Raw genomic sequence first — 99,140 nt, 5'->3', positions numbered from 1 at the left:
GAGGAGGGTCCGGCGAAGGGAGTTGCCGAGGGTGTAGCCGAAGCCCGGCTCCAGCGGCTCGATCACGAACCGGGAGCGGAATTCGTCGACGACCTCTTCGGTCAGGGACGGACGCTGAGCGATCAGCACGTGGTGTTGCCTCCAGTGGTTTGGCGCCCGCTTTGGGACGCTGTAGTCACCACGAAGGGTACGGGCGATACGGGTCCATCGGCCTCGGAAGAGGCCCAACCGCCCGACTCCGGCCCAGCGAGGAGGCTTCGGGCCTCTCTTCCGCCCGCCGCCCCCACGGCCGTTTCTGCTTTGCCCGCGCCCGGCTCTCGGGCGTGCAGGACGGCCAGACAGGCATGCACGGCCATGGCCACGTTACGTTGCACGCGGCCAATAGCGTCCGTTCTACGCTCCCTTCCTCCGGGCCACGCCGTCGCGACCCGCTGCGCCCACCGCATGCCGTGCTGTCAGTAGACGTCGCGGACGTAGCGCTTGTCCGCGGACAGGCGGCTGCTTCGTCGGGGCTCAGGCCGCCGTGGGTGGTGGCGATGTCCTTGAGGGCCTGGTCCACGTCTTTGGCCATGCGCGCCGCGTCGCCGCATACGTAGAAGTGGGCGCCGTCCTGGAGCCACTGCCACAGGCGGGGGCCGTGTTCGCGCATCCGGTCCTGGACGTAGATCTTGTTGCGCTGGTCGCGGGAGAAGGCGAGGTCGAGGCGGTCGAGGTGGCCGGATGCCTGGTACGCCTCCAGGTCCTGGCGGTAGTAGAAGTCGGTGGCTTCGCGCTGTTCGCCGAAGAAGAGCCAGTTGGGGCCGGTGTGGCCGCGGGCCTGGCGGTCTTCGAGGAAGCCGACGAAGGGGGCCACGCCGGTTCCGGGGCCGACCATGATCATGGGGGTGGCGGGGTCGGCGGGCGGGCGGAAGTGCGGGGAGCGCTGGATGAAGACCTGGACCGGGCCGTCGTCGGCGTGGTCGGCGAGGTAGGTGGAGCACACGCCCTTGCGGTCGCGGCCGAGGTTGTTGGTGTAGCGGACGACGGAGACGGTGAGGTGGACCTCGCCGGGGTGGGCGAGCGGGCTGGAGGCGATGGAGTACAGGCGGGGCTGGAGGCGCTTGAGGACTCCGGTCCACTCCGTGGACGAGGCGCGGACGGGGAATTCGGCGATGACGTCGGCGGCCTGGCGGCCTCGGCTCCACTTCGCGAGGGCGTCCTTGTTGTCCGTGCGTAGCTGGCGTTTCAGGTCGTGGCTTCCGGTGCGGTCCGCTGTGAACTTGAGCAGGTCGGTGGTGATGCGGGCGATGTCCAGCCGGGTGCGCAGAGCTTCTTCGAGGGGGAGGGGCGCGCCGTCGCCGAGGTCGACCGGCCCGTCGGGGTCGAGTCCAGTGAGGGCGAGCCATTCGGCGACGAGCGGGGCGCCGTTGGCCGGCCACACACCGAGCGCGTCACCGGCGTCGTAGGCGAGTTCGCCGTCGCGGGTGTCGAAGGCGAATTGCCGGACCTCCTTCTGGGAACCAGGCAGGCTCAGCAGCCTGTTGCCGACGAGCAGGGTGGAGAACGGCGATGCCTTGGTGAAGCCGGCCGGTGCTGGCGCGGGTGGCGGGGCGGTAACGGCCGGGGTGGTGGTGACGGCGGGTTCGGGGACCGCCGTCTCGACCGCGCCCGCTGGAACAGGCTGCCGGTCATCTGCTGTGGCCAGTGCTGTGACGACCTGGCCGAGCCACTGCTCGGCGGTTTCCTCGAAGTCGGGTTCGCTGTCGGTGCGGGGGAGGAGGCGGGTGGCGCCGAGGGCGTCGAAGCGTTCGTCGAGCCGGCGGCCGTGGCCGCAGAAGTCGTCGTAGTTGGAGTCACCGAAGCCGAGGACCGCGTACCGGATTCCCTCCAGCCGTGCGGAGTCCGGGTCGGACAGCGTCTGCCAGAAGCCGGCGCCGTTGTCGGGGGCGTCGCCGTCGCCGAAGGTACTGGTGACGAGGAGTACGTCGGCCTCGGAGGTCAGCTGTGCCGGGGACGCGTCCGCCATGGCCAGCAGTTCGGGGGTGCGGCCTGCGGCCGGGGTGAGGTGTGTGGCGGCGCTGGCGGCGAACTCCTCGGCGTTGCCGGTCTGCGAGGCCCACAGGATGACCAGGCGGCGGGTCGGCACGGTCGGTTCGACTGCGGGCGCGCCGCTCTGCGCGGGCACAAGGGAGGGGGCGGTGGGTGCGGCGGTGCGGGAGAACGGTCCGGCGAGCACGCCGTCGACCCATAGGGCGTGGCCCGGGTCGAAAGGTGCGCCCGGCGGCAGGACGGGGACGCGTCCGTCGGGCGGGGTCACAGCGAGACCGGAAAGGTAGCCGGAGAGGTAGCTGCGCTCCGGTTCGGCCAGGGGTGCGGGGGCGAGGTCGGGGATGCCGAACAGCGAGGCGAGCGCGCGGACAGCCGTGTCCGCCGGGGCGGCTGCGGCGTTGGCTACGGGGCGGCGACTTCGGCCCGAACGTGCGACTCGAACAAGAACGCGTGCGGTTCCACCTGCTTGAGGACGCCCTCAACGAGCTTCGCTAGGCGTTGAGCAGCCCTTGGCTGGGCTGTCGGTGTTGAAGGAGGAGCCGGCGGGTCCGGCGGCCAGGGCGGGCGTCGAGAGTGCAGTCGCGGTCGACACCTGCAGCGTGCGGGCGTACGGGTTTGGCACTCGCGCAGATGGTAGGTCGGAGTCTGCCCTGTGGTCCCGGTCCTGGTGTCCTCGGCCTCGATGGCGTTCGCGGAGAGGGCGACGTCGCAGACATCCAGTGAGAAGGGCTCGCCAACGCGCATTCCCTCCCGCAGCAGCGCCCATAGTCGAACCCTCCTGGCTGCGCCTGCGCTTCGTCCGACCGCGGGGCAACTTCTGCTACTACTCGCGGAGTTGAGGCAGACCCCCCTTTTCGGAACGCATGTTCGAAGTAGATGATGAGCGGGTCGTGCCAAATCGGGCGACGGACCGCTTCAGATCGCGAGAATGTACAAACTCGCGAAGGCCCGTGAATACCACCGCCCGGACAACGGTTTCAGGCCGTGCCGGGGCAGTAAATCGGCCAAGGCCTTACACGGGCCCGGAGTAATGCCACATTAGGGCCGGAAGGGGAGAGGGTGAACTTTTGGGGTGCTCGGGCCGCGTCGTTTGTGGTGCTACTCGGGCTTGGCTTGTTGCTTGGCCTGGCAGGGCCTATCGCTGAGCATTGGGGCGGCCGTCCAGGTGCGGCCGTGGGCGCCGTTTTCAGCGGTGGGTGGCCGTGGGCCTGTTACGCGTTTCTGGTGGGTTATTTCCGCCGGTCCAAAATCGAATCGGTTGTTCTCGCGCCTCTGGGGCTGGCTATCGGTGTCGTGACCTACTACCTGACCAAGGGATACCTGGCCTCCCTGGGTGGACTGGATTCCTCAGGTGCGGGATCATCCGGAATTGCCCTCTGGGGTGTGCTGGCATTCTTCTTCGGAGCACCTCTTGGGCTCCTGGGGAACCTCGCACAGGTGCCGGGCATCGGCGGCCTGTTCTTCCGGTTGCTTGTTCCCCTGGTGGCTTTTTATGAGACTTCCATGCGTCTGGAGACGGAGTCGCGCGGGCCGAGTCAGGTTGTTCTGGGTGCCTGGACCGCCGTTCGGTTCACGGCTGTTGCCGTTGCGGTCGCTCTGGTGGGCCACACGGTCTGGGGTTGGTGGAGGTCTCGCCGTATTCGTTCCGCCGGGGTGGGCGTTGGCTAGTGTCTCGTGATCCTGTTCATGTCAGTTCGAGCGGACTTGATGACAGCTTGCCGGGGCCCTGGGGTAAGACCCGTCGCGAAATCGTCCGTTGCCTCAAGCGCTATGCGGCCCGGGAGGCTTCCACCTGGTCAGATGGCTACAGTCAGGACCCCGCTCATAGGGGCTGTGATGCGTGACTTCCCCCGGAGTGACCCGAGATGACGGCAGCGGCACCGTCAGTCTCGACAGCGGCACCCCGGTGAGATCGCCTCATGCGCACGGCAGCGTTCGGTGGGGGCCTCTGCGTGGACTGGGGAGGCCGCTCGACCGGGTTCGGGGAGCATCCGTCGTACACCGGGTGGACGCCCTGATCGGCCAGCCGACGCTGTGCTGCATCCGAACGAAGTGGCCAGCGGCCGCGGGCCGAAGGCTGGGAGGTGGATTTGGCTTGCGGGCGGGTTCTCGCCCGCCGGGCCGCGCTTTAGGCTGCGACCGCTCCGAAATCTGGCGATCTTTTGGAGGGTGTGCAGGATGAACCGAGCTCTCATGACCGCATTGGCGGCAACAGCGTTGGTCGTGTCCGGGGGCAGCACCACCGCCTCCGCTTACGATGCCCCGCCGCGAACCACGCACGGTCCTTGCCAGTACACCCAGACCCCGGACGAGCCGGCGGCGCGGCGGGTTCCCCTGCCGCCCGACCCGCGGCACACCCCCAGTCACGGCACGGTCGGTATGGCTGTCCGGACCAGCCAGGGCCCGCTCCCGCTGAGTCTGGACCGGGCGAAGGCGCCGTGCACGGTCCAGAGCTTCGTGCACCTGGCGCGGCACCGGTTCTACGACCGTACGGTGTGCCATCGGCTGACGGCGTATCCGACGCTGAAGGTCCTGCAGTGTGGCGACCCGACCGGCACTGGCGAGGGTGGGCCGGGGTACGCGTACAAGGACGAGCTGCCGGTGGACCTGCCGCCGGCACCGAGCGATCCGACCGGCGTCCGTCGCCTTTACGGGCGCGGTTTGCTGGCGATGGCCAACGCCGGGCCGAACACGAACGGTTCGCAGTTCTTCGTCGTCTACGGCAACTCCGCGCTGCGACCGGACTACACGGTGTTCGGCACTGTCGGTGCCGCCGGCCTGAAGACGCTCGACAAGATCGCGGCTGGCGGTATCGAGCCAACTTCGCAGGACCCGGCGCCTGTCGACGGCATGCCCGTGCTGCGGACCGAGCTGCTCAGCGTCCGGCCGTCCTGCCGGCCCTGATGAACTGTGGTGCGGTCACCGTGGGTCCAGCTATGTGCCTGGTCTCACGGTGATGTGAAGTAGCCGTTGCTGAACGCCTCGTGCTACAACTCGCTGTGACGCTGGGCGGGCCGTCGGGCGGGTGGCGCGTCAGGGGCCGTAGGGGCTCCAGTGCCCGAGGAAGGGCTTCAGGTCGTCGGCTCGCGGCTCGGGGATGTCGGGCAACTGGGGCGGAGTTTCCAGGGGGTCGAGACGCTCCACGGTGTCCGCTGCCCAGCTGATCCATGCTTCGGCTTCGGTTCTCGCCTTCCCCGGCGGCATGGCCTCGATTCGCGTGCGCACGGCGCTCACATATTCGGTCAGTCGGGTGGCGTGGCGCCATGCCGCTTCCTGGGCTTCGAGGTGCCTGACGCGGTACGCCTCCGCGTACCGGAGGCGAGCCCCCGCCATGACAGCTTCCCAGCGGACGCGCTTCTGGTGTGCCGCTTCGATTTCGTCGAGACGTCTGCGTTCTGCGGCTTCGCCGCGGAGGGCGACCTCCTGCGCGATCTCGGCGAGCTGCTCTTCGAGGGAGCGTCCGAGAGTGTCGGCCCATTCGCTCGCCCGGTGCGGTTGGCCACCGCTAAGGACGAAGCGGAGACGCTCGGACGGGGTGTAGTCGAAGCGGGGGATCCTGACCCAGGAGTACTTCTTCGCCTCGGTGAGTTCCGTCTCGGTGGCGACGTGCTCCGTCCGGTCCTGCTCCTGGAGCACGAGGAACCCCACGGTCTGTCCCTGCGCGGTGATGGTGAAGTGGGGAGATGCCCTGCGCCGGCGATGAGACGGGGGTGCGAAGCCAGTCTGTCCTGCCGAACTGGAGTGTCCGTCGTTCTCGGCGGCGGCGATCAGCGCCTGGATGAGTCGGAGAGCACGCCCTTGGACTGGCTTGGTCAGGCCCAGCGGCTGACGTTCGTTCTGCATGGCCCGAACCACGGGGAGCGGCCGCACGAGCCGCGAGGGCACGGGGACGGGTTCGAGGACGGCAAGACGCCAGGCGGGGATGTCGACGAGCTCGATCTCGTACCCGCCACGGCACCAGCCCCCGTACAGCTCCTTCGTCTCCGGGATCCTTCCGGACCTGCGGGCAGCGGCGATACGGGACGGCCAGTTTACGGAATCCGGCCCGCTTCCGTTCTTGACGATCCGGCCGCCCGCCTCCGCGAGCTCTTGCAGCAGCTGCTCCGTGAACGTCACGCGAGGCTGCGGGGGAGAGCTTGGCTTTCGCACGGAGGCCGGAGTTTCCTGCGCGCGGTTGGACGGGGGTTGCGGAGTGGCGGCCTGGGTCTTCTGCGAGCGTGAACCGCGGGGAGGGTACGTGCCGTGCGCCAGATAGTGCTGGCCGACGCTTGTCAGGGCGACACTCCACTGCCCGCCCTTCTTTGGCGTAGCGGTTCCACATTCCTGTGCGGCTGGATCCGTCCTGGGTACCGCCGCCCCGTGTCCGATACCGCGGCCGGCGTCCACCCGCCGTCCCGCATGGCTAGGCGTGGGTGGACGCCGGCTACCGCGCCACAGCCATCAACCACGGCGCTCGCCTTGGCTCGACGTTCAGTCCGTCCAACGCCCGCCGGGAGTACGCGGGTTCACGATCATTCCGAGACGGTGGGCGGTCGAACGCGGCATCGGGTGGCTCTTGCCCGAGGACCCTCAGATCCCGCGGTGGATATTGATCTCGTTGTGGATGTCGCCGACGTTGAAGTTGATGAGGCCGCCGCAGGCGAGGAGGCAGAGCCCATTCGGAGGCGTGGGTACCGACGCTGCTGAAATCACTACCGTCGTCTCGGCGTGTGAGGCGCCGCAGTCGTCGTTGCCGTTGTAGGTGGCTGTGATCGTGTGTGCGCCGACGGTGGACAGGCGGGCTGTGAACACGGCTGCCCCAGCGGTGACGGGCACGGTGTCCAGAATGTCTCCGCCGTCGAAGAACGTCACGCCGAGTCCGCCGGTGGGATTGACAGCGCAGGTCACCGTCGCGGTCAGGTTCACCGGTTGTCCGACTGTCGCGGCCGAAGGTGACGCCTGGACCGTGGTCGTCGACGACCCTGCCGCTGCTGCCGGTGAGGCCAGGGCCACTAAGGCGGTCAGGGCGGCGACGGTGACCAGATTCCAGCCTGCCCGGTCTTTCCAACGTGTCACTGTTCCCACTCCTTGATCGATCGCTAGCCGAGGCTTGCGCGCTGCTCGGGAGTGACACAGTAAGGCGCAAATATCCGCATTATGTGACAAATCTTCGCGATCGGTTGATGTGGTCAAGGAGGTTCCCCCGGATGGGCGGGCCTGGCCATCCGCATCGCCCCAAGCGGGTCGGCCCGCTCCTGAGCACGATCCGGGGCGGCACGTCTAGATCGCAGGAGGTGACACACGCGTGTACGTGCGGGAGTTGCTGATGCCGCCGGCCGTGGTGACGTTGACGGAGACGGGCCCCGCCGGTCCCGCCGGTGCGAGCGCGACGACGGTGGTGTCGGACAGCACGGTGAAGGCGGCGGGTGTGGCGCCGAAGGAGACGGTGCCTGTCGTGGTCAGAGCGCTCCCGGTGAGGGTGACGCCGGCCCCTGTGTCGGTCGGCCCCTGGGCCGGGGAGAGGACGCTGAGCACCGGTGCCGCCACGTAGGTGTAGATCACGGTGTTGCTGGTCCCGCCCGGTGCGGTCACGGTGACGGAGACCGCTCCTGTTCCGGCGGGCGCGACGGCGGTGATCTGTGTGGCGGAGTTGACGGTGTAGGTGGTGGCGGCGTTGCTGCCGAAGGTGACCGCGGTGGCTCCGGTCAGGCCGGTGCCCGTGAGAGTGACGGTGGTGCCGCCCGAGACCGGGCCCTGGTTGGGAGAGACGCTGATGAGGGAGGGGGCGTTCAGGTAGAAGAAGTAGACGGGACCGGTGGTACCGCCAATGGTGGTGACGGTGACGGGGACTGCTCCTGTTCCGGCGGGCGCGACGGCGGTGATCTGGGTGGCGGAGTTGACGGTGTAGGTGGTGGCGGCGTTGCTGCCGAAGGTGACCGCGGTGGCTCCGGTCAGGCCGGTACCCGTGAGGATGACGGTGGTGCCGCCCGAGGCCGGACCCTGGTTGGGAGAGACGGTGGTGAGGGTCGGGGTGGCCGCGTAGGTGTAGGTGACCGAATTGCTCGTCCCGCCTGGGGACCTCACGGTGACCGGGACGGCGCCGGTGCCGGGCGGTGTCACTGCGGTGATCTTCGCCGCGGTGTCGACCGTGTAGCTGAGGGCGAGGTTGGTGCCGAAGTTGACCGCGGTCGCTCCGGTGAAACTGCTGCCGTTCAACGTGACCGTGCTGCTGCCTGCCGAGGGCCCTGTGCTGGGGATGACCGAACTGAGGACGGGTGCGGCGGCTGCGACGCTCGGCCGTACCGCCTGCGCCGCGAGATCACTGTTTTCCACGGTGTCTCCGTATGGTGTGGCTCCGCCCCAAGGAGGGCGGGAGACTACTGATCGGATTCGCCCGCCTCCACCCGTCACGCGGGCTCCAGCCGGGCCGAGAAGAACGCTCGCAGTCGGGTCAGGGCGTGGCGACCGGTCGGACGGGTAGGGCCCCCGGCCCGGGATGACTTCCGGGCCGGGGGCTTGGGAGACGGGCACGGCACCCCGCGGGGTCGGCGCATCCGCTCCGGACAGGACAACTGCCGTCGGCGGTGGCCGGACCCTTGAGGGGGGTCAGATGCCGGGCCCGGCGACGTAGGTGAACGCGCCCACGGCGGTCGCGCTGCCGGCGTCGTTGGTCACGACGACGTCGACGGCACCGGCCGTCCCGGGAGGCGTGACGGCCGACACCGCGGTGTCGGAGATCACGGTGAAGGGCGCCGGGGCTCCGCCGAAGGTGACGGCGGTGGTGCTGGTGAGGCCGGTGCCGGCCACGGTCACGGTCGTGCCGCCCGTCGTCGGTCCCTCAGCAGGGGTGACCGTCGTCACCGTCGGGGCGGCGACGTAGGTGTACGAGAGCCCGTTGTTGGTGCCGCCTGCCGTGGTGACGCTGACTCCCACAGAGCCTGCGGCACCGGCCGGTGCGGCGACCGTGATCTGGCCGTCGGACACGACCGTGGGGACCGCGGAGTTGGCGCCGAAGGCGACGCTGGTGGCGGTGGACAGGCCGGTGCCGTTGATGGTGACGGTTCCGCCGCCCGCCGTCGACCCGGAGGTCGGGCTGAGGGACTGCTTGAACGGCGCCCCGACGTAGTAGAAGGGGATGGGGTTGCTCGTCCCTCCCGGAGTGGTCACGGTGACGCCGACCGCTCCGTTGCCGGAGGGGGAGATGGCGGTGACCTGGGTGGGCGAGACGTTGGTGACGGCGGTGGCGGACCGGGTGCCGAAGCGCACCGCGGTGGTGCCGCTGAGGCCGGTGCCGGTGATGGTGACGAGTGTGCCGCCCCCACTTGATCCTTGGTTCGGGCTGATAGGCATGAGCGATTCCTCCTCGCCCGCAATGCGGTACATTGCGAGTAGTGATGTGGACGTTCGGATTCGCGTACGTCTCGAGTGGTTGCGAGTCGGCTCTCGTGTCCACTGGCCAAGTGGTAATTCGGTGGCCCTGCTGTGATGCTCGGGCCAGGCGGTGTCGGCCGCCTGCCTGATATGCAGGGCCATTGAAGAGCACCGTTGGTCCGACGTCGGCCGACGCCGGATCAGCGATTCGCTCGCACACCATTCGAAAGTTCGCTCATCCGTCGAAACGAACAGTGCGAGTAACCCATTCGAGTGGCCTTATGCGCAAGGCATTTGACAGGACGCGAGCCATTCGAATGAGCGCACAGAGGTGAAATGCGGCGCATTAACGGTGCATATGTGAATAGCTTTTAGTATTTTTGTATTATCCGCGAAGCTGGAATTGAACAGACTTCTCCATGCCGTATCCGGTCGATGGTTTCGGCACTGCCGCTCGGGGTGTATCACCATTTCCACCCCCTGACCGCCAGACCTCCTCTTTCGGGTGAATTAGCTCCCCGGTCATTGCCGCGGTCACCCGCCAGTGGGCTACTTCGCGTAACGAACAGCCTTCGGGTAACGAACGGCTGTGGTGGTCGGCGGAGAGGTCGGCTCGAAACGCTCCCCATTCGTCGACCTGATGGATTCAAGGAGTCCCCTATGGCGGTCTCACCGAATCAGGGATCCACCGGCGGGGGCGATGCGGTGACCCTCACCGGCAGCCACTTCACCAACACCATCGGCGTGCGTTACGGCTCCCGCCAGGCCGCGAGCTTCACGGTCGTCAGCGACACCAGCACCGCCACCGTCACCCCCTCCGGTCACGGCCCCGTGCCCGTCTCCGTGACGACCCCCGGAGGAACGGGAGTTGTCGGCACCTTCTACTACCTGCCGCCGCCCTCCTTCCGCCTCATCCCGCCTCCCGCGGGCCCCCTGGCAGGCGGCAACACAGTGACCCTCACGGGCCTCGGCCTCTACACCACGAGCGAGGTCCGATTCGGTACGCAGGCAGCCGAATTCACCGGCGACTCCGACGGCCAACTCACCGTGACAGTTCCTGCGGCGGCTTCCACGGGCCCGGTCGCGGTCACCGTACGCACCAGGGGCGGAATCGCCGGCGGAGTCGCCTACACCTATCTCGGCTCGCCTTCCCTCACCGTCGTCACCCTCGACTCGGGACCGGTGGACGGCGGCAACCTCGTGGTCATCACCGGGACCGCGTTCTCCTACACCACCAGCGTCACCTTCGGCGGCACACCCGCCCTCTCCTATCGGATCGCCTCGGACACCGAGATCGACGCCCTGGTACCCGCCGGGGCACTCGGCTCGGCCGATGTCTCCGTCACCACCCTCGGCGGCACCGCCACCGCCTCGGGCGCCTACACGTATCTGGGACGCTTCGCGGTGCTGGGCGGCCAGTCCGTCACCAACACCGGACCCACCAGCGTCACCGGAGACCTCGGAGTGAGCCCGGGAGTGTCCATTACCGGATTCCCGCCCGGCCAGGTGAACGGAACCATCCACACCGCCGATGCGGACGCCCTTCAGGCCCACGCCGATCTGGCCGCGACGTACGACAACGCCGCCGGCCGGATCCCGGACGCCGGCATCTCCGGAGACCTCGGCGGCCTGACACTGACTCCCGGCGTCTACAACGCCACCTCTTCCATCGGGCTCACCGGCGCACTCACGCTGGATGCCCAGGGCAACCGCAACGCCGAATGGATCTTCCAGATCGGGTCGACCCTGACCACGGCAACAGCAAGCGGCGTGCTCCTCACCAATGGCGCCACAGCCCGCAACGTCATCTGGCAGATCGGAAGTTCAGCCACTCTGGGCACCGACACCGCCTTCGCCGGCAGGATCCTGGCCGCGACATCGATCACTGTGAATGCCGGTGCGACCGTCAACGGCCAGACCCTGGCCCGCGACGGCTCCGTAGCCCTGGACACCAACACCGTCACCCGCCCCTGGTGAGCCAACCCGCCATGCCCGCCCACCCGCACATCAGTTCTCCCCAAGCTCGTCACAAACACCAGGGGGAGGGGGAGTCCGGTGCGGCAGGTCTTGGTGTGGGAAGGTCCACGCGCTGAGCGGGAGGGATGGGTGTTGCGCTTCTCTGGAGGGCGAGTCAGCCTGGGGTAGCTGAGGCGGAAGTGCTCGATGCGGCTTCGGCCCGGTGCCGTCGAACGCTGTCGACGGACTGCGGCTCAACACCGGCGTCAGCTACCTGCGGGCCGCTCTCAACCGCCCGAACCTGACCGTCGTCGGCAACAGCCGGGTGCTCAGGGTGGGCATCAGCAGCGGCCGTGCCACCGGAGTGCTCGTCGACCACGGCGGACGGCATACCATTTTTCGACGCTGGCGAAGTCGTGCTCTGCGCCGGGTCCTTCGTCACCCCGCACCTGTTGCACCTGTCGGGCATCGGACCGCGCACAGACTTTGAACGCCTGGGTCTGCCCGTGCTCAAGGACGCCCCCGCCGTCGGCGCCCGCTTCAGCGACCACCCCCAGGTGTTACTGGAATGGGCCCCGCGGAAGGACCTGGGCGAACCCACCGACTCCTGGCTGGGCGGCTGCCTGCGCCTGTCCTCCTGCGACGGCGCCTACGAGGGTGACCTGGAAGTCCTCCAGTCCCTGACCCCCATGGCAGCGCTGGTCGGCGGAACGGTGACGGTCCCGGGCGTCCCACTGGCTTTCCTGGTGTCCGCCCAGACACCCCGGCGGACCGGCAGGCTAGGCCTCCGGTCCGCCGACCCCGCGAGGCCTCCACGCATCGACTACGGCTACCTGCGGGCACCCGAGGACCGGCGCCGCCTGCGTGAAGGCGTCCGTACCGCAGTGGCGTTGACCGACACCCGCGCCTTCGGCGAGGTCTCCCGTGCTCTCCTCGGTCCCGACCCCGGAACACTCGCCAACGACCGTGACCTGGACGCGTGGATCGCGGGCCACCTGGGAACCGCTCACCACACCTGCGGCACCGCACCGATAGGACCGGCCGACGACCCCGCCACGATCGTCGACCAGTACGGCAGGGTCCATGGCATAGCCGGACTCCGTGTGGCCGACACGTCAATTCTTCCGGATGCCCCCTTGCGCGGCCCGGCGGCTACGGCCGTACTCATCGGCGAACTCATCTCCCATGCCATGCGCCACGACCTGCGCTGAGCTGATCAGTGGTGTGTGACGTGGGCAGCACTCAACGGACATGCGGGAACAGGGCACGGGTGCGGCCGGGGTCGGGTGAGACGAAGACGCCGTCTGCGGTGACCGCGACGGCCGACGGATCCTCCTCGGTGCTGATCGAGCCGTCCACGAAGATTTCGCGGCCCTCTGTGCCCGTGACCCGGGCGTAGACCCGCAGGGGTGCCTCCAGGGGGACGGGTCGGCGGTAGCGCACCTGCAGGGAGACCGTCATGCCGGGCAAGCCGGCGGCGGCGCAGGCCCAACCCATGAGTTCGTCCAGCAGCATGGCGCTCATGCCGCCGTGCCCGTAGCCGGGCGGTCCTTCGTGGGCGATACCGAGGGTGCAGCGGCCCACGACGCCACCACTGTCCGCAGTCACCTGCATGGGTGGAGCGAGGGGACTGCCGGTTCCTGTGACGGGGCTGTACATCCGTACCCCTCCGGGGAACTCGTCCACGGCCGGGATCTCCGCTCGGGTACGTCGTCGGCCGGTCAACTGCCCCGTGATGCGGCGGACTTCGTCCGTCATTTGGTGCAGGACTTCGGTCGGGGCCGCGGTGCGTACGGTGGCGTCCACCAGGGCCCGCAGTTCGTGGCCGAGAGCGGCGATCGCGGCCCGTTGGTGGTCCAGGTCCTCTCCTGTCGTTCCTGCGGTGTCGGGGTTCGTCGCCGGGGATTCTGTCGGTACTACGTTCATCGGGTTTCTCGGTCGGGGTGTTGTCGCCGTGGTCGCGTCGTGGTCAGCCGTCGGCGCGCACGAAGACGGGCTTGAGGTGCTTCTCGGGCAGGGCATCGGGGAGTTGCTCCCAGTCGAGGACGTGGGAGACCACCCGTGCCGGGTCGACCTTGCCGGAGCGGGCGAGGTCGAGGGCGTCGGGGATGTGGTTGCGGACGTTGTCGCGGGCGATGCGCAGGGTGACGCCGGTGAGGTACATGTCCAGGAGGGGTAGTCCGCCGGGGCGGAAGTGGTTGCCGGCTGACTCGCAGATGCCTTCCGGGGCAACGGACTTGACGGCCAGAGCGAGTTGGTCGACGCGGCCGGTGGCCTCTACGGCGATGTCGAAACCGTGGCGGATGGGTTCGAGCGCCTCGGCGGTCGCGGCGCCGTAGCCGCGGGCGATCTCGCGGTGTTCGGGGTCCGGGTCGACGTAGAGGACGTTGGAGGCACCGAGTGCGCGGGCGATGTCGCACACGTACAGGCCGATGCTGCCGCGGGCGACAACCAGGACCCGGGCGCCGGGCCTGTTCTTGAGGTGGGGTGCGACCAGCCGCCAGGACAAGGACCAGTTGTCACTGGCGGAGGCCATCGCGACCGGGTCCAGACCTTCCGGCAGGGGCACCAGCATGGCGTCCGCCCACGGCACCCGGACCAGGTCGGAGAAGAGCCCGCCCCAGCTCCCGCCGATCGGCGCGCCGTACATCGCCATGTGCGGTACGGCCGTGCAGTGGGCGGTCAGTCCTGCGCGGCAGTTGGCGCAGGTGCCACAGTTGATGGACCAGGGGACCACCACCAGATCGCCGGGGGCCACGGCCGTCACCGCGTCGCCGATCTCGACGACCCGGGCCACGCACTCGTGACCGAGAGCGAACGGCGGGTCGATGAAACCGTGCCCGGCCAGGATCGCGGAGTCCACGTCGCAGGAGGTGGCCGTGACTGGGGCGACGATCGCCTCCTGGTCCGACTGGAGCTTCGGGTCGGGCGCCTCGCGCCACTCGACGGTGCGCTTCGCGACGTAGGTCAGTTCACGCATCGGTGCGCTGCCCCTTTGCCAGTGCCACCAGGTCGGCGTAGCGGATGACGGACCCTCCAGCTCCCCAGGTGCCGTCGGGCTGCTCGTGCACCAGCACCCAGACCCGCAGCGCGTCGTCCTCAGGCAGCCCGGCGGCGCCGAGCACAGTCTTCGTCGCATCCTCGACCAGGCCCGCCTTCCGGCGCTCGGACAGCGCGCCCTGCGGGACGGTGACGTCCACGAGGAAGCGAGGCGCGTCGTCCTCGGCGGTGGTCTGTGCGCCTTCTGGCAGTTCGACAAGGTAACTCCACGCCTGGGCGCGGAAGAACGCGGTGTCGGGCGCTCCCTCCCAGCGGAGCAGGACGGTGGCCAGGTCGCGCTGGACGGTCGTACGGCCCTCCTCGGTCAGGGAGCCGGGCGGGACGGTGAGCCGGATCATCGGCATGACGAAATCTCCCTTTGTGAGGTGCACACGGTTTATGACAGTCGCTATAGCCGGGCTCACGCTAGACTATGACGATCGTTATAGCCAGAGAGGGGCATCGCCTTGGCCCCATCCAGCGCGCCGTCGCGTGACCGCATCGTGGCCGGTGCCGTCGACATGGTGGGGCTCCAGCGGCGGCGTCCTCTCCGTCCTCCCCCTCCTCGACAGCGGCGTGTTCACCGAGGAGAAGATCAAGGCGATCCGCACGGCGATCGACGCCTGAGCCCGAAAGCCGCACGCCGTCAGGCTCGGCGGGCGAGCGCGTCATCGACGCGAAGCTGAGCGGCTGGTCGCGCAAGGTGTCGGCACCGCCGTGTTCGTCGGCTGCCGCCTCCCACAGCGCCGTCAGCTCTTCCTGTGGACGGAAGCGGTGCTGCTTGCGGTACCAGGCGGACGCCCGTGATGGCGGCCATAGCCGCACTCGCCTTCGTCTTCTCCTTCGGGAACGTCTGGACCCTTGCGCGTCGGCTCGGAGTTCCCCACCCCATCGCACCCCTGATCGCGCCCATGGTCGACCTGTGTGCTGCGGCACACCTACGCCTCGATCATGCTGGAGGCGGGGGAGTCCGTGGTGACGCTGGCGCGATGGCTCGGGCACTCTTCGCCCACTGTCACGCTTGGTTACTATGCCCACTTCATGCCGGAGGCTGGGAGTAAGGGGCGCGCCGTCATTGACGGGCTGCTCGGGCGGCAGGGGGATCGGCCTGCCAGTCGAAACTCCCCAGATCGTGGTCGACTCCCGACGCGGTGCGCCGGGCACGCGAGCTGCGGTTGCCATGACTTGTTCACGGCTCCACCGGTCCGTGGTCATGGCCGCGCGGTAGCAGGCTCGCCCGTGGCGGGTGAGGCGCCGGACGGGCTTCTGAGCTGGCATGGAGGGGGCGGCCGGTCGTCGGCGGTCGCTGCCCGGGTGACGCCCACCGGCGTCCCGGGCCGACTCGGTGAGGTGGACACCGTGAAGCACTGGCGGGCTCTGATCGTCCTGGGGACGGCCCAGTTCCTGATGGTCCTGGACACCTCCGTCATGAACGTCTCCATCAGCCAACTGGTCGAGGACTTCCACACCGAGGTCACCACCATCCAGGCCGTCATCACGCTCTATGCCCTGGTCATGGCGGCGTTCATGATGATCGGCGGCAGGCTCGGGGACATCCTGGGCCGTCGCCGTCTGTTCATCCTCGGGCTCGTCGTCTACGGCATCGGGTCGGCCCTGACCGCCCTCGCTCCCACTGTGTGGGTCCTCGCACTGGGCTGGTCCGTCATCGAGGGACTCGGCGCCGCGCTGGTACTTCCGGCCATGGCGGCGCTCGTCGCGGAGTCGTACCACGGACGGGAGCGGGCTGTCGCTTACGGAGTCATCGGCGGACTCGCCGGAGCGGGGATCGCGGTCGGCCCCCTGCTGGGCGGCTGGGTGACGACGTACCTCTCCTGGCGCCTGGTCTTCGCGGGTGAGGTCGTGGTCGTCGCGGCCATCCTCTGCTTCCACCGGGTGGTCGCCGAATCCGTCCGGGCCGACCCGCGCCCCCGGCTGGACGTGGTGGGTGCCGCACTCTCGGCGGCCGGACTCGGGCTGGGTGTGCTCGGTGTGCTGCAGAGCAGCTCCTGGGGATGGGTACAGCCCCGGAACCCGCCCTTCACCGTGCTGGGCTTCGCCCCCACGCTGTTCGTCATCAGCGCGGGCGCGGTCGTCCTTGCGCTCTTCGTCCACTGGGAACGGAGACGGGACGCCCACGGCGCCGATCCGTTGGTGCACCTGCCTCTGCTGAGCAGGCCTCCCCTGCGATCCGGTCTGATGACTCTGCTGAGCCAGAACCTCATCCTGCTGGGACTGTTCTTCACCATCCCGCTGTACCTGCAGGTCGTGCAGGGCTTCGACGCCTTCCAGACGGGTCTGAGACTGCTCCCCGTGTCCATCACCATGCTTGTCACCTCCATGGGCGCCGCCAGGCTGGGACGGGTGGCGGGACCGCGCCGGGTGGTCCGACTGGCCCTGGTGACCCTGGCGGCGGCCATCGTGTGGCTGCTGGCCACCATCGAGCCGGTCATCGACGATGCGCAGTTCGCCGGAGCCATGGCCCTGCTCGGGGTGGGCATGGGCCTGCTCGCCTCACAGCTGGGGAACGTCGTTCAGTCCAGCGCTGACGAACAGGAACGCAGCGAGGTCGGAGGACTCCAGTTCACCGCCCAGAATCTGGGCTCCGCGCTGGGCACCGCGCTCATCGGATCACTCCTCATCGGCGCCCTGGCCAACGCCTTCACCACGCACGTCGAGCAGAACCCGTCCCTGTCGGACGAAACCCGGCATCAGACCGCGATCGCCCTCGAAGCCGGGGTGAAATTCGTCCCCACCGACCAGGTGCGCTCGGCGGCCGAGCGTGCCGGGCTGCCGCCGTCCGAGGTCGACGCCGTCACGGATTCGTACGCGTCGGCGCAGCTCGACGGCTTGAAGGCGGCGATCCTCGCCACCGGCGGAATCACCCTCGCCGGTTTCCTCGTCACCACGCACCTGCCGACCGCGCGGACGGGGCGTCCGAAGCATCCCGAATCCGAGGATGCGGCCGATGCCCCCCGGTCCGGTGCGCTGAATCGGAGAGAAGGCACTGATGCCCCGGACCGAACCTGCCGCGGCCTCGGCGGCCGACGCCGACCACCGGGCGCAGGCCGACTACACCGGTGGTGTCTACGGGTCCATGCTCGCCGCGTCGGTGGTGATCGGCACCGGGACGCTGGGCTCGTTCCCCCACCTGGAGCTGGCGGTGTTGCTGTTGGGCACCGGCGTGGCGTTCTGGATCGCGCACGTGCACGCCCAGCTGTTCGGGGCGCGTCTGGCCCGGCAGGCCCTGGACCGGAAGACCGTCGTCGAGGTGTGCCGTGCGGAGTGGCCGATCGTCAAGGCCGCCGTCCCGCCGACCGTGGCCGTGGCCGTCAGCCCGCTCCTGGGCCTCGGCCTCCAAGGCACCTTCTGGCTGGCGCTCGCCGTCGCCGTGGCCGGGCAGGTGGGCTGGTCGGCGGCAGCGGCACGCCGCGCGGGCGCCTCGTGGCGCCTCACGGCCGTCACCGCCTCGATCAATCTGCTGCTCGGCCTGCTGATCATCTCGTTCAAGCTCGTCCTGACGCATTGAAAGCCTGACGCATTGAAAGGTCGTTCCGAGCCCATGCGCTACGAGATCCGTGTCGAGGGACACATGACGGAGACGCTGACCAAGGCGTTTCCGGAGATGGATCACGTGGTGATGTCCGGTCAGACCGTCCTGTTCGGCCCCGTGGTCGACGAGGCCCAGCTGTACGGGCTGCTGGCCCGCTGCCAGTCGCTGGGACTGCACGTCATAGAGATGCGCCGGCTGCCGGAGTGACCGGGCGTACGCCGTCCCGGGGGCAGGGACGATCACCCGCCGGGGGTGACCCGGCAACGGGCGGCGCGCGGGACGCTGAGCCGGTGAAGTCCCCGCACACCGTCCCGTCGGCGGTCCGGCGACGACCCGCTCGACCGCGTCAGGACTCGACCGCGTGAGGAGGAGCCATGACCGAATCGCGTGGTCCGGCGCCGCGTACCGAGGCCGGGCCGAGGCCCGAAGAGGCTGCCTCTCTGCCACCCACCGACCCCGAGGAACTCCTGGCGGGACTCGGCCGCTCATGGACCTGGATCCTGGCTTCGGCGATCACGACGCTGGTGCCGGGCATCCTGGTGCTGGTGTGGCCGGACGAGACCCTGCACATCCTGGCGGTACTCATCGGTCTCTATCTGGTCGTGACCGGGGGGTTCCGCTTCGTGGCGGTCTTCGGCCGCGAGGAGCACGGCGAGCGGATTCCCGGGCTCCTGCTCTCGATCCTGTTCGTCCTGGCGGGGGTGCTGTGCCTCAGGAACCCGCTGCAGACCATCGCCGCGCTCTCGCTGATCGTCGGCGTCGTCTGGCTCGCGTCCGGCATGCTGACCGCCTACACGGCCATCGCCATGAAGGCCCTCCCGCACCGTGGCGTCGTCTTCTGCGCCGCGGCGCTCGGCATCGTCGCGGGCGTCGTGGTGCTCGCCCTGCCGACCGAGTCCGCCCGCGCCCTGACCCGGCTGCTCGGCCTGTGGCTCGTACTGCTCGGCCTGATCGAACTGGTCCTCGCCTTCGCCTGGCGGGCCGCACTGCGCCGCGCACGCGCCACGGCCCCCTACGGCTCCGCCCAGTCGCCCTGAGACTCGGCGGGGACGTTCACCCGTCCCGGGTGAGGCCGGACGAACCTTGCCGTGCGCATGCTGAATCGGGAGGAACGACCGCCGGGCGAACGCCCGGGATGGAGGAGCGACATGAGCACACAGATGTACCTCGCGTACGACTACCCGCTGTTGAGCGTCTTCTGGAGCATGCTCTGGTTCTTCCTGTGGATCATGTGGTTCATCCTGCTCTTCCGGATCATCATCGACATCTTCCGTGACGACGAGCTGGGTGGTTGGGCCAAGGCCGGCTGGCTCCTGTTCGTCATCCTCCTGCCCTTCCTGGGTGTCCTCGTGTACGTGATCGCCCGCGGCAAGAACATGGGTCGCCGAGAGGTGAATCAGGCCCGTGCACAGCAGGAGGCCTTCGACTCCTACATCCGGCAGGCGGCGGGCGGCGGCAGCGGAACCAGCAGCGTCGACGAACTCGCCAAGCTGTCCGAGATCCGCGCCCGTGGCGACATCACGGACGACGAGTTCCGCAGGGCGAAGGAACTCGTCCTGAGCGGTCAGGGCCCGTCCAGCGGCTCGGGCTCGGGTACCGCCACCTCCGGCAAGTGAGCGCCGGACGAGGCGACGCCGGGCAGCACGAGGTCACCAGGCAGCACGATGACGGCGGGATCGCTCACAGGTGGAGGGTGAACCAGGTGGTCTTGCCGTCGTCGGTGGGTCGCACGCCCCAGTCGTCGGCGAGCGCGCGGACGAGGATCAGTCCGCGCCCGGATTCGTCGTCCTCGGCCGCGAAGCGGGGTTGGGGCAACTGAGGGCTGTGATCGCCGACTTCGACCGTCAGGTCCAAGGCGGTCCTGCACAGGTGCAGTCCGATGGGGCCCTGGGCGTGCTGAACGGCGTTGGTGAGGACTTCTGAGAGCAGCAGCCGCGCGTCGTCGGACTTGGTGGCGCAGCCCCACGAGGTGAGGGCCTTGCTGAGGAAGGCTCGGCCCTCGGGGACGGAGTCGGGGACCGCCGGGAGGTCGAGGGAGACGGCGGCCAGCGGAGCGTCGGGCAGCCGAGTCAGCAGCAGGGTGACATCGTCGTTGTGGCCCTCGGCGTCGGGCAGCAAGGTGGTCAGGACGTGGTCGGCGGCCATTTCCAGGTCGGGGGCGGTGCTGAACAGGTCGCTCAGCGTGCTGGTGAGCTGGGAGAGCTGGTCCTCGATGTCGCTGCCGGGGGTTTCGATCAGTCCGTCGGTGTAGAGCACGAGGGTGGCGCCGGGCGGGATGACCGCGCTGCACTGCTGGTAGAGGACATCACCCACGCCGAGGGGCGCGTTGACCGGCGCGGACAGCGCACGGGCGCCCTCGCCCGGGGTGGCCACCAGGGTGGGCAGATGTCCGGCGGAGCAGATCGTCACCGCGCCCGCGTCGGCCGCGATCACCAGGTAGCAGCACGTGACCAGTTGGTCCGGGACGTCGAGGTCGGCGACGGCCGCGTCGAGGGCCTGCATGAGCTGGCGGGGCTGCATACCGGTCTTGGCCAGGGCGTGTGCGGCGGAACGCAACTGGCCCATCACGGCGGCGGCTTCCAGCCCGCGTCCCATCACGTCGCCGATCAGGACGCCGACGCGGCCGGCGCCCAGCGGGACCAGGTCGAACCAGTCGCCGCCCACCCCGGCCCCCTGGGTGGCGGGCCGGTAGCGGCTGGCGGTCGTGAGACCGGGGATGGCGGGCGGAGTGCCCATCAGACTGCGCTGCAGGGTCAGGGCGATGTGCCGCTGTTGTTCGTACAGGACGGTCAGCTCGGCTTCGGCCCGCTTGCGATCGCTGATGTCGCGGACGATGGCACAGGCGCCGATGACCTCACCGTCGGGGGAACGGGTCGGCCACAGGGTGATGTCGACGTCGAGGAGATCGCCGTGACGGGTGACCCGCAGCGTCTCGAAGTGCTCGACCCTTTCCCCGTTGCGCAACCGGTCCATCAGGAGGTCGATCTCGTGGCCGTGGTCGGGCGGGGCCAGCAGGGACACATGGCGGCCCATGACCTGGGCGCGGGTGTACCCGTAGAGGCGCTGGGCGGCGGCGTTCCAGTAGGTGATGTGCCCGTCGAGGGTCTTGGCGAGGATCGCGTCCTGGGAGGACTCGACGAGCGCGGCCAGCTCGTTGATGCGTTCCTCGGCCGCCTTGCGGTCGCTGACGTCGCGGACGGCGGCGGAGACGAGGAGGCCGTCGGTGGTCTCCAGCGGGCTGAGGCTGATCTCGACGGGGAACTCGGTGCCGTCCTTGCGTAGGCCGTGGAGTTCGAGCCCGGCGCCCATGGGGCGCACCTGACGGTTGTCGGTGTAGCCGGTCCGGTGCGTGGTGTGGAGGGTTCGGAAGCGGTCGGGTACGAGCAAGTCCACCGTCCGGCCGAGGAGTTCCTCGCGCCCGTAGCCGAAGAGCGCTTCCGTCTGGGCGTTGACGAGCCTGATCGTCCCTGTGTCGTCCACGATCACCATGGCGTCCGGCGCCGCCTCCAGCAATCCCCGGAACCGGTCCTCGGCCGCCTTGCGGTCGCTGACGTCGCGGACGGCGGCGGAGACGAGGAGGCCGTCGGTGGTCTCCAGGGGGCTGAGGCTGATCTCGACGGGGAACTCGGTGCCGTCCTTGCGCAGGCCGTGGAGTTCGAGCCCGGCGCCCATGGGACGCACCTGACGATTCTCGGCGTAGCTGGAGCGGTGCAGCGAGTGGTGGGTTCGGAAGCGGTCGGGTACGAGCAAGTCCACCGTCCGGCCGAGGAGTTCCTCGCGCCCGTAGCCGAAGAGCGCTTCGGTCTGGGCGTTGACGAGTGTGATCGTCCCGGTGTCGTTCACGATGATCATGGCGTCGGGCGCCGCTTCCAGGAGCCCCCGAAACCTGTCCTCGGCGCCTCCCGAACGGGCACCGCACTCCCCGCCACAGCAGGTCAACGCCACGCAGCCGGACGCCGGGTCCGGTGCGGCCGAAGCCGAACTGATCGTTTCTTCCACGTTCGCCCCCCAGGGACCCGCCGCACGGGGTCGCTCGGGCCATCTCAGCGCACTTGGGTCGCGATCACTCGGGCATGTCTCTTTCTGGCCGCACCGCGGTCGATCGTGTCTGCGGTGGGCGCGGGCTTCGTCCGTCTGCCGACACGTTCAGTCGTCGGTCGGTCCGGCCGGGCGACGGCGGATCGGCCGTGCGGCGGGACGACCGTGCGGCGGGACTACCGTCGGGCGATGCTGAAGAAGGTGACGAAGGGAGCCCCATGTCCGAGCGCTCGGATGCGGCCGCCGGGGCGGGCCGACGTGGTCTCGTGCGGCGGACGGCTCCCGGCCTCGCCGTACTGGCCGGCTACCACCGTTCGTGGCTGCGCGGCGACCTGCTGGCCGGAGTGACCGTCGCGGCCTATCTCGTTCCGCAGGTCATGGCCTATGCGGGCCTCGCGGGACTGCCGCCGGTCGCGGGACTGTGGGCGATCCTTCCCGCCCTGCTGCTGTACACCCTGCTGGGTTCGTCACGGCTGCTGTCCGTCGGGCCCGAGTCGACCACCGCGCTGATGACCGCCACCGTGGTGGGGCCCCTCGCGGCGGGCGCCCCGGACCGGTACGCCGCGCTCGCCGCCGGGCTCGCGGTCGTGGTCGGGGCGATGTTCCTGGTGGCGTGGGTGGCACGGCTGGGCTTCCTCGCCGACCTTCTGTCACGACCGATCCTGGTCGGCTACCTGACAGGCGTGGCGCTCATCATCATCGTCGACCAGCTCCCCAAACTGACCGGTGTCCGCACCTCGGGATCCGAGTTCTTTCCTCAACTGCTCTCCTTCGTGAGGAACCTGGGAGAAGCCCATCCCGCCACGGTGATCTTCTCTGTGGCGGCGATCGCGTTCCTTTTCGCGGTCGCGCGGTTCTTCCCCGGTGTCCCAGGTCCCCTGCTGGCCCTCGTGCTCGGCACGGCGGCCGTCGCGGTCTTCGGACTCGAGGACCACGGCATCGCCGTCATCGGCGCGGTACCGGCCGGGCTGCCGAGCCCCGGCCTGCCGACGCCGGGAGACCTGCCGCAACTGGTACTGCCGGCAATCGGCGTGCTCCTGGTCGGCTACACCGACGTCATCCTCACCGCGCGCGCCTTCTCGGCCCGCGGCGAAGAACTCGACCCCAACCAGGAGCTGTTGGCCCTGGGAGGCGCGAACCTGGGGGCGGGCGTGCTGCACGGCTTCCCGGTGAGCAGCAGCGCCAGCCGTACCGCGCTCGCGCACTCGGCCGGGGGCCGCAGCCAGGCGTACTCGCTCGTCGCCGGCGCGGTGGTCCTCGCCGTGTTGCTGTTCCTCAGCCCGCTCCTCGCGCACACGCCGGCGACCGTGCTGGGCGCCCTGGTCGTCTATGCCGGGGTTCGCATGATGGATCTGGCCGGGTTCCGGCGGCTGGCCGCCTTCCGGCGCCGGGAGTTGCTCCTGGCTCTGGGCTGTCTGGCCGGAGTGCTGGCCCTGGACATCCTGTACGGCGTGCTCGTGGCGGTCGGGCTCTCCGTCGTGGAGCTGCTCACCCGGGTGGCCCGCCCGCACGACGCGATCGAGGGTCTGGTGCCGGGACTGGCCGGCATGCACGACGTCGACGACTATCCACAGGCCCACACGGTCCCCGGTCTGCTCGTCTACCGCTACGACTCGCCCCTGTTCTTCGCCAACGCCGAGGACTTCAAGCGACGGGCGCTGGCGGCGGTCGAGCGACACGAAGGTCCTGTCGACTGGTTCGTCCTCAACACCGAGGCCATCGTCGAGGTGGACATCACCGCGCTCGACGCGGTCGACGCCCTGCGCCAGGAACTCGAACAGCGTCACATCGTCTTCGCGCTCGCCCGCGTCAAGCAGGACCTGCGCGACGACCTCGACGCCTTCGGGCTGACCGAGGCCATCGGCGCCGACCGGATCTTCCCGACCCTGCCCACGGCCCTGGCCGCCTTCCGGGAGTGGCTCCGGCGCGGAGGCCGTTACCGTGACAGGGAGACGTAGCCGGCTTCCTCGAAGGGCGTCGGGCAGAGGCGGTGCCCCTTGGTGTGGTCGTGCGGGACAAGGCCCAACAGCCCCTGCGGACAGGGCCGCCGTCCCACACTCGCCCCGCGGGCGCATAGGGCCGATCGGCCCCTTCCGGGGACCTGCGGCCCCTGCACCGCGAACCCCCACGACACGACGATGGAACCGGGGTCGAGCGATCCCGGCTCAGGAGGTGGAGATCATGCCCCGCACGGTCACCGTAGGCCTCGACGGCTCGCCCGAGAGCCTTGCCGCCGCCGACTGGGCGGCCCGTGAGGCGAAGCTGCGCCGGCTGCCGTTGAAGCTGGTCAACGTCTGGGAGCCCGCTCCGACCCCCATCGCCCAGGCCCCACTGCTCGGGCCCGAGACCCGTCAGCAGTGGAGCGACCACATACCGCGTGAAGCGGCCGGGGAACTGCGGGCGGCCCACCCAGGGGTCGACGTGCTCGTCGAGCAGGTCACCGGGCGGCCGGCCGAGGTGCTGACCGACGCCGCGAAGGACGCCGAACCGCTGGTCCTCGGATCCCGTGGCCTGAGCGGGATGGGCGGTTTCGTGGTCGGCTCCGTCGGCCTGGCCGTCGTGGCCCACGCCGAGCGTCCGGTCGTCCTCGTACGGGCCGAAGGAGACACCTCGGGCACCGACTCCGGCGTTCCGGCCCCGCGACCCGTTGTGCTCGGGCTCGACACCACGGCCCCCGACGACACCCTGATCGGCTTCGCCTTCGAGGCGGCCGTCCTGCGCGGCGCCTCCCTGCGTGTCGTCCACGGCTGGAACGAGCCGCCCTACATCGCGTACGGCATGCCCCCTGACCTGGAACTGAACGCCCAGATCGGCGCGGGGGAGGCCGCCGCCGTGAGCGAGGTGCTGCGGCCGTGGCGACAGAAGTTCCCGACGGTGGACGTCGTCGAGGACTCCCTGTCAGGGAAGGCGGCCAACCACCTCGTGGAGGCCTCCGCGGAGGCCTCCCTGGTCGTCGTCGGCCGCCGTATCCGCCGTTCGGCGCTCGGCGTCCACATCGGGCCGGTCACCCATGCCGTACTGCACCACGCCACCGCCCCCGTCGCCGTGGTCCCGCACGACTGAGGCCCGGCACGACCGATCACCAGGCACGACCGATCACCCGACGACACAACCGATCAACCGACACGACTCACCATCAGACGCGCCTCACCACCCGAGGAGAGCGCCCATGAATGCGGCAGTCGTACGAGCGTGGAGGGAGACTTGTCATGGTGGCCGTGCCCGCGCACGGGACCATCCGGGTCATCCGCGCGTCCCGGCCCCTCGTCTCCGGCGAAGGACGGTGAGGACGGTGGAGCTGCCCCTGGTCGTGGGCGTCGACGGTTCGGAGCCCAGCCTGCGCGCCGTGGACTGGGCGACGGACGACGCCGCGCTGCGCGGCGCACCGCTGCGCCTGGTGTACGCGTCGTTGTGGGAGCGCTACGAGGGCGCCGCGCTCGCCGAGGGCCCAGGCAGGTCCTCGGAGCAGATGATGGCCGACAACATCGTCGAGACCGCCGCGCGCCGGGCCCACCGCCGGGCCCCCGAGGTGAAGGTCACCACCCACGTCCTGCCCGACGACGCGGCGAGCGTGCTGCTGAACGAGGCGCACACCGCCGCCGCGCTGGTCCTCGGGTCGCGCGGCCGCGGCGGCCTCGCCGAACTGCTGCTCGGCTCGGTCAGCCTCACGGTCGCCGGCCGCGCCGCCTGCCCGGTGATCGTGCTGCGCGGCGACCAGGACAACCAGGCAGGGGCCACGACGTACCGGCGTGTGGTCCTCGGAGTCGGCGAGGAGCCGCACGGCACGGTGGCCACCCGGTTCGCCTTCGAGGAGGCCGAGGTCCACAAGGCCACCCTGGACGCCGTACGGGCCTGGCGCTGTCCGGCGTACGAGAGCGCCGACGACCCGCTGCTCGAGGGTGAACCGGCCCGTTTGCACGAGCAGCGGGCCGCGGAGATCATGGAGTCGGCGCTGAGCAAGGCCGCGGACGAGCATCCCGCGGTGGATCTGCACCGCAGGACCGCCGAGGGCAGCGCCCGCCGGATCCTGCTGGACGCCTCGGACGGCGCCGACCTGCTGGTCGTCGGAGTCCGACGCCACCACGGACTCGCCGGACTCCAGCTCGGCCGGATCGCCCACACGCTCCTGCATCACTCCGCCTGCCCGGTCGCCGTCGTACCGCAACGGGGATGAGCGACTCAGAGGGTCGCCGCGTGGTCGGGGACGTACGTCTGCAGATCGCGCGGCGGGCGCACGTAGCCCGTCGACGCCGGCCGGGGCGGCAGTTCGAGAACCGGTGGCTTCACCTCGTGGTACGGAACGGAGCCGAGCAGGTGGGCGATCATGTTCAGGCGGGCCCGGCGCTTGTCGTCGCTCTCCACGATGTACCACGGAGCCTCCGAGACGTCCGTGTGCACCAGCATGTCGTCCTTGGCCCGGGAGTACGCCTCCCAGCGGGTGATCGACTCCAGGTCCATCGGGGACAGCTTCCAGCGCCGCGTCGGATCCTTCAGCCGGCGCCGGAACCGCTTCTGCTGCTCCGCGTCGCTCACCGAGAACCAGTACTTGCGCAGCAGGATCCCCTCCTCGACCAGCATCCGTTCGAAGATCGGGCACTGGCGAAGGAAGAGCTGGTGTTCCTCCTTCGTGCAGAAGCCCATGACCTGCTCGACGCCGGCGCGGTTGTACCAGCTCCGGTCGAACAGCACGATCTCCCCGGCGGCGGGCAGATGCTCGACATACCGCTGGAAGTACCACTGGGTGCGCTGGCGCTCGGTCGGCTTGGGCAGCGCCACGGTCCGTGCGACGCGCGGATTGAGGAGCTCCGACACCCGCTTGATCGTGCCGCCCTTGCCCGCCGCGTCCCGGCCCTCGAAGACCACCACGAGCCGGGCGCCCTCGGTGCGCACCCACTCCTGAAGCTTCACCAGCTCCGTCTGCAGGCGCAACAGCTCCCGCTCGTACGCCTCAACCGGCACCTTCGCCGTCTTCTCGCCGGCCATGCCGCCTCCTCCGCTCGATCACGCACACCGATGCCACGCCCTGCGACACGCCCCGCGACACGCCTCGTGACGCACCTCGATGACTTACGGAGTCACCATGCCCAAGGTCGAACACCAGGACAGCACCGTACTGACCGACGAGGAACTGCGCACCCTGGACGCCCACTGGCGAGCCGCCAACTACCTTGCCGTGGGCCAGATCTACCTGCTCGCCAACCCGCTGCTGACCGAACCCCTGACCCCCGCGCACATCAAGCCGCGGCTGCTCGGCCACTGGGGCACCTCACCCGGCCTCAACCTGGTGCACACGCACCTCAACCGGGTGATCAAGGCCCGTGGTCTGGACGCGCTGTGCGTGTGGGGGCCCGGACACGGCGGGCCCGCGGTCCTCGCCAACTCCTGGCTGGAGGGGACCTACAGCGAGACCTACCCGAGCGTCTCGCGGGACGCGGCCGGCATGGAGCGGCTGTTCCGGCAGTTCTCGTTCCCCGGCGGGGTGCCCAGCCATGTCGCGCCCGAGACCCCGGGCTCGATCCACGAGGGCGGTGAGCTCGGCTACTCGCTGGCGCACGCCTACGGGGCCGCCTTCGACAACCCGGACCTGCTGGTCGCCTGCGTCATCGGTGACGGTGAGGCGGAGACGGGGCCGCTGGCCGCGTCCTGGCACTCCAACAAGTTCCTCGACCCGGTCCACGACGGCGCCGTGCTGCCGATCCTGCACCTCAACGGCTACAAGATCGCCAACCCGACCGTCCTGTCCCGGATCCCGGAGGCCGAACTCGACGAGCTGCTGCGCGGCTACGGCCACGACCCGATCCACGTCACCGGCGACGACCCGCACGAGGTCCACCGTGCGATGGCGGACGCCTTCGACCGGGCCCTGGACAGCATCGCGCTGATGCAGCGCACCGCCCGCGAGGACGGCGCGGCCGAGCGGGTGCGCTGGCCCGTGATCGTGCTGCGCACCCCGAAGGGCTGGACGGGACCGGCGGAGGTCGACGGCCTGCCCGTCGAGGGCACCTGGCGCGCCCACCAGGTTCCGCTGGCCGCGGTCCGCGAAAACCCGGAACACCTGCGGCAGTTGGAGACCTGGCTGCGCTCGTACCGTCCCGAGGAACTCTTCGACGCCGAGGGGCGCCCCGTCGCCGACGTCCTCGCCTGCGTACCCGACGGCTCGAAGCGACTGGGCGGCACCCCGCACGCCAACGGCGGCCTGCTCGTCCGTGATCTGCCCATCCCGTCCCTCGACCGCTACGCCGTCCCCGTCGACAAACCGGGCGCCACTCTGCACGAGCCCACCCGGGTCCTCGGCGACCTCCTCGAACAGGTCATGAAGGACACCTCCCAACGCCGGGACTTCCGCCTGGTGGGCCCCGACGAGACCGCCTCCAACCGGTTGGGAGCCGTCTTCGGCGCCAGCGGCAAGGCCTGGCAGGCGCAGACCCTCCAGGTGGACGAGCACCTGGACCGGCACGGCCGAGTGATGGAGATCCTCTCCGAACACCTCTGCCAGGGCTGGTTGGAGGGCTACACGCTGACCGGCCGGCACGGGCTGTTCTCCTGCTACGAGGCGTTCGTGCACATCGTCGACTCGATGGTCAACCAGCACATCAAGTGGCTCAAGACGTCGAGGGAGCTGGCATGGCGCGCCCCGATCGCCTCCCTCAACTACCTGCTCACCTCGCACGTCTGGCGCCAGGACCACAACGGCTTCTCGCACCAGGACCCCGGCTTCGTCGACCACGTCCTCAACAAGAGCCCCGGGGTCGTACGGGTCTATCTGCCGCCGGACGCCAACACCCTGCTGTCGGTGGCGGACCACGTGCTGCGCAGCCGCGACTACGTCAACGTCGTCGTCGCCGGCAAGCAGCCCTGCTTCGACTGGCTCTCCATGGACCAGGCCCGCGACCACTGCGCCCGCGGCGCCGGGATCTGGGAGTGGGCGGGCTCGGCGAACGGGGACCGCGAACCGGACGTCGTTCTCGCCTGCGCGGGTGACGTCCCCACCCTGGAGATCCTGGCCGCCTCCGATCTGCTGCGACGCCATCTGCCCGAGCTCGCCGTCCGCGTCGTCAACGTCGTCGACATGACCCGGCTGCTGCCGCGCGACGAACACCCGCACGGGATGGGCGACTTCGAGTACGACGGGCTGTTCACCACCCACAAGCCGGTGATCTTCGCGTACCACGGCTACCCCTGGCTGATCCACCGGCTCGCCTACCGCCGCACCGGCCACGCCAACCTGCACGTACGCGGCTACAAGGAGATGGGCACCACCACGACCCCGTTCGACATGGTCGTCCGCAACGACATGGACCGCTACCGCCTCGTCATGGACGTGATCGACCGCGTCCCCGGCCTCGGCGTCCGTGCCGCCGCGGTCCGCCAGCAGATGGCCGACGTCCGCACCCGCCACCACGCCTGGATCCGCGAACACGGCACCGACCTGCCCGAGGTCGCCGACTGGACCTGGAGCGGCTGAGCCTCCACCCCGCACCGGCCGAAATCCCGCACCCCGCAAGGGAGTTCAACGCCATGACGTACGCATCGGCATCGACATGAGGGTGGCCGACCACCGATGAGCGCGGAGCGGAACGGCACGGCCCAAGCACCCCGTGCGCTGCGGGGGACGCGGGCCGTGGTCCTCGACACCGACGGCGTCATCACGGACTCCGCGCGGCTGCACGCCGCCGCGTGGAAGACGGCCTTCGACGCCTTTCTGCGCCCACGCGGCGAGCGCCCCTTCGACCCGCGCGAGGACTATCTGCGCCACGTCGACGGCAAGTCGCGCCTCGACGGAACCGCGGCCTTCCTCGAATCCCGGGGGCTGCGGCCCTCCGATGCCGAGATCCGGGCCGTCGCCGCCCACAAGGAACGGCTGTTCACCGAGCGGCTGCGCGCCGGGCGCGTCGACGCCTACCCGGGCACGGTCCGCCTGCTGCGCGCCCTGCGGTCCGCCGGGATCCCGCTGGCCGCCGCCTCCGCCTCCCGGCACGCGACCGAACTCCTCGAACAGGCGGGAGTTCGCAGTCTCTTCGACACACTGGTGGACGGAGGGGAGGCCGCTCGGCTGGGGCTGCCCGGGAAACCCGACCCCGCTCTCTTCCTGGAGGCGACCCGCCGCCTCGGGGTCCCCGCCGAACACGCCGCCGTCGTCGAGGACGCCCTCGCCGGAGTCGAGGCCGGGCGACGCGGCGGATTCGGTCTCGTCGTGGGCGTCGACCGCGCCCGCACCCCGGCCACCCGGACCGCCCTGATGGAGCACGGCGCGGACCTGGTGGTCGAGGACCTCGCGGAGCTGCTCACACGGAAGGAGGACTGAGGATGTCCGACTGGACCTGGGCGTACGAAGGCTACGAGCCCGCGCAGGAGCGGCTGCGCGAGGCACTGTGCACCCTCGGCAACGGCTACTTCGCCACCCGGGGCGCGGCTCCCGAGTGCGCGGCGGACCCCGTCCACTACCCGGGCACGTACGCGGCGGGCTGCTACAACCGCCTCACCTCGGACGTGGCCGGACACCGCGTCGAGAACGAGGACATGGTCAACCTCCCCAACTGGCTGCCGCTCCGGCTCCGTACCGCCTCCGGGGCCTGGCTCACGCCCGACACCCACAAGCTTCTCGACCACCACCAGAGCCTGGACCTGCGCGCGGGCATCCTGGAACGAACCCTTCGGTACGAAGATGAGGAGGGGCGTCTGCTCGCCGTACGGCAGGTGCGCCTTGTCCACATGGCCGACCCCCATCTCGCGATGCTGCGCACGGAGTTGACGGCCCAGGGCTGGTCCGGGGAGATCGAGGTCGAGACGGCGCTCGACGGGAGGGTCGCCAACACCGGGGTGGAGCGCTACCGCTCCCTCGCCTCCCGGCATCTCGCGGACGTCCGGACCGGCACCGCGGCGCCGGAAACGATCTGGCTGGAGTGCCGGACCAACACCTCCGACATCAGGATCGGCCTGGCGGCCCGCACGGTCACCGACGTACCCGCCCGGACCGTGGACGCACACGAGGACGCGCGGGCGGCTCAGCTGCTGCGGCTCTCCCTGGCCGACGGCCGGACGGTCACGGTCGACAAGACCGTCGCCCTGCACACCTCCCACGACCCGGCCATCGAGGAGCCGGCGCACGCCGCCCTCGACCGGGTCGGCCGTGCTCCGGACTTCGCGACCCTGCTGGACTCCCACCGCACGGCCTGGCAACAGCTGTGGCGCAACGCCGAGTTGGACGTGCCGAACAGCGCGGGCCCGGTGCTGCGACTGCACCTCTTCCACCTGCTCCAGACGCTCTCCCCGCACACCGCGGAGCTGGACGTCGGAGTGCCGGCGCGCGGTCTGCACGGCGAGGCCTACCGCGGACACGTCTTCTGGGATGAACTGTTCGTCCTGCCGTACCTCAACCTGCACTTCCCCGAGGTCTCCCGCGCCCTGCTCACCTACCGCCACCGCCGCCTCGAGCAGGCCTGCCGGGCCGCGGTCGACGCCGGGCACACCGGCGCGATGTACCCGTGGCAGAGCGGCAGCGACGGCCGGGAGGAGACCCAGCAACTGCACCTGAACCCGCGCTCGGGGCGCTGGCTGCCCGACCACTCGCGGCTCCAGTACCACGTCGGCTCGGCGATCGCGTACAACGTGTGGCAGTACTGCGAGGCGAGCGGCGACACCGAGTTCCTGCACACCAAGGGCATCGAGATGCTCGTGCAGATCGCCCGCTTCTGGGCCGGCCTCGCGGCGTACGACGGGACGCTTGGCCGGTACCGGATCCGTGGCGTCGTCGGCCCCGACGAGTACCACGACGCCTATCCCGGCGCCGCGCGGCAGGGACTCGACGACAACGCGTACACCAACGTCACCGCGGCCTGGGTGATCGCCCGCACCCTCGATGTCCTCTACGACCTGCCCGAACTGCCCCGCCGGGACCTCTGTGAGCGCACCGGCCTCGACGCGGCCGAACTCGACGGCTGGCAGGAGGTCTCCCGGAAGCTGCATGTGCCCTTCCACGCCGGGGTGATCAGCCAGTTCGAGGGCTACGGCGCCCTGGAGGAGCTGGACTGGGACGGCTACCGGACCCGCTACGGCGACATCCGGCGGCTCGACCGGATCCTGGAGGCCGAGGACGACAGTGTCAACCGCTACCAGGCGTCCAAGCAGGCGGACGTCCTGATGCTGGGCTACCTCTTCTCGCCCGCCGAGCTAGGCGGGCTGTTCCGCAGGCTGGGGCACGAGGTGGACGACACCGTCTGGCGGCGCACCGTCGACCACTACCTGCGCCGCACGAGTCACGGCTCGACGTTGAGCAGCCTGGTGCATGGGTGGGTGCTGGCCCGGGCGCGGCGCGCGGAGGCGTGGACGTTCGTGCACGAGGCCCTGGCCGGGGACGTCGTCGATCTGCAGGGCGGCACCACGGGGGAGGGCATCCACCTCGGTGCCATGGCCGGCACCCTCGATCTCGTCCAGCGCTGCCTGACCGGTCTGGAGACCCGGGGCGGCGCGCTGCGGCTCGATCCGGTGCCGCTGCCGGAGTTCTCCGAGTACGGCTTCGCCATCCGCTACCGGGGCCATCATGGAGTGCAACTGCGCCTGACGACCGACCAGTTGATGCTGGCAGTGCCTGCGTCCGACCAGGACCCGATCGACATCGCCCTCGCGGACCGCACCGTGTCCGTGGCACCCGGGGAGTCCTGCACCCTCACCCTGCCGGACCAGTGACCGGACGGTCCCTCGGGTCGCCAGGCAGTACGGTGAGGGCAGGCGGACTGGTGTGCGGCCTCTTGTCCGCCGAATGGGCCGGAGGAAGCGATGGGCGCGGAGACACGCGGGGGATCCGAGCAGCATGTGCCCAAGCTTCGGCTCGACGAGCTGCTGGGTGAGCTGCAGGTGCGCATCGACGCCGTCCGCGGCACTCGGGACCGCCTGCACAGCCTGCTGGAGGCCGTCCTGTCGGTCGGACGGGAGCTGGACCTGCCCCAGGTACTGCGCAGCATCGTCGAGGCCGCCGTCGTCCTGGTGGACGCCGAGTACGGGGCCCTGGGCGTGATCGGCGTCGACCGGAAGCTGTCCGCGTTCATCACCGTCGGCATCGACGAGGAGCGGCGGTCCGAGATCGGGACGCTGCCCAGCGGGCACGGACTTCTCGGCGAGCTGATCCGGCACCCGGTCCCTCTGAGGCTGCCGGAGCTCTGCGAGCACCCCGAGTCGTACGGCTTCCCCGCCCACCATCCGCCGATGCACTCCTTCCTCGGCGTACCGATCCGGGTGCGGGACGAGGTGTTCGGGAACCTGTATCTCACCGAGAAGCGCAACGAGCGGGAGTTCGACGCGGAGGACGAGTCCGTCCTGGCGACGCTGGCCGTGGCCGCCGGCGTCGCCATCGAGAACGCGCGGCTGTACGAGGAGACCAGGCTCCGCGAACGCTGGCAGCGGGCCAGCGGGAAGGTCACCAGCGTTCTGCTGACCGGCGCGCCGGGCGCGGAGGTGCTGGAACTGATCGTCGACGAGGCGCGGAAGATCGTCTCCGCGGACATGGGGCTGATCGCGGAGCACGTGGCGGGCGAAGAGGAGCTACGGCCGGCGCTGGCCGTCGGGCTCGGCGCGGAGGAGCGCGGTGGCCTGGTGATGTCGGCCAGGGGCGGTTTCGTCGGAGCCGCGCTCAGCTCCGCGGAGCCGGTGGTCAGCGCCGACATCGAACACGATCCCCGCGTGGGCGAGGGCGAAGCCCAGTGGGCCGGGCTCGGACCCGTCGTCGCGGTGCCGCTCGGTACCAGCGGCAAGGCGCGGGGCGTGCTGCTGCTGGGCCGGTTGCGGGGCGGCACACCGTTCGGCGACGCGGACACCGGACCGCTGCTCGGGTTCGCCGACCAGGCCGCACTGGCGCTGGAGCTGGCCGAGCGACGGCGGGACGCGGAACAGATCGCGTTGCTCCAGGACCGCGACCGCATCGCCCGGGACCTGCATGACCTCGCCATCCAGCGGCTCTTCGCGGCCGGCATGACACTGCAGAGCGCCCAGCGCTTCATGGAGCATGCCGAGGGCATGGAGCGACTGACACGGACCGTCGACGACCTCGACGACACCATCAAGATCATCCGGTCCACGATCTTCGGCCTGCGGACGCACGGCGGGGCCGGCCGGGACGGCAAGGGTCTGCGCGGCCGGGTCTCCGAGGCGGTCACGGCCTCGACCACGTCGTTCGGGTTCTCACCAGCGCTGCGGATCGAGGGGCTCGTCGAGACCGAAGTCCCCGGCGACATCGCCGACCACGCCGTCGCGGTGCTCGGCGAGGCGCTGAGCAACGCGGCCCGGCACTCCGGGGCGCACGCCGTGGATGTCCGGCTCCAGTGCGCCGGTGGCGAATTGACGCTCACCGTGACGGACGACGGCTGCGGGGTGCCGGCTGAGGTGCGGCGCAGCGGGCTGAAGAACATGGAGGACCGGGCCATCGCCCTCGGGGGCGTACTGACGCTCGGCGAACGGCCCGGGGGCGGTGGTACACGGCTGGTGTGGCGGGTACCGGTGAGCGCACCCGGCGCGGGCCCGGGGGGCGGTCCGGCGCATGGCTGAGACTGTCGGCGACCTGCGCGGCCGGTGTTCTGCGGGTGTGGGTGTGGGTGCGGGTGTGGGTGTGCATGAGGGTGCGCGTGAGTGTGAGGGTGCGGGTGAGCGTGAGGGTGCGCGTGGGGCTGCGGGTGCTGGGGGCGGGTCGCGCGGTTCCCCGCGGTCCTGAAGGGGTGTTCCCCGGGGTCAGCGGCTCTGGTGGTCGGCGGGGCCGGGGTGCTCCAGCTGGCTGGCCAGGACCGCCGCCTGGACCCTGCGCTGGACGCCGAGTTTGGCCAGCAGCCGGGAGATGTGGTTCTTCACCGTCTTCTCGGACAGGTAGAGTTTCTTGCCGATCTCACGGTTGGTGAGCCCGTCACCGATCAGCGCGAGGATGTCGCGCTCGCGGGGCGAGAGAGCGGCGAGTTCGGGAGCGAGCGCCGGGGCCTCGGTGGGGTCCGCGCGCAACGACCGCATCAGCCGGGCGGTCGTCGTGGGGTCCAGCATCGACTGACCGGAAGCCACGGTGCGTACCGCCGAGACCAGATCCGAGCCCTTGATCTGCTTGAGCACATAACCCGACGCTCCGGCCATGATCGCGTCGAGCAGGGCCTCCTCGTCGTCGAACGACGTCAGCATCAGGCAGGCCAGCTCCGGCATCTGACTGCGCAGCTCCCGGCAGACGCTGATCCCGTCGCCGTCCGGCAGGCGTACGTCCAGGACGGCCACGTGCGGCCGCAGCGCCGGGCCGCGCACCAGCGCGTGCGCCACGCTGCCCGCGTCGCCGACCACCGAGATGTCCGGCTCGGCGTCCAGGAGGTCGGTCAGACCGCGGCGCACCACCTCGTGGTCGTCCAGCAGGAAGACCCGGATGGGGTTCTGTTCCGTGAAGGTGCGCGCCTCGGCCATGACGACCCCCTGTTCGGTTTCAGTGGCGGACTGTGGACCACGAGCCGGCTGTGACGACGATCATCACCCTCCGGGGCCGAACTCACTAGGGCCGACCGGCCCAACTTGACCGCGGCCGTCGCGTCGGCCCCCGGTCACCGCTCCGGTCCGCGGGCCGGCCCCGTGAGCTCGAACTCCACGTCCACCACCCCTTCGACGGCCCGTACCAGGCGCGCGGCCACGGGCACCAACGACGTGTCCCGGACACGCCCGGCGAGGGTGACGACTCCGTCATGCACCTGTACCCGCACCGGTGACGACGGCGCACGGAACAGATACGACACCACCTCGCGGCGCACCTCCTCGGCGATGTCCTCGTCGTCCCGCAGGAACACCTTCAGAAGGTCGCCGCGGCTGACGACGCCTTCGAGCAGCCCCATGTCGTCGACGACGGGCAGCCGTTTGACCTTGGCGTGCGCCATCGTCCGTGCGGCCTGCGCGAGAGTCGCGTTCGCCCGGACGGTGACGGCCGGGGCCGTCATCATTTCCTCTGCGGTCACGGCGCCGGCCTTGGCGAGATCGGAGAGCCGCCGCAACTGCGTGTACCTGTCCGGATCGCTGTCGCGGAACTCCTCCTTGGGGAGCAGATCGGCCTCGGAGACCACGCCGATCACCCGGCCCTCGCCCTCCAGAACGGGCAGGGCACTGACCTTCCACTGTTCCATCAGCCGCACGATCTCCTTGAAGTTCGCCTCGCGGCCGACGGCGGCGACGGTGTGGGTCATCACGTCGCTGACGATGTGAGGGCTGCCGTGCACGGTGCCTCCTCGGTCGAGGGCGACGCGGTCAGCGAAGACTTCCGCTGCCGTAGGGCGCGTACATGTCCAACAGCCGGGTCCTGGCCGACCGCAGCCGGCGGGCGACCGTGTCTCCCACCCACTGGCTCACGGCCATGCCCAGCGCCGGATCGGCCCCGCACATGGCGCGTACGACTTCGGCGTCGAACTCATAGGCGCGCACCGGACTCGTGGCCTCGGCGCCCAGATGCCAGGTGTGCGGTCCGAACAGCCAGGACCAGCCGACGAGTTCGTTGTGCCCGACGGTCTCGATCACGGCCGCGCGGCGGCCCGGCACACGCATGTCGAGGGCCACCGAGCCGGTACGGACGATCCAGAACCGGTCCGCTCGCCGTCCCTCCTCGAACAGGCGGGTTCCCACCGGGAACGACACCTCCCGGGCGCTGCGCATCAGTCGTTCGCCGTGCTCGGCGGGCAAGGCCCGCAGGATGCTGGAAGTGACGGAAGTGTTCATGGTCGTGTCCTCTTCCTCGAGCTCCTCTTCCAGGAGCGCGACCAGGCCACCTCCAATCTCTTTCCCCGGGCCCCCTTCCACCAGGGGCCGAAGGGCCCCTCGGCAGGGCCTGCCCGGCCCCTGCGCCCGGGCCCGGCCCGGTACAGGCTTGAGGGGAGAAGAGGAATCCACCGGCATGCGCGCAGGAGGTGCGGACCATGCTTGGACACGTCGCCGCAGGGATCGACGGTTCTCCCGAAGGCATGGCCGCCGCGCACTGGGCGGCCAGAGAAGCCCTGCGCCGAGGCACGGCGCTGCGCCTGGTGCACGCCTGGGAGTGGCAGCCGCGACCGGCCCCGACCGTGCCCGCGGACATGTCGCAGCGCTCCTGGGCCGAGGAGATGCTGGCGCAGGCGTCGGACAGCATGCGCGCCGCGCACAGCGGCCTGCAGGTCCTCACCCACTCGGTCGCCGACGCACCGGTCGAAGTCCTGCTCGCGGCGGCCGAAGAGGCCGATCTGCTGGTCCTTGGCTCCCACGGGATCAGCGGCGTCGCGGGCTTCCTGACCGGGTCGGTGTCTCAGCGGGTGGTCGCGAGGTCACCGCGTCCCGTGGTGCTGGTGCGGGCGGGGGAGTGCACCGCCGACGAGCACTTCTCGGCGGTGGACGGAATCTCCCCCGACGAGATACCCGAGACCCCGTACCGCGATGTCGTGCTCGGCCTCGACACGAACCGGCCCTGCGACGAACTGATCGAGTTCGCCTTCGACGCCGCCCGACGCCGTGCCGCCCCGCTCCGCGTGGTCCATGCCTTCAGCGGTCCGTCCCCCTACGCCGCGATCGACCGGCTCGCCCCAGAGAACGACCCCGAACTGCGCGCCGAGCACGAGGGTGCCGTGGTCGCGACGCTTCGCCCCTGGCGCGAGAAGTTCCCCGCGGTCGCCGTGACCGAGACCGTCACCGAGGGGCGCGCGGCCGGCGAGCTGATCCACGCCTCGGCCGGCGCGGCTCTCCTCGTGGTGGGACGCCGGGTGCGGGAGACCCGGCTGGGCACCCACCTCGGCTCCGTCGCGCACGCCGTACTGCACCACGCTCCCTGCCCCGTCGCCGTCGTCCCGCACGACTGACCAGCCCCGGAGGACAAGTGAGAGTTGACCAGGCGCGGGGTGTCTCACGTGGTCTTGCGTCGCCACTGTGGTCCGGCCTGGTCCCACTCACGACCCCACTGGTCGTAGCGCCGCTGGTCGAGCCGCCACCGTGCGACGCGCCCGGCGGCGAATGCCAGGCCGCCGAAGGCGACCCCGGCCGCCGCGCCGAGCGAGGCTGCCTCGACGCCGGCCGCCGAGGCGGTCGGCGGCTCCGTGGTGAGATGCTCCTTGCTGTTCAGCCAGACGACGACCTTCGATCCGACCCGGTAGCCGTCGTCCACCAGGGCCCGGCCGGTATGGGTCGAGCCGTCCGCCGCCGTCCAGCGGACCGTCGCTCGGACACGGTCGTAGGGCGTGTCCGCCCCGATTCCCACCCTCCGGGCCGTGCTCTCGACGAGGACGGCCCGCACCGCGTGCCGTTCGTGCCGAAGCCGCGCGAAGGACGCGTCGGCGGCATGGGCCGTCAGCAGCCCGGTCAGGGTGCCGCCGATCGTGATGACCAGCCACATGGCCAGCACGATCCAGGCCTCGACGACGTCGTCGTGCCGGCGCAGGGGGTTGTTCCGCCAGCGCCACAGCAGCTGCCTCACACGCTCGGTCCTGCGCATCCGACCGCACCTCCTCGTCGTCACGGACCGGACGGTCGCGTCGGGGAATGCGCGGCGGCAGAGGCCGACCGGGCGCCGTCGCGGCCCCGCCCGGTCCCGCGATGGGGACCGACCGGCCCAAGCGGACAGCGACGGTCACGCTCAGGCTGGACATACGAGGTCGATCCATGCGCGAACAGGCCGTCGAGCGGCGTACCACCATCGTCGGAGTCGACGACTTCGACGGCAAGCGGTGGTGGCGCGGCACGAGGCGCCCGCTCGCCGTGGTGCCCCGAGACCGGCATCCGCAAGAGCCAGGAAGGGATCGTCATGAAAGCACTCGTGTTCCACGGTTCCGGAGAGTCCGCGTGGGAGAACGTCACGGACCCCGGAATCCAGGATGCCACCGACGCGATCGTCCGCGTCGACGCCGTCACGATCTGCGGGACCGACCTGCACATCCTCAAGGGTGACCTACCGGAGGTGCGCCCCGGCACGGTACTCGGACACGAAGCCGTCGGGGAGATCGTCGACGTCGGCGGTGACGTCCGCACGGTCCGCCCCGGTGACCGTGTCCTGGTCTCGTGCATCACCACGTGCGGCCGCTGCCGCTACTGCCGGGAAGGCATGTACGGGCAGTGCCGCGGTGGCGGGGGATGGATCCTCGGCCACTTGATCGACGGCACGCAGGCCGAGTACGTCCGGGTTCCGCATGCGGACCTGTCGACGTATCTGCTGCCGGGCGCGGTGGACAGCAAGGACGCCGTGCTGCTGGCCGACATCTTCCCCACCGCCTACGAGGTGGGCGTGCTGAACGGGCGGGTACGGCCCGCGGACACCCTCGTCGTGGTCGGAGCGGGGCCGATCGGGCTCGCCGCGATCGCCACGGCCCGGCTGTACACCCCGGGGAAGATCATCGCTGTGGATCTGGCCCCGGCCCGGCTGGACGCCGCCAAGCGCCTCGGCGCCGACGCGGTGGCCGCGGCGGGGGAGGAGGCGGAGCAGCTGGTCGCCGACCTCACCGAGGGCCTGGGAGCCGATGTGGTCATCGAGGCGGTGGGGGTGCCCGCGAGCTTCGAGGCGTGTACGCGCATGGTGCGGCCCGGCGGGCACGTGGCCAACGTCGGCGTGCACGGCAAGCCCGTGACACTCCACCTCGAAGACCTGTGGAGCAAGAACGTGACGATCACCACCGGCCTGGTCGACACGTACTCCACGCCCACCCTGCTGCGCATGACGGCCGCCGGGCAACTTCCCACGTCGTCCCTGGTCACCCATACCTTCCCGTTGGACGCGATGGAGGAGGCGTACGACGTCTTCTCGCGGGCCGCCGACACAGGCGCGCTCAAGGTCGTCCTCGGCGCACCGCAGCACGACGCCCTGACGGTCCTGACGCCCTGAAGCCTGACGGTCAGGACGCCCTGACAGGAGGAAGTGAACGGCCATGAGTGAACAGACACAGCCGAACGCCGTCTCGGCCACCGCGGACAGCGCGCGGGGCGACATCGGGCGCCGTATCGCCCGACGGCGTGAGGAACTGGGACTGACTCGGGAGGAGACCGCCAACCGGGCGGGCACGGCTCCCGGCTACGTCCGGTACCTGGAGGAACAGTCGACCGCCACGCCGGGCGTCGGCGTTCTCATCAGACTTGCCGACGTCCTCGAGACCAGCGTCGAGGCCCTGCGCGGTGGCGAGGCGGACCTGCCATCCGGGACCGGCCGAGCCGCCCACCACGCCCAGCTGATCGAATTGAGCGCGGAGGAGTGCCGGGCGCGGCTGTCGACACACGGTGTGGGAAGGCTGGCGACAGAGACCGCCGAAGGGCCGCTGATCGTCCCCCTCAACTACAGCGTCGTCGACGGTGCGATCGCTTTCCGGACGGCACCGGACACGACTGCCGCCAAGGCCGTCGGAACCGACGTGGCCTTCGAGGTGGACCACATCGACGAGGCGCTCAGCCAGGGCTGGAGCGTGCTCGTGCGGGGCCGCGCGAGGGCCGTGACGGACGCGGACGCGGCGCGTCGGCTGGAGGAACGCGCGTACAGCGATCCGTGGGCGGGCGGCGAGCGGTCCCTGTGGGTGTGCGTCGATCCGGTCGCCGTCACCGGTCGCCGGATCGATGTGCCCTGACCGCCGGCATCGAGGGGCGTCGCTCTTCGGCCGCCCCGTGCCGGTGGGCCCTCTTCCCGGCGCCCGCCACCCCACACGCTGAAACGCGTAGCGCTGTACCCCGTGAAGGTTGGACCCGGCGATGAACACCAACGACGGCTTCCGTGAACTCGGCCGCGAGGAGTGCCTGCGCCTGCTGGAGGGGGCACCGATCGGTCGCGTCGTCCACACGCGCCATGCCCTGCCCGCGGTGCTGCCGGTCAACTTCTGCCTGGACGTCGACTCCGCGGTACTGATGCGTACTTCCGCCGATTCGGAACTGGCCGCCGCGGTCGACGGCGTGGTGATCGCCTTCGAAGCGGACGAGGTGGACGCGACGGCGCACTCCGGCTGGAGTGTCGTGGTCACCGGCCGCGCGACGGTGGTGACCGATCCCGCGGAGCACGGGCGGCTGGCCCGGACCGGCCCGCGCTCATGGGTGGCCTCACCCGGGGAGGTCTTCATCCGCATCGAGCCCGAGTTGGTGACCGGCCGTCAACTCGTCGCGGGGCTCGCGGCGTACTGAGAGGCCGGCCGGCAGGGTCGCGCGCGGCCCGTCGGCACGCCGCGTCTCATTTTCCGCGAGCCCTCGCACCGAGTCCTCACCCCGAGCCCTCACACCGCTGACCGGATCGTTCCGGTGCCGGCCTGGATCAGGCCTGCTGATCCGGTATCCGGCCAGGTCAGAATGGGAGGCATGAACCGAGCGCTGATCGTGATCGATGTCCAGGAATCCTTCCGAGCCCGCCCGCTGTGGGAGCAGATCGCCAATCCGGAGATCGCGGAACCGGTCAACCGTCTGGTGCGACTCGCCCGCGCCAACGGCGACCTGGTCGTCTGGGTCCTCCACACGGAGCCCGGCAGCGGCGGCGTCTTCGACCCGGCCCAGGGGCACGTCCGCCTGCTGGACGAACTGGAGCAGCCGCGGTCCGGTGAGCCGGTCCTGCACAAGACCTCCCACAACGCCTTCACCACCACCCATCTGCAACAACTGCTCACCGAGGCGGGCGTGCGCGAGCTGACGGTCTGCGGCATCCGTACCGAGCAGTGCGTGGAAACCACCACCCGGGTGGGAAGCGACCTCGGATACCGGATGGTCTTCGTCACCGACGCCACCACCACCAATCCGATCGGCGACCTGAGCGCCGACGCGATCATCGAGCGCACGGAGGCCGTCCTGCGCGACCGGTTCGCCCGGATCTCCACGGTGGCCGAACGGGAGGCGGAGCTGGGAGCATCCGAGGCGTGAGCCATGTCGTCTTCGTCCTCGTACCCGGCGTCCACCTGCTCGACCTCGCCGGACCGGCCCAGGTCTTCAGCATGGCGGGTGACTTCGGACAGCCCTACCGGCTGAGCTACGTCGCCGACCAGGAACAGGTGTGCAGCGCCCAGGGCCTGCCGCTGGCCGCCCACACCAAGTGGCCGGAGCTGAGCGCCGACGACCTGGTGGTGGTGCCGGGGTGGAGGGCGTCCACACTGCGCGGCGGCCCCGAGCTGAGCCGGTACGTGCTGGAGCGGCTGCGCGCCCACCACACCGCCGGGGGCGCCGTCGCCAGCGTGTGTGCCGGGGCCGAGGCCCTGGGCAGGGCTGGGCTGCTGGACGGGCGCAGGTGCACCACGCACCACCACCTCCAGGACGAGCTGGCGGCCCGCCACCCCCGGGCGATCGTGGTGCGGGATGTGCTGTTCACCACCGACGACCGGGTGGTGACGTCGGCCGGCATCGCCAGCGGCATCGACCTGGCGCTGCACCTGCTGGCCGTCCGCCACGGTCCCGCACTCGCCGCCCAGGTGGCGCGGGACATGGTCGTCTACGCCCGCCGCAACGGCCACGAACCGCAGGCCAGCGCCAACGGGGTGAGTCGTTCCGGCTCGGCACGGTCTCTCGTGACCTAGGACATGACCCAGCGGTGGCGGACATGCCAGGTACCGCCGTCGGTGGTCGCCCCGCGCAGGCCGTGCACGATGTCCGGGCCTGCGAGCGCGGGGAGTCGGGAGTCCCGCAGTGAGGCGAAGGCGAAGGTGCGCGCCGGGTCCCAGTCGGTGGAGTGACGCAGACGGCGGGCGAGTTGGGCGAAGCCGAGCGGGGCCGCGGCGACGACCCAGGCGTCGGGTGCCTCGGCAGTCAGCCTTCTGGCGGGGCGCAGCCAGGACGCGGCGGTCTCCGGCCAGTCCACCGACGCGAGGACCTGTCCGCCCCGCGCCTCCCACGCGGCGGCGAAGGCTTCGGCGGCCGCCAGGGAAACCGCATCGCGGCTGTGGCCGATGGTCACGGTCTCGATCCGTGGCTTCACAACCGTCAACAGGCCCATGAGGGCCGCGAGTTCGGCCTCCGTGTGCGGCGTGGGTGCGGGCAGGTCGCCGAACTCGGCCAACTCGGCGGCACCGATCAGGGGTGAGCGGGACCGCTCCCGCTCGGCGAGGATGCTCATGACGAGGCGCTGCTGCTCTCTCGGGTCGTTTTCCAGCGGGCGTACTCGTCGGGCAGGCAGACCGCGCAGGGCCGGTATCCGGCTGCGATCGCGGTGGCCTCGTCCGCGAAGAACACGCGGTGCTCGGTGTAGTGGCCGCGGGCGATGGCCCGCAGGGCGGAAGGGCAGTCGAGACGCCCGTAGAGGCGCCCGCGCCGGTGTCCGCCGAGTGTGCCCGGGGTGCCGCTCCGGCAGAGCCGCCCGTCCGGGCCGAGCAGTGTGTACGTGCGGTGCGCGGCGACGGGCGTCATCGATCCCGATCCCTTCCTGCCCAAGGCCAAGGGGGCGTCAGTGGTGTCGCACCCCCCACCTTGCGGGATGTCACCCCCCACCTTGCGGCTTGCGGACCGCCTCGCCCGGCGGGATTCGGACGTCACGTTGTGGAGACGTCGGCGCCATGGCCCCGCCGGCGACCGCCGCCCGCGCCGCGGCGGATTCCTCGGCCTCCGCGTTTCCTCAAGGAGCCTGTGTCGTCAAGAAGCCTGTGTCGTCGGGATTCCCGCGACGAGGCGTCGGACGGCCTCGACGACCGCGGCTCGGTGCTGTCGGGTCTGCTCGGCCGCCTGGTCGTTGGTGGCCATGGGGCTGGTGGGCATCCATGCGTTGGCGAGGGCGAGGGTGAAGACGAGCAGGTCTTCAGGGGTGAAGGTCGTGGTCAGCAGGCCGGCCGTCTGCGCCTGGGTGATCGCGGCGGTCTTCTGCCGCATGGAGGTTCCCAGCCCTTGAGGCTCGTGGTCGGTGCCCGAGCGTTCGAGGCGGTGCCAGGTGGCCAGCCGGAGCTGGTGCGGGTTGGCGAGGAGGAAGTCGAACAGGCGGCCCGCGTAGCCCGGCAGGTCCTCGGGCGTGAAGGGGACCTCGTCGAGGACGCGGGCGACATGCGCATCCATGACGGCGTCGAACAACTGCTCCTTGTTGCCGAAGTACGTGTAGATGAGGGCCTTGTTCACCTCTGCCGCGGCGCCTATGCGATCCACTCGGGCACCGGCGATGCCGCGGGCCGCGAACTCGTCCGTCGCGGCTTTGAGCAGGCGGGCCTTGGAGGCCTCGGAGTCCCGGGGGCGGGCCGGGGGCTGGTGCTGGGGCATGACCCCAGAGTAGTGCAACTAACTGTTTATTTGACACACCTCACGGCCGGCCGCACTATATAAATGACTGTTTAGTTAGCAGGGTCCAGCCCTGCGGCCAGCGCCATCCCGGAAGCGAAGACATCTCATGACCAAGACCTGGCTCATCACCGGCAGCTCCCGCGGCTTCGGCAGGGCACTCGCCCGCCACGTCCTCGACAACGGCCACCGAGTCGTGGCCACTGCCCGCCGCCCCGAACACCTCAAGGACCTCGTCGAGCGCTACGGCGACCGGGTCCGCGCCGTCGCCCTCGACGTCACCGATCCGGCAGCCGCCCGCGCCGCCGTGCAACTGGCCCTGGACGCCTTCGGCAGCCTCGACGTCGTCGTGAACAACGCCGGGTACGCCAACAGCGCCGCCATCGAGGACATGCCGGACGACGACTTCCGGGCCCAGATCGAGACGAACCTGTTCGGCGTCGTCAACGTCACCAAGGCTGCCCTGCCCGTACTCCGCCAACAGGGTTCCGGCCACTTCCTCCAGTTCTCCTCCATCGGCGGACGCGTGGGCGGATCACCGGGCCTGAGCGCCTACCAGACCGCGAAGTTCGCAGTCGAAGGCTTCTCAGAGGTCCTCAACGCCGAGGTCGGGCCTCTCGGTATCAAGGTCACCATCATCGAGCCCGGTGGCTTCCGCACCGACTGGGGCGGCTCGTCCATGACCGCCCTGCCCGTAAGTCCTGCCTACGAAGGGACCGTTGGCGCGATGAACCGCTACCGCGAACAGACCGCCGCCACCTGGCCCGGAGACCCGGCCCGGGCAGCCGAGATCATCACCGACCTCGTCGGCCTGGACGAGCCGCCGCTGCGCCTGCTGCTCGGCGCCGGAGCCGTCGAGATGGCGGCCAAGGCCTCCCGTACCCGTGCCGCCGAAGCCGAGCGGTGGGCCGACATCAGCCGCTCGGCGGACTTCCCCGCGGGCGAATGACGGCGACGACGGGTCGGAGTACGCCCGACGGACCGGGTGTTGTGACTCATGACGTTGTCGACGGCGGGGTGGTGGCGGCCGCCCGGTCGGAACCGGATGGGGAGGGTTTCGCGCGGACCACGGCTTGATCGCCTCGCGGTCCGAACAGGTGCAGGATTTCGACGGCGCTGGTGTTCGCCGGACCGAACCAGTGCGGTTCTCTGGTGTCGAACTCGGCCACTTCGCCCGGGTGGAGTGTGCAGTCCCGCTCTCCGAGGATGAGGCGCAGGTCGCCCGCGAGGACGTAGAGCCACTCGTAACCGTCATGGGTCACCAACGCCGGCTCGCGGGGAGCCAGTACCTGCTTGAACACCTGCACCCGACCCGGGTACTGCGTCAGAGGCACAAGCACGCTGCCGTGGCCCTTGCGCAAGGGTTTGAGATGCACCCGAGGATCACCGGTGGCCGGCGCGGCCACCAGCTGGTCGAGTGCGACGCGGTGCGTACGCGCGAGCGGGATGAGCAAATCCAGGGTCGGGCGCCGCTTGCCCGACTCGAGACGCGACAGCGTGCTCACCGACATTCCGGTCGTCGCCGCGAGCGCCTCCAGCGTGAGCCCGCGGTCCCGGCGGAGCGTGCGCAGCCGGGGGCCGATGCCGTCGATGATCTGTTCCAGCTCCGCGTCCATGGGGTCCAGTTTGCGGCCTTCGCAAATTTGGTGGGCGGCAGGTGTGGTCCGGCCCGAGCCTTGCCGGGCAGCCCCTTCCGGACGTGAGAGGTACCAGGTGACCGCGACCACCCATCCCCTTCAGCCACTTGACCCCATTCAGCCCGTTCTGAGCGCACGCAGGCGCTGGACGGTGCTGGCCGTCTGCTGTCTGAGCATGTTCCTGGTGGGCCTGGACACCACCATCGTCAATGTCGGACTGCCGGCGATCGGGCACGGTCTGGGTATCGGGACCCGCAGCCTCGAATGGACCGTGGACGCCTACACGCTCGTCCTGGCCAGTCTCCTGATCTCCTCCGGCGCGCTGGCGGACCGGTTCGGACGCCGACGGGTGTTCCAGGTCGGCCTGGTCGTGTTCGGTGCTGCCTCGCTGGTCTGCGCGATCGCCCCTTCGGTGGGCGTGCTGATCGCTGCCCGCGCTGTCCAGGGAATCGGCGCCTCGATGCTCAGTCCCGTGGCCCTCGCGATCGTGGTGAACGCCATGCCCGACCCGAGGGAGCGGGCACAGGCGATCGGTGTTTGGGCGTCGGTCTTCGGGCTCAGCATGGCCGCCGGTCCGGTCACGGGCGGCGCCCTCATCGCGGGTTTCGGCTGGCGGTCGGTGTTCTGGATCAACGCACCGGTCATCGTGGCCGCCCTCGTGCTGAGCGCGCTGTTCGTGCCGGAATCCCGGGCACCGCGGGCACAGCGGCTCGACCTCCCGGGACAGGCCCTGCTGACCGTGGTCATCGGCGTCTCGGTCGGCGTCCTCATCGAGGGACCGCGCATCGGTTGGGTGTCGCTTCCGGCGCTGGTCGCGTACGCGATCGCTGCCGTCGCGGCAGTCGGATTCGTGTCGGCCGAATCCCGCAGGAGCGAGCCGCTGATGGATCTGCGGCTCTACCGGCATCCGGTCTTCAGCAGTGCCGTGCTGGGCGCGGTGGCGGTCTTCGTCGCCCTGAACGTGACGCTCCTGCTCAACACCCTTTACCTGCAGCACGCCCGAGGATGGACACCACTGGCCGCCGGGGTGGCGACCTTGCCCATGGCTGTCGGAGCGACCGTCTGCGCACCCCTGTCCGGCCGCCTGGTCGGTCGTACCGGACCGCGGTTGCCGCTGGTCCTGGCCGGCGGCTTCATCACGGTGGGCGGACTCTGCCTGGTCGGGCTCGACCAGCACACGAGCGTGCTCCTGCTCTTGTCGGCCTACGTGCTCATAGGCGTCGGGTTCGGCTTCGCCAACGCGCCCATCACCAACACCGCGGTGAGCGGACTGCCTGCCACCCGTGCCGGCGTGGCCGGAGCGATCACGTCCACCGCACGTCAGCTCGGCTCCGCGCTCGGCACAGCCATCGCGGGCGGCCTGGTCGCGGGCACCGCCCCGGCGGGACTCGCACGCGCGTCCCGCCCGGGCTGGATCCTGGTCGCCACCTGCGGACTGTTCCTGCTCCTCGTGGCCCACGCGGCGCGGCCGAAGAAGGACACGAGTCGCCCGACCTCCCCGCGATCGCGGGGAGCCGAATGAACCAATATCTGTGCCCGTGAAGTGAGAAAATGACGGAAGGTGCAACGAGTTTTCCTGCATCGACTGTATCGACAGGCGGTGCGGGGTTGTTTATCGCACACGATCGATCGCAACGTGCTACTGTAGATCTCAGTTGCAGTTGTGGTTCCCGAAATCTTGCAAGTGCCCTCACCGGCTTCATCTGCTGGTGGCGCTCTTTTTCGGCTCCGGCGAATTTTCCGGCGGGATAATCATCGCGGCGACGCGGAGTGCGCACAGTGCGGAACTCCGGACACCGTCCCGAAGGAGATTTGACATGGCTGCCGGTACCGTGAAGTGGTTCAACGCGGAAAAGGGCTTCGGCTTCATCGAGCAGGACGGCGGCGGCGCTGACGTCTTCGCCCACTACTCGAACATCGCCGCCCAGGGCTTCCGCGAGCTGTCGGAGGGCCAGAAGGTGACCTTCGACATCGCGCAGGGTCAGAAGGGCCCGACGGCCGAGAACATCGTTCCCGCCTGACGCTGACACGTACATCGCAGCTGGGGCCCGCACCTTGGGGTGCGGGCCCCAGCTCGCCGCTTTCCGGGGCGCAGCCGCTCCGTCGGGGCCGTGGTGATGTCCCCCACGGCATGATTCAGGGGCGCTGCGGCCCCGCCCCTTGGGATGGCTCCACCGGATCCCCCGGGGATGCTGCACCCCAACGCTCCGGATGTAAATCCGCCAAGGCTCACTCACGGAATGCCTGATCTCACTGTCGAGATCACGTTGCTCTCTGCGCCGGAGCATTTCGAGAGCATTTCCTGCCGATCCGGTTGATCCGGTTGATCCGACCGATCCGACCGATCCGATCCGACCGACTGATTCGGCTCCGCATCATTTTCGGCTCGTTCTTGCGATTCTCTGCGCTGTTCATTCGCTGCGGGAATTCCTTGATACGTGCCACATCAAGGAAGGTTCCGCATGAACCGCACGCGTACAAATGATCGCTTCGCCCGCACCCGAACCCGCACCGGAAATTCTGGTTCCCAAAGGGGCGGCGGCCGCTTCGGAGCCGCATCCTCCAGCCGCTCCGCTGCTCCCAGCCGTGCGAAGGGTTATGGACGTCAACAGGCCACGCCGCAAGGTGAGTTCGCACTGCCGAAGACGATCACCCCAGGGTTGCCCGCCGTCGAGGCGTTCGCCGATCTCGCCCTGCCGACGCCATTGCTCGCCGAGCTCGGCCACGCAGGCGTGACCGTACCGTTCCCGATCCAGGCGGCGACCCTGCCGAACTCCGTCGCGGGCCGTGACGTACTCGGCCGCGGCCGCACCGGCTCCGGCAAGACCCTCGCCTTCGGTCTCGCCCTGCTGGCCCGTACGGCCGGTCGGCGCGCCGAGCCGCGGCTGCCGCTGGCCCTGGTCCTCGTACCCACCCGAGAGCTGGCCCAACAGGTCACCGACGCTCTCATTCCGTACGCCCGTTCCGTGCGACTGCGTCTGGCCACGGTGGTCGGCGGGATGCCGATCGGCAGGCAGGCCAGTGCGCTGCGCGGCGGCGCCGAGGTCGTCGTGGCGACGCCGGGCCGACTCAAGGACCTCATCGACCGCGGCGAATGCCGTCTGGACCAGGTCGCCATCACCGTCCTCGACGAGGCCGACCAGATGGCCGACATGGGCTTCATGCCCCAGGTCACCGCGCTGCTCGACCAGGTGCGCCCCGACGGGCAGCGGATGCTGTTCTCGGCCACCTTGGACCGCAACGTCGACCTCCTGGTCCGCCGCTACCTGACCGACCCGGTGGTCCACTCCGTCGACCCGTCCGCGGGCGCGGTCACCACCATGGAGCACCACGTGCTCCACGTGCACGGCGCGGACAAGCAGCGTACGACCACCGAGATCGCGGCCCGCGAGGGCCGGGTGATCATGTTCCTGGACACCAAGCACGCGGTGGACCGGCTGACCGAGCACCTGTTGAACAGCGGCGTCCGTGCCGCGGCCCTGCACGGCGGCAAGTCCCAGCCGCAGCGCACACGGACCCTGGCCCAGTTCAAGACCGGGCATGTGACGGTGCTGGTGGCGACCAATGTCGCGGCGCGCGGGATCCACGTGGACAACCTCGATCTGGTCGTGAACGTGGACCCGCCCAGCGACCCCAAGGACTATCTGCACCGGGGCGGCCGCACGGCCCGCGCCGGCGAGTCCGGCAGCGTCGTCACCCTGGTGACGCCTCAGCAGCGACGCGACATGAGCCGACTGATGACTGCCGCCGGCATCACTCCCCAGACCACCCAAGTGCGCTCGGGCGAAGCCGAGTTGAGTCGCATCACCGGCGCCCAGGCCCCCTCGGGGATCGCGGTCACCATCACCGCGCCGGTCGTGGAACGGCCTCGGCGCGGCTCCTCCTCCCCGTCCCGGGGCCGGCGCGGCCGTACCGGCCAGGGCCGATCCACCGGCGAGGGCCGATCCACCGGCGAGGCGGCACGCCGTACGCCGCGGCGGTCCTCCGTGGCCACAGCGGCGGCCTAGAACCTTTCGTGATCGGAAGCCCCACCCACCCACCCAGGAGGACTCCTTTGACGCTGGTTCAGACGCAGCAACGCCTGGTCGGTTCCGCTCCCACGACCGTGTTCGACGCCCTGGACACATCCGGACCGCGGGTCGGTGACGACATCACCGTCGAGGTGGCCCTGTTCCTCATGGCCAGCGCCCGTGTCGAGTACCTGCTCCTTTGCGACCAGGACGAACAGTGCACCGGTTCGGTCACGCGGGCCCAACTCGCCGTGGTCCGTGACAGCCCCGCCTATACGGACCGGATCCGTGTACGGGACGTCCTCGGCGTCGGCGGACCGCATGGCCGCGGCCCGGGTGCCCTCGCCCTCACCGTCTCCCTCTGATCCGGCCGACCGTTCGGTATCAGCCCCGTTCCTCCCTCTCCCTTCTCCCTTCCCTGCGAGGCATCATGCGCTGCGTCATCGCCCGGTTCCCCTTCGACCTCACCAAGAGCGGGGTACTTGCCTCGATGAAGGGCGTCAAGCCGGAGCCCATCACGGGGGAGTCCGTGCTCATCGGCCGCCGCCACTACCCCGCCAAGCAGGTGGGCGTGGTCATCACCCGGCAGGACCCCCGCGACTTCACCAGCGGGGAGGTCACCCGGGCCATGACACGCCTCGGCTTCACCTGCCGAGGCACCCAAGAGCCCACCCGGGAGTCCGCGACCGCCATGCGGGCCCTTACGCCGTTGCAGACCGCGTCGGCGCTGCTCGGCAGCCCCGCGCCGCTGGGACTGTGAGAACCGACGGAAGCTGATACCAGGACAACGATGGGGCCCTGCCGACGCGCGTCGGCAGGGCCCCATCGCGTGTCACCGTCCGGTCGACGGCTCCCGGCCGGCCGGAGCGGCCCGGATACGGTGCCTCACTGGTCGGAGTAACTGAAGTCGCCCACGGTCCAGGCGCTGACGTCCTCGATCGCGACGCGATACATTCCGCCCGTCTCGGGAATTCCGACGCTGCCCTGCAGGATCCGGGCGAGGTGGAAGTGCAGATGTGTGGGGGCCCCGCCGGGTTCGGGCCGGCCCACTGTCCGGTCGGCGGCGAAGACGTCGGAGAAGGGGCCCAGGCGGTCCGAGTCCTTCAGGACCTCCGACACGCGCTCCCTCCATACGACTTCGGGAGCCAGCCGCCCAGTGATGACGGCACCGCCGACCACCACGGTCAATGACATCTGATTGCTCTGCTCGGACTCCACCAGCGCGCAGAGATCCACGAGCAGCTCGTCAGGGTTCGACATGAGAGCCGATTCTATTCGGTGCGCGATCCGAGCGCTGGAGTCGGCTGACCGCCGTGCCCCCGCTACCACCTGCCCATATGGCCCACATGACAGAGAATATCGATGCCCTGAGCAACCTAAAATCTATGTTTGTCAGAGTAGACATTGGGCTGCTGCGTGGTTAGTGTTTCTCTCGTAGTGCAGAAGTTCGCAGGTCGGGGTAGCTGTGGAGTCTCGAAGCCGAGCTGTCCGTAGGACGGTGACGGGACCGACGGTTGCCGCCGCCTGACAAGCGAGTTGATTCAGCGGAGGTACGGAAGGAGCCGACGCCATCGGGATCACCCGGCCGACATGCACGAGGTCGGGTGCCGCAAGAGCCCGGAATGGAAGGTGGTCCCCGGTCACGCATCCGCGAACCCCGCATTCCCGCCCCCTCACAGGGGCCAGGTAGCGGAAACAAGAGGTCGGCAGAGCAGTAGCGCCGACAGATGGTGTTCAATTTCCTTCGGGGCCCTGGTGCCGTACGGCATCGGGGCCCCTCGACGCGTTGCACAACGAGGTGAAATGACAGCAGATACTCCATTGAGTGGTCGTCTGGACGACGACGACTACCCCGCGTACACGATGGGCCGGGCCGCCGAGATGCTCGGCACGACTCCCGGCTTCCTCCGGGCCATCGGGGAAGCCCGCCTGATCACTCCGCTGCGCTCGGAGGGTGGGCACCGGAGGTACTCCCGCTACCAACTGCGGATCGCCGCCCGCGCCCGCGAGCTCGTCGACAGGGGCACCCCGGTCGAGGCGGCTTGCCGCATCGTGATCCTCGAGGACCAACTCGAGGAAGCGCAGCGCATCAACGCCGAGTACCGTCGCGCCGCGAACGAGGTGTCCGACACTTCCAGTTCAGGCTGAGCGCGTACGGTCCCACCACGCATGCCCCACCGTGAGTGCCTCAACGGCACCGCGGTCGAGCTCCGTGGTGGGCGCACAGCGCCATGGAGTTGACGCGCCGTGTGGAGGATCACCCGTATGGGGCATTCGCCTCGTCGGCGCCGGGGCGACCGAGGGGTTACCGGTCGCCCCGGCCGCTTCGGTCGCTGGGGTCGGAGCGGAGGTTGGCCGCCAGCCGGGTGATGCTCTGGACCGCGAGCTCGGCGAAGTTCGAGCGGGCGACGATCGCGGTGGTCTCCCCTTGCCGGCGGACGCTGCGCAGGTCGCGCTGGACCTGGCGCGAGAGCTGATGGAGCTCGCGTTGGGCGGTGGCGAGTCGCTCCTCGGCGGCGCTGCGGATCCGGCGGTGCTCACGTCGGGTGCGGGGGGCGGCCGAACGGCTCGGTGCGGCTATGTCGGCGCTCGTTTCCGTGTGGCGCGGCTGAGTCACCGTCACGGGGCGGATGCCGACGGCGTCGAGGTAGGGGGCGAGTGAGCCGAGTTCGGCCGTGCCGACCACGGCCGCGATGTATCCGTCCGGGCGGACGAGCACCCACTGATCGGACGACAGTCCGTATGCGCTGTGGACATGGCCGCCGGTGTCCAGGATGTCGCCCCCGCCGCCGATGACGTGGATGTGCAGGCCGCTGCGCGGCGCCGGTGCCGGGACATCGTCGACGTCGTGGCCGAGCAGGGTCCAGTGGGGCCCCTGGAACAGGCTGAACAAGCGCGTGGGGAGACCACCCGCGCCGGTCACGGGCGCGTCGGGCGCGCGGTCGCCGGCCAGGACGCCGTTGTCGCGGTCCGGACTGGTCATCGACAAGGGCGAGTCCAGGTAGCCGAGATCGAGCTGACTCACCTCGCGGCCCCGGTGGGTGTCGCGGTTCTTGGCCGCTTCGAGCAGCCGCTCGGAGAGGCCGAGGACTGCCTCGGCGATCGGCCGGCGCTCCTTCTCGTAGGTCGACAGCAACGATTCCGGGGCGCCGTCGAGCACGGCGGCGAGTTTCCAGCCGAGGTTGTAGGCGTCCTGGACGCTCGTGTTGAGGCCCTGTCCGCCGGTCGGCGGATGGCAGTGTGCCGCGTCCCCGGTCAGGAACACCCGCTCGCGCCGGTAGGTGTCGGCCAGCCGGGCGTTCATCTCGAACGCGGACGCCCAGGACACCGAACGGATCACGACGTCGCTCCGGCCGGTGCGGTCGCGGAAGAACGAGGTGAGCCCCTCGGCCGAAAGGTCGATGTCGACATCGAACGGGATCGGGGCCTGGAGCTGGAACATGTCGGTGCCGTAGAGCGGGCACATCGACACCTGCGCCGCCGTGTCCTCGCCCCAACGGTGCCAGGCATCCGACGAGACGCCATCGACCAGTACGTCCGCGACGATCGCCCGGACCCCGAGGGTCTTGCCGGGGAAGCCGATGCCGAGGGCCTTGCGGACGAAGCTCGATCCGCCGTCGGCGCCTATCAGGTACGAGGCCCGCACGGTCCGCTCGCCGTCAGGGGTCGCGATCCGTGCGGTCACACCGTCGGCGTCCTGGTCGAAGCCGACGAGTTCGTGGTTGTAGTGCGGGGCGTGGCCGAGCTCGGTCAGCCGTTCCCGCAGCCGGCGCTCGGTGAGGAACTGCGGGACGAGCAGCGGGATCTGGTACGGCTCGTCCGGCGTCGGATCCGACATCTCGACGGTGGCCCTGTCGACCGGTCCCTCGGCGGTGTGGAAACGCTGGACGGGGTACTCACCGCCGGAGGCGACGATCCGGTCGATCACGCCGAGGTCCTCGAACACCTCTTGGCTTCGGGGCTGAATGCCCTTGCCGCGTGAGCCGATGAACGGATGCGCCGCCTTGTCGATCAGCAGGAATCCGACATTCCGGCGGGCGAGGTCAATGGCGAGGGTTAATCCGGCCGCTCCCGTTCCGCAGATGATCACGTCAGTTTCCAGGGTGTGAGTCATGGCTCAGCTCTCCGTCGGCGGTTGGTGTCCGAGCGGTTCGGCACGCTCGGAGGCGACGCACCAAGGTTGGTACGTGGCACGAACTAAAGTAGTTCGCGCCACGTACCTTTGCAAGTAGAATCGGAGCATGACTTCTCCCAACGACACGCCGCCCTCGGCCGCACCGTCACGCACAGGTGGGGAACCCGGACTGGTGGACGTGGACGCCCTCGCCCAGCTGTCGTTTCTGGTGCACAACGTCCTGGACGAGATCGCCGGGCAGCAGGACTTGTCGATCATCCAGGCGCGACTGCTCGGGGTGCTGCGGGACCGGGAGCCGACGATGAACCAGCTCGGCCGGCTGCTCGGCCTGGACAAGTCCTCGATCAGTGGCCTGGTCGACCGTGCACAGCGTCGCGGCCTGGTCACGCGCACCGTCAGCGCCAACGACCGCCGCGCGTTCCAGGTGTCCATCACCGACGCCGGCCGACAGCTCATCGAACAGCTCGCGGCACAGTTCGCCGAGCAGATCGAGCTGTCCGTCGCGCCGCTCCCGGACGCCGACCGTCTGCGGCTGTCCCAGTTGGCGGCCCAGGTCGTGGCCTCCGACGCCCACCGCCGCGGCATCGACCTGCGCACCACACCCCGCTGACCGGGCCGCGGAGAACCCTCTCCTGCTGAGGGAGGGGGCGCCTCGAACGACGACGCCTGGCTCTCCGACGCCGGGCCTGCGAGGCCGCCCCCTCTTCACTGCGTGTGGATCACCAGCCGATGCCGAGCGTCAGGGCGGTCGGCGGGTTCGCGTTGCCCAGGATCTGCACGGACGACTGGTCGTTGATGTCGTCGTAGGGGAAGGCGTAGGCGCGCCGGTCGAGGCCGACGGTGTGGAGGAAGGCGGCGTAGTCGTTCTTGATGCCTCCGGTGTAGTAGGCGGACGGGGTGTACCAGGCCGAGGTGTCGAGGGCCACGCCCCGGTTGAACGCGGCGCAGAACTCCGCGCCGAGCTGCTTCTCCGGGTCGCTGCCCGAGGCCAGCGCGCCCGAGCAGGCCACGACGTCCGGGGAGGACGGCTTCTGGAGCGCGTAGGGACCGGCGCCGTTCTTGGTGAAGGTGAGCGTGGTCCCGGAGACACCGCCGGTGAAGGTCTCACCGAGCCGGGTCAGCCTGAAGGGGTGCGTGGAGTAGTAGGACCAGGTCTGGTCGATGGTCGACTGGAGGTAGTTCGCCTGGGAGCCTCCCGTGAGGAAGAGATTGGAGGAGCGCGGCGCGATGATCCGGTAGGTGTTCTGCAGCGGCTTGAAGGCCGCGCCCACCGAGGCGGCGTACTGGGACATCACCTGGGCGCGGGTCAGTGTGATGCCGCGGGTGGTGTCGTAGCCGCTCGACGTCTGCGTCAGACGTGAGGTCATCGGGAAGCCGAACTGGTCGACCTGGGTGGTGTTGCCGCCGAAGGCCACCTGCCCGAAGACGTACGTGTACTCGTACCAGTCGTAGTAGACGTCGGTGTTGGGGTCGTTCGGATTGCGCAGGTCGGGGCCGCCCCAGCCCTGGTCGTCCGGGGAGACCGGGATGTACAGCGGGGAGCCGAGGGAGACGTAGATCCGCCCGCCGCGGATCGACGTCGGCGACGGTACCGAACCGCCCGACTGGGCGAGCGTGAACGACATGTTCGGGTAGTTCACGCCGTTCTTGGTCAGGTGTCCGGGCGCGTTCGCGTCCAGGTGGTTGATGTGGGTCATGGTTCCGTCGGCCTTCATGTACGACCACTGACCGGGCGTCACCTGGCCGAGCACGGTGACGTGGATCTGTGCGTCGGTGTACGTGCCACGGGTGTTGTTCTGGAAGGTGATCGGGAAGCTGCCGCCCCCGCCCCCGCTCCCTCCGCCGCCGCTGCCGGTGGAGTAGGTGAAGTGCGGGGTGTCGTAGAGCGGGCCGCTCTTCTCGTACGTGAACCAGTACTCCAGGGTGAAGCCACTCGGTAGGCCGGTGACGTTCTGCTGCCAGGTGCCCGCGTTGTTCGTCATCCGGAAGTTCTGCTGGCCGGCGCCGGCCGACAGGTAGTGCACGTCGACCAGGGATGCGGGGGTGGTCGGCTTGAACCAGATCTGGACCGAACCGGAACCGGTCGAGGTGACGCCCTGGGTGTAGTCGGCGGCGGCCTTCGCGGGCACCGCCCCGGCCAGACCCAGCGCCAGCACCGTGAGGAGGGCGGTCAGGACGGCCGTCACCAGCCGCCTGACCCCGGGGCGTGACCTCCTGGACCTGGCCGGGAGATATGCGATCATCCGTCAACTCTCCCGTCAGTGCCCGAAGTCGAACCAGTTGACGTTCACGAAGTCCGCGGGCTGGCCGCTGGTGAAGGTCAGATAGACGTCGTGGGTTCCGGTGACGGAGCTGATGTTCGCGGGGACCGTCTTCCACGTCTGCCAGCCACCGGTGTTGGCCACCGCGAAGCTGCCTATCGGCGTGCTGGTGCGGCTGTCGAGACGCACTTCGACCAGTCCGCTGACACCGCCCGCCGCGCCGCTCGCGACCCGGCCGTAGAACTGCCTGGCCGCCGCGGTGCCGAAGTCGACACCCTTGTAGAGCGCGTAGTCGCCGTTCGCGAGCGTGCCGATGTTCTGGCCGCCGCCCGTGTCGGTGGTGGTCTCCGTACCGACGCCCGCCTGGCCGTCGTACGACTCGGCCTGGATCGCGTTGTACGCGTCACGGTTGCCGGAAGGCGGCGGGGTCGTGGGTGGCGGGGTCGTGCCGCCACCGCCGGTCGACTGGAGCACCTGGACGTAGTCGACCACGAGCGGGTGGCCGGGGTCCGTGCCGCCGTCGGGGCCGCCGCCGAATGCCGCCGGGAACTCGCCGCCCATCGCGACGTTCAGGATGATGAAGTAGCCGTGGTTGGTGGCGTTGGCCCAGGTCGTCGCGTCGACCTGATTCTGCCTGACCGTGTGGAAGTTGACGCCGTCGAGGTAGAAGCGCATCTCCTCGGGGCTGGTCGACTTGTCCCACTCCACGGCGTAGGTGTGGAAGCCGCCCTGGCAGGTCGTGCCCGCACAGACCTTCTGGCCGCCGATGCCGGACTTCTCGTTGCAGGGGCCGCCCGGGCTGGTGCCGCAGTGCATCGTGGCCCACTCGTTGTTGATGCCCTGGACGTTCTCCATGATGTCCAGCTCGCCGACGCCGGGCCAGTTCCACCAGTTGCCGCGGTACGGGGCACCCAGCATCCAGAAGGCTGGCCAGTAGCCCTTGGCCGCCGCGCCGGTCACGTTCGGCATCTGGAGCCGGGCCTCGACGCGGAGCTTGCCGCCGGCGGGCGGCTGGAAGTCGGAGCGGTTCGTCTCGATGCGGCCCGACGTCCAGTTGCCCGCGGCGTCGCGCCGCGGGGTGATCCGCAGGTTTCCGGCGCCGTCGAGCGAGACGTTGTTGGTGCTGGAGGTCATCGTCTCGACCTCGCCGGTACCGAAGCCGGCCGGGCCGCCGGGGTAGCTCGTGCCCGTCGTGTACTGCCAGTTCGAGCTGTTGATGCCGGAGCCGGCGGCTCCGTCGAAGTCGTCGAGGAAGACCTGGGACCAGCCGGACGGGGGCGTCGGGGCGGACGCGTTGGCGGGGAGGGTGGCGGCCGCCGCCGCGGCGGCCGCGAGGCCGAGGGCGCTGAACACGGCGATGAGGACGCGGCGTAGGGAGCCGCGTCTGACAGGCGTGCCGGAGGGTTCACTCATGGGTGCCTCTTCGGGTACGGAGTGGGGTGCGCGGGTGGTGGCGAGAGCGCTCCGACGTTCTTTGAGAGCGCTCTCAAAGCAGCTGCGCGGACAATGTGCTCCCCGTCACTCCGTACGTCAAGAGGTGAAGTCGGGAAAGTCCTTCCGGCGTATGTGAGTTCACGTCGTGAAAGAAGGGGGGTGTGCTAGGGGCGTATGCGAGGGGCACACGAGAAGCGCGGCATTCCGCGGATTGCCCCGAGCGGACACCGCCGTGGCGGCGGGTTCAGGGGCGGCCGAGGGGAGTCGGGCGGGTGAGTACCACGCCCAGCAGGGACGACTGGGGGACGTAACCGAAGTGGCGGGAGTCCTGCGTGCGGGCGGCGTCGCCCCGGACGATCAGGGAACCGGGCGGCACCCGGCCGCCGTCCGGGGCCCCGACGATCTCGCGTACATCGGGCGGCACGGCATCGCCGGGCAGGGCGGAGACCCGCTTGACCAGCCAGGCCAGGGCGTCGTCGCCGTCGCCGAACGGGACGGGGTTGCGGAAGACCACCGCGTCGCCGCGTCGCACGCGCGTGGTGCGGCGGACCAGCAGCCGGTCGCCGTCCGCGAAGGCAGGGGTCATGCTCGACCCGGTGACCCTGATGAGGGCGAGGCGTGAACGCAGTACGCGTACGGACAGGAGCAGCATGCCCGCGCCCGCTGCCATCGCCACCGTCGTCCGCCCCGCACCCGTCATATGGCCGTCTTCCGTTCCGGGCGGCTCATGTGGCCGCCTCCGTGGTCCTGCCCCGGTCGGCGCGCTCGGCGTAGCCCGCCGCCTGCAGGCCGAACAGCCGGGCGTAGTGGCCGCCGCCCAGGGCCATCAGCTCGTCGTGGGAGCCGAGTTCGGCGATCCGGCCGTCCACCAGCACGGCGATCGCGTCCGCGTCGCGCAGGGCACCGAGCCGGTGTGAGACCAACAGCGCGGTCCGTCCCAGGCGGTGGCGACCGAGCGTGCGGTGCACCTCGTGCTCGGCCTCCGGGTCCAGGCCCGAGCTGGGCTCGTCCAGGATCAGCAGATCGGCGTCGGTGCGCATCAACGAACGTGCCAGCGCGACTCGTTGCCACTGGCCACCGGAGAGGGTGACCCCGGGGGTACCGTCCTCCTCGTCGAGGTGGACCCGGCTGAGCTGGGTCTCGTACCCGTCGGGGAGGCCGCGCAGGGTCGCGTCGATGCCGGCGAGCCGCGCGCTGTCCCGGACGCGCTCCAGGTCCTCGCGGTACGGCAGATCGCCGATGCCGATGTTCTCGGCCGCCGAGAGGTCGTACGTCATGTAGTCCTGGAACGTGACGCCGATCCGGCGGCGCAGCTCGGCCACGTCCATGGTCCGGATGTCGGTGCCGTCCCAGAGGATCGCGCCGCGTTCGGGGTCGTAGAACCGGCAGAGCAGCTTGATGAGGGTGCTCTTGCCGGCACCGTTGCGGCCCACCAGGCCCATCGCGGCGCCCGCCGGGACGGTCAGGTTCACCCCGCGCAGTACCCAGGGGCCGGAGGTGTCGTAGCGGAACCAGACGTCGCGCAGTTCGATTCGTCCGGTGAGGGCCGGCGCGGGGGCCTCGCCCCGAGGCAGGTCGTCGGGGGTGTCGAGCAGGTCGAGATAGTGGCCGAAGAGCCGCACGCCCTCCGCGGCCGATCCGGCCTGGAGCACGATCCCGGTGAACGCCCCCTGCACTCCCGCGGCGGCGGCGACGAACAGTGTCACATCGCCGATCGTGAATCTGCCGTGGGCCGCGCCCGCGACCACCACGACCGTACCGAGCCCGGCGACCAGGGCGTTGAGCGCGGCGAAAGCCGACTGCACGAGGGCGCCACGCCGGGCCACCGCGAGTTCGGCCTCGGTGGCGTCGTTCAGCGCGCGGATCAGCCGGCCGTGCAGGAAGCCGCCGAGGCCGAACAGCCGGATCTCCTTGGCGGCGCGGGGGTCGGTCAGCAGTGAGCGGTAGAAGAGGTGGCGGCGCAGCCGGGCGGAGGTCAGCTCCCAGACCACCACCTGGCGGCGGGCCAGCGACAGCCGGGCCAGCAGTGCGGCGGCGCCGACCAGGAACAAAAGGCCCACCATCGGCGGCCAGACGGCGAGCAGGGCGCCCGTGAAGCCGCTGAGCGCGGCCACCGAACGCACGGCCTCCTGGGTGAACATGGTGACGTTGTGCGGTGCGTCCTCCGAGGCCTGCTGGGCGAGCCGCAGTCGGTCGTGGAACGCGGGATCCTCGAACCGCCGCAGTCCCCGGAACTCGTCGACCTTGGCGAACAGGGTCCGCTCGACTTCGACGACGAGGCGTCTGCGCACCAACTCATCCAGATACGCGGCCAGTTGAAGAAGGACGGCGGACAGGGCGCCCAGTGCGGCGGTGGCGATGCCGAGGCTGACGGCGTGCCGCGCGTCGGCGTGCGCACCGCGGCCGAGTTCGTCGAAGAGCAGCTTGGCGAGCCAGGCGGCGGCGGCCGGCGTCACACCGACTCCCACGGTCACCCCGAACAGCAGGGAAGCGCCGACGGGTGTGGCGCGGAACTGGAGGGCGACCGCGGCCCATGCCGCGCGGGCCCGCAGCCGGTTCCCCGGAGGCGAAGCGGCCTCCGGGGAACCGGCAGGTGGGTCGGAGTGCGTCATCAGCAGGTGTTGCTGCGCTTGGTGCACACGCCGTTACACGCGAATCGGTACTGGTGTCCGCTCTTGCAATAGCAGAGCTGACCCACCTCGGGGACGCACGCCCCCGCGCGCTGCTCGTCGAGTACGAGCCGCAGCAGCCGGTCGCCCATCGTGCCGATCATTCGCCTCATGACTACCTCCTGGTCGTGCGACGTGATGTGACGGGATGGGGCTGGGTCAGCAGGTGCCGGACTTCACACAGGGGCCGTTGCAGCTGAAGACGTACCGGACGTGGTTCGTGCACTTGCAGAAAGTGCCGTGCTCCGGGACACAGGCGCCGGCCCGGTCCTCCTTCAGCAGCATGCCCAGCAACTTGTCGCCCATCGTGCCGATCACACGGGTCATCACGGACCTCCCTCGTAGGGTGAAGGCCGGACCAGGGGTAAGGTCCGGCCGCAGCAGAAGTTATGTTGCGATGCCAATTGAGCGCAAGAGTGCGGAAGTTGACGGATTGCTTCCAGTTTCGCCTGGGGAGATGTGGGAGAAAGTGGCCACTGTTGCTCATGTCGACTTGCGGCTACATTGCCTCTGGTCCAGTCGTCCCGGGAGGTGAGAGCTGCTCGTGGCCTACGCCCTGCTTGCCGTCAGACTCCTCGTCGGCATCGTGTTCGCGGCATCCGCGACCGGAAAACTACGAGGCGCCGCGGCCTTCCGCGGCTTCGAGGAATCGACCCGTTCCATGGGCGTTCCGGCCCGCCTGAGCCGCCTCGTGGCGGTGGCCGTGGTCGTGGGGGAGTGCGCCGCGGTGGTGCTGCTCGCCCTGGGGCCCGGCGGCGCGCCGGGCTTCGTCCTGACCCTGCTGCTGCTCGCCGCGTTCACCACCGGAATCGTCCGTACGCTCCGCAGCGGAACCAAGGCGTCCTGCGCCTGCTTCGGCGCTTCCACCGCGCCGATCGGCCGTCGCCACGTGGTGCGGAACACCGTGCTGCTCGTCCTGGCCGCGTCCGGTCTGGCCGCCGCCCTCGCGGGGACGCCGGCGCCGGCCCAGGCGGCCGGCGTGCTGATCGCGGCGTTCGGCGCGCTGGTGGGCGCCCTGCTCGTGATCTTCACGGACGAGCTGGGCACGCTGTTCGAGGACGGCGCCACACGCACCTCGGGACGCGTTCGCGGATCAGCCCCGTAGGCACCCGGGCAGGCGACCCGGTAGGCGACAACCCTCCCGATTTCCCGGGCGGTTGATGTTCACACACCACCGTGGCGGCCGCCGCGACGCACCCGTCGCAGCCGCCGCCGCACCACGGCGCGCGGCACACCCGTGCAGCGTCGCGCCGTCGCATCCCGCGATCCGATGGGCGGACACCCCGCCCCACGATGACACGAGACCCCGGAGTCACCCATGCCCTTTCTGGTCACCGCCGTCGTCCTCATCGCCGTGCTCTGTCTGCTGAACCTGCTGCTCACCTTCGGCGTCATACGCAAACTCCGCGCCCAGGCCGACGAGAAGGCCGACCGGGTGGCGGACGGCCTGATCATCCCGGCCGGCTCCGCCGTCCCCGGCTTCTCCGCCGTCACCACCGCCGGTGAGCGGATCACTCGCGAGGGCCTCGGCGAGACCATGCTGGGCTTCTTCTCGCCCGACTGCCGGGCCTGCAAGGAGCGGCTGCCGCTCTTCGTGGAGCAGGCCCGCACCACGGCCCGCGAGACCGGTCGCAGCGTCCTGGCCGTCGTGCACGGCACCGACGAGGAGGCCCGCGAGCAGGTGGCGGCGCTGTCCGAGGTCGCCCACGTCGTGGTCGAGCCGGGCGACGGGCCGCTCGGCGAGGCCTTCGACATCACCGGATACCCGGTCTTCGGCCTGATCACCGCCGACGGCACCCTCAGTGCCACCGCCTTCGACCCCGGCCGCCTGCCGGCGCGCTCGAAGGCCGCGGTCTGACCTCGGGCGCCGCCCCCGGGTCAGGACGGACCGTCGGGCCTCGCCGCGGCGACCAGGCTCGGTTGGAGCCGGCGCGCGGCGTCGAGATGGTCGGCGGTCCAGATGATGCGGACGGCCGTGTCCGTGGCCTGTCCCTGCTCGTCGCTGAGGTCGCGGCGGAGGGATTCGACCAGCCGTGCCTCGGCCACGGGGTTGCGCGGCAGCGGATCCCGGATGGCGGCGTTGTGCCCGAGACCGGCGGCCAGATCCCGGTACCAGCCGGAGATCTGGTCGGCGGCGCTCAGCAGCACGAGGCCCGCCTCCGCCCGGTTCGGCTCGCTGTCCGGTTCGCCGGCGCGCCGCCACAGCCCCAGGACCGCGTCCGCCGCGAGGCGCAGCCCCACGATGCCGGTCACCAGGGTGGTCATGTCGGCCAGGGGCACCGGTTTGGCACCGCGTTCGGCCAGATAACTGCGGAACGCGTCGTCGAGCCTGCGCGCGGCCGCGGCAGCTTCGACGCCCTCCCGCAGCGCGACCTCGACAGATGCAGGCCCGGGCGCGGTGCCGCAGTGGCCGATGGCACACTGCACCGCGCCCGCCAGATACCGGGCGCTGTCCGTGTACGCCTCGGCGAGCGCCCGGTCGACGGCCGCCGTGGCGCCGCGCGGCCAGAAGAACAGGCCCACCAGCACGCTCACCGCGCAGCCGATGGCGATGTCCTGGATCCGCAGCAGCACGATGTGCCAGTCGGGGTCCTGGCCGATGTTGAACAGGATGACGAGAGTGACGGTGAAGGACGCCTGACCGGCGGCGAAGGAGATGGCTGCGGGGGCGATGCCGGCGAGCAACACGGCGAGCGGCAGCAGGAACCAGAGCGCCGTCCCGTGGTGGCCGATCAGTTGCAGCAGCCCGGTGCCGATGATCGAACCCGCGAGGGTGCCGCCCAGGGCGCGGACCGCGTTCTGCCCCGTGTTGAGGGCATTCGAGCGCAGCACGGACAGGGTTCCCAGGAGCACCCAGAACGAGTGCTGGACGCTGGTCACGTTGGCGAGGCCGACCGCGATGCCGAGGCCGAGCGCTCCCCGCAGGCTGTTGTGCAGCCAGACGGACCCCGGCTGGAGGTGGGCGGCGGCCCGCTCGCGCGCCGCCGCCAGCGGTCGGGTCACGGCGTCGGGCTCGCGGCCCAGCAGGCGTTCCAACCAGCTGCGGCGTTCGGCGGCCGCGGCCAGGGTCACGTTGTCCGCGATCTGCAGCGTCGCGAAACCCAGCTCCTGCGCGCGGAACGAAAGGTCCAGCGCTCCGATCACGGGGTGCACCCGCGAGGGAGTGCCGGCGTCGTCCCGGCCCACGGGCAGCCGGGTGGTGGCGTTGCGCTCCATATCGGCCATGGCCTTGCGCAGACTCTCCGAGGCTGCGTCCAGCTCCTCCGGTGAGCCGCGCGGGGCGTCGAGCAGCGCGGCCACCTGGTCGAGTACGGCCGCGACGGCCAGCCGTACGGACCGGGCGGCGATGTCGCAGGCCGGTCGACCGTCGAGCGGGGGCGCGCTGTCGGCCAGGATGCTGCAGAGCCAGGTCAGTTCGTCGACCAGACGGACGAGGGCGCGCGAACTGGTGGACAGGCCGGTGGGGCGGTACGGGGTGGCGTCGAAGACGGTGCGCAGCTCGGCCGCCGCGGCGGCGGCCTCGTCGGCTCTGGTACGGCACTGACCCGTGCTCGGCGCGGCAGGCCCGCCCGCCAGGAGGGACGCGTCGGTGCGCAGTTGCTCGGCGGCCGCACAGCAGACCCGGGCGGCGGGTGCGCTGAGGGGGTCCCCGCTGGGACGGGGCCACAGCAGGGTGACCGCGAGCATGGAGGCGGCTGCCGCGAGGCCCGCTCCCGCGAGCCGGGCGGGAAGCGCCGCGAACGAGACGGGCGAGGTCACCGGGAGGATGAAGGCGAGCAGCAGCGCGGTCGAGGCGCCCGCGAGGACGGAGCTGACCACCCCGGAGAACAGCACCAGGAAACCGATGACGACCATGGCGGTGACCGCGAGCCAGGTCTTGTCGGCTACGAGCGTACCCAGACAGATCAGGACGGCCCAGGCCACCGCGAGGCCGAGGTGGGCGCGTAGCCGCTGCACCATCGGGCCGGTGAAATCAACGAGCAGCAACATCGAGAACGCACCGAACGCGGCGAAGGTCGCCATCGTCGGTGAGCCGATGACCTGGCTGCACAGGGCGAACAGCGCGGGCATGACGAGTGCCGTCCGCCCGGCACGCCGGGTCGCCGCCAGCTCGGGATCGCGGTCGCGCAGCCACGACGCGACCGACCCGGGACGGATTCGACTGGATGTCCGCACGTGCCCGCCCACCTCCTGTCGACAGGCCTACGCCCCACCGAGTGTGACGTCTCTTCCGGAGCGACGTCATCCGAACACGACCTCTGCTCATGATCCACCCAGGCGGATCATGCCCGCGGCGTACAGACCGCCCACGCGACGGGTGCGGAGGTCACCGTCCTGCGGAGGTCACCGTCCTGCGGAGGTCACCGTTCTGCCGAGGTCGCGGTCAGCCGGCGAACGCCTCGTTCAGGCGGACGTTGTAGCCGTCTTCTTCCATGAGGACGACGGTGACGCCGAACGGGGAGGGATGGTCCAGTTCGAGCGGGATGAAGGAGTAGTCGACCGCGGCCCGGACGGGAAGGACCAACTCGCCGCCCGGCTGTGGCTCGATGGCGGGCAGCCATGCGGGCTCGGCCGAGCCCCGACCCTCGGGGGAGTGCGCCTGGGGCTGTTCGGTGTAGGGGAACTGGTGCAGCACATGGCCGTCCTTCGTGGCGTGCACCATGTTCAGACAGGGCACCGGGCCGGTGATCGGCAACTGGCAGGCGGTGGCGACGTCGTGGGTCTCCCAGGCGAGAACGACCTCGTCGGCCCCGGCCGCCGCGGCGATGTTCGCGAGTTCGGCGATGCCGGTGAGCGCGTCCTTGCCGGGCTCGGTCGGCCGCACCCAGATCAGGCCGACCAACTCGCCGCGCACCAGCGGCATGATGACCGGCCGTGGCACGGCACCCTCGGCGAGCCCCGCGGAGTACGCGCTCTTCATCGACTCCACCAGCGCGTCCCACGTCTGTGCATCCATGAACTCATCCTCGTCGCCCGCCTGTGTCCGATCAGGCTGACCCTGTCATGCGGGCCGTGCCCTCCGCCAGCGGCTCGGCCCTGTCAGGCGGGCGCTCCGGCCAGGACTTCCACCTTGCCGGTGTCGAGCGAGTAGTAGGCGCCGACCACGGCGAGGGCACCCTTCTTCACGAGAGGGGCCAGGTCCTGATTGGAGCGCAGGTCGGCAGCGGTCAGCGTGACCTGCGCTCGGGCCATGGAATCCACCAGGTCGGCACCGCCCCCATGGACCGCCTGCTCGTACGCCGGACGCAGGGCCTTGGCGATCGCCTCCAGATTGCCGGGCAGCGGTTTGCCGTCACGGATGGACTTGTACGCCGCCTCGATGGCGCCGCAGCGTTGATGCCCGAGCACCACGATGAGCGGAGTGCCGCTCGTCATGGGCCCGTACTCCACGGAACCGGTGACCACCGGACCGATGGCCTCCCCGCCCGTGCGCATCACGTACAGGTCACCCAGACCGGTGTCGAAGAGGAGTTCGGGCGGTACCCGGGAGTCGATGCAGGAGAGGATCGACCCGAAGGGTTCCTGCTTCTCGGCCACGAACTCGCGCCGGTCCGGATCGCGGTCGGGATGTCGAAGATCGCCGCTCACCCAGCGCTCGTTGCCTTCCATCAGTCTGGTGAACGCCGCGGCGGGCGTGGTCGGTGGCGGTTGTGGCGGAGCGCTGGTCGCCGACGAGGCCGCGATCGTCGGCGAACACCCCGCAAGCGTGGCCGTGGCGGCCACGAGACCGCCGACGAGAAGAACTCTGCGATCGGGATGTCCCGCTCTGTCCATCAGCCCTGACCTCTCAGTCCACCGAGACGTCTCCGTACGTCTTGACCAGGGGCGATTGTGCAGTGCGGTGAGGGAACAGGACGGGAGGCACACGCGGGCGCGGGGCACTCTGCCACCTATGGCCCACGACCCGGAGACCTGGAACGGTCTGTGGCGGAGCGTCACAGCCGGCCGGTCAGATGCCCATCGACGCCATCTCGATCGCCGACCGGTAGTTCGCTGCCGCGGTCACCACGCAGGCCCGATAGGTCCGGTTGTCCTTCACGACGAGGAAGTAGTCCTTGAGGTTCTTCCAGTAACTGAGCAGGTAGCCGATGCCCGGGAGGAAACCCGGCGGCCGGGGCACCAGCGCGAAGGCCTCGGAGCACCGGAGGATCTCCCCGGTCGCCTGGGAGAGGACGTCGGCGACGTCGGGGTTCATGTTCCAGCCCGCGGCCAGGTCGGCGTTCCAGATGGAGGCGGCCACCTCCCGCAGGTGCGCCTCCTCCTCCGGGGAGAAGTCGCTCTGGCCCAAGGCGTGCACGGCTGCCGGGGGTGTCGCGGCCGGGGAAGGCCCGGCGGCGGCCGCGGCCGCCGTGCCCGAGACTCCGAGAAGAAGTGCGGCTGTTGTGGTCGCCGCCACCGTGTACGTGGCCCGTCTGCCGCCCATGCTGATCGGTCCCCTCTGCGGATGTGCCCGGGGCCTGCCGCCCGGGCAGGGCCGACGCTGTCATGTGCCGTACATACGGGTCAACGGCGACAATCTGCCAACCGCGGCCGACGGTTGCTTCTTGACGACGGTGCACGAGGACGCCGCCCGAGACCCCGTCGTACGGCGGCAGGTACGCATCCGTCGGGGCACGCGGGGCACCATGATGGTGGCGGGAACCACCCGTGCGGGCGACGACGTACGTCCGCCCTGGCCGGTCCACCCCGAGTTCACGGTGTTCCGAGAGGGGCATGGACGGGAGTGGCCCGGTTCACATGGCATAACGGGGGCGTCACCGACAGCATGGTCCTCGTCACCGGCAGGCCGAAGGGATCCAGGATGTTCCGCAAGGTGCTGGTCGCCAACCGCGGCGAGATTGCGATTCGCGCGTTCCGCGCTGGCTATGAACTGGGCGCGCGAACCGTGGCCGTCTTCCCTCACGAGGACCGCAACTCGCTGCACCGGCTGAAGGCCGACGAGGCCTACGAGATCGGCGAGCCCGGGCACCCGGTGCGGGCCTATCTCTCCGTGGAGGAGGTCGTCCGTGCCGCACGCAAGGCGGGTGCGGACGCCGTCTACCCGGGCTACGGGTTCCTGTCCGAGAACCCGGAACTGGCGCGCGCCTGCGAGGAGGCGGGCATCACGTTCGTCGGCCCGGACGCTGCCACTCTCGAGTTGACGGGAAACAAGGCCCGCGCCGTGGCGGCCGCCCGGGCGGCCGGCGTGCCGGTCCTCCGCTCCTCGGCACCCTCCACCGACGTCGACGAACTGGTCCGCGCCGCCGAGGACGTCGGCTTTCCCGTGTTCGTCAAGGCGGTCGCGGGCGGCGGAGGGCGCGGTATGCGGCGGGTCGAGGACCCGGCCACACTGCGTGAGTCCATCGAGGCGGCCTCCCGCGAGGCGACGTCGGCGTTCGGCGACCCCACCGTCTTCCTGGAGAAGGCGGTCGTCGATCCGCGCCACATCGAGGTGCAGATCCTCGCCGACGGACAGGGCAACGTCATCCACCTGTTCGAGCGTGACTGCTCGGTGCAGCGCCGCCACCAGAAGGTGATCGAGCTGGCGCCCGCGCCGAACCTCGATCCGGCGCTGCGGGACCGGATCTGCGCCGACGCGGTGCGGTTCGCCCGCGAGATCGGCTACCGCAACGCCGGCACCGTGGAGTTCCTCCTCGACCGCGACGGCAACCACGTCTTCATCGAGATGAACCCGCGCATCCAGGTGGAACACACGGTCACGGAGGAGGTCACCGACGTCGACCTCGTCCAGGCCCAGCTGCGCATCGCCTCGGGCGAGTCGCTGGCGGATCTCGGGCTCTCCCAGGAGACGGTCACCCTGCGCGGGGCCGCTCTCCAGTGCCGTATCACCACCGAGGATCCGGCGAACGGCTTCCGCCCGGACACCGGCCGGATCAGCGCCTACCGTTCGCCGGGCGGCTCGGGTATCCGTCTGGACGGCGGTACCACCCACGCGGGTACGGAGATCAGCGCGCACTTCGACTCGATGCTGGTCAAGCTCACCTGCCGGGGCCGGGACTTCAAGTCCGCGATCGGCCGCGCCCGGCGTGCCGTGGCCGAGTTCCGCATCCGGGGCGTCGCCACGAACATCCCGTTCCTCCAAGCCGTCCTGGACGATCCCGACTTCCAGGCCGGGCGGGTCACGACGTCGTTCATCGAACAGCGGCCGCACCTGCTCACCGCCCGCCACTCCGCCGACCGCGGCACCAAGCTGCTCACCTACCTCGCCGACGTCACGGTGAACAAGCCGCACGGTGAACGCCCCGAGCTGATCGACCCGGTCACCAAGCTGCCGCCGCTGCCCGCCGGCGAGCCGCCCGCGGGTTCCCGGCAGCGCCTCGTCGAACTCGGCCCGGAAGGCTTCGCCCGGCAGTTGCGCGAGTCGCCGACCATCGGTGTCACCGACACGACCTTCCGCGACGCCCACCAGTCCCTGCTCGCCACCCGGGTACGCACCAAGGACCTCCTCGCCGTCGCCCCGGCCGTGGCCCGGACGCTGCCCGAGCTGCTGTCCCTGGAATGCTGGGGCGGCGCCACCTACGACGTCGCCCTGCGCTTCCTCGCCGAGGACCCCTGGGAACGCCTGGCGGCCCTGCGCGAGGCCGTGCCCAACATCTGCCTCCAGATGCTGCTGCGCGGCCGCAACACCGTCGGCTACACGCCGTACCCGACCGAGGTGACCGACGCCTTCGTCCAGGAGGCCGCGGCCACCGGCATCGACATCTTCCGCATCTTCGACGCGCTCAACGACGTCGGCCAGATGCGCCCGGCCATCGACGCCGTACGCGAGACCGGGACGGCGATCGCCGAGGTCGCCCTGTGCTACACCTCCGACCTGTCCGACCCGTCGGAGCGGCTGTACACCCTGGACTACTACCTCCGTCTCGCGGAGCAGATCGTGGCGGCCGGCGCACATGTCCTGGCCGTCAAGGACATGGCCGGTCTGCTGCGGGCACCCGCCGCGGCCACGCTCGTGTCGGCGCTGCGCCGCGAGTTCGACCTGCCGGTGCACCTGCACACCCACGACACCGCGGGCGGTCAGCTCGCCACCTACCTCGCCGCGATCCAGGCCGGGGCCGACGCGGTGGACGGCGCGGTCGCCTCCATGGCGGGCACTACCTCCCAGCCGTCGCTTTCGGGGATCGTCGCCGCCACCGACCACTCCGACCGGCCCACCGGCCTGGACCTGGGGGCCGTCGGTGACCTGGAGCCGTACTGGGAGAGCGTCCGCAGGATCTACGCGCCCTTCGAGGCGGGCCTGGCCTCGCCGACCGGACGCGTCTACCACCACGAGATCCCCGGCGGCCAGCTGTCCAACCTGCGCACTCAGGCGGTCGCCCTCGGCCTCGGTGACCGCTTCGAGGACATCGAGGCGATGTACGAGGCGGCCGACCGCATCCTGGGCCACCTGGTCAAGGTCACCCCTTCCTCCAAGGTCGTCGGTGACCTCGCCCTGCACCTGGTGGGTGCCGGGGTGGCGCCGGAGGACTTCGAGGCGACACCGGACAGGTTCGACATCCCCGACTCCGTCATCGGTTTCCTGCGCGGCGAACTGGGCACGCCGCCCGGCGGCTGGCCCGAGCCCTTCCGCACCAAGGCGCTGCAAGGCCGCGCGGAGGCCAAGCCCGTACCGGAGCTGACCGCCGAGGACCGTACGGGCCTGGAGAAGTCCCGGCGTTCGACCCTCAACCGGCTGCTGTTCCCCGGGCCGACGCGCGACTTCGACACCCGCCGCCAGGCGTACGGTGACACCAGCGTGCTGGACAGCAAGGACTTCTTCTACGGGCTGCGCCCCGCCAAGGAGTACTCGGTCGACCTCGAGCCCGGCGTGCGGCTCCTCATCGAGCTCCAGGCCATCGGCGAGGCGGACGAACGCGGGATGCGCACCGTGATGTCCTCCTTGAACGGCCAACTGCGGCCGATCCAGGTCCGCGACAACGCGGCGGCTTCCGACGTACCGGTGACCGAGAAGGCTGACAGGGCCAACTCCGGGCACGTGGCGGCGCCGTTCGCCGGTGTGGTGACGCTCGCGGTCGCCGAGGGCGACGAGGTGGAGGCCGGGGCGACCGTGGCCACCATCGAGGCGATGAAGATGGAAGCCTCCATCACCGCCCCGAAGGCCGGCCGGGTGACCAGGTTGGCCATCAACCGGATCCAGCAGGTGGAGGGCGGCGACCTGCTCATCGAGGTCGGCTGAGGCTTGTCACTGAGCACGCGTGCACCGCGCACGCGTGTGCTGTCAGGAGCGACCTGCGGCCGCCCGCCTGATCTTCGACAGGCGGGCGGCGAGCGGGGTGCTACGGCGTCGGGGCGCGGGGTGCGACGGTGTCGCGTGTGTGGGGTGTCTCGGTGTCGCGGCCGGTCGTGTGGCGACGCTAGAGGCCGTCGCCGAGCATGCTCGGTCGGTGGACGAGTAGCTGTGCCACCTCGAACGCCATCTCGGAGACCCCGCCGGCCGGTGGTGGGTGGTAACGCCCCGCGCAGACGGACAGGTTGACGATGAGGTGGGCGTGCCAGCTCCGCCCTACGCCCCGCCGGTCGGCGTAGGCGCGATTGCCGTTGACCCACCAGACGACGGAACGGGCACCGAACTCGACGCGCAGGTTCACCCAGGCACCCGGCTGGACGGCCTCGTCGCGGTAGTAGCGGTGCCCGCCGCGCACGTGGTTGGAGAGTTCCAGCAGATCGGGATGGTCGGGGTGGTACTCGAAGACGTCGACCTCCTGGTCTCCGTCCCGCCATGTCCAGATGGCCGGCCAGGCGCCGATCTGCGTGGGGAGTCTCACCCGGGTCTCCAGCACGTCCCCCGCACACAGGAGGAAACCGTCGTCGCTGTCCTCGGTCGTCAGAAGGCCGGTGTTCCATCTGCCGTCCGGGCGCCGGGTGGCGCGGAAGGTGCCGGTGCGGCTGTGGTCGGGGTCGGGGACCAGGTAGTCGAGCTTGTCGTCGTCCGGGTTGACGGGGCCGCCGTCGGGATAGGCCCAGGAATGCCCCGCGACCCACTGCCGCGTCGAGGCGAAGTCCGCGGTGAAGACGACATCGGACACGCGCGGCCTCCTTGATGTCGACTTTCGCGTACGCCACTGGTTCTCCCCCGAGGAGCGCGCCGCATGCTCCGTTCGCCTCGACCGGCGGGGAAACAACTCTTCGGAGTGAACTCGGAGTGAACGAGGTCCCGGGTGCGCTCGGCACCGGGCCGTCGCCCGGTATGAGGCCAACTCCTCAACCACTACGACCGGTTGGGGTTGATCACGGCATGGTGCCTCGGGTGGAGGACCCGATGAATGACACGCAGGACCGGCCCCGAACGGGCTGGGGAGTACTCACCTCACGGGATTTTCGCCTGCTTTGGGTACTGGCGCAGAGCACTTGTTCCGCTGCTGTCGTATTCCTGAGCAAGAAGGTCCGTCAGCCCCTCGTACGTGGCGCTTGGCCGTGCGAATTCGCTGGTCCGCAGAGGGGTCGGTACGGGATGCTGCACGCGTGATCGAGCGAGAAGCCGCCGTTCGGGCTGTCGAAGAACAGCTGGAGCGCGACTATCAGCAGTGGCGGGCTGTGAGTGTGGACGCGATACGGATGGCTGTGGTTCGCGTCGAGGAGCACGAACTGGTGTGGATCGTCTCCTGGCAGTCCGAGGAGTTCGTACGCACTCGGAACTCGAGGTACATGCTGGTCGGTAATGGGCCGTACCTGGTCGACCGCGTCGACGGGGGACTACACCAGATCGGCGTCGTCTCCGCGAAAACAGGGGAGTGGGAGACCGACTACCGGGCCCGGATACGTGGGCTGCCGGTGCGTACCGCAGTAGACGACCTGCACGATGAGCTCTGCGGAGTCGCCGCTACGCGCAGACGCATGCACGCTGCGCGGACACTGCGCCGGAGGCTGCCTGTGCTCTCGCCTGCGGAGGCCATCGAGTACGTGAGCGCCCTGCTGGACGGTGATGTGCCCGCGCGCCTCGTAGCCGTCGCCACCAAGGAACTCGTCGAGCCTCTCAACCCGGTACTTGCGGTGAAGACCATTCTGAGTGGAGCGGTGATCCGAATCGGTCAGAGACCCGACGGATGACGGGAAAGCCGGTCGGCATGCCGATCGCGCACCCGGTCCCGTTCCTCGGACGTGGCGAGGAAGACGTCGGCGCCACCGTCGTAGGGGTGGTGGATGCGCTGCATGCGGGTGTCGGTGATGAGAATTCCCGCCACCTTGTCGTCGGCGATGTCTCGGAGCAGCTCGTCGATGCAGCCTCGCCGCCAGGGCCGGCGGGCGGCGAAGAGGTGGCAGTACGTGCGGAAGTCAGGGTCAGGATCGTCCTCCACCAGCAGGCTCTGCCAGTACCCCGTGGCGGGTTGCGATGACGGAACCTCGGCTTCGGTCGTCCAGAGTGGAGTGATCACATACACCTCCGCGCCAGCGAACAACTCATCGAGGACGGTGTTGTAACGCTCCAGGACAACGGCGTACTCGCTCTCGTCCTCGGCATACCGCTTGCCCCCGGCAGGCTGTGAAAACGCACCCAGACATCCCGATATGGGTCACGGAGCTTGTACCCAACCGGAGGGCAACTGGGCCATCGCTGCTGCCACAGCTCCGTCAGATCTGTCTGCCCGTCTCCAGACACCCGTCGCACTCAACCTCTCGTGTATGGCCTTACCGACGACCATGATGCCGGTGCTCGCGAGCGAGAGACACCGACTTCTTCATCCGCAGATTGCTCGGGCGGTTGGGCTCGGTGAAGGCAGAGACGTTGGTGCTCATGGCGGGAGTCCTCTCGGATCAGGCGGCCAGCGAGTGCGTGGCCAGGACGGCGGTGTAGCTGGTGGGGTCCACGGGTGTGCCGTCGTAGCACTCCAGGCAGCAGCCGAGCTTTTCGGATATTGGCGGAGTGCACTTGATCCGTAGCCGCGGTAGTCCGGTGCCAAGTCGCCGCAGGAGCCTCGCGCGCGTGGGTGGGTGGGTGAGTATGACGAACCGCGTAGGCCGTCGCCTTTCCTCGGACAAGCAGCGCAAGGAATGGGCTGGCCTCGTTTCACACCAGCAAGGCAGGATCGGCCGTGTGATACGCCATCCCCAAGACGATGCCGAGTTGCTGGCCCTGGTTCGCCGCTATGTCACGCCCGAGCGGCGCTACCTGAAGCTCGGCGGCAGCATGCTGCGCATGCAAAGTCCTGAGTGCGACCGATTCATGCGAGAACTTTGCGAGGACGCGGGACTCATCACCGCGGCTGAGATCGCCACTCTTCTTGAGGGCGGCTGGCGAGAGCGGAGAACTGCGGCTTGGCTCGTAGCTGTCTCTCGCCGGACCGAGTTCCGTGAGCGCCTCGGGGAACTCCTGCTGGCCAGCGAGGTCTGCTGTGTTGGGCTGGCCTATAGCGTGGCCCTGGCCAGTTTCGGAACGGCGCGCGACGCTGATCTGCTCGCCACCTACCTTGATCGCTACCTCTGCCGCCCTGACCTCGCGTACGACCAGACGGTCGTCATGGGCGCTCTTCAGTTCATCGACCTGAACCTAGGAGGTGGTCAAGCCGACCGCTTCCGGGAACCGGGCAGCCTGTGGCAGCAGTGGCTCCAGGATGCACCTCACATGCAGGGCGACTCGGACCCCACCCCCTCCAATTTGAGCCTCATCCGTCGGCTTTGTGCGTTCGTCGATGAATGCGCCGAGGCGCGATAACGGACCCCATCTTCTGGTGGTCTCGCTGGACCACGGCCCACCGCTCTTGGGAGCGGTCAGATCTGTGTGCGGGACGCGATGTAGTCGAGCCAGTCGCGTCTGGCGTATCCGGTCCAGCGGGTGGCGTTGCTGATGCTGGTGCCGGTGAAGTTGGCGAGGACGGATGCCGGCAGGTCGGTGGCCAGCGCGAGACGAGCGTTGTTGCGGCCGGGGCGGGGCGCGATGCCGTATCGGCGGAGCTTCAAGTTGAGGTAGGTGGCTCCGAGAGGGCGGGCGGGCTCCTGGCCGGGGAACAGCCACGGTGTTGTGCTGGCTGTCTGATCGAGCTGCCAGCGTGCCTGGCACGGGTCGCGTAGCGCACGGACCAACCGGGCGACTTCGGGCGGCAGCGGAAGACGGTGGCCTGCGAGATTGAGCGCCACCATCGCGTTGTCGTCTATGACGTCGTGCACGGTGAGTTCGAGCAGTTTGGTGTGCTGCAGCCCGAAGAGGAGCGTCAGGGCGCCAGCCGTACGAACATCGAGAGGCAGAGCATCGTCGCTGAGACACCGGTGCAGCTGTTCGGCCTGCTCCTCGTCCATGATGAAGACGCTGGGTGCGGCGATGCGAGCCCGGGGAACTACAAGCTCGCCAACAAGGCCCCGACCTCGCGCCCAGGTGACGATGGCACGCACCTCACGACGTTCCACAGCCCCTTCCTCCAGCCACATCTCGAGTTCTGGCTGTGCGAGTTCCCCGAGGGCGATGCCGTGCTCGTCGAGCCAGTCGAGCAGTTCCAGGGCCCGGCGCAGTCGCGATCGCATCTGGTGCTGCGTGCCGGCGCGTAGCGGACGGGGCCGGTGGGCCGCTGGGGGAGCGGTGCCTGGGCCAAGAGGGCGTCCGCCCAGCGGGGCGGGGCCTCCAATCGTTCGTCCCGCAGCGGCAGCACCGCGTCGGCGACGAGGACGTCGCGGATGTAGCGAGTGGTCGGTGTGTTGGGCAGGTCGTCGAGCTGTTGGTGGGTGAACTCACCATGAGAAGAGGCTAGTTGAGCCAGGAGGGCGGGCACTCCGTCGCGGGTCAGCCAATGCGCCCCTCGGCGGGGGTGTCCGGCGGCGGCGAGAGCCGAGTGGAAGTCCTGCCGCTGTGCCTGGACCGTTGCGCCTTCTCCACCGAGCGCTTTGGGCCTGTCGACTTTCTACGGCCGGCAACCCCCCGGCCTCATCCACGGCCGGCACCCCGGCCCGGCGGCCCGGCCGGACACGGCCATTGCCGTCCCCGGTGATAAAAGCAGTGTCACCCGCGCCGCCGCGGGCCGCCCCGAAGCGGGGGCCGACTCTGTGGAGCAGCCCGTTCGCCGTGACGGGGACGCGCGGGCCACCGCAGTGCCTCCGTTGTCCGTACGGGACCGCTGCCGCGTCATCGTCCGTCCGTAACCCGCCGCCCCAGCAAGGAGAACCGGCTCCGTATGAGTGAGAACACCGAGGACGTCGTCCGGCACGCGGAGAGCGCGGCCCGCTCTCTCGCCCAGTTCGTCACCGACCTCCAGTACCGGGGGACCGGGATCGAGTACCCGGTGGAGGCCTCCCGCATCTACCGCGATCTCACCCCGCGCCGCAGGCGAGATGGCGGCAGGCCTCACTCTGCTCAGGACCTCCGTGGAAGGCCTCCGGGATCAGGACCGCCTGATGACCGACTACCGGGGTGAGCGCGGCTCGGCGAGGTGCTCCAGCGCTACACCGACTCATCCCTCGCGGCGGAGCAACTCGCAGACGTGCTGGGCATGGTCTTCCCCGTCACCGAGCACCCGGCGTACATGGGCGCCGGCCAGGCGTGGTCGCGCGCCTGGCCCGTGCGACCGACCGCGGTGTGGGTCCGGTGCGTCAGGAGTCCAGCACAAGACCTGTGCTGGTGAGGCAGCCGTCGATCAGGTGCGGGCGGTACTGGATCATCTTGAGTTTCGCTTCACTGCTCGGGTGATCTGGCTGAGATCGGCGGCGGCGAGGTTGCCGATGTCGCGCTTGACCAGGGACCAGATACCGTCCTGAGGGTTCAGGTCGGGCGCGTAGGTCGGCAACTGGAACACGGTGAGCCAGTCGGCGTTGGCCTCGAAGAACTCCCGCAGCGGCGCGACCAGGTGCATGCGCAGGTTGTCCCACACGAGCACGATCGGGCCGCCGAGCTGTGAGTGGGCGTGGATGATCAGGTCGCTATAGTCCTTCCAGCCGAACCCCTTGAACCTGACGGCGGGCCCACCACCTGGTGGTGGGCCCGTTCCGTATTCGTCTGTCGGCAAGGAAAGGCCCGTCTTCCTCCCGGACCGGGCGGGCGAGGATTCGGCGGATCTACTGGAAAAGGCCCGCCGTGTCACGAACGGAACCGCCGGTACGCCTGAGGTACGTGAGCCGGGAATCAGAGCGGTGGCCACCGTCTGCTTTGGCTGCCAGCGAGTCCCAGTACAGGGCATGGCTGCCCGCCTTGCTGAGGCTCGGGACCGTCCGGTGTGGGCCGGGTGGCGACTCAGCCCAGCTGTTGGGCGTTCAGACCGATGAGGCGTTCGTAGGCGGGGTTTTCGTCGGGGTAGACGACCTGAATGTCGACGGGAAGGGCCGTCCCGGGATCGACGCTGTGTCCGCCGCCTGCGGGGGAGCCGAGCAGGACGGCACCGTCGGTGCCGTTGCGGAGGATCTCCCCCCAGAAGGCGTCGATGAAGCTCTTGGACAGTGAGGTTCCCCCCGGCAGGGCACCGAAGCCCACGGTCCACCTCGTGACGCGGGTGTCCTCGGCGTACATCGTGAGCCGGTAGGAGTAGAGGTGCCCCGGGCCTTCCGCCCAGTGGCCGCGCAGCTCCTGGTCGACGCGCAGGTTCCCCACGAAGCGGGACGCCAGTGCGGACTGGGCCTGGTCGTTCCAGGAGCCGTTCGGGCTCCCGGCCATGGGGATGGCGGCCAGGTTCGCGATCGAGGTCCCCCGGTCCACCGGCAGTGAGTGCCCCTGCTGGTTGGCGGCCGAGAAGAGCGCGTTGTCCTCGACGGTGTTGTTGACGACCCCGCTCACCCCGTCACCGCTGTGGTCGAACCCGTACTCGGAGAAGTTGTTGACGTACGCGCCCATCGGAATGGCCAGGATCTTGTCTCCACGCCCCGGGGTCTGGCCCACGTTGAAGCCAGTGGCCCGGTAGAGACAGAAGTTCCCCTCGGGGCACGCCTCGGCGCCCTGTCCGTAGATCAGCTTCGGTTCCTTGTCGCTCACTGCGCTCCCTCACCGCTAACGGCTGATGCGGCTGCCTGGGGGCCGACCATGCTGGCCGGTTCCCAGGCAGCCGCCGGGTTCTGCGGACCGTGACCGCCCCGGGTGCTGTTCGAGAGCGGATCCCAGTACATCGTGGCGACGGAAACGGCACAGACGCCCGATCGGCACGCTATGCGACGATGTTGCTATTTAGCGTAATGACACGTAGGGCTGCATGGACGCGTCACTCAGCACGCAGAAGGCTTACGCCCGGCTGGACCCGGGGAGAGAGACCTGATTTTGATCTTTATCTTCGGGCTGGACCGGGCCAGGGTGTCGGAAGAGCGGCGGCGCAAGGGCAGGCGGTCTCCCTGTGATGTCGCCATGACGATCTCTGGGCAGGGAAAGCCGCTGATACGTGTCCTGTACGACGAGTCCCGCCGCGACCTGCGGGAGCCGGACTACCCCCGTCCCGTCCGTCGGTGAGCTGACCGGCCTGGTTGGCGATCCCCGGCCGGAGGCCGTCCCCCGCACCCTGGGTTTCGGCGGAGCGGAGTTGCCAGCCACCGGGGGCGAGGTGGAGGAGAAGGTGACGGCCTGTCAGGGAACGCGTGCCACTCCGGTGTAGATACCGCTGCCCTCGGGCGCGGGCGCGGGGGCCGTCTTGAACCACTCGGGGGCGGTGACCAGGCCTGGGTCGAGAAGGTCCAGGCCGTCGAAGAAGCGGGTGACTTCCGGGCGGGTGCGGAAGCCGAGGCGGATGCCGCCCTTGGCGTATTCGGCGGTGACCTGTTCCGCCAGTTCCGGGTAGAGGTCGGAGGCGGCGTGCGACAGCACGAGGTGACTGCCTGGCGGCAGGGTGGCGACCAGGCCGCGGACGATGCCGTGGGCGTCCTGCTCGTCCGTGATGAAGTGCATCAGCGCGATCAAGGACAGTGCGATCGGGCGGTTGAAGTCCAGTACGGCGCGGGCGCGTTCGAGGATGGAGTCCGGCTGCCGTACATCGGCCTCGATGTAGTCCGTGACCCCTTCGGGATGGCTGATCAGCAGGGCTTCCGCATGCCGCAGCACGATCGGGTCGTTGTCGGTATAGACGACCTTCGCCGTCGGCGTGATCTGTTGGACGATCTGGTGCAGATTCGGCCGGGTGGGGATGCCGGTGCCGATGTCGAGGAACTGATCGATGCCCTGTGCGGCGAGCCAGGCGGCCGCCCGGTGCATGAACTGACGGTTCTGCCGGGCCGCGTCACGTGCTTCGGGCGGTAGCTTCTCGCCCACTGCCTCGTCGACGGGGTAGTTGTCCTTGCCGCCCAAGAGCCAGTCATAGACCCTGGCGGGATGCGCCGTGGCCGTGTGGAAACGCGAGGGGATGGGTATGTCGGGCGTCATGACGGGCTCCAGCGCGCGAGGCGATCAGCGGTGCTTTCCGATCACCGTAGTCTGGCACAGCATCTCGCCTGCCCGTAAAGGGAGTTGACGGTTGCCGGTGCGGGTGCCGAAAGCCCCATCCATGGCCTGTGGCGTGCAGGTTCTTGTGAACGGGTGACGGTCGCCGGACGGGTCGTGTCAGGCTGATTGATCGTGCTGCTGTGACTGTCCTGCCTCGCTGTGTCGAGCGTGTTCGCCCTCATGAGACTGCTCCCGATGAGTGATGTGGGCAAGGACATCGAGATATTGACGCTGTGCCATCAGCTGGCCGTCGTGCAGCGGCAGATCGACAGGCCGCGCGTCACCAGCGCGATCGAGGTCATGCCGTTAGACGGGCGGCCCGGCAGCACCGAGGCCCTGGACGACCGCTCCCGATGTCACAAGAAGGAAAGCGCTAGGGCGCGTGTTTCGGAAGCCTGCCTGAACGTCTGCCGGGACAGTGTGATCTTCGCAGGGGAAGTGCCCGCACCCAGGTCCTGGTCGGCACCGGCTACCAGAACGTGGACGCCTGGTCGCTGACCCAGACCTTCCCGACGACCGGGGACACCACCACCCCGTCGCCGTGCACACCGGCAAGGACGGCGGCACCACGGTTCGGCGTTCTTCACCACCCAGCGCCTGACCGGTATCCCCTCGGGGTGCGGGCGAGGCGCAGCACGAAAACGCCCAGTGAGGTCAGCGTACTTAGCTGACCGCGGGCACACGGTGTCCGCCATATCGGCGCTGGTGTCGAGGGCGTCGATTACAGACTGGGCGAACGTCGGCGATCCGGCCTGGCACCTCAGCGACGAGGATGGTGGTGGGTACGGCCATTTCCCGAGCGATACGGCGACGCAGATGATGAGGATCAGAACATGAAGGACGAGGCCAGGGCCATTCTGCGGCAGTTCGAGCAGGGCGAGCCCGTCGTCTCCGAGGACGGCAGGCGCACGGCTGCTGCTTGGGACCACGTGTCACTGACCGCGGTGATTGCCCACGCCTATGGTCTGTGGGTGCACGAGATGGCGGTCGCGCGGCCGGGCGGAGGCGACCGGCTTGAGGAGGTCGTACGCGGCCTGTTCCCGGACTTCGGCGGGAATCGATTCGCGGGCACTGCGGATGACGCCGTGCTCCTCACACGGGGGCTGCTCGGCGACTTCGAGGATGGGGCCGCGGCGGACGCCAAAGGACTGGGCACTCTGTACAACCTCGCGGCACTGTTGCACGCTGCGATGCTGCGTTCTCAGCTCTCTGAGCCGGACCTGGAAGAGCTGCTGGCGCGGGCAGAGGCCGAGTATGCGGGAACCGTGGCCTCCGGCGAGCTCGCCCGCGCTCAGGTGCGGGACGGCCACGTGGGGCCTTGGGATGTGACCGAAGTCGAGAACCGCGCCGTCGAGGGTGGCCAGATCGACCTCGGGGCCCTGCGAGTGCCTGTCGTCCCGGGCATAGAGATCCGGCCCGAGGGGATTGGTGCGCAAGGTCAGGGGCCTGGACGTCGGCAAGACCGCCCACCGCGGCAACGGACTCACCCCGGCCGGGAAGGAAGAAGGTCTTCGACAAACCGCTGCCCAACAGCGAACCCAAGCTGCGGGCCGTGCTCCGCGATGGCACGTTCTACGAGTCACGCGTCCCCGAAACAGCCATCGCATGACCGGCCCCGGTCTTGCGATGGCTGAGCGTTCATTTGGCCGCTGAGCGTTGCACCGGCCGGCTGAGCCCATGGAGCCAAACGGCCTCACAGGCAGTCGCACCCTGTGGCGTAGAGCAGAAGGAAGAGGGCCGTCATGGCGGCCACAGTGAAGCCGACAGCGGTCAGAGCGGCGAGGCCCCGACGGCGACCCTTCGTGGGAGTGCGGAAGGTCTGCCAGGCCCCGTGGGCTAGGAAGAAGCTGAGCAGCCCGGCCCCCGCGATGGTGAAGCGTGGGCTGAAGGACCAGCTCAGGTAGGCGATCAGAGCCAGGCAGCCGAGCAGGGCGCAGGCGAGCAGGCTGAGGATCACCTCGGCGACGGCTTCTCCCACCATCTCGATCAGGAAGTCGCCGACGCCTTTCGCTGCCCTGCGGACCCCCACGGCGCTCCTCCACCCTCGCGTCCGATGGCCCCGAGTGGGGCCTGGTAGGGAGGACCTCCGCCGAGCCGAAATGGTTGCCGAGGTGCTCAGGAGCTGCCAGCTACGGCACACAGTCACACCTTGACGAAGGGCATAGAGGCCCCCCCAGCACAACTACCGCACCACGGCGCGCGGCAAGCAGGTGGCCGTCAGTCTCCTGCTGGACTGGTGGATGGCCGGGCGGGCCTCCAGCCCGCCCGGCTCAACCTCGCCATGAAGCTGATGTCAACGGCCGCCCCGGCGGCTTGTCAGAGGCCGGCGCCGCGCATCATGCTCAGCATCACGCGGACGGCCGCCTCCTCCTCGTCCACGTCCACGCTCTCCCAGCCCTTGGCGTCCGGGTCTCCAGGTGTCCATTGGCCAGCCGCGACAAGCCGCTCCACCACAGTGCGGAGCTGGGCGGCGGTGACCGCGGTCGCATCGTCTTTCGGCCCGAGCCGGACCACGTCCAAGATCCCGGTCCACGAGGTGGCCCCGGGCTCCAGGACGGCGACGAAGGAGTACGGCCAGCCCGGGATGAATGGGGAGGCGGACCTCGCCCGGCCGTAGACATGGCAGAACAACCTGTCCGCCGAACACGGCGCGTCCGAGCGCAGCCACGGTGACGTCGACCGCGAGCACCAGGCGGTCACCGTCGAAGCATTGCAGTGGCATGTCGGCCAACAGGGCCCGCAACCTGTCGACCTCGATCCGGCCGTGGTTGAGGGCTCCGTACAAAGCGCCGTGACCACGCCGGTGCTCGGGCACCAGCGTCAACTCCACCGGCGAGGTGACCGGCCCGTCGACGCACAGCAGCGCGTCGGTGAGCTTGAACAACTCATCCCGCCGGGCAGTCAGACACTTATAGAACTCACCCCGGAAGCGTGACGCTTCCGCGAACGCTTCCCGCCGGCAGCAACAGGCAGCAGACTCACCCTCACGGCCTTCGTCGTGGTCGCGTGCACCTTGGTCGGAGCACAGGATCAGACGAAGGCCGCCCCCGCATCCGGCGAATCCCCATGCGAGCGAATCCGTTCGAGACGCCATTCGAGACCGTGGCACCATGTACCGCATGACGACGAACCGAAAGGTCCATGCCGCGTAGACGGCCAGGACAGATCCGTGTCGGCGCCCCCGGCAGCCACCGGACAACAGGTGCAAGGCCAGTCATCGACGGCCTGTCTTCGCGTGCACTGTCCGAGATCATCCGTCTCGAGCACGCCCGCAACTATCTGCAGCCAGACGACGTCAGCGCGGCTGTGGGCCTGTGGAAGGACTACGTCCACCAGCCCGAGCGTGACCTTTGGCACGACTACGAGTGGGACAACGTGCACTGGTTCTGCTGCGGAAACCCTCTCGAAGCCCGAGCCCTCCTCGACACCGTGATGCAGGCTATATCCCCACGAAGCGCCCGCGAACTTCGAAAGATCGTCAGCCGATCAGACGCCATCTGGAACCTTCCGTCCCCGCCCTACGACGCGGACGGAAGATAAAGAACAAGCTCAGGGGCGGGGCCGTATCGACATCGGGTTTCCCGCGGGCAGGCGGAGGACGAAGCACGCCCCCGAACCCTTCGGCTGCACCGCCAGCACGAGCAGGCCGCCGTGCCGGGCCGCCAGATCGCGGGCTATGGCGAGGCCGAGGCCGGTGCCGCCGTCCGTACGGGCGCGGGACTCGTCCAGACGGGTGAACCGCTTGAATATCCGTTCGCTGTCGGCTTCCGCGACGCCGACCCCGTCGTCGCGGACGGTGCACAGCACCGACCCGGGTGCGGCCGAGTCCCGGGCCACGGTCAGCAGCACGTGGCCGACGGCGTGGCGCAGGGCGTTGTCGAGCAGGTTCCGGAGGATCCGTTCGAGGTCACCGGGCGCCGCGGACACCGTCGTCGCGGCATCCGGCGAGGCGACGAGGAGATCCACCTTCGGGGAACCCCCGGCGCGTTCCGCGTACTCCTCCACGAGCCGGCCCGCCAGTGCCGCCACGTCGACCCGTTCGGCGGGGGCCGGCGGAGCGCCTGCGTCCAGCCGGGCCAGCAGGAGCAGTTCCTCCGTCAGACCGCTCAGCCGCCGCGCCTGCCGGCCGGCCGCGGACACCACGGCGGGCCAGTCGGCCCGGTCGGGGTAGGCGGTGGCCACCTCCAGCCCCGCGAGCAGGGTGGCGAGCGGGCTGCGCAGTTCGTGCGCGGCGTCCGCAACGAACCGGCGCTGTGCCGTGGCCGCCTCCTCCAACCGCTGCAGGGTGGCGTTGATGGTCAGTGCCAGTTCCGCCACCTCGTCGGCGGTGTCGGGTACCTCCACCCGTTCGCGGGGGTCCGTCGCGGTCACCGAGGCGGTGCGCGCCCTGATCGCCTCGACCGGCCGCAGCGCCCGCCGCGTGGCCAGCCAGGCCACCCCGGCCACCAGCGCGGTCGCGACGGGAACGGCCACGCCGAGTTCCCCGTCGAGTTCGCCGACCGCCCGCTCGGCATCGTCCGGGACGATCAGGACGTACACCCGGACCCGGGCGCCGGCGGCCACCCCGCGCCCCTGCGTCTCGCCGGGCAGGTAGGAGGCGGGCACTGTCCCTTCGACGGTGGTCAGGGTGTGTCCGGACAGCGGGCGGGCCGCCGGCTCGGCCGTGGCGGGGAACGTGAACCGGCGTCTGGTGTACAGGGGCAGGCTCCCGCCCCGGCCCGGGCCCGGGAGGAACGCGTGGCCGTCCTTCTCGTACGGCTCCAGCTCGGGACTGGACGCCAGGAGCACGCCGTCGTCGGCGACGATTTCGTACGGCGCTCCCCAGGGGCCGCCGATGGATGAGTCGGCGGTTGCGCTGAGCAGGGTGTCGACCTGCTGCTGGGCCACCGACGAAGTGGCCCGCAGCCGCTCGTCGTACAGCTGATGCCGCATCAGCAGGGCCCCGGAGGTGAAGAGCACGGCCGCGGCGAAGGCGGCGGCGAGCGCGGAACGCGCCCGCACCGAGCGTGGGAGAACCCGCAGCGAGCGGAGAACCCGTACCGAGCGTGGGAGCAGGCGGGCGCGCTGAAGCCGGCGGAGCATGCCGGGTGGGAACGCGGGTACCAGGGTGTGGCGCCCGCTCGGATCCCGGCCGTTCGGATCCCGGCCGTTCGGGACGTCAGTCACCGGAGTTCCGCCCGGCCTGGGGCTCCTGAACGGCGCCTTCTCTCGTCTCTCCGCGGTCGTCGACCAACCGGTAGCCCACCCCGCGCACCGTCAGGAGGGACTGCCGTCCGAAGGCCGTGTCGATCTTCCGGCGCAGGGCGCTGACCCGGACCTCGACCAGGTTGAGGTCCTCGGCCTCGTCCGGCCAGGCGTGGTGCAGGATCTCCGACTTCGTGACCGCTTCGCCCGGCCGCCGTGCGAGCACCTCGGCGACTCCGAACTCCCGGGGTGTGAGCGGGACGGCGACGCCCGACCTGAGGCAGGTTCTGGCCGCCACGTCCAGCACCAGGTCGCCCACCGCCAGCAGCGGGGAGGCCGCTCCCCGCGCCCGGCGCATGAGCGCGCGCAGCCGTGCGACCAGGACCAGGTAGGTGAACGGCTTGGTGACGTAGTCGTCGGCGCCGGTGTCGAGAGCCTCGGCCTGGTCCCAGTCGCCGTCCTTCGCGGTGAGCACCAGCACGGGGGTGGTGATGCCCTCGCGGCGCAGCTCCGCGCAGACCCGGTAGCCGTTGAGCAGCGGCAGCATCAGGTCGAGCACGACGGCCGCGTAGTCACCCGTGCGGGCCTTCCACAGGCCCTCGCGGCCGTCATGGGCCACGTCCACGCGATAGCCCTCGGCCGTCAGCCCGAGGCGCAGCGTCTCCGCCAGTTCGCGCTCGTCCTCCACCACCAGAATCCTCATCCCGCCAGCCTGGCACAGGCTTCCGGCGGCTCCCTGATCGCTTCGTCAGGTTCGGTCAGGCCCCGGTCAGCGGCTCTCCGGCACGGTGTCCGGGCCCCAGAAGGGTGCTCGCCGTGCCGGCCCCACCCGCGCGGCGAGCGCCGTATCGGTGATCCGCCGGACGAAAGGCCCCTACATGCCGACCCGCCTGCCCGCGCTCCTCTCCCCGCCCCGCCGGTCCCGCCCGCCGTCCCGCGACGACGCGGCCGGGCCCGTCGCCGGAACGGCCCGGCCGTCGCAGGGTGCCCCCGGCTGGGCGACCGCGCTGACTCTCGCCCTGGTGTGCTTCGTGACGTACACGGCGCTGTCCGTGCGGCTGCACCAGCGGATGCTGACCACCGGTTACGACCTGGGGATCTTCGAGCAGGCGGTACGGTCCTACGCGCACGGGCACCTGCCGGTGGCCGAGCTCAAGGGACCGGGGTTCCCGCTGCTCGGCGACCACTTCTCGCCCGTACTGGCCCTGTTGGCACCGCTGTACCGGGTCTGGCCGACGCCGGTGACCCTGCTGGTGGCGCAGGCCGCGCTGTTCGCGGTGGCGGTGATACCCCTGGCCAGGTGGGCCGAGGAGGTACGCGGCCGGCGGGCGGCGCTGGTGGTCGGTCTCGGCTACGGCACCTCCTGGGGTGTCGTACAGGCGGTCGGGTTCGACTTCCACGAGGTGTGCTTCGCCGTGCCGCTGCTGGCGTTCTCCCTGACGGCGGTGGGCCGTGGCAGGACGCGTGCCGCGGCCCTGTGGGCGCTTCCGCTGCTGCTGGTGAAGGAGGATCTCGGGCTGACCGTCGCGGTCATGGGTCTGCTGATCGCGCGCACCGGCGAGCGCGACGACCGCAGGACGGGGGGTGCCCTGTTCCTGGCCGGAGTGCTCGGGTCCTTCCTGGAGATGCTGGTCGTGATACCGGCGTTCAACCCCGGCGGCACGTTCGCCTACACCTCCAGCGTGCCCGGCGCGGGGCCCGCCACGCCGGGCGCCGGCGAGTTGCTCCTCCACTACACGGTGGGGCTGGTCACCCCGGACACCAAGGCGCATACGGTGCTGGCCCTGCTGTCCGTGACCGGGTTCCTGGCCGTGCGCTCCCCGCTCCTGCGGGCGGCCCTGCCGACGCTCCTGTGGCGCTTCGCGTCGGACAACCAGGCCTACTGGGGAACCGGCTACCACTACAGCGCGGTTCTGATGCCGGTGCTGTTCGCCGCCTTCGTCGACGCGCTGACCCGGCCCGGCCCGGTGCGGTACGCGCTGGCGGCGAGCGCGGCCGTCACCGTGCTCCTGCTGCCCCAGTTCCCGCTGTGGCAGTTGACGCAGCCCGCCACCTGGCACACCGACCCCCGGCTCGCGACCGCCCGGCGGCTGATGGACCGCATCCCGGACGGCGCCACCGTCGCCGCCTCCAACCGGCTGGTCCCGCAGCTCACCAACCGCACCCTGGTCAGCGTGTTCGGCCTGGGGGGCAGCCGTCCCGACCCGGAGTGGATCATCGACGACAGCGCGCAACCACAGGGCTGGCCGATCTCACCCGACGACGACCGCAGGCTGCTGTCCGAGGCCCGGAACAACGGCCGCTACCAGACCGTCGCGGACCAGGACGGCTACGTTCTCCTGCAGCGGCGGCCCTGACAGAGCCGCAGGCCGGCGACACCGTGGAACTCGTGGCGCCTCCTACGCCTGTCCTACGCCTGCACCCGCCCCTGTTCCCCTACCTGGGCGAGCCGTCGGACGCCGAGGCGGAGGGCCTGTCCGGTGGCGTCCGCCGGGAAGGTGCCGAGGGCGCCGGCGGTGGGGACGATCGCGGAGCAGCGCGGTAGCTCGCTGGGCTCATAACCCAGAGGTCACAGGTTCAAATCCTGTCCCCGCTACAAAAAGCAGGGGCCCGACACCAGCCGGGCCCCTGACGCGTTCTCCGGCCACAGATTCAGCACCGGGCGAAGCGGGGGAGTTTGCCGTCTCGCCCTGGTCTTCCAGACACACGTCCCTGGGCTTCTTCGGGGTCGGCTGCTGTGCCCGGTGGCTGGCCGAACGGCGGCGGACCGGGCCGGCCGCCGCCATCACCCTCATGTCCCGCCGCCTGGCCCGCCCCCGCCGCCAGACCGAGGCGTCGACGGTCACCCTCGCAGCCGCCTGAAGACCAGCACGTTGCCGCTGCCGTTCGGAACGGCAACCATCGACGCCCAACCGAACGGCAAACGGGATCATTACCATCCCTCACGCCCCCGTGACCTGCGAAAAGATGATGTGAAACAGCTTCTGAGCTTGTTCTTTATGGTCTGCCCTGGTCACGTTCGGCAATGGTCCCGGGCCGCCTGGCCGTCGCCAAGCCGGGAAGTTTGGAGTTTTACACCACCGTGCAGCCCAAGTCCTATGGCCGAAGTCTGCCTGGACAGGCTGCGTGGGAGGCTGAGGTAGAGGCTGGCGTCAACTCCTTCATCAAGGATGGTGACGAATGGGCTGCTATTCCGATCATCGTTACGGAGGTGAGATAGATATGGATCTGCGGGGGCTGGACCCGGCAGGTCTGAAGCGGATCCTCGAACAGGATGTCACCCGCGCGCCATCAGGTGGCTCGTCCAGGTCGACGTCGAGCGCGCGGCACTCGAGGAGCGTTGGGGCGCGCCGGAGATCGCCCGTGACGACTTTGCGGAGTGGTTCTGCTTCGCTTTCTCCCCGGCGGAGGGGGAGGCATTCATCCTGCTGCGGCAGGTGGACCATCCTCCCGTGGCTGGATTCGTCCTCAGCGTGACCAAGGGGCTTTTCTCCCCGGAGGCCGCCGACCGGATTCTTCAGACGTTGGGTATTCCTGGTACGCGGATCACTCACACGAACGACGAGGCCGCCCCGTAGCATCCGGTGCGCCCGGTGCGGAAACCCCCTTCCCGGGAGTGTCCGCGCCGGTCGCACAGCTGTTTTGCGTCTGCCTACACAGATGCGCGGCTACCAAGGCTGGACTCCGGCGGTTTCGGTGGCCGGACCCCTTCCATCCGTTGTCGCGTCTACGTCGCAGGCGCTCTCGCGCGGCGGCTTCTCAGCTGTGCAGAGTGCCTCCGACCGAGTGGACAGTCTTCGGGTGCCTGGAGCCGCGCCGACCGTCGGCAAGCGCGGCGGGCTCGGGCTGCTGCTCCTCGCTCAGTTAACGGAAGCCGTCGCCCTCCTGCGGGGTGCCGGTCTCCTTGCCGATCTGGCGGCGCCAGCTGACGGCGGACTGTGAACTCCGACGCAGTCAGCCTTGCGCTCTGGCCTCCCTTCTCGGCATCACCGTCCTGGACCTGGACCTAACCGCCGCCCTGTCCCTCGCACGGCAGGAGACGTGGGCCGCGGCGCACAGCCAGTACGCGGCCCAGCCCACCCCGGACCGCCCCGACGGTGCGATCATCGCCACCACCGCCCCGCACCGTTGGGCCGGCGAACCCGTCCGCGTACTGGACCTCACCACCTGAGCACAGCATCAGACGCCTATGGCACCGCCGGATCCGGCGGTGCCATAGTTGACTCTGTTCCCAGTCATGACAGCGGTTCTTCAGGCATTTGGTAGGCACCTGGTTTGGGCCGGGGTCGATGTTCACGACGAGAACGGACAGCGCCAGGCCGACCGCTTCCCGCCCGCCAAGGTCCCCCTCGCCTTTCACCCATCGGCGGAGCCAGGCGGAGCACCCCGAGCGAAGCATTGGCGAACGACCTAACGGAGCGGGGAACGACGGCCATACTCCGCTGGGGACTCCTGAACCTGGCCCAAACCGCAGGGCTGCTCCGCCGAGGCCGAGCGGAGGTGTCAGTCCTGGATCCATCCGTTGGCAGGGTCGTAGTGGTAGGTCGGCGGTTCGACGTCTTTGGCCAGCTTCTGCTCCTCCAGGAGGACGTTCAGGGATCCGGAGTTGTTGTCGTGCTGGTCATCGTTGATGCCGAGAAACAGCGTCCTGCCTTTGAGGGGATCGCTCTGCTGGCCGGCTTCGGTGTAGTGCGCGCCGGCGACAAAGGTCTCGCCGTTCTTGCCCCACTTGCCGATCAGGGCGCCCTTGACGGCGCCGGGGCCGTGGAAGGGGTAGCTCTTCCTGGGCGTCCACGCGGGCGTAATCGGAAGCCTTGTTCCCGCCCTTCGGCCCGACGGTCCACTCGGAACCGCCAGGCCGGAAGGTCCAGCTCCCTTCAGCTAGGACCAGCAGGAAGTGATTGGAATCCCTCGGCCGGGAGAAGCCGGTGTCGGTCCACTGCTCGTCAGCGCGAATGGTCATGGTCTTGGGCATGCAAACTCCTGTGGTCGCTGTGATCACTGCCAGAGCTTCTACAACCCAAAGCGGGAAAATCCCCACATAGAGTGGTCGTCGCGCCTTGGGGTCCCAGTAGGGGTCCTGCGCTTCCTCGGCCCGGGAGGAAGGCCCGGCGCAGTCCAACTCGGGCTCTGGCTCAAATTCCGTGATGCGGGCACGCTGAGTGACGGTTCGTGGTCGTACCGGCCTCTGGGAAGTCGCCTGAAAATGATCAGGGGTGATCTCGGGTAACTGACAGTTCGAGGCCGTAGAAGAAGTGGTCCTCCGGCTGGAGGAGTTCCTGTTCCCGTCGATCGCGGACGTGGCGGTGGTGGCGGTGGACATGGAAAACGAGACGGTGCGGGTCGGGGCCCGCACTACAGCATCTGGTTCGGAGTGTCCGGGCTACCGGAATTGGTCGAGTCGCGTTCATAACTCCTACCTGCGGTTTCCGGCGGATGCGGCAAGCGCAGGGCTGCCCCGGTGGTGCTGTGTCTGCGGGTCCGCCGGTTTGGCTGCCGGGTCGCTACGTGTTCGCGGCAGACGTTCGTTGAGCAGGTGCCGGGGTCGACCCGGCGGTACGGCCGGTGGACCGAGCGTCTGCGGGTGGTGCTGGCGGCGGTCGGTCTCGCCCTTGCTGGTCGGGCGGGCGCCAGGATGGCTGGTGTGTTCGGGGTGACCGTCAGCCGCAGCACCGTACTGCGACTGATCGAGGCGCTGCCCGAACCGGAAGTACCGACCCCGCGGGTGGTCGGCGTCGATGAATACGCCACGCGCAAGGGCCGCCGCTACGGCACCGTGCTGGTCGACGTCGAGACGCGACGGCCGGTTGACCTGCTGCCGGACCGGGAGGCATCGAGCCTGGCTGGCCGAGAGGCCAGGGATCGAGGTCGTCTGCAGGGACCGAGCCCCGTTCTTTGCCGAAGGTGCCACAGCTGGGGCACCTCAAGCGGTGCGAGTTGCGGACCGCTGGCACCTATGGCACAACCTCAGCGAAGCCGCTGAACGGTGTGTCGCCGACCATCGGGAGTGCCTGCGTGGCACTGCGCCCGAGTCGCCCCGGCAGGTCAAGGAACCGGAAGAACCGGACACCCGTACCAACGTCACCGTCCAGCCAGGATGTTGTTGTGGGCTGGAGGACTGGCGCGAGTGGCTCGACGTCGCAGACGGAGAGACCCTGTGGCTCGGCCATGACCCTTCACCAAGGCTTGAGCATGCCGATGAGATCGTGCAGCTGTGGCCGGACAGCGTAGACGCTCAAGAAACTTCTTCCGGGCAGCCCATCGAGATCGTGGTGGGTGACCTACCGGGGATCCTGCATACCGTGCAGGAGGGACTGCAAGGCTTTCTCTCTCTGACCAAGCAGTGGGCCACTCGCCATGTTCCGACTCTCGCCGAGGACCTGGCAGCCAGACTCGACGAAGATCTGGCCATCAGTGCACCACTGCCGGGTACCAGTGGCCAACACGCACCGTAACCGATCATGAAATCTGTGCCAGAGCCCAAACTGGGTCTGGCACAAGTTCCGTGAGCCGACTACGCGTTGTAGTTGTTGATCTCCGTTCGTAGGATGCGGAACTCGCCTTGAAATCGTTCCTCGTGCGTGGGGTGCGGCTGACATTCGGTGGCCGTGAACGAGATGTTGTCCCAGCGGCGTGAGCTGCTCTTCCCGTCGGTCTCCGGTGCCGCGGTCGTGGACCTGCATACGGACGGAGAGGTGATACGCATCGAGGCCCGGTGCGCGCCTACCGGGGCCGCCTGCCCTGACTGCGGCCAGTGGACGGCACGGGGCCACAGCTCCTACCTGCGGTTCCCGGTGGACCTGCCGACTGCTGGGCGAAGAGCGCAGCTTGCGTTGCGGGTCCGGCGGTTCTACTGCGGAACTGCGGCATGCGGGCGGCGGACGTTCGTGGAGCAGATTCCGGGGCTCACCCGTCGCCACTGCAGGGTCACCGAGCGGCTGAGGCAGGCCATGGGCGCGATCGGGCTGGCCCTGGCGGGCCGGGCCGGCGCCCGTCTCGCCCGGGTCATGGGCATCGCGACCAGCCGCACCACGCTGTTGCGGCGGGTGATGGACCTGTCCGACCCGGCAGCGACGGAGCCCCGCGCCGTCGGCGTGGACGACTTCGCGCTCCGGCGCGGCCACGTCTACGGAACGGTCGTGATCGACGCCGAGACCCACCAGGTTCTCGACCTGCTGCCCGAGCGCGACGCCGCCACCCTTGCCCCGTGGCTCGCGGCCCATCCCGGAATCGAGGTCGTCTGCCGCGACCGCGCCGGAGCCTACGCCGAGGCGGCTGCCACCGCCGCGCCCCAGGCCCACCAGGTCGCCGACCGGATTCATCTCTGGCAGAGCCTCGCCTCCGCGGTCGAGAAGACCGTGGTCGCCCACCGCTCCTGCCTGCGCGACCTGCCGCTGCCCAGCCCGGAGCCGGTTTGGGAGACGCCGACCGGCGCGGCCCACGGCCAGGGCGACGAAACGGACGCACCGACGGGCAAATTCGCCGAGCGGGCCCGCGTCCACCATGCTCTCGTCCACGAACTCCTCGACCAGGGCATGAGCCTGCGGGGCATCGCCGAGCATCTGGGCTGGGGCCGACACACCGGGCCGCGGTACGCACGCGCGGCCCGCTGGCAGCACATGGTCAAGGGCCGCAAGCGGCAGCTTCCGAGCAAACTCGACCCGTTCAAGCCCTACCTGACCCAACGCTGGGCCGAGACTGACGGGAAAGTGACCGTCCTTGACCTCCACCGGGAGATCACCGACCGAGGCTTCCGCGGCCTCTACTCCATCGTCTGCGACTGGATCCGGCGCGACCTGCCCCAGCGGGAAGGCTTCACACCGGCTCCGCCACCGCCGTCGGTACGACAGGTGACCGGCTGGCTCACCCGGCACCCGGCCGCCCTGACCGAAGAGGAGAAACCGCACCGCAAGACCGTGCTCGACCGCTGTCCGGAACTGGCGTCCGCCGCAGAACTGACCGGCTCGTTCGCGGAAATGCTCACCACACTCGACGGACTGCGCCTCCCCGAGTGGATCACCGAGGCCGTGACGTCGGGCCTGCCCGGCATCAGCACCTTCGCGGCCGGACTGGAAAGGGACTTCGATGCGGTGACCGCCGGACTGACCACCGACTGGAACTCCGGCCTGGTCGAAGGAGCGGTCAACCGGATCAAGATGCTCAAACGGCAGATGTTCGGCCGCGCCGGCTTCAAGCTGCTGCGCAAGCGGGTACTGCTCGCGTGAGCCGATTGGATGAGTTTCGGCTACTTCAGGAGTCGGAAACCGGGCTGTTCGGTCCACGCTCTGAGGAACTCCGCAGAGCCGTACGCGGCGGGCCACGGATTGGTCGTGGTGACGACGACGCCCGGAAGACCAGCGGCGATTGACACCTGATCCTCTCGCAGTTCTGCGTTGGCGACGCCGCCGATCAGGTCCATGATGGCGGCGGTCAACAAGGCTGTGACGACGTGGTCGACCGAACTGTCGCAGAACGCGATGACGTGGACCGCGTGGGTCGGAGCGAAGCCGATGAGAGGTCTCTGATCGCCTTCGTCGCTGTGTTCGGCGTCGAAGATGGCCTCGTCGCCAATACCGGGACCCATGACAGAGACCAGGACGGGCCGACGCCCGTCAACACCCTCAGTGTCCGTGATGCCCAGGCTGTCCGCACGAATGTTCAAGTCGTACTTGCCGACCCGCTTCTCCTCAAAACGCGCCGATGAGCGAACCAGAAATTCGCGAAGCTGCTGGATCGCTGCGTGTGGGACCGCCTCCGTCAACTCGATCACCAACACCGGTCCACTCATGGCTTGGAGCCTAACCAGTCGGGACTGTCACCCCCAACCGATTACTCAGCGTGCACGCTCCTCGGAACTTGTGCCAGACCCCACTTCGGACCGTTAACGCCAGACCACATGGTCGGCCAGCGAGGACTGGTACGGGGGCGGCTCACCCCCGCCTGCGCGGGGAGGACTTCAGGAACGTCGATGGGGCTCGTTGAAAGTGGGTCTGGTCGGAATTTCGTGACGGTCACGATCGTGTATTCGACGTCCCGTGTTTGACGGTGGGAATGTCCTGGTCATGGGGGATCTGTCGGCGTTGAAGGACGCACTGTTCCCGAACGCCGCGGGGATGGTGCTGGACCGGTTGACCGAGGTGGACGGGGTCGTTGTGGCCGAAGCCCATAGCGCCGTACTGGAGTTGAGATGCCCGAGCTGCGCGACTCCCTCGCGTCGGGTGCACAGCCGTTATGGGCGACGGCTCGCCGAGTATCCCGCCGGCGGGCGCCGGGTGGTGGTGAAGCTGGAGGTCCGGCGGTTCTTCTGCAACGCACCCGCTTGCGGGCGACGCACGTTCGTGGCGCAGGTCGAGGGTCTGACCACGCGTTATGCCCGTGCCGGGCCTAGCGTGAAGGCGTTGTGGCGGTCCGTTGCACTCGTGGCGGGCGGCCGTCCGGGCATGCGGCTGTGCAACTCGCTGGCCGTGCCCACCGGCCGGGCCCGGCTGCTCGGCCAGCTGCACGCGCCCGAGGTTCCCGCCCGCAGTCCGCGGGTGCTGGGTGTCGACGACTTCGCCTTCCGCCGCTCGCGCACCTACGGGACCATCCTGGTCGACGTCGAGAGATCCACCCCGGTCGACCTCCTGGCCGACCGCACCAGCGAGACGCTCGCCGCCTGGCTCACCGCACACCCTGGCGCCGAGATCGTCTGCCGGGACCGCGACAGCGGCTACAGCCGCGTGATCAAGGAGGCCGCACCGGACGCGACCGAGGTGGCCGATCGCTGGCACTTGCTTCAGAATCTGTCGGCAGCGGTCGAGAAGACCTGCCACCAGCACCGCGCCTGCCTGCACAAATACGCCCTGGACGACGTGGACGCACCCACCCCGGCGATCGCGCCACCCACGACGCTGTTGCCGCTGACGCCGCCGCTCGACAACATCCCCGCGACCCCGCTCATGCAACGGGTCAGCGAACGGTATGCGGAGATCCACCGGCTGCGGGAGGCGACATGGACGATCAGCGCCATCGCCCGCCGGTTCGGACTGGACCGCAAGACCGTCCGCCGCTACCTGAGCAACGACCTTGACATGCTGATCGCCTCGGCCCGGGACCGCCGCCCCCGCCAGATCGACCCCTACCGTCCGTACATCCAGCAGCGTTTCACCGACGGCTGCACCAACGCGACCCAGATCTACCGGGAGATCCGCGAACACGGCTTCCGCGGCAACCATCAGGCCGTACGCCTCGACGTCCGCAGCCTGCGGGGCGGCACCGCAGCCACCGAAGCCTCCCGGCCGATCCCCAGCCCGCGCAAGATCACCTCCTGGATCATGCGCCCACGCGACACCCTCAGCGACGACGAGCAGTCCCAACTCGACGAGGCCCGCACCGCCTGCCCCGACATCTCCACCGCCTGCGACCTGGCCCGAGTCTTCACCGGCCTGGTTCGCGACCGCCGCGGCCACCTCCTGGCCGCCTGGATCAGCGAGGCCGAGACCAACGGGCCCGCTCCGGTACGGGGCTTCGCCGGATTCCTGCGCCCGGACTGGGATGCCGTCCTCGCGGGCATGACACTCGCCTACAGTTCCGGCGTCGTCGAAGGCCACGTCAACCGTTTAAGACGATCAAGCGGCAGATGTACGGCCGGGGATCATTCCGGATCCTGCGCACCCGCGTCCTGCTGCGATCGTGACCGTTGTGGGCGCGTCGTCCATGCTCCAGCCGAGCGACCAATTCTGAGAGAGGGAACCGCGCGAGTGACATGCTGGGGCAATGCGGTTGATCGACAGTGACGGGCACGGCATTGAGCTGAGGGTGACGGACTACCAGTTCCCAGACGCTGCTCACATGGGGAAACGTCGTAGCTGGCTGATCGTCGAAGGTACTGCGAATTGCCCGCAGGGAGCGTGGACCTTCCGTTGGCAGGCTCTGACTCCAGAGGATGCGATCGCGTTGGCTACCTGGCTTCGCGACTTCGCTCGCTCGCCCGATGGTGGCCAACAGGCGGATGACAGCCTTGAGTTCATCGAGCCGAACTTGGCCTTCGCGGCTACCCGGGCCGATGCATATCAGATCGCCCTTCAGATCCGCTTGGACCTTGAGTTCTCGCCGCCCTGGCGGAAGCGGAATCGCGCAGGCGACCCGTTCACGGTCGTGTGCCGGATGACGCCCGAGACCCTGCTGACAGCCTCGACTGAGTGGACCGCCGACATCACCCCCTACCCGCCATGGACCCCAGGGGAATAGAGCCAGCCTCCGTAACCATCACAAAATTCCGACCAGACCCATTTTCACGAAGTCTCATCATCGTGTCGACGTACGACGTTTTCCACGGTTCACCCCTGCCTGCGCGTGGAGGACCGGTACGTGCTGCCCGCCATCGGCCTCGCCTTCGGCCCCCGCCTGCGCGGGGATGGCTGTGTCAGTTTCTGAGGGCTCTGGTCCACTTCGTGTGGTCGCGTGACTCTCGGTTACGCCAACAGGACTCGTTTGCGCAGGAGCTCGAATCCTGCGCGGCCGAACATCTGGCGCTTGAGCATCTTGATCCGGTTGACATGACCCTCCACGACGCCGGAGTTCCAGGGCAGTGTGAGGCCCGCGGTGACGGCGTCGAGGTCGCGTTCGAGGTGTTGGGCGAAGCTCCGGAGGCTGGGCAGTTCGGTGGTGGAGGTAGCCGCTTCGATCCAGGTCGGGCAACTGGTCGCCCTGGAGGTGAGCGACCATGTGCCCGAAGGAGCGCACGTGCTCGGCAAGTGCCGTCAGCTCGGGGCAATTGGCCAGGACGGCTTTGAGCTGGAGCCGGTCGCCTTCGGGTAGAGCGTCGGGGTGGGTGAGGATCCAGCGCGTAACGGCCCGGGCTGACGGCGGGCGGGGGCCGACCGGTTGTGGTTTGCCGCGAAGCGTCCTGCCTCCGCAGTAGCGGCACGAGAGAAACGCAAGATCGTGTTGAGGGTCATCCCGAACTGCCGGGCGACGGACGGCTTGCTGTGCCCGGCGGCGAGGAGAGCGTGGATGGTGGCGTGCTTGGCGCGGGTGCGTTCGGCGAACCGGTGCCCGGTCGGCCAGGGCGACGCAGCTGGCTCCGCCTCTTCCTGCGGCTCCTCAGGCTGGGCCGGCGTGGGACGCAAGCAGCCACGCTGCCGGTAGACGCACTTCTCGGCGGCTTCGCCCAGGTTGTGCCAGAGATGCCATCGGTCGGCGACCTGGAGGGCCTGCGGGGCGCCGCGGGTGGCACCTTCAGCGAAGAAGGGTGCCCGGTCACGGCAGACGATCTCGATGCCGGGCCGCTCGGCGAGCCAGACCGCGAGCGTGTCCGCCTCCCGATCGGGAAGGAGGTCGACCGGGCGACGTGTCTCGACGTCGACGAGCACGGTTCCGTAGACACGGCCCTTGCGCTGGGTGTACTCGTCCACGCCGGCCACGCGGGGTACTGGGGTGGCGGGGTCCGGAAGCGAGGCGATCAGCCTCAACAGGGTGTTCCGGCTGACCGGAACCTTGAGGGCGTCCGTCATCCGGGCGCCGGCCCGGCCCGCGAGCGCAAGACCGACCGCCACCAGCGTCGACCGCAGCCGCTCGGTCCGTCGCCCGAACCTGCGGGTGAGACTGCGTACTTGCTCGGCGAAGGTCATGCGTTCGCAGGATTCCTCCTCGCAGACGAACCTCCGCACCCGCAACGACACCACGACGAACTTGCCCGCCGTCGGCAGATCACGAGGAAATCGCAGGTAGGAGCCGTGTATTCGCCCCGACCAGCACCCGCACCCCGGACAGGTCGCCCGCCTTGCGGTCGTACGGGCCTCGACCCGGACGACCGTGTCGATCACCTCGACCGATTCCACCAACACGCCCTCGACCGAGGAAAACAGCAGCTCGTTCAACTGCGGCAGCACTTCGTTCACGGCGAAGGACTGTCGACCACACCACCGTCCAGCCAGGCGATTTTCGGGCGGACTTTAGTGGTCGTAGGCGGTCAGGGCGCGCATGACTGGCTGGCCGCGCATGAACCTGGCTCCGCTCATCAGCCCCCTTGGAATCGATCATCTAGGGAACCGGGAGGCGCTCTACCGGCGGACCGCCGAGATCAGTCCGCCGGGCCGCTCCTCGCGCTGCGGCGGGGTGCTGATCGGGCGGCCGTAGGCGGCAGCGCGCTCGCGCAGGGTGTGGCTGCCGGCCTCCCAGCCGTGCCCGGCCAGCCAGCCCACCGGGTCGTCGGGCATCTCCGAGATCCACATGGACGCCGCCGATCCCGGCGCGGCGTCCGTGCCGAAGCGCTCGATCACGCCGCGCGAGCCCAACGTCAGCCCCATCCGACTGCCTGCCGCCGACTGCGCGCTGATCCGGGCCAACAGTAGCTCCACCGCATCCTCGGGCAGATAGATCAGCAGTCCTTCGGCGATCCACACGGTCGGCACCGCCGGGTCGTGCCCTGCGGCGGCCAGCGCGCCTGGCCAGTCCTCACGCAGATCCACCGCGACGGTGATCCGCTCGCAGCGCGCGACGGCCCGCTCCTGGCGCAGCACCGAAGCCTTGAAGTCCAGTGGCGCGGCGGTGTCGACCTCGAACAGCCGGGTGCCCTCGGGCCAGTCCAACCGGAAGGCCCGGCTGTCCATGCCTGCGCCGAGCAGCACGACCTGCCGGACCCCGGACGCGGAGGCCTGCTGCAACAGGTCGTCGAGGAACTTCGTCCTGATGACGATGGAGAACGACACGGCCAGCCGGCGGCGTCGCGCGGCCTCGTCATCGGGCAGCGGCGGCGAGGAGGGCCACAGGCCGCCGGCGGCGGCGAAGGCCTGTGCCAGTGGGTCGCGGAACAGCGCGTTCTCCCGCTCGGTCTCCAGCGCCCGCACCCTGGCCACTCCCACCGCCGTGGCCCACACTCCCGACGGCTGCACCCGCTCCTGCTCATCAGTCACCGCGCCAGCCTAGATGATCGATTCCAAGGGGCCCGATGAGGTGAGCTAGCTTCATGCGCGGCCAGCCAGTGATGCGCGCACTGACCGCCTACGACCACCACCATTAGGCGAAGATCAACAGTCACCCTGTGCACGCGACCACACGAAGTGGGCCAGAGCCACCTGCGATTCACGTGCTCGGGAACAGGGGCCCGCCCGCCATGAGGCCGCCGTCGACCACGAGAATGTGCCCGGTGACGTAGCTCGCCTTGTCCGAACCCAGGAACTGGACAGCCTCGGCGATCTCCTCCGGGGTGCCTGCCCGGTGCATGGGCAGCACCGAATCGACCGCGTCACGCGCGGTGTCGTCGCCGGTGAACCGGTCGTACATGGCGGTCCGGGTGTAGCCGGGCGCGACCGCGTTGACCCGGATTCCGTGGGCGGCGCCTTCCAGTGCGGCCGCCTTGGTGATGCCGACGACGGCGTGCTTGCTGCCGACGTACAAGGTCGCCCCGGGGTAACCCATCAGGCCGTAGCCGGAGCTGACGTTGACGATGCTGCCGCCGCCCTGTTCCCTCATGACCCCGAACTCGTGCTTCAAGCACAGCAGCGTTCCCTTGACGTTGGTGTCGAAGGTGGCCTGGTAAGCCTCGTCGGTCACCTCGGTGACAGGGCCGGGTGTTCCCTCGGTGCCGGCGTTGTTGAAGGCGACATCGATCCGCCCGAATCGCGCGACCGCACGGTCGACGAGGTCCTTCACATCGGCGTCGAAACGGACGTCGGCACGCACGAACTCCGCCGGGGCGCCGAGGCCGGCCAGCTCCCCGGCAAACTGCTCACCCACGTCCTCGTGGCGGCCGGAGACCACAAGGTTCGCGCCTTGACGTGCGTAAGCCAAGGCGGTGGCGCGGCCGATACCGGTGAGCGCGCCCGTGATGAGGACGACGGGATCAGACACGTCGAGGGTCCTTCCTACAACCACTCAGGTGAACGGCGGGCAAGCGGTTCGGAACCCGCACGACACTGGGTTCCTCTTCGGGCCGGGGCGTATCTACCGGTACGCCCGCACGGAAGATGTCCCAGTCGGACGACAGCCGCATCGGACCCAACCGCCGTATCCATCGAACGGCGGCACTCAATGGCCCGTATGGCCCAGGGACGGCAGCCGGGACAGACGACCCGAGAGCGGTCACGCAGGCGGGAGGCGAACGCCGCAAGCCCCCTGGTGACATCAAAACAAGCTGACACCGCAAACTCGCTCAGCCAGTGACTCCCACGGTCACATCGAAACGACTGCCGCGGTCACGTACAAAGCCACGGGGAGGACAACGGCGCGTGCCAGGCCAGCGCCGACGGTCGGCTCGCCCCCGCCTGCGCGGGGATGACGCCAGGATCACGACCGGTTCTCTGCCGAAGATCGGCTCACCCCCGCCTGCGCAGGGAGGAGGTGAACACGGCGTCCCCCAGGTCCCGCAGGAGCGGCTCACCCCCGCCGACGCGGGGAGGAGGGAGGACGACC

Annotated in this window: 84 protein-coding genes, 1 tRNA gene and 7 pseudogenes; 45 read left to right on the top strand and 47 right to left on the bottom strand. The window is 69.7% G+C overall.

The features are described from left to right. Together AQJ27_RS55120 and AQJ27_RS43450 are read right to left on the bottom strand one after the other, a co-directional pair. A pseudogene (locus AQJ27_RS55120) lies at positions 1-129 on the bottom strand (DNA-directed RNA polymerase subunit alpha); the annotation flags it as partial. A gap of 326 nt (positions 130-455) precedes the next feature. Then, positions 456-2,503 (bottom strand): annotated as a pseudogene (locus AQJ27_RS43450) (diflavin oxidoreductase); the annotation flags it as partial. A 698-nt stretch (positions 2,504-3,201) separates the two neighbouring features. On the opposite strand from AQJ27_RS43450, the gene AQJ27_RS53410 reads away from it, so the two are divergent. Continuing rightward, complete coding sequence (locus AQJ27_RS53410) at positions 3,202-3,696, top strand: hypothetical protein (RefSeq protein WP_235613835.1); 495 nt, start codon at positions 3,202-3,204, stop codon at positions 3,694-3,696. A 510-nt stretch (positions 3,697-4,206) separates the two neighbouring features. Then, positions 4,207-4,932, top strand: coding sequence for a peptidylprolyl isomerase (locus AQJ27_RS43445; RefSeq protein ID WP_067382079.1), 726 nt, complete (start codon positions 4,207-4,209; stop codon positions 4,930-4,932). A gap of 129 nt (positions 4,933-5,061) precedes the next feature. Here the strand turns inward: AQJ27_RS43445 and AQJ27_RS59395 are convergent, their stop codons facing one another. The 4 genes from AQJ27_RS59395 to AQJ27_RS43425 all read right to left on the bottom strand — a co-directional run bounded on the left by AQJ27_RS59395 (position 5,062) and on the right by AQJ27_RS43425 (position 9,357). Further along, a complete protein-coding gene (locus tag AQJ27_RS59395; protein ID WP_235613834.1) occupies positions 5,062-6,144 on the bottom strand; it encodes a hypothetical protein in 1,083 nt (360 codons plus the stop codon). Between the two features lie 453 nt (positions 6,145-6,597). Continuing rightward, positions 6,598-7,020, bottom strand: a complete 423-nt coding sequence (locus AQJ27_RS53405; RefSeq protein ID WP_268814618.1) for an Ig-like domain-containing protein — start codon at positions 7,018-7,020, stop codon at positions 6,598-6,600. Positions 7,021-7,287: 267 nt separating this feature from the next. Then, on the bottom strand, positions 7,288-8,340 hold the full coding sequence (locus tag AQJ27_RS43430; RefSeq protein ID WP_067382076.1) for an IPT/TIG domain-containing protein: 1,053 nt from the start codon (positions 8,338-8,340) through the stop codon (positions 7,288-7,290). A gap of 273 nt (positions 8,341-8,613) precedes the next feature. Next, entirely contained in the window at positions 8,614-9,357 is a 744-nt protein-coding gene (locus AQJ27_RS43425; RefSeq protein ID WP_067382073.1) for an IPT/TIG domain-containing protein, read from the bottom strand. Between the two features lie 681 nt (positions 9,358-10,038). Here AQJ27_RS43425 and AQJ27_RS59390 point away from each other — a divergent pair. Together AQJ27_RS59390 and AQJ27_RS59380 are read left to right on the top strand one after the other, a co-directional pair. Next, positions 10,039-11,355, top strand: coding sequence for an ice-binding family protein (locus AQJ27_RS59390; RefSeq protein WP_067382070.1), 1,317 nt, complete (start codon positions 10,039-10,041; stop codon positions 11,353-11,355). A gap of 395 nt (positions 11,356-11,750) precedes the next feature. Beyond that, positions 11,751-12,545 carry a GMC oxidoreductase gene (locus AQJ27_RS59380; protein WP_067382067.1) on the top strand — a complete coding sequence of 265 codons (795 nt, stop codon included), beginning with the start codon at positions 11,751-11,753 and terminating at the stop codon, positions 12,543-12,545. Positions 12,546-12,576: 31 nt separating this feature from the next. Here AQJ27_RS59380 and AQJ27_RS43410 read toward each other — a convergent pair whose 3' ends face one another. From AQJ27_RS43410 to AQJ27_RS43400, 3 genes are read right to left on the bottom strand one after another with little or no spacing between them, the layout of a single operon-like run. Then, a complete protein-coding gene (locus AQJ27_RS43410) occupies positions 12,577-13,260 on the bottom strand; it encodes a PaaI family thioesterase (protein ID WP_079065702.1) in 684 nt (227 codons plus the stop codon). A gap of 43 nt (positions 13,261-13,303) precedes the next feature. Beyond that, positions 13,304-14,314: a zinc-dependent alcohol dehydrogenase gene (locus AQJ27_RS43405; RefSeq protein WP_067382064.1), complete on the bottom strand. Its 1,011-nt coding sequence runs from the start codon at positions 14,312-14,314 to the stop codon at positions 13,304-13,306. Continuing rightward, the gene (locus tag AQJ27_RS43400; RefSeq protein WP_067382061.1) at positions 14,307-14,738 is read right to left on the bottom strand and encodes a tautomerase family protein; all 432 of its coding nucleotides are present in this window, start codon (positions 14,736-14,738) and stop codon (positions 14,307-14,309) included. The genes AQJ27_RS43405 and AQJ27_RS43400 overlap by 8 nt, the downstream gene beginning before the upstream one ends. Positions 14,739-14,865: 127 nt before the next feature. Here AQJ27_RS43400 and AQJ27_RS60305 point away from each other — a divergent pair, with 127 nt between their 5' ends. The 6 genes and pseudogenes from AQJ27_RS60305 to AQJ27_RS43375 all read left to right on the top strand — a co-directional run bounded on the left by AQJ27_RS60305 (position 14,866) and on the right by AQJ27_RS43375 (position 19,539). Further along, on the top strand, positions 14,866-15,000 hold the full coding sequence (locus AQJ27_RS60305) for a hypothetical protein (RefSeq protein WP_268814615.1): 135 nt from the start codon (positions 14,866-14,868) through the stop codon (positions 14,998-15,000). A 732-nt stretch (positions 15,001-15,732) separates the two neighbouring features. Next, positions 15,733-17,346: pseudogene (locus AQJ27_RS43390) on the top strand (MFS transporter); the annotation flags it as partial. Positions 17,347-17,380: 34 nt separating this feature from the next. After that, a complete protein-coding gene (locus AQJ27_RS59370; RefSeq protein WP_079065714.1) occupies positions 17,381-17,899 on the top strand; it encodes a hypothetical protein in 519 nt (172 codons plus the stop codon). 33 nt (positions 17,900-17,932) lie between these two features. Beyond that, positions 17,933-18,130, top strand: coding sequence for a hypothetical protein (locus tag AQJ27_RS43385; RefSeq protein ID WP_067382057.1), 198 nt, complete (start codon positions 17,933-17,935; stop codon positions 18,128-18,130). Positions 18,131-18,297: 167 nt separating this feature from the next. Continuing rightward, on the top strand, positions 18,298-18,960 hold the full coding sequence (locus AQJ27_RS43380) for an HdeD family acid-resistance protein (RefSeq protein ID WP_067382054.1): 663 nt from the start codon (positions 18,298-18,300) through the stop codon (positions 18,958-18,960). 111 nt (positions 18,961-19,071) lie between these two features. After that, positions 19,072-19,539: an SHOCT domain-containing protein gene (locus AQJ27_RS43375; RefSeq protein ID WP_067382052.1), complete on the top strand. Its 468-nt coding sequence runs from the start codon at positions 19,072-19,074 to the stop codon at positions 19,537-19,539. A 64-nt stretch (positions 19,540-19,603) separates the two neighbouring features. Here AQJ27_RS43375 and AQJ27_RS53390 read toward each other — a convergent pair whose 3' ends face one another. Next, entirely contained in the window at positions 19,604-21,775 is a 2,172-nt protein-coding gene (locus AQJ27_RS53390; RefSeq protein ID WP_079065700.1) for a SpoIIE family protein phosphatase, read from the bottom strand. A 404-nt stretch (positions 21,776-22,179) separates the two neighbouring features. On the opposite strand from AQJ27_RS53390, the gene AQJ27_RS43365 reads away from it, so the two are divergent. From AQJ27_RS43365 to AQJ27_RS43355, 3 genes are all read left to right on the top strand, one after another. Then, complete coding sequence (locus tag AQJ27_RS43365) at positions 22,180-23,919, top strand: SulP family inorganic anion transporter (RefSeq protein ID WP_067382049.1); 1,740 nt, start codon at positions 22,180-22,182, stop codon at positions 23,917-23,919. Between the two features lie 223 nt (positions 23,920-24,142). Continuing rightward, positions 24,143-25,024, top strand: a complete 882-nt coding sequence (locus AQJ27_RS43360) for a universal stress protein (RefSeq protein WP_067382153.1) — start codon at positions 24,143-24,145, stop codon at positions 25,022-25,024. A gap of 229 nt (positions 25,025-25,253) precedes the next feature. Further along, the gene (locus tag AQJ27_RS43355) at positions 25,254-26,135 is read left to right on the top strand and encodes a universal stress protein (RefSeq protein ID WP_067382046.1); all 882 of its coding nucleotides are present in this window, start codon (positions 25,254-25,256) and stop codon (positions 26,133-26,135) included. Positions 26,136-26,140: 5 nt separating this feature from the next. On the opposite strand, the gene ppk2 is transcribed toward AQJ27_RS43355, so the two are convergent. Then, positions 26,141-26,944 (bottom strand): polyphosphate kinase 2, encoded by an 804-nt coding sequence (gene ppk2 / locus AQJ27_RS43350; RefSeq protein ID WP_067382043.1) that lies wholly within the window; start codon positions 26,942-26,944, stop codon positions 26,141-26,143. A gap of 97 nt (positions 26,945-27,041) precedes the next feature. Between ppk2 and AQJ27_RS43345 the strand changes: the two genes are divergently transcribed. From AQJ27_RS43345 to AQJ27_RS43330, 4 genes are all read left to right on the top strand, one after another. Beyond that, a complete protein-coding gene (locus AQJ27_RS43345; RefSeq protein WP_067382041.1) occupies positions 27,042-29,426 on the top strand; it encodes a phosphoketolase family protein in 2,385 nt (794 codons plus the stop codon). 96 nt (positions 29,427-29,522) lie between these two features. Next, complete coding sequence (locus AQJ27_RS43340) at positions 29,523-30,266, top strand: HAD family hydrolase (RefSeq protein ID WP_067382038.1); 744 nt, start codon at positions 29,523-29,525, stop codon at positions 30,264-30,266. 2 nt (positions 30,267-30,268) lie between these two features. Next, the gene (locus tag AQJ27_RS43335) at positions 30,269-32,647 is read left to right on the top strand and encodes a glycoside hydrolase family 65 protein (protein ID WP_067382035.1); all 2,379 of its coding nucleotides are present in this window, start codon (positions 30,269-30,271) and stop codon (positions 32,645-32,647) included. A gap of 90 nt (positions 32,648-32,737) precedes the next feature. Beyond that, positions 32,738-34,498: a sensor histidine kinase gene (locus AQJ27_RS43330; protein WP_067382032.1), complete on the top strand. Its 1,761-nt coding sequence runs from the start codon at positions 32,738-32,740 to the stop codon at positions 34,496-34,498. A 180-nt stretch (positions 34,499-34,678) separates the two neighbouring features. Here AQJ27_RS43330 and AQJ27_RS43325 read toward each other — a convergent pair whose 3' ends face one another. From AQJ27_RS43325 to AQJ27_RS43315, 3 genes are all read right to left on the bottom strand, one after another. Beyond that, positions 34,679-35,380, bottom strand: coding sequence for a response regulator (locus AQJ27_RS43325; RefSeq protein WP_067382029.1), 702 nt, complete (start codon positions 35,378-35,380; stop codon positions 34,679-34,681). Positions 35,381-35,514: 134 nt separating this feature from the next. Beyond that, positions 35,515-36,177 carry a CBS domain-containing protein gene (locus tag AQJ27_RS43320; RefSeq protein WP_067382026.1) on the bottom strand — a complete coding sequence of 221 codons (663 nt, stop codon included), beginning with the start codon at positions 36,175-36,177 and terminating at the stop codon, positions 35,515-35,517. A gap of 28 nt (positions 36,178-36,205) precedes the next feature. Continuing rightward, on the bottom strand, positions 36,206-36,670 hold the full coding sequence (locus tag AQJ27_RS43315) for a Crp/Fnr family transcriptional regulator (RefSeq protein ID WP_067382023.1): 465 nt from the start codon (positions 36,668-36,670) through the stop codon (positions 36,206-36,208). 197 nt (positions 36,671-36,867) lie between these two features. Between AQJ27_RS43315 and AQJ27_RS43310 the strand changes: the two genes are divergently transcribed. Continuing rightward, on the top strand, positions 36,868-37,776 hold the full coding sequence (locus AQJ27_RS43310) for a universal stress protein (protein WP_067382020.1): 909 nt from the start codon (positions 36,868-36,870) through the stop codon (positions 37,774-37,776). A gap of 44 nt (positions 37,777-37,820) precedes the next feature. Here AQJ27_RS43310 and AQJ27_RS43305 read toward each other — a convergent pair whose 3' ends face one another. Next, positions 37,821-38,405 carry an Rv1733c family protein gene (locus AQJ27_RS43305; RefSeq protein ID WP_067382017.1) on the bottom strand — a complete coding sequence of 195 codons (585 nt, stop codon included), beginning with the start codon at positions 38,403-38,405 and terminating at the stop codon, positions 37,821-37,823. 309 nt (positions 38,406-38,714) lie between these two features. Here AQJ27_RS43305 and AQJ27_RS43300 point away from each other — a divergent pair, with 309 nt between their 5' ends. The 5 genes and pseudogenes from AQJ27_RS43300 to AQJ27_RS43280 all read left to right on the top strand — a co-directional run. After that, positions 38,715-39,785 carry a zinc-dependent alcohol dehydrogenase family protein gene (locus AQJ27_RS43300; RefSeq protein ID WP_067382014.1) on the top strand — a complete coding sequence of 357 codons (1,071 nt, stop codon included), beginning with the start codon at positions 38,715-38,717 and terminating at the stop codon, positions 39,783-39,785. A gap of 43 nt (positions 39,786-39,828) precedes the next feature. Continuing rightward, positions 39,829-40,515, top strand: coding sequence for a helix-turn-helix domain-containing protein (locus AQJ27_RS43295; RefSeq protein ID WP_067382011.1), 687 nt, complete (start codon positions 39,829-39,831; stop codon positions 40,513-40,515). 121 nt (positions 40,516-40,636) lie between these two features. Further along, complete coding sequence (locus tag AQJ27_RS43290; RefSeq protein ID WP_067382008.1) at positions 40,637-41,059, top strand: pyridoxamine 5'-phosphate oxidase family protein; 423 nt, start codon at positions 40,637-40,639, stop codon at positions 41,057-41,059. Between the two features lie 171 nt (positions 41,060-41,230). Further along, on the top strand, positions 41,231-41,782 hold the full coding sequence (locus AQJ27_RS43285; protein WP_067382150.1) for a cysteine hydrolase family protein: 552 nt from the start codon (positions 41,231-41,233) through the stop codon (positions 41,780-41,782). Continuing rightward, positions 41,779-42,384, top strand: a pseudogene (locus AQJ27_RS43280) (GlxA family transcriptional regulator); the annotation flags it as partial. The gene AQJ27_RS43285 and the pseudogene AQJ27_RS43280, both read left to right, overlap by 4 nt. A gap of 41 nt (positions 42,385-42,425) precedes the next feature. Here AQJ27_RS43280 and AQJ27_RS43275 read toward each other — a convergent pair. The 3 genes from AQJ27_RS43275 to AQJ27_RS43265 all read right to left on the bottom strand — a co-directional run bounded on the left by AQJ27_RS43275 (position 42,426) and on the right by AQJ27_RS43265 (position 44,089). After that, entirely contained in the window at positions 42,426-42,965 is a 540-nt protein-coding gene (locus AQJ27_RS43275) for a type 1 periplasmic-binding domain-containing protein (protein WP_067382005.1), read from the bottom strand. Beyond that, positions 42,962-43,255 (bottom strand): Ada metal-binding domain-containing protein, encoded by a 294-nt coding sequence (locus tag AQJ27_RS43270; RefSeq protein WP_067382002.1) that lies wholly within the window; start codon positions 43,253-43,255, stop codon positions 42,962-42,964. The genes AQJ27_RS43275 and AQJ27_RS43270 overlap by 4 nt, the downstream gene beginning before the upstream one ends. A 222-nt stretch (positions 43,256-43,477) precedes the next feature. Further along, positions 43,478-44,089, bottom strand: a complete 612-nt coding sequence (locus AQJ27_RS43265) for a TetR/AcrR family transcriptional regulator (protein WP_067381999.1) — start codon at positions 44,087-44,089, stop codon at positions 43,478-43,480. A gap of 127 nt (positions 44,090-44,216) precedes the next feature. Between AQJ27_RS43265 and AQJ27_RS43260 the strand changes: the two genes are divergently transcribed. Further along, positions 44,217-45,056 (top strand): oxidoreductase, encoded by an 840-nt coding sequence (locus AQJ27_RS43260; RefSeq protein WP_067381996.1) that lies wholly within the window; start codon positions 44,217-44,219, stop codon positions 45,054-45,056. A 46-nt stretch (positions 45,057-45,102) separates the two neighbouring features. On the opposite strand, the gene AQJ27_RS43255 is transcribed toward AQJ27_RS43260, so the two are convergent. Then, positions 45,103-45,723 carry a helix-turn-helix domain-containing protein gene (locus AQJ27_RS43255; RefSeq protein ID WP_067381991.1) on the bottom strand — a complete coding sequence of 207 codons (621 nt, stop codon included), beginning with the start codon at positions 45,721-45,723 and terminating at the stop codon, positions 45,103-45,105. A gap of 97 nt (positions 45,724-45,820) precedes the next feature. Here AQJ27_RS43255 and AQJ27_RS43250 point away from each other — a divergent pair, with 97 nt between their 5' ends. From AQJ27_RS43250 to AQJ27_RS43230, 5 genes are all read left to right on the top strand, one after another. Beyond that, positions 45,821-47,266, top strand: coding sequence for an MFS transporter (locus AQJ27_RS43250; RefSeq protein ID WP_067381988.1), 1,446 nt, complete (start codon positions 45,821-45,823; stop codon positions 47,264-47,266). A 295-nt stretch (positions 47,267-47,561) separates the two neighbouring features. After that, positions 47,562-47,765 (top strand): cold-shock protein, encoded by a 204-nt coding sequence (locus tag AQJ27_RS43245; protein ID WP_030872951.1) that lies wholly within the window; start codon positions 47,562-47,564, stop codon positions 47,763-47,765. Between the two features lie 441 nt (positions 47,766-48,206). Further along, positions 48,207-49,751, top strand: coding sequence for a DEAD/DEAH box helicase (locus tag AQJ27_RS43240; RefSeq protein WP_079065697.1), 1,545 nt, complete (start codon positions 48,207-48,209; stop codon positions 49,749-49,751). 47 nt (positions 49,752-49,798) lie between these two features. Next, positions 49,799-50,119: a CBS domain-containing protein gene (locus AQJ27_RS43235; protein ID WP_067381980.1), complete on the top strand. Its 321-nt coding sequence runs from the start codon at positions 49,799-49,801 to the stop codon at positions 50,117-50,119. Positions 50,120-50,184: 65 nt separating this feature from the next. Beyond that, a complete protein-coding gene (locus tag AQJ27_RS43230; RefSeq protein WP_067381976.1) occupies positions 50,185-50,514 on the top strand; it encodes an SCO5918 family protein in 330 nt (109 codons plus the stop codon). A gap of 125 nt (positions 50,515-50,639) precedes the next feature. Here the strand turns inward: AQJ27_RS43230 and AQJ27_RS43225 are convergent, their stop codons facing one another. Then, positions 50,640-51,014 carry a hypothetical protein gene (locus AQJ27_RS43225; protein WP_067381973.1) on the bottom strand — a complete coding sequence of 125 codons (375 nt, stop codon included), beginning with the start codon at positions 51,012-51,014 and terminating at the stop codon, positions 50,640-50,642. Positions 51,015-51,557: 543 nt separating this feature from the next. Between AQJ27_RS43225 and AQJ27_RS43220 the strand changes: the two genes are divergently transcribed. Further along, the gene (locus tag AQJ27_RS43220) at positions 51,558-51,902 is read left to right on the top strand and encodes a MerR family transcriptional regulator (RefSeq protein WP_054235794.1); all 345 of its coding nucleotides are present in this window, start codon (positions 51,558-51,560) and stop codon (positions 51,900-51,902) included. Positions 51,903-52,059: 157 nt separating this feature from the next. On the opposite strand, the gene AQJ27_RS43215 is transcribed toward AQJ27_RS43220, so the two are convergent. After that, positions 52,060-53,868, bottom strand: a complete 1,809-nt coding sequence (locus tag AQJ27_RS43215; protein ID WP_067381970.1) for an FAD-dependent oxidoreductase — start codon at positions 53,866-53,868, stop codon at positions 52,060-52,062. Positions 53,869-53,995: 127 nt separating this feature from the next. On the opposite strand from AQJ27_RS43215, the gene AQJ27_RS43210 reads away from it, so the two are divergent. Continuing rightward, positions 53,996-54,499, top strand: a complete 504-nt coding sequence (locus AQJ27_RS43210) for a MarR family winged helix-turn-helix transcriptional regulator (RefSeq protein ID WP_067381966.1) — start codon at positions 53,996-53,998, stop codon at positions 54,497-54,499. Between the two features lie 109 nt (positions 54,500-54,608). Here the strand turns inward: AQJ27_RS43210 and AQJ27_RS43205 are convergent, their stop codons facing one another. The 6 genes from AQJ27_RS43205 to AQJ27_RS57610 form a co-directional block, all read right to left on the bottom strand. Further along, positions 54,609-56,132: a glycoside hydrolase family 64 protein gene (locus AQJ27_RS43205; RefSeq protein ID WP_159064548.1), complete on the bottom strand. Its 1,524-nt coding sequence runs from the start codon at positions 56,130-56,132 to the stop codon at positions 54,609-54,611. A gap of 15 nt (positions 56,133-56,147) precedes the next feature. Further along, entirely contained in the window at positions 56,148-57,563 is a 1,416-nt protein-coding gene (locus AQJ27_RS43200; protein ID WP_067381962.1) for a glycoside hydrolase family 16 protein, read from the bottom strand. 265 nt (positions 57,564-57,828) lie between these two features. Then, positions 57,829-58,284 carry a S26 family signal peptidase gene (locus AQJ27_RS43195; RefSeq protein WP_201264454.1) on the bottom strand — a complete coding sequence of 152 codons (456 nt, stop codon included), beginning with the start codon at positions 58,282-58,284 and terminating at the stop codon, positions 57,829-57,831. Positions 58,285-58,309: 25 nt separating this feature from the next. After that, the gene (locus AQJ27_RS43190; RefSeq protein ID WP_079065695.1) at positions 58,310-60,196 is read right to left on the bottom strand and encodes an ABC transporter ATP-binding protein; all 1,887 of its coding nucleotides are present in this window, start codon (positions 60,194-60,196) and stop codon (positions 58,310-58,312) included. After that, complete coding sequence (locus AQJ27_RS57615) at positions 60,196-60,366, bottom strand: hypothetical protein (protein WP_167552148.1); 171 nt, start codon at positions 60,364-60,366, stop codon at positions 60,196-60,198. The genes AQJ27_RS43190 and AQJ27_RS57615 overlap by 1 nt, the downstream gene beginning before the upstream one ends. Before the next feature lie 46 nt (positions 60,367-60,412). Next, the gene (locus tag AQJ27_RS57610) at positions 60,413-60,580 is read right to left on the bottom strand and encodes a hypothetical protein (RefSeq protein ID WP_165853921.1); all 168 of its coding nucleotides are present in this window, start codon (positions 60,578-60,580) and stop codon (positions 60,413-60,415) included. 217 nt (positions 60,581-60,797) lie between these two features. Between AQJ27_RS57610 and AQJ27_RS43185 the strand changes: the two genes are divergently transcribed. Next, on the top strand, positions 60,798-61,358 hold the full coding sequence (locus AQJ27_RS43185; protein ID WP_067381958.1) for a MauE/DoxX family redox-associated membrane protein: 561 nt from the start codon (positions 60,798-60,800) through the stop codon (positions 61,356-61,358). Between the two features lie 213 nt (positions 61,359-61,571). Continuing rightward, the gene (locus AQJ27_RS56840) at positions 61,572-62,111 is read left to right on the top strand and encodes a TlpA family protein disulfide reductase (protein WP_067381955.1); all 540 of its coding nucleotides are present in this window, start codon (positions 61,572-61,574) and stop codon (positions 62,109-62,111) included. Between the two features lie 20 nt (positions 62,112-62,131). Here AQJ27_RS56840 and AQJ27_RS43175 read toward each other — a convergent pair whose 3' ends face one another. The 4 genes from AQJ27_RS43175 to AQJ27_RS43160 all read right to left on the bottom strand — a co-directional run bounded on the left by AQJ27_RS43175 (position 62,132) and on the right by AQJ27_RS43160 (position 66,677). Next, positions 62,132-64,429 (bottom strand): FUSC family protein, encoded by a 2,298-nt coding sequence (locus AQJ27_RS43175; protein ID WP_067381952.1) that lies wholly within the window; start codon positions 64,427-64,429, stop codon positions 62,132-62,134. Between the two features lie 208 nt (positions 64,430-64,637). Next, positions 64,638-65,210, bottom strand: a complete 573-nt coding sequence (locus tag AQJ27_RS43170) for a hypothetical protein (protein WP_067381948.1) — start codon at positions 65,208-65,210, stop codon at positions 64,638-64,640. Positions 65,211-65,293: 83 nt separating this feature from the next. Beyond that, positions 65,294-66,028: a carbonic anhydrase gene (locus tag AQJ27_RS43165; protein WP_201264453.1), complete on the bottom strand. Its 735-nt coding sequence runs from the start codon at positions 66,026-66,028 to the stop codon at positions 65,294-65,296. Between the two features lie 175 nt (positions 66,029-66,203). Further along, the gene (locus tag AQJ27_RS43160; RefSeq protein WP_235613832.1) at positions 66,204-66,677 is read right to left on the bottom strand and encodes a hypothetical protein; all 474 of its coding nucleotides are present in this window, start codon (positions 66,675-66,677) and stop codon (positions 66,204-66,206) included. A 378-nt stretch (positions 66,678-67,055) separates the two neighbouring features. On the opposite strand from AQJ27_RS43160, the gene AQJ27_RS43155 reads away from it, so the two are divergent. After that, positions 67,056-70,430: a pyruvate carboxylase gene (locus AQJ27_RS43155; RefSeq protein WP_067381942.1), complete on the top strand. Its 3,375-nt coding sequence runs from the start codon at positions 67,056-67,058 to the stop codon at positions 70,428-70,430. 178 nt (positions 70,431-70,608) lie between these two features. Here the strand turns inward: AQJ27_RS43155 and AQJ27_RS43150 are convergent, their stop codons facing one another. Continuing rightward, positions 70,609-71,280: a LamG domain-containing protein gene (locus AQJ27_RS43150; protein ID WP_067381938.1), complete on the bottom strand. Its 672-nt coding sequence runs from the start codon at positions 71,278-71,280 to the stop codon at positions 70,609-70,611. Positions 71,281-71,716: 436 nt separating this feature from the next. Between AQJ27_RS43150 and AQJ27_RS43145 the strand changes: the two genes are divergently transcribed. Beyond that, positions 71,717-72,301 carry a YrhB domain-containing protein gene (locus AQJ27_RS43145; RefSeq protein ID WP_067381935.1) on the top strand — a complete coding sequence of 195 codons (585 nt, stop codon included), beginning with the start codon at positions 71,717-71,719 and terminating at the stop codon, positions 72,299-72,301. Here the strand turns inward: AQJ27_RS43145 and AQJ27_RS59365 are convergent. After that, the gene (locus AQJ27_RS59365) at positions 72,283-72,681 is read right to left on the bottom strand and encodes a DUF3885 domain-containing protein (protein WP_425275272.1); all 399 of its coding nucleotides are present in this window, start codon (positions 72,679-72,681) and stop codon (positions 72,283-72,285) included. The genes AQJ27_RS43145 and AQJ27_RS59365 overlap by 19 nt on opposite strands. 605 nt (positions 72,682-73,286) lie before the next feature. Here AQJ27_RS59365 and AQJ27_RS43135 point away from each other — a divergent pair. Further along, the gene (locus AQJ27_RS43135) at positions 73,287-73,904 is read left to right on the top strand and encodes a DUF6000 family protein (RefSeq protein WP_067381932.1); all 618 of its coding nucleotides are present in this window, start codon (positions 73,287-73,289) and stop codon (positions 73,902-73,904) included. Positions 73,905-73,960: 56 nt separating this feature from the next. On the opposite strand, the gene AQJ27_RS43130 is transcribed toward AQJ27_RS43135, so the two are convergent. Next, complete coding sequence (locus tag AQJ27_RS43130) at positions 73,961-74,707, bottom strand: hypothetical protein (RefSeq protein WP_235613830.1); 747 nt, start codon at positions 74,705-74,707, stop codon at positions 73,961-73,963. A 644-nt stretch (positions 74,708-75,351) separates the two neighbouring features. Between AQJ27_RS43130 and AQJ27_RS43125 the strand changes: the two genes are divergently transcribed. Further along, on the top strand, positions 75,352-75,591 hold the full coding sequence (locus AQJ27_RS43125; protein WP_067381929.1) for a hypothetical protein: 240 nt from the start codon (positions 75,352-75,354) through the stop codon (positions 75,589-75,591). 175 nt (positions 75,592-75,766) lie between these two features. Here the strand turns inward: AQJ27_RS43125 and AQJ27_RS61010 are convergent. From AQJ27_RS61010 to AQJ27_RS43110, 3 genes and pseudogenes are all read right to left on the bottom strand, one after another. Beyond that, positions 75,767-76,119, bottom strand: a pseudogene (locus AQJ27_RS61010) (transposase); the annotation flags it as partial. A 284-nt stretch (positions 76,120-76,403) separates the two neighbouring features. Then, the gene (locus AQJ27_RS43115) at positions 76,404-77,135 is read right to left on the bottom strand and encodes a hypothetical protein (protein WP_067381926.1); all 732 of its coding nucleotides are present in this window, start codon (positions 77,133-77,135) and stop codon (positions 76,404-76,406) included. 579 nt (positions 77,136-77,714) lie between these two features. Further along, positions 77,715-78,503 carry an SAM-dependent methyltransferase gene (locus AQJ27_RS43110; RefSeq protein WP_067381923.1) on the bottom strand — a complete coding sequence of 263 codons (789 nt, stop codon included), beginning with the start codon at positions 78,501-78,503 and terminating at the stop codon, positions 77,715-77,717. Positions 78,504-78,758: 255 nt separating this feature from the next. Between AQJ27_RS43110 and AQJ27_RS58090 the strand changes: the two genes are divergently transcribed. Next, positions 78,759-79,061 carry a hypothetical protein gene (locus tag AQJ27_RS58090; RefSeq protein WP_201264452.1) on the top strand — a complete coding sequence of 101 codons (303 nt, stop codon included), beginning with the start codon at positions 78,759-78,761 and terminating at the stop codon, positions 79,059-79,061. Positions 79,062-79,495: 434 nt separating this feature from the next. On the opposite strand, the gene AQJ27_RS43095 is transcribed toward AQJ27_RS58090, so the two are convergent. From AQJ27_RS43095 to AQJ27_RS43075, 5 genes and pseudogenes are all read right to left on the bottom strand, one after another. Further along, positions 79,496-79,999: a hypothetical protein gene (locus AQJ27_RS43095; protein ID WP_107120720.1), complete on the bottom strand. Its 504-nt coding sequence runs from the start codon at positions 79,997-79,999 to the stop codon at positions 79,496-79,498. Positions 80,000-80,256: 257 nt separating this feature from the next. Continuing rightward, complete coding sequence (locus tag AQJ27_RS43090; RefSeq protein ID WP_067381911.1) at positions 80,257-80,592, bottom strand: lysine transporter LysE; 336 nt, start codon at positions 80,590-80,592, stop codon at positions 80,257-80,259. 374 nt (positions 80,593-80,966) lie between these two features. Next, positions 80,967-81,468, bottom strand: a pseudogene (locus AQJ27_RS43085) (transposase); the annotation flags it as partial. Positions 81,469-82,112: 644 nt separating this feature from the next. Beyond that, positions 82,113-83,729 (bottom strand): sensor histidine kinase, encoded by a 1,617-nt coding sequence (locus tag AQJ27_RS43080; protein WP_235613828.1) that lies wholly within the window; start codon positions 83,727-83,729, stop codon positions 82,113-82,115. Continuing rightward, on the bottom strand, positions 83,722-84,450 hold the full coding sequence (locus AQJ27_RS43075; RefSeq protein ID WP_067381908.1) for a response regulator transcription factor: 729 nt from the start codon (positions 84,448-84,450) through the stop codon (positions 83,722-83,724). The genes AQJ27_RS43080 and AQJ27_RS43075 overlap by 8 nt, the downstream gene beginning before the upstream one ends. Positions 84,451-84,625: 175 nt before the next feature. On the opposite strand from AQJ27_RS43075, the gene AQJ27_RS43070 reads away from it, so the two are divergent. The 5 genes and pseudogenes from AQJ27_RS43070 (at position 84,626) to AQJ27_RS43055 (ending at position 91,972) form a co-directional block, all read left to right on the top strand. Beyond that, positions 84,626-86,104 carry a DUF2079 domain-containing protein gene (locus tag AQJ27_RS43070; RefSeq protein ID WP_235613827.1) on the top strand — a complete coding sequence of 493 codons (1,479 nt, stop codon included), beginning with the start codon at positions 84,626-84,628 and terminating at the stop codon, positions 86,102-86,104. A 170-nt stretch (positions 86,105-86,274) separates the two neighbouring features. Further along, a tRNA-Met gene (locus tag AQJ27_RS43065) sits at positions 86,275-86,343 on the top strand. Between the two features lie 1,371 nt (positions 86,344-87,714). Next, positions 87,715-87,918 (top strand): annotated as a pseudogene (locus tag AQJ27_RS43060) (hypothetical protein); the annotation flags it as partial. Positions 87,919-89,485: 1,567 nt separating this feature from the next. After that, the gene (locus AQJ27_RS59350; protein WP_235613826.1) at positions 89,486-90,202 is read left to right on the top strand and encodes a transposase; all 717 of its coding nucleotides are present in this window, start codon (positions 89,486-89,488) and stop codon (positions 90,200-90,202) included. Between the two features lie 153 nt (positions 90,203-90,355). Next, complete coding sequence (locus AQJ27_RS43055) at positions 90,356-91,972, top strand: ISL3 family transposase (RefSeq protein WP_079065707.1); 1,617 nt, start codon at positions 90,356-90,358, stop codon at positions 91,970-91,972. A gap of 20 nt (positions 91,973-91,992) precedes the next feature. Here AQJ27_RS43055 and AQJ27_RS43050 read toward each other — a convergent pair whose 3' ends face one another. Next, the gene (locus AQJ27_RS43050; RefSeq protein ID WP_159064547.1) at positions 91,993-92,535 is read right to left on the bottom strand and encodes a DUF6368 family protein; all 543 of its coding nucleotides are present in this window, start codon (positions 92,533-92,535) and stop codon (positions 91,993-91,995) included. A gap of 274 nt (positions 92,536-92,809) precedes the next feature. On the opposite strand from AQJ27_RS43050, the gene AQJ27_RS43045 reads away from it, so the two are divergent. Then, entirely contained in the window at positions 92,810-94,522 is a 1,713-nt protein-coding gene (locus tag AQJ27_RS43045) for an ISL3 family transposase (protein ID WP_079065692.1), read from the top strand. Next, positions 94,503-94,976 carry a WapI family immunity protein gene (locus AQJ27_RS43040; RefSeq protein WP_067381902.1) on the top strand — a complete coding sequence of 158 codons (474 nt, stop codon included), beginning with the start codon at positions 94,503-94,505 and terminating at the stop codon, positions 94,974-94,976. Before AQJ27_RS43045 ends, AQJ27_RS43040 begins: the two co-directional genes overlap by 20 nt. 224 nt (positions 94,977-95,200) lie before the next feature. Here the strand turns inward: AQJ27_RS43040 and AQJ27_RS60300 are convergent, their stop codons facing one another. The 4 genes from AQJ27_RS60300 to AQJ27_RS43025 form a co-directional block, all read right to left on the bottom strand. Then, positions 95,201-95,482 carry a transposase gene (locus AQJ27_RS60300; RefSeq protein ID WP_268814612.1) on the bottom strand — a complete coding sequence of 94 codons (282 nt, stop codon included), beginning with the start codon at positions 95,480-95,482 and terminating at the stop codon, positions 95,201-95,203. 6 nt (positions 95,483-95,488) lie between these two features. Further along, complete coding sequence (locus AQJ27_RS43035) at positions 95,489-96,628, bottom strand: ISL3 family transposase (RefSeq protein ID WP_235613825.1); 1,140 nt, start codon at positions 96,626-96,628, stop codon at positions 95,489-95,491. Positions 96,629-96,790: 162 nt separating this feature from the next. Continuing rightward, positions 96,791-97,606: a class I SAM-dependent methyltransferase gene (locus AQJ27_RS43030; RefSeq protein ID WP_067381899.1), complete on the bottom strand. Its 816-nt coding sequence runs from the start codon at positions 97,604-97,606 to the stop codon at positions 96,791-96,793. 205 nt (positions 97,607-97,811) lie between these two features. Beyond that, positions 97,812-98,579, bottom strand: coding sequence for an SDR family NAD(P)-dependent oxidoreductase (locus AQJ27_RS43025; protein ID WP_067381895.1), 768 nt, complete (start codon positions 98,577-98,579; stop codon positions 97,812-97,814). Positions 98,580-99,140 lie beyond the last annotated feature (561 nt).

The organism is Streptomyces olivochromogenes (assembly GCF_001514115.1).
Classification (GTDB): Bacteria; Actinomycetota; Actinomycetes; order Streptomycetales; family Streptomycetaceae; genus Streptomyces; species Streptomyces olivochromogenes.
This window is presented reverse-complemented; position numbering and strand designations above follow the sequence as displayed.

Bases quoted from the DNA above. Each gene is read 5' to 3' on its own strand.
- AQJ27_RS43195 (WP_201264454.1), bottom strand. From the start codon at position 58,284: ATGACGGGTGCGGGGCGGACGACGGTGGCGATGGCAGCGGGCGCGGGC.
- AQJ27_RS58090 (WP_201264452.1), top strand. From the start codon at position 78,759: ATGAGTGATGTGGGCAAGGACATCGAGATATTGACGCTGTGCCATCAG.
- AQJ27_RS43325 (WP_067382029.1), bottom strand. From the start codon at position 35,380: ATGGCCGAGGCGCGCACCTTCACGGAACAGAACCCCATCCGGGTCTTC.
- AQJ27_RS43165 (WP_201264453.1), bottom strand. From the start codon at position 66,028: ATGGACAGAGCGGGACATCCCGATCGCAGAGTTCTTCTCGTCGGCGGT.
- AQJ27_RS43380 (WP_067382054.1), top strand. From the start codon at position 18,298: ATGACCGAATCGCGTGGTCCGGCGCCGCGTACCGAGGCCGGGCCGAGG.
- AQJ27_RS43040 (WP_067381902.1), top strand. From the start codon at position 94,503: ATGCGGTTGATCGACAGTGACGGGCACGGCATTGAGCTGAGGGTGACG.
- AQJ27_RS43255 (WP_067381991.1), bottom strand. From the start codon at position 45,723: ATGGACGCGGAGCTGGAACAGATCATCGACGGCATCGGCCCCCGGCTG.
- AQJ27_RS43300 (WP_067382014.1), top strand. From the start codon at position 38,715: ATGAAAGCACTCGTGTTCCACGGTTCCGGAGAGTCCGCGTGGGAGAAC.
- AQJ27_RS43070 (WP_235613827.1), top strand. From the start codon at position 84,626: ATGCCGACCCGCCTGCCCGCGCTCCTCTCCCCGCCCCGCCGGTCCCGC.
- AQJ27_RS43220 (WP_054235794.1), top strand. From the start codon at position 51,558: ATGACAGCAGATACTCCATTGAGTGGTCGTCTGGACGACGACGACTAC.
- AQJ27_RS43375 (WP_067382052.1), top strand. From the start codon at position 19,072: ATGAGCACACAGATGTACCTCGCGTACGACTACCCGCTGTTGAGCGTC.
- AQJ27_RS43425 (WP_067382073.1), bottom strand. From the start codon at position 9,357: ATGCCTATCAGCCCGAACCAAGGATCAAGTGGGGGCGGCACACTCGTC.
- AQJ27_RS43050 (WP_159064547.1), bottom strand. From the start codon at position 92,535: ATGAGTGGACCGGTGTTGGTGATCGAGTTGACGGAGGCGGTCCCACAC.
- AQJ27_RS43340 (WP_067382038.1), top strand. From the start codon at position 29,523: ATGAGCGCGGAGCGGAACGGCACGGCCCAAGCACCCCGTGCGCTGCGG.
- AQJ27_RS43225 (WP_067381973.1), bottom strand. From the start codon at position 51,014: ATGTCGAACCCTGACGAGCTGCTCGTGGATCTCTGCGCGCTGGTGGAG.
- AQJ27_RS43295 (WP_067382011.1), top strand. From the start codon at position 39,829: ATGAGTGAACAGACACAGCCGAACGCCGTCTCGGCCACCGCGGACAGC.
- AQJ27_RS43335 (WP_067382035.1), top strand. From the start codon at position 30,269: ATGTCCGACTGGACCTGGGCGTACGAAGGCTACGAGCCCGCGCAGGAG.
- AQJ27_RS43265 (WP_067381999.1), bottom strand. From the start codon at position 44,089: ATGCCCCAGCACCAGCCCCCGGCCCGCCCCCGGGACTCCGAGGCCTCC.
- AQJ27_RS43260 (WP_067381996.1), top strand. From the start codon at position 44,217: ATGACCAAGACCTGGCTCATCACCGGCAGCTCCCGCGGCTTCGGCAGG.
- AQJ27_RS43445 (WP_067382079.1), top strand. From the start codon at position 4,207: ATGAACCGAGCTCTCATGACCGCATTGGCGGCAACAGCGTTGGTCGTG.
- AQJ27_RS43155 (WP_067381942.1), top strand. From the start codon at position 67,056: ATGTTCCGCAAGGTGCTGGTCGCCAACCGCGGCGAGATTGCGATTCGC.
- AQJ27_RS43410 (WP_079065702.1), bottom strand. From the start codon at position 13,260: ATGAACGTAGTACCGACAGAATCCCCGGCGACGAACCCCGACACCGCA.
- AQJ27_RS43130 (WP_235613830.1), bottom strand. From the start codon at position 74,707: ATGCGATCGCGACTGCGCCGGGCCCTGGAACTGCTCGACTGGCTCGAC.
- AQJ27_RS59390 (WP_067382070.1), top strand. From the start codon at position 10,039: ATGGCGGTCTCACCGAATCAGGGATCCACCGGCGGGGGCGATGCGGTG.
- AQJ27_RS43365 (WP_067382049.1), top strand. From the start codon at position 22,180: ATGTCCGAGCGCTCGGATGCGGCCGCCGGGGCGGGCCGACGTGGTCTC.
- AQJ27_RS43330 (WP_067382032.1), top strand. From the start codon at position 32,738: ATGGGCGCGGAGACACGCGGGGGATCCGAGCAGCATGTGCCCAAGCTT.
- AQJ27_RS53390 (WP_079065700.1), bottom strand. From the start codon at position 21,775: ATGATCATCGTGAACGACACCGGGACGATCACACTCGTCAACGCCCAG.
- AQJ27_RS59350 (WP_235613826.1), top strand. From the start codon at position 89,486: ATGAATACGCCACGCGCAAGGGCCGCCGCTACGGCACCGTGCTGGTCG.
- AQJ27_RS43270 (WP_067382002.1), bottom strand. From the start codon at position 43,255: ATGACGCCCGTCGCCGCGCACCGCACGTACACACTGCTCGGCCCGGAC.
- AQJ27_RS43110 (WP_067381923.1), bottom strand. From the start codon at position 78,503: ATGACGCCCGACATACCCATCCCCTCGCGTTTCCACACGGCCACGGCG.
- AQJ27_RS43315 (WP_067382023.1), bottom strand. From the start codon at position 36,670: ATGAACACTTCCGTCACTTCCAGCATCCTGCGGGCCTTGCCCGCCGAG.
- AQJ27_RS43245 (WP_030872951.1), top strand. From the start codon at position 47,562: ATGGCTGCCGGTACCGTGAAGTGGTTCAACGCGGAAAAGGGCTTCGGC.
- AQJ27_RS43230 (WP_067381976.1), top strand. From the start codon at position 50,185: ATGCGCTGCGTCATCGCCCGGTTCCCCTTCGACCTCACCAAGAGCGGG.
- AQJ27_RS43200 (WP_067381962.1), bottom strand. From the start codon at position 57,563: ATGAGTGAACCCTCCGGCACGCCTGTCAGACGCGGCTCCCTACGCCGC.
- AQJ27_RS43290 (WP_067382008.1), top strand. From the start codon at position 40,637: ATGAACACCAACGACGGCTTCCGTGAACTCGGCCGCGAGGAGTGCCTG.
- AQJ27_RS57610 (WP_165853921.1), bottom strand. From the start codon at position 60,580: ATGACCCGTGTGATCGGCACGATGGGCGACAAGTTGCTGGGCATGCTG.
- AQJ27_RS43045 (WP_079065692.1), top strand. From the start codon at position 92,810: ATGGGGGATCTGTCGGCGTTGAAGGACGCACTGTTCCCGAACGCCGCG.
- AQJ27_RS43215 (WP_067381970.1), bottom strand. From the start codon at position 53,868: ATGACTCACACCCTGGAAACTGACGTGATCATCTGCGGAACGGGAGCG.
- AQJ27_RS59370 (WP_079065714.1), top strand. From the start codon at position 17,381: ATGCCCCGGACCGAACCTGCCGCGGCCTCGGCGGCCGACGCCGACCAC.
- AQJ27_RS43210 (WP_067381966.1), top strand. From the start codon at position 53,996: ATGACTTCTCCCAACGACACGCCGCCCTCGGCCGCACCGTCACGCACA.
- AQJ27_RS43310 (WP_067382020.1), top strand. From the start codon at position 36,868: ATGCTTGGACACGTCGCCGCAGGGATCGACGGTTCTCCCGAAGGCATG.
- AQJ27_RS43075 (WP_067381908.1), bottom strand. From the start codon at position 84,450: ATGAGGATTCTGGTGGTGGAGGACGAGCGCGAACTGGCGGAGACGCTG.
- AQJ27_RS43125 (WP_067381929.1), top strand. From the start codon at position 75,352: ATGAGTGAGAACACCGAGGACGTCGTCCGGCACGCGGAGAGCGCGGCC.
- AQJ27_RS43170 (WP_067381948.1), bottom strand. From the start codon at position 65,210: ATGGATGCACAGACGTGGGACGCGCTGGTGGAGTCGATGAAGAGCGCG.
- AQJ27_RS43205 (WP_159064548.1), bottom strand. From the start codon at position 56,132: ATGATCGCATATCTCCCGGCCAGGTCCAGGAGGTCACGCCCCGGGGTC.
- AQJ27_RS56840 (WP_067381955.1), top strand. From the start codon at position 61,572: ATGCCCTTTCTGGTCACCGCCGTCGTCCTCATCGCCGTGCTCTGTCTG.
- AQJ27_RS57615 (WP_167552148.1), bottom strand. From the start codon at position 60,366: ATGAGGCGAATGATCGGCACGATGGGCGACCGGCTGCTGCGGCTCGTA.
- ppk2 (WP_067382043.1), bottom strand. From the start codon at position 26,944: ATGGCCGGCGAGAAGACGGCGAAGGTGCCGGTTGAGGCGTACGAGCGG.
- AQJ27_RS43275 (WP_067382005.1), bottom strand. From the start codon at position 42,965: ATGAGCATCCTCGCCGAGCGGGAGCGGTCCCGCTCACCCCTGATCGGT.
- AQJ27_RS43400 (WP_067382061.1), bottom strand. From the start codon at position 14,738: ATGCCGATGATCCGGCTCACCGTCCCGCCCGGCTCCCTGACCGAGGAG.
- AQJ27_RS43385 (WP_067382057.1), top strand. From the start codon at position 17,933: ATGCGCTACGAGATCCGTGTCGAGGGACACATGACGGAGACGCTGACC.
- AQJ27_RS43345 (WP_067382041.1), top strand. From the start codon at position 27,042: ATGCCCAAGGTCGAACACCAGGACAGCACCGTACTGACCGACGAGGAA.
- AQJ27_RS43405 (WP_067382064.1), bottom strand. From the start codon at position 14,314: ATGCGTGAACTGACCTACGTCGCGAAGCGCACCGTCGAGTGGCGCGAG.
- AQJ27_RS43240 (WP_079065697.1), top strand. From the start codon at position 48,207: ATGAACCGCACGCGTACAAATGATCGCTTCGCCCGCACCCGAACCCGC.
- AQJ27_RS43160 (WP_235613832.1), bottom strand. From the start codon at position 66,677: ATGGGCGGCAGACGGGCCACGTACACGGTGGCGGCGACCACAACAGCC.
- AQJ27_RS43305 (WP_067382017.1), bottom strand. From the start codon at position 38,405: ATGCGCAGGACCGAGCGTGTGAGGCAGCTGCTGTGGCGCTGGCGGAAC.
- AQJ27_RS43190 (WP_079065695.1), bottom strand. From the start codon at position 60,196: ATGACGCACTCCGACCCACCTGCCGGTTCCCCGGAGGCCGCTTCGCCT.
- AQJ27_RS43360 (WP_067382153.1), top strand. From the start codon at position 24,143: ATGCCCCGCACGGTCACCGTAGGCCTCGACGGCTCGCCCGAGAGCCTT.
- AQJ27_RS43285 (WP_067382150.1), top strand. From the start codon at position 41,231: ATGAACCGAGCGCTGATCGTGATCGATGTCCAGGAATCCTTCCGAGCC.